The 115343-nt window shown below is 63.9% G+C and carries 96 protein-coding genes, 2 pseudogenes and 1 riboswitch (2 of these 99 running past the window's edge); of the genes and pseudogenes, 35 read left to right on the forward strand and 63 right to left on the reverse strand.

Annotated features, from left to right (window positions below; translation table 11 throughout):
- The 8 genes from LB571_RS15220 to murA all read right to left on the reverse strand — a co-directional run.
- Nucleotides 1-431, reverse strand: the 5' end (the start) of a protein-coding gene (locus LB571_RS15220) for a serine hydrolase domain-containing protein (protein WP_224595582.1). 577 nt of this gene lie to the left of the window's left edge; only the first 431 of its 1008 coding nucleotides appear in the window; the start codon lies at nt 429-431; its stop codon lies beyond the left edge, outside the window.
- Between the two features lie 250 nt (nt 432-681).
- A complete protein-coding gene (locus LB571_RS15225) occupies nt 682-2430 on the reverse strand; it encodes an ABC transporter ATP-binding protein (protein WP_224595585.1) in 1749 nt (582 codons plus the stop codon).
- The gene (locus LB571_RS15230; protein WP_224595587.1) at nt 2427-3266 is read right to left on the reverse strand and encodes an ABC transporter permease; all 840 of its coding nucleotides are present in this window, start codon (nt 3264-3266) and stop codon (nt 2427-2429) included. Before LB571_RS15230 ends, LB571_RS15225 begins: the two co-directional genes overlap by 4 nt.
- Nucleotides 3266-4225: an ABC transporter permease gene (locus LB571_RS15235; RefSeq protein ID WP_224595603.1), complete on the reverse strand. Its 960-nt coding sequence runs from the start codon at nt 4223-4225 to the stop codon at nt 3266-3268. Before LB571_RS15235 ends, LB571_RS15230 begins: the two co-directional genes overlap by 1 nt.
- 31 nt (nt 4226-4256) lie before the next feature.
- Nucleotides 4257-5768 carry an ABC transporter substrate-binding protein gene (locus tag LB571_RS15240; RefSeq protein WP_224595606.1) on the reverse strand — a complete coding sequence of 504 codons (1512 nt, stop codon included), beginning with the start codon at nt 5766-5768 and terminating at the stop codon, nt 4257-4259.
- A 120-nt stretch (nt 5769-5888) separates the two neighbouring features.
- Nucleotides 5889-6812, reverse strand: coding sequence for an N-acetylmuramic acid 6-phosphate etherase (gene murQ, locus LB571_RS15245; RefSeq protein ID WP_224523719.1), 924 nt, complete (start codon nt 6810-6812; stop codon nt 5889-5891).
- A 160-nt stretch (nt 6813-6972) separates the two neighbouring features.
- The gene (locus tag LB571_RS15250; RefSeq protein ID WP_224595609.1) at nt 6973-7854 is read right to left on the reverse strand and encodes an N-acetylglucosamine kinase; all 882 of its coding nucleotides are present in this window, start codon (nt 7852-7854) and stop codon (nt 6973-6975) included.
- The gene (murA, locus tag LB571_RS15255; RefSeq protein WP_224595611.1) at nt 7851-9107 is read right to left on the reverse strand and encodes a UDP-N-acetylglucosamine 1-carboxyvinyltransferase; all 1257 of its coding nucleotides are present in this window, start codon (nt 9105-9107) and stop codon (nt 7851-7853) included. The genes LB571_RS15250 and murA overlap by 4 nt, the downstream gene beginning before the upstream one ends.
- Nucleotides 9108-9257: 150 nt before the next feature.
- On the opposite strand from murA, the gene LB571_RS15260 reads away from it, so the two are divergent.
- Nucleotides 9258-10118 carry a MurR/RpiR family transcriptional regulator gene (locus LB571_RS15260; protein ID WP_224523710.1) on the forward strand — a complete coding sequence of 287 codons (861 nt, stop codon included), beginning with the start codon at nt 9258-9260 and terminating at the stop codon, nt 10116-10118.
- A 4-nt stretch (nt 10119-10122) separates the two neighbouring features.
- On the opposite strand, the gene LB571_RS15265 is transcribed toward LB571_RS15260, so the two are convergent.
- The 3 genes from LB571_RS15265 to LB571_RS15275 all read right to left on the reverse strand — a co-directional run bounded on the left by LB571_RS15265 (nt 10123) and on the right by LB571_RS15275 (nt 14663).
- Nucleotides 10123-11478 (reverse strand): glutamine synthetase family protein, encoded by a 1356-nt coding sequence (locus LB571_RS15265; RefSeq protein ID WP_224595613.1) that lies wholly within the window; start codon nt 11476-11478, stop codon nt 10123-10125.
- 241 nt (nt 11479-11719) lie between these two features.
- Nucleotides 11720-12418, reverse strand: coding sequence for a GntR family transcriptional regulator (locus LB571_RS15270; RefSeq protein WP_224595615.1), 699 nt, complete (start codon nt 12416-12418; stop codon nt 11720-11722).
- A gap of 184 nt (nt 12419-12602) precedes the next feature.
- Nucleotides 12603-14663 (reverse strand): N,N-dimethylformamidase beta subunit family domain-containing protein, encoded by a 2061-nt coding sequence (locus LB571_RS15275; protein ID WP_224595617.1) that lies wholly within the window; start codon nt 14661-14663, stop codon nt 12603-12605.
- 430 nt (nt 14664-15093) lie between these two features.
- On the opposite strand from LB571_RS15275, the gene ftsZ reads away from it, so the two are divergent.
- On the forward strand, nt 15094-16131 hold the full coding sequence (gene ftsZ / locus LB571_RS15280) for a cell division protein FtsZ (RefSeq protein ID WP_015318972.1): 1038 nt from the start codon (nt 15094-15096) through the stop codon (nt 16129-16131).
- Between the two features lie 75 nt (nt 16132-16206).
- Here ftsZ and LB571_RS15285 read toward each other — a convergent pair whose 3' ends face one another.
- A complete protein-coding gene (locus LB571_RS15285) occupies nt 16207-16932 on the reverse strand; it encodes an MgtC/SapB family protein (protein WP_140617414.1) in 726 nt (241 codons plus the stop codon).
- A 264-nt stretch (nt 16933-17196) separates the two neighbouring features.
- On the opposite strand from LB571_RS15285, the gene LB571_RS15290 reads away from it, so the two are divergent.
- The 10 genes from LB571_RS15290 to LB571_RS15335 all read left to right on the forward strand — a co-directional run bounded on the left by LB571_RS15290 (nt 17197) and on the right by LB571_RS15335 (nt 29011).
- Nucleotides 17197-18171, forward strand: coding sequence for a sugar-binding transcriptional regulator (locus LB571_RS15290; protein WP_015318970.1), 975 nt, complete (start codon nt 17197-17199; stop codon nt 18169-18171).
- Nucleotides 18172-18216: 45 nt separating this feature from the next.
- A complete protein-coding gene (locus LB571_RS15295; RefSeq protein ID WP_140715183.1) occupies nt 18217-19662 on the forward strand; it encodes an ABC transporter substrate-binding protein in 1446 nt (481 codons plus the stop codon).
- Between the two features lie 158 nt (nt 19663-19820).
- Nucleotides 19821-20744, forward strand: coding sequence for a carbohydrate ABC transporter permease (locus LB571_RS15300; protein ID WP_015318968.1), 924 nt, complete (start codon nt 19821-19823; stop codon nt 20742-20744).
- A 9-nt stretch (nt 20745-20753) separates the two neighbouring features.
- Complete coding sequence (locus LB571_RS15305; RefSeq protein ID WP_140715182.1) at nt 20754-21611, forward strand: carbohydrate ABC transporter permease; 858 nt, start codon at nt 20754-20756, stop codon at nt 21609-21611.
- Nucleotides 21612-21613: 2 nt separating this feature from the next.
- On the forward strand, nt 21614-22732 hold the full coding sequence (locus LB571_RS15310; RefSeq protein WP_224523694.1) for an ABC transporter ATP-binding protein: 1119 nt from the start codon (nt 21614-21616) through the stop codon (nt 22730-22732).
- On the forward strand, nt 22729-23853 hold the full coding sequence (locus LB571_RS15315; RefSeq protein ID WP_224595618.1) for an ABC transporter ATP-binding protein: 1125 nt from the start codon (nt 22729-22731) through the stop codon (nt 23851-23853). Before LB571_RS15310 ends, LB571_RS15315 begins: the two co-directional genes overlap by 4 nt.
- Nucleotides 23853-25406, forward strand: coding sequence for an FGGY-family carbohydrate kinase (locus tag LB571_RS15320; RefSeq protein WP_041163902.1), 1554 nt, complete (start codon nt 23853-23855; stop codon nt 25404-25406). Before LB571_RS15315 ends, LB571_RS15320 begins: the two co-directional genes overlap by 1 nt.
- Before the next feature lie 10 nt (nt 25407-25416).
- A complete protein-coding gene (locus tag LB571_RS15325; protein ID WP_224595619.1) occupies nt 25417-26457 on the forward strand; it encodes a 2-hydroxyacid dehydrogenase in 1041 nt (346 codons plus the stop codon).
- 46 nt (nt 26458-26503) lie between these two features.
- Complete coding sequence (locus LB571_RS15330; protein ID WP_224595636.1) at nt 26504-28021, forward strand: glycerol-3-phosphate dehydrogenase; 1518 nt, start codon at nt 26504-26506, stop codon at nt 28019-28021.
- 48 nt (nt 28022-28069) lie between these two features.
- Nucleotides 28070-29011: a sugar phosphate isomerase/epimerase family protein gene (locus LB571_RS15335; RefSeq protein ID WP_224595653.1), complete on the forward strand. Its 942-nt coding sequence runs from the start codon at nt 28070-28072 to the stop codon at nt 29009-29011.
- A gap of 53 nt (nt 29012-29064) precedes the next feature.
- Here the strand turns inward: LB571_RS15335 and fba are convergent, their stop codons facing one another.
- The gene (gene fba / locus LB571_RS15340) at nt 29065-30129 is read right to left on the reverse strand and encodes a class II fructose-bisphosphate aldolase (protein ID WP_015318960.1); all 1065 of its coding nucleotides are present in this window, start codon (nt 30127-30129) and stop codon (nt 29065-29067) included.
- 271 nt (nt 30130-30400) lie between these two features.
- On the opposite strand from fba, the gene LB571_RS15345 reads away from it, so the two are divergent.
- From LB571_RS15345 to LB571_RS15355, 3 genes are read left to right on the forward strand one after another with little or no spacing between them, the layout of a single operon-like run.
- Nucleotides 30401-31171, forward strand: a complete 771-nt coding sequence (locus tag LB571_RS15345) for a DeoR/GlpR family DNA-binding transcription regulator (protein WP_224595655.1) — start codon at nt 30401-30403, stop codon at nt 31169-31171.
- Between the two features lie 36 nt (nt 31172-31207).
- Nucleotides 31208-31966 (forward strand): triose-phosphate isomerase, encoded by a 759-nt coding sequence (locus LB571_RS15350; protein WP_224595658.1) that lies wholly within the window; start codon nt 31208-31210, stop codon nt 31964-31966.
- A 25-nt stretch (nt 31967-31991) separates the two neighbouring features.
- Nucleotides 31992-32432, forward strand: a complete 441-nt coding sequence (locus tag LB571_RS15355; protein WP_015318957.1) for an RpiB/LacA/LacB family sugar-phosphate isomerase — start codon at nt 31992-31994, stop codon at nt 32430-32432.
- On the opposite strand, the gene dhaL is transcribed toward LB571_RS15355, so the two are convergent.
- From dhaL to LB571_RS15375, 4 genes are all read right to left on the reverse strand, one after another.
- Nucleotides 32429-33064, reverse strand: a complete 636-nt coding sequence (gene dhaL / locus LB571_RS15360) for a dihydroxyacetone kinase subunit DhaL (protein WP_224595663.1) — start codon at nt 33062-33064, stop codon at nt 32429-32431. The genes LB571_RS15355 and dhaL overlap by 4 nt on opposite strands.
- A 10-nt stretch (nt 33065-33074) precedes the next feature.
- A complete protein-coding gene (locus tag LB571_RS15365) occupies nt 33075-34082 on the reverse strand; it encodes a dihydroxyacetone kinase subunit DhaK (RefSeq protein WP_224595680.1) in 1008 nt (335 codons plus the stop codon).
- Between the two features lie 75 nt (nt 34083-34157).
- A complete protein-coding gene (locus LB571_RS15370; protein WP_015318954.1) occupies nt 34158-34631 on the reverse strand; it encodes a 6,7-dimethyl-8-ribityllumazine synthase in 474 nt (157 codons plus the stop codon).
- Between the two features lie 77 nt (nt 34632-34708).
- Nucleotides 34709-34853: riboswitch (FMN riboswitch) on the reverse strand.
- Between the two features lie 101 nt (nt 34854-34954).
- Nucleotides 34955-36130 carry an MFS transporter gene (locus tag LB571_RS15375; RefSeq protein ID WP_224595684.1) on the reverse strand — a complete coding sequence of 392 codons (1176 nt, stop codon included), beginning with the start codon at nt 36128-36130 and terminating at the stop codon, nt 34955-34957.
- A gap of 48 nt (nt 36131-36178) precedes the next feature.
- Between LB571_RS15375 and LB571_RS15380 the strand changes: the two genes are divergently transcribed.
- A complete protein-coding gene (locus LB571_RS15380) occupies nt 36179-36718 on the forward strand; it encodes an Lrp/AsnC family transcriptional regulator (RefSeq protein WP_015318952.1) in 540 nt (179 codons plus the stop codon).
- Between the two features lie 17 nt (nt 36719-36735).
- Here LB571_RS15380 and LB571_RS15385 read toward each other — a convergent pair whose 3' ends face one another.
- Both LB571_RS15385 and oiaX read right to left on the reverse strand, forming a co-directional pair.
- Nucleotides 36736-38064 (reverse strand): four-carbon acid sugar kinase family protein, encoded by a 1329-nt coding sequence (locus tag LB571_RS15385; RefSeq protein WP_224595688.1) that lies wholly within the window; start codon nt 38062-38064, stop codon nt 36736-36738.
- 2 nt (nt 38065-38066) lie between these two features.
- Nucleotides 38067-39317 carry a 3-oxo-isoapionate-4-phosphate decarboxylase OiaX gene (gene oiaX, locus LB571_RS15390; RefSeq protein ID WP_140724604.1) on the reverse strand — a complete coding sequence of 417 codons (1251 nt, stop codon included), beginning with the start codon at nt 39315-39317 and terminating at the stop codon, nt 38067-38069.
- A 213-nt stretch (nt 39318-39530) separates the two neighbouring features.
- Between oiaX and LB571_RS15395 the strand changes: the two genes are divergently transcribed.
- Entirely contained in the window at nt 39531-40244 is a 714-nt protein-coding gene (locus tag LB571_RS15395; protein ID WP_140617398.1) for a transcriptional regulator NanR, read from the forward strand.
- Here LB571_RS15395 and LB571_RS15400 read toward each other — a convergent pair.
- The 10 genes from LB571_RS15400 to LB571_RS15445 all read right to left on the reverse strand — a co-directional run bounded on the left by LB571_RS15400 (nt 40220) and on the right by LB571_RS15445 (nt 53222).
- Nucleotides 40220-42079 carry a hypothetical protein gene (locus LB571_RS15400; protein ID WP_224595690.1) on the reverse strand — a complete coding sequence of 620 codons (1860 nt, stop codon included), beginning with the start codon at nt 42077-42079 and terminating at the stop codon, nt 40220-40222. The genes LB571_RS15395 and LB571_RS15400 overlap by 25 nt on opposite strands.
- On the reverse strand, nt 42076-43110 hold the full coding sequence (locus LB571_RS15405) for a Gfo/Idh/MocA family protein (RefSeq protein ID WP_224595694.1): 1035 nt from the start codon (nt 43108-43110) through the stop codon (nt 42076-42078). Before LB571_RS15405 ends, LB571_RS15400 begins: the two co-directional genes overlap by 4 nt.
- A 2-nt stretch (nt 43111-43112) precedes the next feature.
- Nucleotides 43113-44177, reverse strand: a complete 1065-nt coding sequence (locus LB571_RS15410) for an ABC transporter permease (RefSeq protein ID WP_140661496.1) — start codon at nt 44175-44177, stop codon at nt 43113-43115.
- On the reverse strand, nt 44177-45718 hold the full coding sequence (locus LB571_RS15415; protein ID WP_224595697.1) for a sugar ABC transporter ATP-binding protein: 1542 nt from the start codon (nt 45716-45718) through the stop codon (nt 44177-44179). The genes LB571_RS15410 and LB571_RS15415 overlap by 1 nt, the downstream gene beginning before the upstream one ends.
- Nucleotides 45715-46377 (reverse strand): DUF2291 family protein, encoded by a 663-nt coding sequence (locus LB571_RS15420; RefSeq protein WP_015318944.1) that lies wholly within the window; start codon nt 46375-46377, stop codon nt 45715-45717. The genes LB571_RS15415 and LB571_RS15420 overlap by 4 nt, the downstream gene beginning before the upstream one ends.
- Before the next feature lie 138 nt (nt 46378-46515).
- Nucleotides 46516-47457, reverse strand: a complete 942-nt coding sequence (locus LB571_RS15425; protein WP_015318943.1) for a D-ribose ABC transporter substrate-binding protein — start codon at nt 47455-47457, stop codon at nt 46516-46518.
- Nucleotides 47458-47725: 268 nt separating this feature from the next.
- Nucleotides 47726-48553, reverse strand: a complete 828-nt coding sequence (locus LB571_RS15430) for a phosphogluconate dehydrogenase C-terminal domain-containing protein (protein WP_015318942.1) — start codon at nt 48551-48553, stop codon at nt 47726-47728.
- Between the two features lie 95 nt (nt 48554-48648).
- Nucleotides 48649-49656 carry an ABC transporter permease gene (locus LB571_RS15435; protein WP_140617393.1) on the reverse strand — a complete coding sequence of 336 codons (1008 nt, stop codon included), beginning with the start codon at nt 49654-49656 and terminating at the stop codon, nt 48649-48651.
- Entirely contained in the window at nt 49653-52127 is a 2475-nt protein-coding gene (locus LB571_RS15440; RefSeq protein WP_224595700.1) for an ATP-binding cassette domain-containing protein, read from the reverse strand. Before LB571_RS15440 ends, LB571_RS15435 begins: the two co-directional genes overlap by 4 nt.
- 72 nt (nt 52128-52199) lie before the next feature.
- Nucleotides 52200-53222, reverse strand: a complete 1023-nt coding sequence (locus tag LB571_RS15445) for an ABC transporter substrate-binding protein (RefSeq protein WP_140617391.1) — start codon at nt 53220-53222, stop codon at nt 52200-52202.
- Between the two features lie 352 nt (nt 53223-53574).
- Here LB571_RS15445 and nanR point away from each other — a divergent pair, with 352 nt between their 5' ends.
- The 4 genes from nanR (at nt 53575) to LB571_RS15465 (ending at nt 57396) form a co-directional block, all read left to right on the forward strand.
- Nucleotides 53575-54291, forward strand: coding sequence for a transcriptional regulator NanR (gene nanR / locus LB571_RS15450; RefSeq protein WP_015318938.1), 717 nt, complete (start codon nt 53575-53577; stop codon nt 54289-54291).
- A gap of 71 nt (nt 54292-54362) precedes the next feature.
- Nucleotides 54363-55658, forward strand: a complete 1296-nt coding sequence (locus LB571_RS15455) for a ribulose-bisphosphate carboxylase large subunit family protein (RefSeq protein WP_140617390.1) — start codon at nt 54363-54365, stop codon at nt 55656-55658.
- A 46-nt stretch (nt 55659-55704) separates the two neighbouring features.
- Nucleotides 55705-56550, forward strand: a complete 846-nt coding sequence (locus LB571_RS15460) for a phosphogluconate dehydrogenase C-terminal domain-containing protein (RefSeq protein ID WP_140617389.1) — start codon at nt 55705-55707, stop codon at nt 56548-56550.
- Nucleotides 56551-56568: 18 nt separating this feature from the next.
- Nucleotides 56569-57396: a sugar phosphate isomerase/epimerase family protein gene (locus LB571_RS15465; protein WP_224595703.1), complete on the forward strand. Its 828-nt coding sequence runs from the start codon at nt 56569-56571 to the stop codon at nt 57394-57396.
- 11 nt (nt 57397-57407) lie between these two features.
- Here LB571_RS15465 and mtnA read toward each other — a convergent pair whose 3' ends face one another.
- Nucleotides 57408-58502 (reverse strand): S-methyl-5-thioribose-1-phosphate isomerase, encoded by a 1095-nt coding sequence (gene mtnA / locus LB571_RS15470; protein WP_224595706.1) that lies wholly within the window; start codon nt 58500-58502, stop codon nt 57408-57410.
- Complete coding sequence (gene mtnK / locus LB571_RS15475) at nt 58499-59773, reverse strand: S-methyl-5-thioribose kinase (protein WP_224595709.1); 1275 nt, start codon at nt 59771-59773, stop codon at nt 58499-58501. Before mtnK ends, mtnA begins: the two co-directional genes overlap by 4 nt.
- Before the next feature lie 136 nt (nt 59774-59909).
- Between mtnK and LB571_RS15480 the strand changes: the two genes are divergently transcribed.
- The 3 genes from LB571_RS15480 to LB571_RS15490 all read left to right on the forward strand — a co-directional run bounded on the left by LB571_RS15480 (nt 59910) and on the right by LB571_RS15490 (nt 63596).
- On the forward strand, nt 59910-61421 hold the full coding sequence (locus LB571_RS15480; RefSeq protein ID WP_140617604.1) for a sugar ABC transporter ATP-binding protein: 1512 nt from the start codon (nt 59910-59912) through the stop codon (nt 61419-61421).
- 81 nt (nt 61422-61502) lie between these two features.
- Nucleotides 61503-62498, forward strand: a complete 996-nt coding sequence (locus LB571_RS15485) for an ABC transporter permease (RefSeq protein ID WP_224595712.1) — start codon at nt 61503-61505, stop codon at nt 62496-62498.
- Between the two features lie 48 nt (nt 62499-62546).
- The gene (locus LB571_RS15490; RefSeq protein ID WP_140661484.1) at nt 62547-63596 is read left to right on the forward strand and encodes a substrate-binding domain-containing protein; all 1050 of its coding nucleotides are present in this window, start codon (nt 62547-62549) and stop codon (nt 63594-63596) included.
- Between the two features lie 67 nt (nt 63597-63663).
- On the opposite strand, the gene LB571_RS15495 is transcribed toward LB571_RS15490, so the two are convergent.
- Together LB571_RS15495 and LB571_RS15500 are read right to left on the reverse strand one after the other, a co-directional pair.
- A complete protein-coding gene (locus LB571_RS15495; RefSeq protein ID WP_224595715.1) occupies nt 63664-65718 on the reverse strand; it encodes a bifunctional aldolase/short-chain dehydrogenase in 2055 nt (684 codons plus the stop codon).
- Nucleotides 65719-65804: 86 nt separating this feature from the next.
- Nucleotides 65805-66770, reverse strand: a complete 966-nt coding sequence (locus LB571_RS15500; RefSeq protein WP_140715138.1) for a sugar-binding transcriptional regulator — start codon at nt 66768-66770, stop codon at nt 65805-65807.
- Between the two features lie 197 nt (nt 66771-66967).
- Between LB571_RS15500 and LB571_RS15505 the strand changes: the two genes are divergently transcribed.
- The 4 genes from LB571_RS15505 to LB571_RS15520 all read left to right on the forward strand — a co-directional run bounded on the left by LB571_RS15505 (nt 66968) and on the right by LB571_RS15520 (nt 73998).
- Nucleotides 66968-68608 carry an acyl-CoA synthetase gene (locus tag LB571_RS15505; RefSeq protein WP_224595717.1) on the forward strand — a complete coding sequence of 547 codons (1641 nt, stop codon included), beginning with the start codon at nt 66968-66970 and terminating at the stop codon, nt 68606-68608.
- 186 nt (nt 68609-68794) lie between these two features.
- The gene (locus tag LB571_RS15510; RefSeq protein ID WP_140715134.1) at nt 68795-69400 is read left to right on the forward strand and encodes a TetR family transcriptional regulator; all 606 of its coding nucleotides are present in this window, start codon (nt 68795-68797) and stop codon (nt 69398-69400) included.
- A 55-nt stretch (nt 69401-69455) separates the two neighbouring features.
- Nucleotides 69456-70598 carry an efflux RND transporter periplasmic adaptor subunit gene (locus LB571_RS15515; protein ID WP_140724636.1) on the forward strand — a complete coding sequence of 381 codons (1143 nt, stop codon included), beginning with the start codon at nt 69456-69458 and terminating at the stop codon, nt 70596-70598.
- Between the two features lie 253 nt (nt 70599-70851).
- Entirely contained in the window at nt 70852-73998 is a 3147-nt protein-coding gene (locus LB571_RS15520; protein ID WP_224595721.1) for an efflux RND transporter permease subunit, read from the forward strand.
- 69 nt (nt 73999-74067) lie between these two features.
- Here the strand turns inward: LB571_RS15520 and LB571_RS15525 are convergent, their stop codons facing one another.
- The 16 genes from LB571_RS15525 to LB571_RS15600 all read right to left on the reverse strand — a co-directional run bounded on the left by LB571_RS15525 (nt 74068) and on the right by LB571_RS15600 (nt 91743).
- Entirely contained in the window at nt 74068-75777 is a 1710-nt protein-coding gene (locus tag LB571_RS15525) for an APC family permease (protein WP_015318922.1), read from the reverse strand.
- 253 nt (nt 75778-76030) lie between these two features.
- Complete coding sequence (locus LB571_RS15530; protein ID WP_224595733.1) at nt 76031-78400, reverse strand: DUF1989 domain-containing protein; 2370 nt, start codon at nt 78398-78400, stop codon at nt 76031-76033.
- 105 nt (nt 78401-78505) lie between these two features.
- Nucleotides 78506-79129, reverse strand: a complete 624-nt coding sequence (locus LB571_RS15535) for a sarcosine oxidase subunit gamma (protein WP_015318920.1) — start codon at nt 79127-79129, stop codon at nt 78506-78508.
- Entirely contained in the window at nt 79122-82100 is a 2979-nt protein-coding gene (locus LB571_RS15540) for a sarcosine oxidase subunit alpha (RefSeq protein WP_015318919.1), read from the reverse strand. Before LB571_RS15540 ends, LB571_RS15535 begins: the two co-directional genes overlap by 8 nt.
- 241 nt (nt 82101-82341) lie before the next feature.
- Nucleotides 82342-82617, reverse strand: coding sequence for a sarcosine oxidase subunit delta (locus LB571_RS15545; RefSeq protein ID WP_015318917.1), 276 nt, complete (start codon nt 82615-82617; stop codon nt 82342-82344).
- Nucleotides 82618-82632: 15 nt separating this feature from the next.
- On the reverse strand, nt 82633-83886 hold the full coding sequence (locus LB571_RS15550) for a sarcosine oxidase subunit beta family protein (RefSeq protein ID WP_224595736.1): 1254 nt from the start codon (nt 83884-83886) through the stop codon (nt 82633-82635).
- A gap of 91 nt (nt 83887-83977) precedes the next feature.
- Entirely contained in the window at nt 83978-85285 is a 1308-nt protein-coding gene (glnT, locus tag LB571_RS15555; protein ID WP_224595739.1) for a type III glutamate--ammonia ligase, read from the reverse strand.
- Between the two features lie 63 nt (nt 85286-85348).
- Nucleotides 85349-86677: an FMN-binding glutamate synthase family protein gene (locus tag LB571_RS15560; RefSeq protein ID WP_015318914.1), complete on the reverse strand. Its 1329-nt coding sequence runs from the start codon at nt 86675-86677 to the stop codon at nt 85349-85351.
- 6 nt (nt 86678-86683) lie between these two features.
- The gene (locus LB571_RS15565; RefSeq protein WP_015318913.1) at nt 86684-87406 is read right to left on the reverse strand and encodes a GXGXG domain-containing protein; all 723 of its coding nucleotides are present in this window, start codon (nt 87404-87406) and stop codon (nt 86684-86686) included.
- Between the two features lie 4 nt (nt 87407-87410).
- Nucleotides 87411-88307: a class II glutamine amidotransferase gene (locus LB571_RS15570; RefSeq protein ID WP_015318912.1), complete on the reverse strand. Its 897-nt coding sequence runs from the start codon at nt 88305-88307 to the stop codon at nt 87411-87413.
- A gap of 83 nt (nt 88308-88390) precedes the next feature.
- Nucleotides 88391-88720, reverse strand: a complete 330-nt coding sequence (locus tag LB571_RS15575) for a hypothetical protein (protein WP_140724656.1) — start codon at nt 88718-88720, stop codon at nt 88391-88393.
- Entirely contained in the window at nt 88717-89406 is a 690-nt protein-coding gene (locus tag LB571_RS15580; RefSeq protein ID WP_224595743.1) for a hypothetical protein, read from the reverse strand. Before LB571_RS15580 ends, LB571_RS15575 begins: the two co-directional genes overlap by 4 nt.
- Nucleotides 89407-89451: 45 nt before the next feature.
- Entirely contained in the window at nt 89452-90858 is a 1407-nt protein-coding gene (locus LB571_RS15585; protein ID WP_140507951.1) for an APC family permease, read from the reverse strand.
- Between the two features lie 14 nt (nt 90859-90872).
- A complete protein-coding gene (locus tag LB571_RS15590) occupies nt 90873-91034 on the reverse strand; it encodes a hypothetical protein (protein WP_015318908.1) in 162 nt (53 codons plus the stop codon).
- A 32-nt stretch (nt 91035-91066) separates the two neighbouring features.
- Complete coding sequence (locus LB571_RS15595) at nt 91067-91444, reverse strand: hypothetical protein (protein WP_127280938.1); 378 nt, start codon at nt 91442-91444, stop codon at nt 91067-91069.
- An 11-nt stretch (nt 91445-91455) separates the two neighbouring features.
- On the reverse strand, nt 91456-91743 hold the full coding sequence (locus tag LB571_RS15600) for a hypothetical protein (protein ID WP_140617370.1): 288 nt from the start codon (nt 91741-91743) through the stop codon (nt 91456-91458).
- Between the two features lie 286 nt (nt 91744-92029).
- Here LB571_RS15600 and LB571_RS15605 point away from each other — a divergent pair, with 286 nt between their 5' ends.
- Genes LB571_RS15605 through LB571_RS15620 form a run of 4 tightly spaced genes read left to right on the forward strand, consistent with a single transcriptional unit; the run spans nt 92030 to nt 95813 of the window.
- Nucleotides 92030-93163, forward strand: coding sequence for an aminomethyltransferase family protein (locus LB571_RS15605; RefSeq protein WP_224595745.1), 1134 nt, complete (start codon nt 92030-92032; stop codon nt 93161-93163).
- 41 nt (nt 93164-93204) lie between these two features.
- On the forward strand, nt 93205-93801 hold the full coding sequence (locus LB571_RS15610; protein ID WP_224595749.1) for a dimethylamine monooxygenase subunit DmmA family protein: 597 nt from the start codon (nt 93205-93207) through the stop codon (nt 93799-93801).
- A complete protein-coding gene (locus LB571_RS15615; RefSeq protein WP_224595752.1) occupies nt 93798-94763 on the forward strand; it encodes a PDR/VanB family oxidoreductase in 966 nt (321 codons plus the stop codon). Before LB571_RS15610 ends, LB571_RS15615 begins: the two co-directional genes overlap by 4 nt.
- Before the next feature lie 9 nt (nt 94764-94772).
- On the forward strand, nt 94773-95813 hold the full coding sequence (locus tag LB571_RS15620) for a heme-dependent oxidative N-demethylase family protein (RefSeq protein WP_140724665.1): 1041 nt from the start codon (nt 94773-94775) through the stop codon (nt 95811-95813).
- A 118-nt stretch (nt 95814-95931) separates the two neighbouring features.
- On the opposite strand, the gene LB571_RS15625 is transcribed toward LB571_RS15620, so the two are convergent.
- Nucleotides 95932-96648 (reverse strand): helix-turn-helix domain-containing protein, encoded by a 717-nt coding sequence (locus LB571_RS15625; RefSeq protein WP_140617365.1) that lies wholly within the window; start codon nt 96646-96648, stop codon nt 95932-95934.
- 257 nt (nt 96649-96905) lie between these two features.
- On the opposite strand from LB571_RS15625, the gene LB571_RS15630 reads away from it, so the two are divergent.
- The gene (locus LB571_RS15630; protein ID WP_224595755.1) at nt 96906-98264 is read left to right on the forward strand and encodes an NAD(P)-binding domain-containing protein; all 1359 of its coding nucleotides are present in this window, start codon (nt 96906-96908) and stop codon (nt 98262-98264) included.
- A 10-nt stretch (nt 98265-98274) separates the two neighbouring features.
- On the opposite strand, the gene LB571_RS15635 is transcribed toward LB571_RS15630, so the two are convergent.
- From LB571_RS15635 to LB571_RS15650, 4 genes and pseudogenes are all read right to left on the reverse strand, one after another.
- The gene (locus tag LB571_RS15635) at nt 98275-100254 is read right to left on the reverse strand and encodes an ABC transporter permease (protein ID WP_224595758.1); all 1980 of its coding nucleotides are present in this window, start codon (nt 100252-100254) and stop codon (nt 98275-98277) included.
- The gene (locus LB571_RS15640; RefSeq protein WP_140788046.1) at nt 100251-101318 is read right to left on the reverse strand and encodes a glycine betaine/L-proline ABC transporter ATP-binding protein; all 1068 of its coding nucleotides are present in this window, start codon (nt 101316-101318) and stop codon (nt 100251-100253) included. The genes LB571_RS15635 and LB571_RS15640 overlap by 4 nt, the downstream gene beginning before the upstream one ends.
- 74 nt (nt 101319-101392) lie before the next feature.
- Nucleotides 101393-102367: an ABC transporter substrate-binding protein gene (locus tag LB571_RS15645; RefSeq protein WP_015318897.1), complete on the reverse strand. Its 975-nt coding sequence runs from the start codon at nt 102365-102367 to the stop codon at nt 101393-101395.
- Nucleotides 102368-102832: 465 nt separating this feature from the next.
- Nucleotides 102833-103249: pseudogene (locus LB571_RS15650) on the reverse strand (SDR family oxidoreductase); the annotation flags it as partial.
- A gap of 19 nt (nt 103250-103268) precedes the next feature.
- Here LB571_RS15650 and LB571_RS15655 point away from each other — a divergent pair.
- Nucleotides 103269-103394: pseudogene (locus tag LB571_RS15655) on the forward strand (LysR family transcriptional regulator); the annotation flags it as partial.
- Between the two features lie 14 nt (nt 103395-103408).
- Here LB571_RS15655 and LB571_RS15660 read toward each other — a convergent pair.
- The 8 genes from LB571_RS15660 to LB571_RS15695 form a co-directional block, all read right to left on the reverse strand.
- A complete protein-coding gene (locus LB571_RS15660; RefSeq protein WP_224595761.1) occupies nt 103409-105472 on the reverse strand; it encodes an ABC transporter ATP-binding protein in 2064 nt (687 codons plus the stop codon).
- Entirely contained in the window at nt 105465-106343 is an 879-nt protein-coding gene (locus tag LB571_RS15665) for an ABC transporter permease (protein WP_224595764.1), read from the reverse strand. The genes LB571_RS15660 and LB571_RS15665 overlap by 8 nt, the downstream gene beginning before the upstream one ends.
- On the reverse strand, nt 106340-107293 hold the full coding sequence (locus LB571_RS15670) for an ABC transporter permease (protein ID WP_224595943.1): 954 nt from the start codon (nt 107291-107293) through the stop codon (nt 106340-106342). The genes LB571_RS15665 and LB571_RS15670 overlap by 4 nt, the downstream gene beginning before the upstream one ends.
- 69 nt (nt 107294-107362) lie before the next feature.
- Complete coding sequence (locus LB571_RS15675) at nt 107363-109027, reverse strand: ABC transporter substrate-binding protein (RefSeq protein ID WP_224595767.1); 1665 nt, start codon at nt 109025-109027, stop codon at nt 107363-107365.
- A gap of 265 nt (nt 109028-109292) precedes the next feature.
- Nucleotides 109293-110477, reverse strand: a complete 1185-nt coding sequence (locus tag LB571_RS15680) for a mandelate racemase/muconate lactonizing enzyme family protein (protein ID WP_224595780.1) — start codon at nt 110475-110477, stop codon at nt 109293-109295.
- Nucleotides 110478-111584 carry a mandelate racemase/muconate lactonizing enzyme family protein gene (locus tag LB571_RS15685; RefSeq protein WP_224595783.1) on the reverse strand — a complete coding sequence of 369 codons (1107 nt, stop codon included), beginning with the start codon at nt 111582-111584 and terminating at the stop codon, nt 110478-110480. It lies immediately after the preceding gene.
- 33 nt (nt 111585-111617) lie between these two features.
- Nucleotides 111618-112310, reverse strand: a complete 693-nt coding sequence (locus LB571_RS15690) for a GntR family transcriptional regulator (protein ID WP_140617351.1) — start codon at nt 112308-112310, stop codon at nt 111618-111620.
- A 118-nt stretch (nt 112311-112428) separates the two neighbouring features.
- Nucleotides 112429-113217 (reverse strand): 2OG-Fe(II) oxygenase, encoded by a 789-nt coding sequence (locus LB571_RS15695; RefSeq protein ID WP_140617350.1) that lies wholly within the window; start codon nt 113215-113217, stop codon nt 112429-112431.
- Nucleotides 113218-113317: 100 nt separating this feature from the next.
- Between LB571_RS15695 and LB571_RS15700 the strand changes: the two genes are divergently transcribed.
- Nucleotides 113318-114226 carry a LysR substrate-binding domain-containing protein gene (locus tag LB571_RS15700; protein ID WP_224595787.1) on the forward strand — a complete coding sequence of 303 codons (909 nt, stop codon included), beginning with the start codon at nt 113318-113320 and terminating at the stop codon, nt 114224-114226.
- A gap of 43 nt (nt 114227-114269) precedes the next feature.
- Here LB571_RS15700 and LB571_RS15705 read toward each other — a convergent pair whose 3' ends face one another.
- Nucleotides 114270-115343, reverse strand: the 3' portion of a protein-coding gene (locus LB571_RS15705; RefSeq protein ID WP_015318882.1) for an efflux RND transporter periplasmic adaptor subunit. It continues 78 nt past the right edge of the window; only the last 1074 of its 1152 coding nucleotides appear in the window; its start codon lies off the right edge, out of view; its stop codon occupies nt 114270-114272.

Genomic DNA, 115343 nt, shown 5'->3' on the forward strand with positions numbered 1-115343 from the left:
TGCAGGACGAAGGCGCGCAGCAGTTCGGGGTCGCGCCCATAGGTGTAGATCGGCTCGACGGCCGGAAAGGGCGTCTGGTGGCCCAGGCACTGGCGAAACGTCACCTCCCGCTCCCATGCGTTCGCGTCATACTGGCGAAGGTCGGGAAGCAGGGAGATCAGCGGCGCGTCGAGATCGATGATGCCGTCCTGCGCCAGCGCCAGGATACGCGGCGTGGTAAAGATCACCTTGGTCAGCGACGCCAGGTCGAACCAGGTCTCAACAGTCATCGGCCTGACTTTAGGCACAAGCTGCGCGGAGCCGATCGCTCTGGTGATGCGCTCGCCATTTCTGCCGACCAGGCCGAGCACGCCGCCGGGAATGCGCTTGGCCGCCACTGCCGCTGCGAGCGGTTGGAACGCGCGGTCGAAGAGCTGGGCGAGGGGGCTCAATGCCGGCCACCGCACGTGGGCATGTCGTCAAACGGAAAAGTCGGCGATCCTTCGCACCCCCCTCTGTCCTGCCGGACATCTCCCCCGCAAGGGGGGAGATTGGCCGTAATAGCGGCTCTCGCCAATCGCCGACGTCGCAGGAAGGGGCGGGATGCCGAAGCTGCTAATCTCCCCCCTTGCGGGGGAGATGGCCGGCAGGCCAGAGGGGGGTGCTGTCCCGCCGACCGTGCATATCCCAGTGCACCGTCCATCACACCTCCACCCTCGCCATGTGATCCCCGCCAAACCGCTCCCACTTCGCTGGCGCCGGCTCAAACCCTCTCGGGCGCACCAGCGAAGGCACCTGGCGTGTGTCGATCTCGAAATGCTCGCGCCGACGGTCGATAGCCGGAACGGCTGATATGAGCTTCTTCGTATAGGAATGTCTCGGCTTCGACAGCACGGACTGTGCGTCGCCGATCTCGACGATCTGGCCGGCATAGATGACTGCGATGCGGTGCGCGATCCGCTCGACCACCGCCATGTCATGCGAGATGAACAGATAGGCCAGCCCAAACTCACGCTGCAGGTCGACCAGCAACTCCAGCACCTTGGCCTGCACCGACACATCGAGCGCCGACACTGCTTCATCGAGGACCACGACGGACGGGTTGAGCATCAGCGCGCGCGCAATGCACAGCCTTTGCCGCTGGCCACCGGAGAATTCATGCGGATAGCGCTCGAGGCTGTTCTTGGGCAGGCCGACGCGTTCCAGCAGGCGCGCCATTCTGGCCCGCGTTTCGGCATCCACCCGGCCGCCGGTGGCGATCACGGGTTCCGCCAGAATGCTCTCGATCGTCAGCCTTGGATTGAGAGAGGCATAAGGGTTCTGGAACACCATCTGCATGGGCTTGGCGCTGCGCCTCGGCGAGGCCACTTGGGCGCCGACCGAGAAGCTGCCGCGCGTCGATCGCACAAGCCCTAGCACCGCCTTGGCGGCAGTGGATTTGCCCGAACCGCTCTCGCCGACAATGGCCAGCGTCTCGCCGTGCATCAGGTCGAAATCGACGCCGTCGACGGCATGCACCGCGCCGGTGGCGCGGCTGAAGAAACTGCTCTTGAGGGGAAACCGAACCACGAGGCCATCGACCTTCAAGGCCGGTTCGGCGCTCGCGCCGTTGTCGCGTTGCCCATCCGAGCGCGTCGCGCGACCGCTGGCGAAATGCGGCACGGCGTGCAGCAGATGCTGGGTGTAGGGATGCTGGGGGCTGTCGAGGATCCGGTTGAGCTCACCCTGTTCGACGGCCTGCCCGTTCTGCATCACCATCACCTTGTCGGCGATGCCGGCAACCAGGCCGATATCGTGGGTGATGAAGATGACGGACATGCCGCTTTCGCGCTTCAGCTCGGCAAGCAGCGCCATGATCTGCGCCTGCACGGTAACATCGAGCGCCGTCGTTGGCTCGTCGGCGATCAGCAGGCGCGGGTTGCAGGCGAGTGCAATGGCGATCATCACCCGCTGCAGCATGCCGCCGGACAGCTGGTTGGGCGTGTATTTCAGCCGCCTTGCGGCATCGGGAATGCGCACGCGGTCGAGCGCGTCCCTGGCTGCCGCCGTAGCCTGCTGGCCGGTCAGGCCGCGATGCAGGCGGAACGATTCCTCGATCTGCGTGCCGATGGTCAGCACCGGGTTGAGCGAGGTCATCGGTTCCTGAAAAATCATGCCGATCTCGGCGCCGCGAATGCCGGTCAGTTGCGGTTCGGTCGCGGTCGTCAACTCGAAGATGGTTCCATTGGCCCGCTTGAGCTTCATCGAGCCACCAGTGATGCGGCCGCCACCGAAATCGACGAGCCGGTTGATCGACAGCGCCGTCACCGACTTGCCCGAGCCGCTTTCGCCGACAATGGCAAGCGTCTCGCCATCGGCGATATCGAAACTGACGCCGCGCACCACCTCGTTGGCCAAGGGATCGCGGCCGAAGCCGACGCGCAGGTCCGAGACTGACAAGAGCGGGGTCATGCGAACGCGCTCCGCATCCTCGGGTCAAGGATATCGCGCAAGGCGTCGCCCAAAAGGTTGAAGCCGAGAATGCTGATCATGATCGCCAGGCCTGGGAAGATCATCAGCCAGGGTGCCGTCTCCATCAGGTTGCGGCTGTCGCTCAGCATCAGTCCGAGCGAGGCGGCGGGCGGCTGCGTGCCGAGGCCGAGAAAACTCAGGCCGGCTTCGGTCAGCAGCGCCCAGGCGAGCGCCAGCGTCACCTGCACGGTCAACGGCGCCACGAGGTTGAGCAGCAGGTGGCGCGTGACGATATAGCTCGAACTGCTGCCGAAGGTTCGCGCGGCATCGACGAATTCGCGTGTCTTGAGCGACAGCGCGGGGCCGCGCACCACGCGGGTGAAGATCGGCGTGTAGACGATGCCGATGGCAACGACGCTGGTCCAGGTGCCGGGGCCGGCAACGGTGACGATGAGCAGCGCCAGGAGGATCGCCGGGAAGGCCAGCAGCACGTCCATGATCCGCATCACGACGCCGTCCCAGCGGCGCCCGAGCCAGGCGGCGGCCAACCCCAGGATCGTTCCGGCAAGCGCCGCGAAGGCCACCGAGAAGAAGGCGACGGTAAAAGACTGGCCGATGCCCGCCATCAGGCGGCTGGCGACGTCGCGGCCGAACAGGTCGGTGCCCATCCAGTAGGCGGCGCTGGGCGCATGCAGCCGGTCGATACGGTACTGCGTGATCGGATTGTGCGGCGTCAGCCCGAGCAGGCCGAGGATGGCAAGCAGCAGATAGACGCACACGATGACGCCGCCGATGCGGCCGCTGCCATGGCCGAAGATGGCACGCAGGATGCGCATCACTGTTCCCCCAGCCGGATGCGCGGATCGAGCGCGACATAGGCGAGGTCGACCAGGAGATTGACGATCATGAAGTTGAAGGCGATGAACAGCACGCTGCCCTGCACCAGCGCGTAATCGCGCTGCAGGATCGCGTCGAGCACCATGCGTCCTAGGCCGGGCAGGGCGTAGATCTGTTCGACGATGACGGCGCCGCCCAGGAGGTAGCCGAATTCTATGCCGCTCAGCGTCACCACCGGGATCAGTGCATTGGGCAAAGCGTGCCGCCAGATGACGCTGCGCGCCGAAGCGCCCTTGCTGCGCGCGGTGCGCACATAATCGTCGCTCAACACGTCGAGCATTGCCGATCGCGCAATGCGGGTGACCGACGCCGCGAAGGCAAAGCCCAGCGTGATGGCGGGCAGGATCAACTGGCTGAGATTGCGCAGGGGATCCTGCCAGAGCGGCACGAATTCGCCCATCGCCGGCAGTACGCCGAAGCCCGCCGACAGCGTGTAGATGATCAGCAGGCCAAGCACGAAGCTCGGCGTCGACTGGCCGATCATGGCGACGACGCGCACCCCGAGATCGGACAGCTTCTCGTTGTGCGTGGCGGCATAGATTCCCGCCGGCATGCCGACGGCGAGTGCAATGATCATTGACAGCATGGCCAGTTCCAGCGTCAGCGGAAAGCGCTCGAGGATGACGTCGAGAACCGGCCTGCCATAGGTGACGGATATGCCGAAATTGCCGTGCAGGATGCCGCCGATCCAGCGCCAGTACTGGACGAACCAGGGCTGGTCGATGCCGAAATAGGCGGCGAGCGAATCCCGTTGTGCCGGCGTCAGCAGGCCGGCCTCGGTGCCCAGCATCGCCGTGATCGAATCGCCGGGCACCATCCGGATCGCGACGAAGACCAGGATGGACACGCCAAGCAGCACGAGAGGAAACGTCGCCAGCCGTCGCAGGAGATAGTTCACGCCAGGAAGACCTCTCGTCCGATTGCCGAAGCTACTGGATCGTCACCTTGCTCAGGCTGAACAGCGTGCCGGTCGGCGTCGGCACGAACCCGGATATGTTCTTCTGTTGCGCCGTATAGCTATAGGAGGTGTAGAGCCAGATCCACGGCGACATTTCGGCGAGGTGCTTCTCGAATTCGGCGAAGATCGCTTTGCGTTTGGCCGGATCGGTCTCTGCGCGGCCCTGCTGCATCAGGCTGTCGAGCGTGTCGTCGATGTAGTTCGCCACCTTTTGCAGATTGCCTGATTTGGTCCAGTAGCGGTTGTATATGGTATAGGGGTCGGCCCGGCCGCCATTGAGCGCGATCGCCATGTCGAAATCGCCCTTCAGCCAGGCGTCGACATAGACGTTGAGCTCCATCATCTTGATATCGAGTTTGACGCCGATTTCGGCGAGCTGCGACTGGATGACCTGGGCTTCGGCCGCTGCCGTCGGCGGCTCGCCCGTGGCGCCGATCACGGTCGCCGAAAAGCCGTCGGCAAAGCCGGCCTCGGCCATCAGCTTCTTGGCCTTTTCGACATCGCGCTTGTAGCAGAACAACTGGCTGGGATCGGTGGCCAGCGCCGGGATGGTCAGCGGTCCGGTGACCTTGCCTTCGCCCAGCGCGGCGGTGTCCAGCACCTCCTGCCGGTCGATGGCGCAGGAGATCGCCTGGCGCACCTTGAGCTCGGTCATCGGCTTCCGCGACGGGTTGAGCTGCAGCACGTTGTAGGCCAGCACCGGCACGCGGTTCAGTTGCAAGTTGGCTTCCTTCGGCACCAGCGTGGCGACGAGCGGATCGTTGAGCAAGGCGAAATCGATCTGCTTGGTGCGCATGGCGGCGAGGATCGCCGCCTCGTCGGGCAGCACACTGATCTCGATGCCGTCGACGCCGGTCGCGCCGCCGGCCCAGTTCTTGTTGGCGCTCAAGACTTCCTTGGCGTTGGGATCCCACTTGTCGAGCTTGAACGGGCCCGAACCGACCGTCCTGGTGCCGATCGAGCCGGCCTTGATCTCGGTCGCCGGAACGATGGCCGCGTTGACGTCGCTCATCGCCGTCAGGATAGGTGCGTCGGCCTGCGACAGGTGGAACACGACGGTCGCCGCATCCGGCGTGTCGATGCTGGCGATCGACAGGAAGTTGGCGCGGGCGGCGGCACCAGTCTTCTCGTCGAGAATGCGCTCGAACGACGCCTTGACGTCGGCCGGGGTCACGGCGGTACCGTCCTGGAATTTCGCCTTGGGATCGAGCTTGAAGGTCAGCTCCTTGCCGTCCTTCGAAAACTCCCAGGAGGAGGCGATGGCGGGGATGATCCGCAGGCTGGCATCGACGCGCACCAGCGGCTCATAGATCAGCTCCAAAAGCCGCAGCGAGGAAAAGGCCGTCTGCTTGTGCGGATCAAGCCCGGTGGCGTCCTGGGACCAGGCCATGTGCAGCGTCGCCGCCTGCGCCGAAACCGTCGCGATGCCGAGCATCGCGGCAAGGGTGATGCCCGAAAGCAGCCTTCTTGTAAGATGAACCATTCTCGTCTCCCATTATTGAACTCGGTGCCTTGCAGTTTCCGAGGACCGCTTCCAAGGCACACATGCTATGGAGTGTCGGCCCAGTCTATGCGGCTTGACGCCGTCTTGTCTAAAGTGGCTTCAGGTTGCTTCGTCGCCGATCGCCTTTCGCAGGAACCCTCCGGCCCTGGACAAAGCGGCCCGCGCCGCGTCCACGTCGAGGCCGGTGATGGTCACCAGGATCGCCAACTTGACGTCCTTGCCGGTCCGGTCGAGCGCCTGCCGCGCCTGCGGCGCGGTACAGCCGGTCGTCTGCATGACCATCCTGATCGCCCGGGCCACCAGCTTCCTGTTCGATGGGTTCAGGTCGACCATCAGATTCTGGTAGCTCTTGCCGATCCGGATCATCGAGGCCGTGGTCAGCATGTTGAGCACCAGCTTCTGCGCGGTTCCCGATTTCAGCCGCGTCGAGCCGGTGAGCACTTCGGGGCCGACGACCGGCGAGATCGCGATGTCAGCGATACCGGCAATGGCCGATGCCGGATTGCAGGAGAGGGCGACCGTCGTTGCGCCGATCTGCCTGGCATGGGTCAGCCCGCCGATGACATAGGGCGTGCGTCCGCTGACCGCGATGCCGACCACCACGTCGTCGGGTGTGAGTCCGATCCCCTGCAAGGCCTTGGCGCCCATCTTCGGGTCATCCTCGGCGCCTTCGAGCGAGCGCACCAGCGCGTCGGACCCGCCGGCAATCAGGCCGACCACCATGCCTTCGGGCACGCCGAATGTCGGCGGGCATTCCGAAGCGTCGAGCACGCCAAGCCGGCCGCTGGTGCCGGCGCCCATGTAGATGAGGCGTGCGCCCCTCTGGAAGGCAAGCACGATCCGGTCCACCGCGGTGGCAATCTCGGGCAGCACCTTTTCGACGGCCGCTGGGACGATCTTGTCCTCGTCATTGATCCTGCGCAGCACGTCGAGGGTCGGCAGCAGATCGATGTCGACGGTCCTTGGGTTCCGACCCTCGGAAACCAAGCGATCCAGCTCAGACATCAACCCTTGCTCGGTCATCCCAGCGCTTTCAAAAATTCTGCCGCACGGCATCACTCGACTGGTAGCCAGTGCGGACGGACCTTGGGTCTGTCATCGCAGTTTTCTTTGTTAACTTTTTAGAATTTGATATTCACACCGTCAACAGAGATTTGGAATATTTTATTCCTGTCCACGTTGGCTATCCCTTGCGAACCGAACGCTTGGCAAGAATGATCGCGCCGGATACGGCGTCGCCGTCGGCGGGCTTCAGGCGGCGGCGCACATCGGGAGAAAGCCAGGGCTCCAGCGGGCTGGCGAGGCCGCCCAGCAACGTCACGCGCAGCGCGCCTTTTTCGAACAATACCCGCACCAGCGTGTCGATCTGTTCGGCGGCACCTTGCACGATGCGGCGCCCAACGGGATCCCCCTGGTCGGCATGGCGCATCACCATGGGTGCAAGCGCGGCATAGTCCGTGGCGCTGGCGCGGTCCATCCAGGCGACAGCCTCCATGGGGTCGCCCGCGAAGCGCTGCATGACCTCCGCCAGCAGCGCCGTGCGCTCGTGGCGGCCGTCATGGGCGCGCAATGCCAGTTGCACGGCTTTCAATCCAAGGTCGGCGCCGCTGCCCTCGTCGGAGATCGGAAACCCGTAGCCGCCGGCGCGCAGGTCGCGGCCCTCGACGAAGCCGAGGCCGATCGAGCCGGTCCCGGCGATGACGATGGCGCCGTCCCGACCGGAATGCGCGCCAAGGCAGGCACCGATGCCGTCGCTGACGAAGTCGATGCTGGCAAAGGGATGCGCGATTGCCCGCAACGCCTCAAGCGCGCCTTTGCGGCCGATGCCGGCAAGGCCGATGCCGGCATGGATCTTGGCGGTTTCGGCTGGCGCGAAACCTGCTTCCTCGATCGCCGCGCCGAAAGCTTTGGCGATGGAGGCCCAGGCTGCCTCGATGCCGAGCCGCGTCGTCGCCGGCCCCGACAGGCCCTGTCCCAGCACCGTGCCTTGCGCGTCCTCGAGACGGGCGCGGCAACCGGTGCCGCCGCCATCGACGCCGAGAAAATAATCCGCTTCGGTATTCATGCGCCCAGCCGCTCGATGCCGGCGCCGCACAGGCGCAGCTTGCGGTCCAGTTGCTCGTAGCCGCGGTCGAGGTGATAGACGCGGTTGATTGTCGTCTCGCCTTCACAGACCAGCGCCGCCAGCACCAGCGACACCGAAGCCCGCAGATCGGTGGCCATCACTTGCGCGCCGTGCAATTTCTCGCCGCCGCGCACCAGCGCCATGGTGCCTTGCAGCTTGATGTTGGCGCCGAGCCGCATCAGTTCGGGCACATGCATGAAGCGGTTCTCGAAAATGGTTTCGCGCAGCAGCGACGCACCCTGGGCGCAGCACATCAGCGCCATGAACTGCGCCTGCAGGTCGGTCGGAAAGCCCGGATAGGGTTCCGTCGTCAGATCCGCGGCCTTGAGCGGCCGGTCGCGCGAGACGATCAGACCGCGATCGCCTGGCCAGACGCTGACGCCGGTCGCCTCCAGCAATTGCACCACCGAGGCCATGTGCTCGAGCCGGGCGTGCGTCAGTTCGAGCTGGCCGCCGGTGATGGCGGCCGCGATGGCATAAGTGCCGGCCTCGATGCGGTCGGGGATGATGTCGTGCCTGGCGGCGTGCCAGCTGGTGTCGCCCGCGATCAGGATACGGTGCGTGCCGGCGCCTTCGATGCGCGCGCCCATGGCAACGAGGCAGGCGGCGAGATCGGCCACTTCCGGCTCGCGCGCCGCGTTCAGGATCTCGGTTTCGCCCTTGGCCGCGGTCGCCGCCATCATGGCGGTTTCCGTCGCCCCGACCGATGGCGAGGGGAGCACGATGCGCGTGCCGGTCAGCCCGTTCGGGGCCGAGGCGACGATCAGGCCGTTCTCGACGGCGATCCTGGCGCCAAGCGCGGCGAGTGCGGCGACATGCATGTCGACCGGCCGCGCGCCGATCGCGCAGCCGCCCGGCAGCGAAACCCGGGCATGGCCGAACCGCGCCAGCAACGGCGCCAGGACGAGCACCGTCGCCCGCATTTTTCGTACCGTGTCGTAGGAGGTCTCCTTCGAAACGGCGGTACTTGTGTCGATTGTGGCGGCATGGGCGGACCGGGTGATTTCGCCGCCGTGAAGTCGCACCACGCCGAGCATGTTTTCGACGTCGGTCACATCGGGCAGGTTGGTCAGTTCCAGCGGGTAGGGGCTGAGAAGAGCGGCCGCGATCTGCGGCAAAGCGGCATTCTTGGCGCCCGATATGGTGACCGCGCCTTCCAGTCTCTGTCCGCCTACGATCCGCAATCTGTCCATGGCTGAAACCTTGACGGCCACGTCCGGTGACCTACCCGGGATCCCGAGCGATGACCTCGGGTCGGTCGAGAATTAATTCTGCGTTCTTGGCTGTCAATCAAAATTGGAATAATTTATTCCTCGTCTTGCAGTGAAGAGCGAGGGGTTTCCGTGTCCGTCTTAAGCAGGATCAGTGCCGAGCTCGACGGCATGGCGCCCGGCGATCGCGAGATCGGCCGTTATATCATCGACAATCCCGACCAGATGCTGAGGCTGTCGACGGCGGCACTTGCGGCCGAGATCGGCCGCAGCCAGTCTGGCGTCGTCAAGTTCAGCCAGAAGCTCGGCTATGCCAGCTATCAGGAGCTCAAGCTCGCCGTCAGCGAGGCCAAGGCGCAGGATTGGCAGGTGCCGGCCGGCGTCATCCATGGCTCGATCGAGGTGGGTGATACTTTTCCGGTCATCCTGAAGAAGCTGATCGGCAGCAAGCTGCTGTCGATGCAGCAGACCGTCGCCGCCAACAGCGAGCGCATCCTTTCCAGGACGCTCGACCTGCTGGATGGCGCGCGGCGCATCCATCTGGTCGGCGTCGGCGCCTCCTCGCTGGTGGCGCGCGATTTTTCATACAAGCTGATGAAGCTCGGCCGCAATGTGCTGCATGACAGCGACAGCCACATCCAGATGGCCAACGCCTCGACGCTCGGGCCTGACGATGTGCTGTTCGCGCTGTCCTATTCCGGCGCCAGCATCGAAACCTTGCGTATCGCGGAGCTTGCCAGCAAGCGTGGCACGACGGTGATCGCCGTCACCGGCCTGCATGACAATCCGCTGAGCCGCGTCGCCGACATCCGCCTCTACACCCTCGCCGACGAGGAACGCGCGCGCTCTTCCTCCATCACCGCGCGCGACGCGCAGCTGACGCTGACCGACCTTCTGTTCATCCTGCTGGTACAGAAGCAGCCCGACGCCAACGACTACGTTCACAACAGCGAGGCGGCGGTCACGGTGCTGAAGGCCGAGCGCTCGTCTTAAGGCCTCAGACGCTTTCGAGATAGGTCTCGATCTCGAAATCGCTGACGTTGAGGGCAAACGTATTCAATTCCTGGCGTTTGCAGGCGACGAAGGAGTCGCGCAGGATCGCCGGGAAGATCTCCGCCACATGCGTCCCGCCTTCAAAGGTTGCGATCGCCGACGCCCAGTCCGGCGGCAATTTGGCCGGGGCAACGCCTTGCCCGTCATTCCCCGCCGGGTCGCCTGGCGACATCTGCTTCTCGATGCCGATCAGCGCGGCGCCCAGTATGGCGGCAAGCACGAGATAGGGGTTGGCGTCGGCTCCCGAGACGCGATGTTCGATGCGGCGCGCGCCGGTCGGGCCGCCGGGGATGCGGATCGCGACCATGCGGTTCTCGTAACCCCAGGCGACCGCGGTCGGCGCGTAGGATCTCGGGCGCAGCCTGCGGTAGGAATTGAAGTGCGGCGCGAACACCAGCGTGCTTTCGGCCATCGCCGCCAGCAGCCCGCCGACCGCGTGCCGCATGGTGTCGGAACCCTGGTCGGTGCCGTCGTCGAACACGTTGCGCCCATCGGCATCGACCAGGCTGAAATGGACATGGAAGCCGTTGCCGGCGCGGTCGCCATAGGGCTTGGCCATGAAGCAGGCGGCAAAGCCGTGCTTGCGGGCAATGCCCTTCACCGTGCGCTTGAACAACACCGCATCGTCGGCGGCCCGCAAGGCGTCGGCGACATGGTTCAGGTTGATCTCGAACTGGCCGACGCCGTTTTCGGCGATTGCCGTATCGACGGGAATGCCTTGCGCGCGGCAGGCTTCATAGATGTCGTGGATGAAGGCTTCGAAATCGTCGATCTCGTCGATCGACAGCGCCGCGTCGGAATCGAGACGCCGCCCAGTGACCGGTGAGACCGGCCCGACCGGCCGCTGCGATTGCGGATCGACCAGGTAGAATTCGAGTTCGGTCGCCGCGACCGGCGTCAGGCCGAGCGCCTTGTAGCGATCGAGGATGCGGGCCAGTGCTCGCCGGGGGTCGCCGAAATAGGGCGCTCCGCTCTCATCGGCGAGCCAGAGCGGGACGAGCGCCGTCGGATGCGCCGTCCATTCCACCGGCAGAATGCCGCGACCCGTCCATTGGCACAGACCATCGGCATCGCCGGTCGAGAAGACCAGGCTGTTGCCTTCGATGTCCTCGCCCCAGACGTCGAGCCCGATCAGCGAGTAGGGCATGCGCAGCTTGCCCTCCAGTGCCTTGCGGGCCTGCTCGACGGGGATGCGTTTTCCCCGCATGATGCCGTTGAGGTCGCACACCGCGGCCCTCAGGCTCTGGATGTCGCTTCGGCTTTCAAGCCAGTTCAAAACGTCCGCAATTGCATCGCTCAATTTCAAACCTCTGGTTCCCTGCGGTGTCGCGTCTGAGGCGAGCACCCTATTTTACGACAAAGCAGCTGATGAGTTCTTGAAGGCATCTCCGACATCGGTCGGAAAAGTTTCCTTCATTTTTTCAAGTTATTAGCCGGTATGTCGGGAGGCATTTCAGGAACCAATTGCGCGATCTGCGATCGCAACATAGCGACAAGGCAAGGGAAAGCCAAGTGGCATCTGGAGTGCAGGAGACACCGGTTTAGCTCCTCGCTTCCGGGAACCTGACCTGCCGCAGGATGTGGGCAGCACCTTCGTCGATGTCGCGAACGATGGCCGCCCGCGCTCGCGCACCGTCATGCGCCTCGATCGCGGCAACGACTTCCTCGTGATAGTCGATATCCAGGATGGAGGAGAGGTCGTCCTCGAACCCCACGGCGAGGTTTCTGAGAAACGGGCCGACCTGCATCCACACTGTCTCGATCAGGAAGATCATCTGCTCGTTGCCGCAATGGCGATAGATCGAGAACTTAAAATCGTGGTTCTTCCTGAGATAGTCGCCGATATCGCCTTTGCGGGCCGTCAGGGTCAGTTCTGTGCAATGGCGTCGGATCGCCCGCAGATTGTTGCCGTTGATCAGTTTCGTCGCAAGCTCGGTCGCCGGGCCTTCGAGCAGTGTGCGCACGGCGGTCAATTGCGAGAACCGCTCGGCCGAGATCACCGGCACCTCGACGCTGCCATTCGGCATCGGGCTCAGTGCCCGCAATGCCTGCAGCCGCATGAAGGCACTGCGCACCGGCATGTCGCTGGTGCCGAGTTCCCTAGCGAGCTTGCGCGAGGTCAGCTTCTGGCCGGGCAGGAATTGGCCCGACATCAGGGCTCGCACAAGCTCCAGATAGACCTTCTCGTGCAAGGGCACGGTGTCGACGGCGGTCAAACCGAAATGTGTTCTGCCGGCCATTGGCGGGGCGCACCTTCATCCGTTCTGAAAATGACCTGACGACGCGCGCCGCGGACAAGCTTAGGCTCGGCACGGTGGGAACACCCTGGCCGCCGATTGATCGGGCATGATAGACGCTTCGATCGTTGCGCGGCAAGCCAACCGCTGGAGCCGGCGCGGTGCGGCGGGCTGCCTTCTTTTCCGGCTATCGATCCGGGGCCGGCCCGCTCTTTTCCAACGCCAGATGCGTCAGCAAATTCCTGGTGATCCGGCCGACGTCGTTCATGGCATCGCCCGCGGGCAAGGCGCCGCACCAGGCGACCGAACTCGCGCAGAAGATCAGGCCGCCCGAGGGCAGATGGCGCAGCGTCATCTCCGCGCAGCGGCGCCCGTCGCGCTCTCTGTCACCTCCTTCGTACCAGCGCGTCGCGTCATGGACGAAGCTGTCCGGGAATCCGGTCGCGCGGGCAATGACCATGGTGTCGGCGGATGTGCCCAGATGCGGGTCGGTGGCATCGACCTCGTAGCCGGCGGCGCCTCCAAGCACGATGCCCTCGTCGCCGAAGATCTCGCTGGTGACGCCGTCGAACAACCACGCGGCCGAGGGCCGACGGCTTTCCGGCGTACGCGTGAAAGGCCTCGCGCCATCGAAACCCATCAGCGAGATGGCGACGCCGGTCAGCGAGAACTCGCCGCCCCCGCTGGCGCGCAGGTAGCCTCCCGGCTGGTTGGTAATCGACAGTGACTGTTCGGCGATGGGGCCGTCCCAGGTCCGGCCCGCCTCGAGCGGCGAGCGGCGCAATTCCATCAGATCGTCCTGGAACGCCACCTTGCCGGCAAAGCCATTGCCGCCGAGATAGGCGATGCTGCCGCCCGCCGCCGCGAATTGGCGCAGCGCATGCTCCATCTCGACCGACATGTATTCGGGATGGCTGCCGGTGATGACCGCCTGATACTCCTGCAGGCCGGCAAGACCCAGTTCGTGCAGGTCGCGGTCGGTGATGAGATCGAAGGCGATATCATTGTTGTGGCAGAAGCGTAGAAAATGCAGGTCGACCGGCAGATTGTGCGGGCAGCCGCAGAGCGGATACTTGTAGTCGTCGCGCAGCGTCGCCTTGGGCTTCCTGGTGGAACAGATCGACACGCCGCTGAGGTCGCTGTGATAGTCGTAGAGCGACTTCAGATTGTTATCGATCGCGAAGCGATGGCCGCGATCCTCGCACATCCATTCGTAGAGATGCGCCGGCAGGAATTCGTCCGCGTAAGCGAGATAGGTGGCCGTCGGCACCAGGAACAACAACGGCGCCCGGCGCTCCGACGAAGTGATGAAGAAGACGATACGCTCCGATCCTTCATCGTGACCGACCTCGAAGGCATAGACCCCGGCCGGCGCCTCGGCGGGAACCTGCAATTGGTATGAGGCCGGCCACTGCAACGCCCCCATGTCGTCGTCATGGCAATGCACGGCGTCGTAATGCGACGGCACCAGCCGGGGGTCGAAACTCGACCCGTCCCAGCGGCGCGAGGTCATGCAGAAGGCGGGCTGGTTGATCGTCTCCAGGAAGAGGACGCGATCGGTGCCTGTCGAGGCGAGCGGGCCGCTCGGCAGTAGGGTTGGAAACGTCCAGGCGATACGGCCGGCCGCGGTTTGCAGGGAGATCGCCGAGAATTTCGCGTTAAGCGACCTGACATCGTTTGCCGTGCTGGTGCCGAAGACCATGTCGCCGGGCAGGAGCCGCCACGGCAGGTCGAATCGACGATCCAGGCGAAACGGCGACAGGAGATCGTCCGCGTCTATCCGCAGCACGGTCGTGCCGTCGTTCGACGAAATCTCGATCTTGAGCCAGGTGTTTGCCGGCAAGACCACGCCGCTATCGGGCGAGTTGCCGTCGTCGCCTGATATCAGCCGCCCGTCCCGCAAGCCGAGGCGCAGGTTTCCGCTCTCGAACAGCACGCGGGCGCCATCGTTGCGGGTCAAGTATACTTCGAAGGCGACGCCTTCGATCTCGGTGGCCTTGGCAAGTTCCGCCGCCGAAACCCTGAGGAAGGATCCGTGATCGAAATCGCGGTGGGACACGGCATTTCCCGTCGGCTCGACGCGCCAGCCCATCGGCTCGGCCGCTTGCGTGTCGAGCCGCACGACGTGCACGTCGCGTACCGGCCGCGATGACGAGACATGAAGGGCGACTGGTGTTCCGGCCGCTGTATGCCAGGGAACGGTATAGCCTGAGACGGCCATGGCGCCGTGGTCGACGGGGCGTTTCATCGCCGCAAAAATCCGCGTCGCGATCCCGGCTGTCGCACTCTCCCCGGCTGTCGCACTCTCATTGGTGGCAAACTGGACAATTCTTTCATACCTTTGGGCCTGGAGGGCGTATATCCCCCTCGGCCTTGCTTGCCGATGAAGTTCGTAGAATCTCGCTCAGCCATCGATGGCCATCGGCAAAGGCATCCGCTTGGTGCCTGATCCACGACGACATTATAGCGATCGCCCGAAACCGGACAGTCGTTCTCGCAGGTCGGCTTCTTCATCACAAAACTTGACCTCCACGCACTTGCACGTCCGGCCGCTCTCTGGCTTTTTGGGGTACCCATCCGAACGGACTGATTCGCGTCATGCCGCTCGATTGCAATGTCTTGCGGGCAGTCTGCTTGTGGGTCGTGAAGCGCGCGCAATTGGCGAAGGAGAAGCAGGCATGGCCGAGTTCAAGAAGCCGGAAATCTCCGAGATGAGACCCAAGATCACCGTGATCGGCGTCGGCGGCGGTGGCGGCAACGCGATCAACAACATGATCGTGGAACAGCTTCAGGGAACCGAGTTCATTGCCGCCAACACCGATGCCCAGGCGCTGACCATGTCGAAGGCGACGCGGCTGATCCAGCTTGGCGCGCATGTCACGGAAGGCCTTGGCGCCGGCTCGTTGCCCGAGATCGGCCGTGCCGCGGCCGAAGAATCGCTCGACGAGATCATGGATCATCTGGCCGGCACCCACATGTGTTTCGTCACTGCCGGCATGGGCGGCGGCACCGGAACCGGTGCGGCCCCGATCATCGCACAGGCGGCGCGCAAGGCCGGCATCCTGACGGTCGGCGTCGTCACCAAGCCGTTCACCTTCGAGGGCAGGCGCCGCATGCAGATGGCCGAAGAAGGCATCGAGCGGCTGCGCGAGGCCGCCGACACCGTCATCGTGATCCCCAACCAGAACCTGTTCCGGATCGCCGATGCCAAGACCACTTTTGCCGATGCCTTCGTCATCGCCGACAGGGTGCTTTATTCCGGCGTCAGCTGCATCACCGACCTCATCGTCAAGGAAGGCCTGATCAATCTCGACTTCGCCGACGTCAAATCGGTGATGCGCGGCATGGGCCGCGCCATGATGGGAACCGGCGAGGCTTCGGGCGACGGCCGGGCGATGAAGGCGGCGGAAGCCGCGATCGCCAATCCGCTGCTCGACGAAATGTCGATGAAGGGCGCCAAGGGCGTGCTGGTGTCGATTTCGGGCGGCCGGGACATGACCCTGTTCGAGGTCGACGAGGCGGCTACGCGCATCCGTGAAGAGGTCTATGAGGACGCCGACATCATCGTCGGCGCCATCTTCGACAAGAGCATGGAAGGCCGCTTCAGGGTCTCGGTGGTGGCGACGGGCCTCGATCGTTCGCTCAGCGAGGGTGATGCCGATGCCGGCATGGCACATGGCCATTCCGTGCCGTCCGCCGCACGGACCTTGCAGTAACCTTTCTCTTCGATTGACCTCCCGGGCAGGCGACCCGCGGTATCTGCCGCGTCCCCGGGGCGGAAAAATTGCTCTTCAGGACGCCTTCTCGCCGATGAACTCGAATCGCTCGATCTCGCATTCGCGCGCGACCAGCGCCAGGATTTCCGTCGAGGGTTCGGCGGCGTCGGACTGTCTCCATTCGAGATTGAACGAGTACACGAAGCGGTCGCGGCTGGGATCATGCTCGATCTTGGCAAGGCGCGCGCCGTAGCCGAGCGGCCGCACCATCTCCGGAAGGTCAGGTGGGGATTCTTTTGCCCAGGAAACCGACAGGATCGCATGGTGATCGCGCGGCAACTTGAGGTCGACCCATTTCAACACCTGAAGTGTCAGTAGCGTCAGCACGGTCGCAATTGCCGCAAGACCAAACTGGCCGCCGCCAACGGCAAGTCCGATCATCGTCATGATCCACATGGTGGCCGCGGTGGTGATTCCAGTCACGAGATCGCCGCGCCGAAGGATGGCGCCGCCGCCGATGAAGCCGACGCCGGTCAGCACGCCAAGCGGCAGACGCAGCACGTCCATGCTGGCGAAGAAGTCCATTCCCTTGCCCGTGGTATCAAGCAGTATGTTGGCCTGGATCATGGCCACAGCGGCCGCCAGGGCGACCAGGATGGTCGTGCGAAGCCCGGCGGTGTGGCCGCGCGCTTCCCTGTTCAGGCCGATGAGGAAACCAGCCAGCAGCGCAAGCAGCAACCGGGCGACAAGATCGGGCCATGTCGGATGAAGTGGCATATCGCAGCAAAGCGGCTCGAACATCGCCCTGTCAGGGCAGCGCTGGTGCTCCGCCCTCCATTTTTCTCAGGATTTCGGCGCCCTCGCTGACGACGTTGCTTGCGGCTGGCCGGTACGTCGCGACCTCGGGCTGTCGATGTAAGAACCTTTTTGCCTTCCTGAGGTTCCCGGCGAACCGTCGCGCGGCAGCCGACCAAACGCCATGCAATTTGAAGGTGGCGCTTGACTTCGTCCGATCCGTGTGAAAAATTTTGCAGCAACTGATAAAAATATCACCGGGATGGAAACGTGGTTGGTTTTGGAAACGGCCTTTTGCGGGACGATGATGCCAGCATGGCGGCGCGGGCCGCGTGGCTTCATTACGCCGGCGGCCTGACCCAGTCCGAGGTCGCCAAGCGGCTGGGGCTGACCAGCCTCAAGGCGCACCGCCTCATCACCAAGGCCAACCAGGAAGGCCTGGTGAAGGTCTATATCGACGGCGAAGTGTCGGAATGCGTCGAGCTCGAGGACGAATTGTCCCGCCGCTACGGCCTCGACTATTGCGAGGTGGTTCCGGATTTCGATTCCGAGGATCTGCCGCTCAAGGCGCTCGGCATCGCCGGCGCGCAGTTCCTCAAGCGCGAGATCGAGCGCGGCGAGCAGGCGCTGATCGGCGTCGGCCATGGCCGCACGCTCGCGGCCTGCGTGGAATATCTGCCACGCACCACCACCGACCGCATCCGTTTCGTCTCGCTGCTTGGTGGCCTGACGCGGAAATTCTCGGCCAACCCGCATGATGTCATCCACCGTCTCGCCGAACGCACCGGTGCCGAAGCCTATGTGATGCCGGTGCCGATGTTCGCCAACACGGCGGAGGACCGCATCGTGCTGCTGGGCCAGAAGGGCATCAGCGAGGTCTTCGATCTCGCCAGATCCGCCGACCTGTTGTTTGCGGGCATCGGCACCGCCGAACGCGAGGCTTCGCTTGTCGCCACCGGCATGATCGAGAAGGGCGAGATGGAGGAGATCCGTCGCAATGGCGGTGTCGGCGAATTGCTCGGCCATTTCTTTGACGAGGCCGGCAAGGCAGTGGCGACGACCGTTTCCAACCGGGCGCTGGCACTGGCGCGCGAGGATATCGCCAGCCGCCGGATTGTCGCCGTCGCCGGCGGCAGGATTAAGGTTCGCGCAATCAAGTCGGTGCTGGAGGGGCGCTATCTCAAGGGCCTGATAACGGACGAGCGCACGGCGCGATCGCTCGTGGAAGAGACGCCGGTCGGGTAGCCGGCAACAGTCCAGTTGAAACTACCCTGTGGAGGAGAAGACGAAATGCATGAGAAAGAGAAAGACCTGATAGATGCCTTCCTGCGCGGACAAGTCGACCGTCGTGGACTGATCAAGGGCCTGGGTGCCATGGGTCTCGCCGCCGGCACCGCCGGCACGCTGCTGAACCTCGGCCAGACCCGCGCGCTTGCCGCGGACTTCGACTGGCAGGCGCATAAGGGCAAGACCATCAAGCTCTTGCTCAACAAGCATCCCTATGCCGACGCCATGATCGCCAATCTTGAGAACTTCAAGAAGCTGACCGGCATGAACGTCGTCTACGACGTATTCCCCGAAGACGTCTATTTCGACAAGGTGACGGCCGCATTGTCGGCGAGCTCGCCCGAATATGATGCCTTCATGACCGGCGCGTACATGACCTGGACCTATGGCCCAGCCGGCTGGATCACCGACCTCAACGAATGGATCAAGGATCCGGCCAAGACCAACCCGAACTATGCTTGGGACGACTTCCTGCCAGGCGTCAAGAATTCCTGCGCCTGGAACGGCAAGCCGGGCGGAGCTTTGGGATCGGAAGACGCCAAGCAGTGGTGCATTCCGTGGGGGTTCGAGCAGAACAACATCACCTACAACAAGGCGATGTTCGACAAGGCGGGCGTCAAGGTTCCCGGCAATATGGACGAGATGGTGGCCGCTGCCGCCAAGCTCACCAAGGATGTCGGCGGCGGCGTCTACGGCATTGGTGTGCGCGGCTCGCGCTCCTGGGCGACCATACACCCGGGGTTCCTGTCGGCCTACGCCAATTTCGATCAGAAGGACCTGAACGTGTCGGCCGACGGTAAATTGTCGGCCGCCATGAACACCGCCCAGTCCAAGGCTTTCCACAAGCAGTGGGTGCAGATGATCCAGGAGAGCGGCCCGAAGGACTGGTCGACCTACACCTGGTACCAGGTCGGCACCGATCTGGGCGCCGGCGCCTCGGCGATGATCTTCGACGCCGATATCCTTGGCTACTTCATGAATGGTGGCGACAACAAGATGGCCGGCAAGCTTGCCTTCGCCGCCTTCAAGGCGAATCCGGAGGCCAAGGCACCAACGCCGAACATCTGGATCTGGTCGCTGTCGATGTCCAACTTCTCCAAGGACAAGGACGCCACATGGTACTTCATGCAATGGGCCTCCGGACCTGAGCATGCGCTGTTCGGCGCCACCAAGATGGATTTTGTCAACCCAGTCCGCCAGTCGGTCTGGAAAGATGAGGTCTTCCGCGAGAAGCTGAACAAGAGCTATCCGGGCTATGTCGAGATGTTCGACGCCTCGGCACCCGGCGCCTCGATCAAGTTCACGGCGCAGCCGTTGTTCTTCGATCTCACCACCGAATGGGCGGCGACGCTGCAGAAGATGGTGTCCAAGGAAGTGCCGATCGACGAGGGCCTCGACAAGCTCGCCGAGAGCATCAACGGCCAGCTCAAGGAAGCCGGCCTCGGTTAAGTCGCAACGAGGGCCGGCCTGCTTGGCGGTTCGGCCCTCGCCACATCTTTCATGTTTGCGATGCGGTGCCGAAAGGTGACCGCCATTTCGCCCCACCGGCCGCCTTGCTCCCTTGGGCGGCCGGCAGGGCGAAGCGACAGCAACAACGGAGCAGCTCGATGACTGCGGTGGTATCGCAAAGGCTCAAGCCATCCGGCTTCAGGATCAGCAAGCGGGTGCTGCCCTATGTGCTCAGCCTGCCGGCCTTGCTGGTCTGCATAGGCATCCTGATCCCGTTCCTGACGTCGGTCGTTTACTCGTTCCAACGCTATCGTCTGAGCCAGCCTTGGGCGCGCCAGTTCAACTGGGGCGACAACTACATCTCCTTCTTCACCGACCCGAAATTCTGGAATACGTTGAAAGTGTCGCTGCTCTATGCCGGCACCACGGTCGTGCTGGAACTGCTTCTCGGTCTCGCCATCGCGCTGCTGCTGCAGAAGCGCTCGACGCTCAACAACTTCATCTCGATCATGCTGTTGATGCCGCTGATGACGGCGCCCGCGCTGGCAGCACTGATGTGGAAGCTGATGACCAATCCGGGCTTCGGCGTGCTGAGCTATCTCGCCAGCCTCATCGGGCTGCAGGATTTTCGCTGGGCGTCGTCACCGTCGACGGCGCTGTTCACCGTCGTGCTGGTCGACATCTGGGTCTACACGCCCTTCATCATGATCCTGCTGCTTGCCGGCCTGCGCAGCCTGCCGACGCAGCCCTTCGAGGCCGCCGCGCTCGACGGCGTGCCGAGGAGCTTCGTCTTCTTCCGCATCACCTTGCCGATGCTGACGCCCTACATCCTGACGGCGACCTTGTTTCGCCTGCTCGATTCCATCCAGCAGTTCGACATCATCTACGCCATGACACAGGGCGGGCCGGGCGACACACTGACCGTGTTCCAGGTCGAGGCCTATCTCAACTTCTTCCAGTCGACCAATGTCGGCCGCTCGGCGGCGCTGATGATCATCCTGTGGGCGATCACCTATTTCCTCTCCAACATCTTCATCAAGAACTGGCTCAGGCTGCGCGAACGCGCCCGCGGCCAGGCATAGGAGGCGGCGATGGAACATACCTCGCTTTTCGAACGCATCCTGCGCGGCGCGGCACTGACGCTGGTCGTGATCTTCTTCATGTTCCCGATCCTGTGGATCTTCATGATGTCGTTCCAGACCAACGAGACCATTCTGCGCATCCCGCCGCAGCTCATCTTCGAACCGACGCTCGCCAACTACACGGCGTTGATCACCGGCAAGCTGATGACGGCCGCCGGCACGCTCGACATCGCCTTCATGCGCAACCTCTGGAACTCGGTATTCCTGTCGGTGACCTCGGTGGCGGTTTCACTGCTGCTCGGCGTGCCGGCGGCCTACGCCTTCGCGCGCCACAAATTTCGCGGTTCGGAAGACATCGCCTTCACGCTGCTGTCGTTCAAGTTCGCGCCGGCACTTCTGGTGCTGCTGCCGCTGACCCTCTATTTCCAGAAGCTCGGCCTGGCCAACACCTATATCGGGCTGATCTGGGTCTACCAGTTGATCTGCCTGCCGCTGATCCTGTGGATCGTGCGCGGCTATTTCGAGGATATTCCGGCCGACATCGAATATGCCTACCGCATCGGCGGCCATTCCTGGTTCGCCACCTTCCGCAAGATCGCGCTGCCGCTCGCCGGCCCTGGCATCGCGGCGGCCGGCCTGCTTGCCTTCATCTTCGCCTGGAACAATTTCGTTTTCGCGCTGGTGTTGGCTTCGGCCGACAAGCAGCCGGTGACGGTCGGCGCGTTGGCCTTCATCACTTCATCGGGCATCCAGTACGGCCAGATTTCGGCGGCCATAGTCTTGTCGATCACGCCGACGCTGGCGCTCGCCCTTTACGCACAGCGCTATCTGGTCGAGGGCCTGTCGCTCGGCGCGGTGAAAGGATAGAAATGGCCAGCCTCGAACTCAGAAACGTCGTCAAGCGCTACAAGAGCCAGACCGTCCTCGACAATCTGTCGCTGACCGTCGCCGATGGCGAAACGCTGGTGCTGTTTGGTCCCTCGGGCGCCGGCAAGACTGTGCTGTTGCGGCTGGTCGCCGGCGTAATCGATCCGGACGAAGGCAAGATCCTCATCGGCGGCGAGGACATGACCGATGTCGACGCGGAATTCCGCGGCGTCGGCATGGCGTTCCAGAATTTCGCGCTGTTTCCGCATATGAGCGCTTTCGACAATATCGCGACGCCGCTGGCGGCCAAGCGCTCGTCGCAGAGCGCGATCAAGGCCGGTGTCGAGAGCGTCGCCAAATTGTTGAAGATCGGCCATGTGCTTTCCCACAAGCCGCGCGCGCTCTCCAACGGCCAGAAGCAGCGCACGGCCCTTGCCCGCGCTTTGGTCGGTTCGCCGCCGCTGCTTCTGCTCGACGATCCCTTGCGCAATGTCGACGCCAAGCTGCGTTTCGAGATGCGGCTCGAACTGCCGCGGCTGCTCGCCGATCGCGGCGCCACCGTCGTTTACGTTACCCAGGACTACAAGGAAGCCATGGCGCTCGGCGACCGCATCGCGGTGATGTCGCAAGGCGTCATCAGGCAGCTTGGCACGCCCGAGCAGATCTATCGTGAGCCGGCCAACGTCGAGATCGCGCGGCTGTTCGGCGATCCGACCATCAACCTGCTCGACGTCAAGCCCGGGCGCGATGCCCGGGGGGTCTATGTCGGCCTGTCCAACGTACAGGTCCATCTCGCCGATGCTCCGGAGGCCGCCATCGGCCGCGACTGCATCATCGGGCTGAGACCCGAGGCCCTGCATTTCGTTGGCGAAAACGAACCCGGCGCCATTCCGGTAACGGTCGAGGCGGAGACGCCGCTCAACGAAAAGATCGTCACCCTGGTGCGCACCGTGCGCGGCCGTGAAATCCTGGTCTCGCGCCCGGCCGGAACGCCGGGGCGCAGCGAAGGCAAGGCGCATATCGCCGTCGACGGCAAGAGCGCCCTGCTGTTCGATCGGGCGAGTGGCGAGCGCATCGGCGCCAGGAATGTCGTCAAACTGCGCAACGGAGAAGCGGCATGAGCCCGAGCGCGCTCACCATATCAGGCGTCGACAAATTCTATGGCCCGATCGACAGGGGCGTTCACGCCGTCAAGAACCTGACGATGGAGATCGGCAAGGGTGAGATCGTGGCGCTGCTCGGCTCGTCGGGCTGCGGCAAGACTTCGACCTTGCGCATGGTTGCCGGGTTCGAGGAGGTGTCGCGTGGCGCGATCGCGGTCGCCGGCCGCAAGGTACACACCTTGCCGCCGGTCAAACGCAATGTGGCAATGGCCTTCGAGGGCTATTCGCTCTATCCGCCGCTCACCGTGCGCGAGAACATGGCCTTTGCGCTCAAGGCCGCAAGGCTGCCCAGGAGCGAGGTCGACGCCAAGGTCGCCAGCATCGCAAAGCTGCTGGAGATCGAGGACATATTGGAGCGCTATCCTAGCTCCATTTCGGGTGGCCAGCAGCAGCGCGCCAGCCTTGGCCGGGCGCTGATCCGGGAAGCCGACCTGCATCTGCTGGACGAGCCGATGGGCCAGCTCGAGCCGCAGCTTCGCGCCGTGTTGCGCGGCCGTATCAAGCACTTCATCAAGGAGCGTGGCCTGACCGCGATCCTGGTCACCCACGACCAGACCGAGGCGAATGCGCTGGCCGACCGCATCGCGGTGATGGAGGGCGGCGTGCTGCAGCAGTTCGACACGCCGGACCGGATCAAGGAGCGCCCGGCCAACCTGTTCACCGGCACCTTCGTCGGCGAGCCGCCGATGAACGTCTTCGAGGCCTTTGTCGGCACGACCGCCGGCCGCATCAGTCTCAGGCTGCCCGACGGTCTGTCGCTCGACTACGACAAGGACGCCTTCAGCGCTCCGGTTCGCGACCAGCTGCTCAGCCGCGAGCGGGTGGTCATCGGCATCAGGCCCTACGCGGTCCGGCGTTCGAAGGAAGGAGTTCCGGCCAGGGTCTCGGCCAACCAATGGCTCGGCGACCAGACCCACATCGCCGCCGACTTCGCCGGCGGCTCGCTGGTCCTGGTGGAGCATGACCGCACCCGGCTCGACCTCGGCGCGCCCATCAATGTCAGCATCGATCCCAAAAACCTGCACGTCTTCGACCAGGCGAGCGGCATTGCGATCTCGCACGGCATGGAGCTCGCGTGATGCGCGATCTATTAATAGGCATCGATGCCGGCACTTCCGTCATCAAGTCCATCGCTTTTGACACGAAGGGCCGCCAGATCGCGGCCGCGGCAACGCCGAACCATTATGAGACGCTGCCGGGCGGCGGCGCCGAACAGGATCTGGCCCGCACATGGGCCGATGCCGCCACCACCTTGCGCCAGCTTGCCGACAAGGTGCCCGATCTCGCCAGCCGGACCGTCGCCATAGCGGTGACCGGGCAGGGCGACGGCACCTGGCTGATCGACGGCAAGGGCGAGCCGGTGGCCAAGGGTTGGCTCTGGCTCGACGCGCGCGCCGCGGGCGTCGTCGAGGAAATCCGCGCGCGGCCCGATGACCGGCTGCGCTTCGAGAAGACCGGCAGCGGTCTTGCCGCCTGCCAGCAAGGCTCGCAGTTCGCCTTCATGAAGCGCACCATGCCCGAAATGCTCGGCAAGGCGGCGACCGCGTTCCACTGCAAGGATTGGCTCTATTTCAAGCTGACCGGCGAACGCGCCACCGATCCGTCCGAAGGGACCTTCACTTTCGGCGACTTCCGCACCCGTGACTACAGTGGGGACGTGCTCGACGTCCTCGGCGTCGCCGATCTCAGGCACCTGCTGCCGCCGATCGTCGACGGCACGAGCCACAGCGCCGGACTGTCGCCGGCCGCCGCCGAAGTCACCGGCATGCTTGCCGGCACACCCGTCGTGCTCGGTTATGTCGACGTCGTCTGCACCGCGCTCGGCGCCGGCCTCCTCGACCGCGAGCGCAAGCCCGGCTGCTCGATCATCGGTTCCACCGGCATGCACATGCGGCTGGCCGAGACCCCTGATGATGTGCAGCTCAACGAAGCGGCGACCGGCTATACGATGGCGATGCCGGCGCCGGGCGTCTTCGCGCAGATGCAGTCCAACATGGCGGCGACGCTCAACATCGACTGGGTGCTTGGCCTCGCTTCCGGCATCCTCGCCTCGCAAGGCATAACCCGCAGCAATGGCGAGATGATCGCGCTGGTCGATGCCTGGATCGCGGCCTCGCAGCCGGCTTCGCTCCTCTACCAGCCCTACGTGTCGGAAGCCGGCGAGCGCGGACCGTTCGTCGATGCCAATGCCAGGGCAGGCTTCGTCGGCATTTCGTCGCGCCACGGCTACGCCGATCTGGTGCGCGCCGTCTTCGAAGGCTTGGCCTTCGCGGCGCGCGATTGCTACGCCGCCATGGGCCCGCTGCCACGCGAAATTCGCCTGACCGGCGGCGCCGCCAGAAGCCCGGCGCTGCGCAAGATCCTGGGTGCGGCCATTGGTGCCGACACGCGCACCAGCGCGCGCGAGGAGGCCGGTGCGGCCGGTGCCGCAATGATCGCGGCGGTCTGCGTCGGCCAATACGCCTCCATGGACGAATGCGTCGGCGAATGGGTGACGCCGCTGCTCGGCGAGGCCGAGCCGAGCGACCCGGATCTCGCCGCGATCTACGACAGGATGACCCCGTCCTACATGCTGGCGCACCAGGCCCTGCGGCCGGTCTGGCGTGCCATGGCGACATCGCAGGAAAATTGAGAAGTCGAGTATGCTGAGGAAAATAGCGATCATTGGCGACAACTTCATGCTGCCGGAGGTGTTTCGCGCCAAAATCGAGAAGGTCGCCAGTGGCGACCTCGATATCAGGACATTGCAGACGGCCTGGCCCGACGAGCCGATGGAATTCGGCAACGCCGCGCTCGGCCTCGACAGGGTCAAGGAATATTTCGGCGATCCCGACGAGGTCGTCGACTTCATCGGCGATGCCGAAATCCTCGTCACCCAGCTTGCGCCCCTGTCGGAGGGCATGATGCGGCGCCTGCCGCGGCTCAAGCTGGTCGCGGTGTCGCGCGGCGGCCCGATCAACATCGACATGGAAGCGGCCAGGGTGCACGGCATCACCGTGGTCAATGTGCCCGGCCGCAACGCCACTGCCGTGGCTGAGTTTACCATCGGCGCCATCCTGGCCGAGACGCGGCTGATCCGGGTCGGCCACGAGGCCTTGCGCAAGGGGGAATGGCGCGGCGATCTCTACCGCGCCGACCGCACCGGCCGCGAACTCGGCGAAATGACCGTCGGCGTGGTCGGCTACGGCAATATCGGCACGAAGGTGGTGCGCCTGCTGCGCGCCTTCGGCTGCCACGTCCTGGTCAGCGATCCCTATGTGCAACTGAGCGCCGAGGATCGCAACGCTGGCGTCGAACTGGTTGGGCTCGACGACCTCCTGTCGCGCTCCGATGTGGTCACGCTGCATTCACGGGTGACGCAGGAGACACGCGGTCTGATCGCCAAGGACACCATCGCGCGGATGAAGCCGGGCGTGATCTTCGTCAATACGGCGCGTGGCCCGCTGGTCGACTACGACGCACTCTACGAGGCGCTGGTTTCAGGGCAGATCGCCAGCGCCATGCTGGAAACCTTCGCGGTCGAACCGGTGCCGTCGGACTGGCCCTTGCTGCAGCTGCCCAATGTGACGCTGACGCCGCATATCGCCGGCGCTTCGGTGCGCACCGTGACCTATGCCGCCGAGCAGGCCGCCGAGGAAGTGCGCCGCTACCTGGCCGGCCTGCCTCCGGTCAATCCGTGCTGAGAGCGATGGCCATGATGCGAAAATCAGGCAGTGGGGCGACGGCAAGATGAGCGTCGGCCCTGACATAGTCGACCTCTTCGTCATTGGCGGCGGCGTCAACGGCGCCGGCATCGCGCGCGACGCCGCCGGCCGCGGGCTTTCCGTCATCCTGTGCGAAAAGGACGATCTCGCCGAAGGCACCAGCTCACGCTCGGGCAAGCTCGTCCATGGCGGTCTGCGCTACCTCGAATACTACGAGTTCCGCCTCGTGCGCGAGGCGCTGATCGAGCGCGAGGTGCTGCTGGAATCGGCGCCGCACATCATCTGGCCGATGCGCTTCGTGCTGCCGCACAGCCCGGACGACCGGCCGGCATGGCTGGTGCGGCTCGGCCTCTTCCTCTACGACCACCTCGGCGGCCGCAAGCGGCTGCCCGCCACGCGGACGCTCGACCTGCGCACCGCGCCCGAGGGCGCGCCGATCAAGGACAGTTTCAAGCGCGGCTTCGAATATTCCGACTGCTGGGTCGACGATGCCCGCCTCGTCGTCATCAATGCGCTCGACGCCGCCGAACGGGGAGCGAAGGTCCTCACCCGTACCGCCTGCACCGCGGCCCGCCGCGAGGGCGGCCTCTGGGTTGTCGAGATGCGCGACGTCAGGACCGGCATCAAGACCAGCGTACGGGCCCGCGCGCTGATCAATGCCGCCGGCCCTTGGGTCAACGACATCGTCAACCGCGTTGCCGGCCAGAATTCCAGGCGCAACGTCCGCCTCGTCAAGGGCAGCCATATCGTCGTGCCCAAATTCTGGGAGGGAAGGCAGGCTTATCTCGTCCAGAACAACGACAAGCGCGTCATCTTCATCAATCCCTACCAGAACGATCTAGCCTTGATCGGAACCACCGACATCCCCTACGAGGGCCGGCCCGAGGATGTGAGGGCGGATGAGAGCGAGATCGATTACCTCATCAAGGTGGTCAACCGCTATTTCAAGCGCGGCCTTGCGCGGGGCGACGTGGTCCATTCGTTCTCCGGTGTCCGGCCGCTCTATGACGACAACGCCGACAATCCGAGCGCGGTGACGCGCGACTATATTTTCGAACTCGACGCGCCGGACGCGCAGGCGCCGCTGCTCTCCGTCTTCGGCGGCAAGATCACCACCTTCCGCAAACTGGCCGAGCATGCGCTGGACAGGATCGCACCGTTCTTTCCCAGCATGGGCAAAGCCTGGACCGCGAGGGCGCATCTGCCCGGCGGCGACATCGCCAATGCCGACTTCGAACAATTTCTTGGCAACCTCGCAGGCGAGTATCCATGGATGCCGGCATCGCTGCTCAAGCATTACGGTCGGCTCTACGGCACCAGGACGCGGTCCGTGGTCGGCGGCGCCCGATCGCTCGCCGCACTGGGGCGGTGCTTCGGCAAGGATTTCTTCGAGCGCGAGGCGAACTACCTCTTTGAACAGGAATGGGCGGAAGACGCGGCCGACATTCTCGAACGGCGCACCAAGCATGGCCTGCATTTGTCCGCCGAGGAGAAGTCGGCCTTTGAGCACTGGTGCGCGAGCCGGCAGGCGAGGGCAGGCTGATGGCGCTCATCGCCCCTGTTCTGCGCCGGCGTTGAAGGGATCGCGACCTTGGCTTTCACGCTCTCCCTCAACACCAATCCGCTGGTCAACCGCTTCGCCGAGCCGGATGATCTGATCGATACCGTCGCCTATGAGATCGGCATTCGCGACGTTCAGCTCACGCATGAATTCGTCAACCCAGGCTGGCCGGCGGCGACGATCGTCAAGTTCGTCCGCCTGTTCCGCAACGCCTTGGCTCGAACCGGCGTGCGCGTCACCTCCGGCATGACCGGCCCCTATGGCCGGCTGAACCATTTCGGCCATCCGGATGCCGATGTGCGCCGCTACTATGTCGACTGGTTCAAGACCTTCGCCGATATCTCGGCCGAGCTTGGCGCTGGCGGCATGGGCACGCAGTTCGCCATCTTCACGCATCGGGACTATGACGACCCCGCCCGTCGCGCCAGGCTGTTCGACATCGCGCTGGACTGCTGGCGCGAGGTCGCCGACCACGCCCGGGCGGCAGGCCTGACCTATCTGTTCTGGGAGCCGATGTCGGTCGGTCGCGAATTCGGTCACACGATCGAGAATTGCCGGATGCTGCAGGACGCGATCGACGCGGCCGGCATGGCCATTCCGCTGGAGATGATGGTCGACATCGACCATGGCGACGTCACTTCCTCCAATCCGGCCGACATCGATCCCTATGCCTGGGCCGAAGCTTTCCCCCTGAAGTCGCCGATCATCCACATCAAGCAATCGTCGATGAACAAGGGCGGCCATTGGCCATTCACCGCGGCCCACAACAAGGACGGCCGCATCACGCCTGAGAAGCTGCTGGAGACGGTGCGGCGCGGCGGCGGCACCGACAACGAAATCTGCCTCGAACTATCCTTCCGCGAGCGCGAGCCGGTCGACCATCAGGTGGTCGCCATGATCCGCGAGTCGGTCGATTATTGGGCACCGTTCATCGACGCCGGCAGGGCGGGGATTTCGCCGAAAGCCGGATAGAAATCGGACAGGAGCCCATGGGCTCCTGTCCATGAAATGCAACCGGATCGAACTCAGGCGAATTTCGGATCGAGGCTGCCCGACTTGTAGCGCTTGGCCATTTCCGAAACCGGCAGCGGCTTGATCTTCGGCGCATTGCCGGCGGTGCCGAACTGCTCGAAGCGCTCCTTGCAGAGCTTCCTCATCGCCGCCATCGCCGGCGTCAGATATTTGCGCGGATCGAACTCGCTGGGATTTTCGGTCAGCACCTTGCGGATCGCGCCGGTCAGCGCCATGCGGTTGTCGGTGTCGATGTTGATCTTGCGCACGCCATGCTTGATGCCGCGCTGGATCTCTTCCACCGGGACGCCCCAGGTCGGCTTCATCTGGCCGCCATATTTGTTGATGATCTCCTGCAGGTCCTCCGGCACCGAGGACGAGCCGTGCATGACCAGATGCATGTTCGGCAAGCGCCGGTGGATCTCCTCGATCACGTTCATCGCCAGCACCGCGCCGTCGGGCTTGCGCGAGAATTTATAGGCGCCGTGGCTGGTGCCCATGGCCACCGCCAGCGCATCGACATGGGTGTCGCGCACGAACTGCTCGGCCTGCACCGGATCGGTCAGGAGCTGGTCGTGGCTGATCGCGCCTTCGACGCCGTGGCCGTCTTCCTGCTCGCCGCCGCCGCTCTCGAGCGAGCCCAGCACGCCGATCTCGCCTTCCACCGACACGCCGCCCCAATGCGCCATGTCAACGACGCGCTTGGTGATGCCGGAATTATAGGCATAGTCGGCCGGCGACTTGCCGTCTTCCTTGAGTGAGCCGTCCATCATCACCGAGGTGAAGCCGTGCTGGATCGCGGTGACGCAGGTGGCTTCGTTGTTGCCATGGTCGAGGTGCATGCAGACAGGGATGTCGGGATGGATTTCGACCAGCGCGTCGATCAGCTTGGCCAGCACCACGTCATTGGCGTAGGCACGGGCGCCGCGGCTCGCCTGCAGGATGACCGGGGACTTGGTCTCCTCGGCAGCCTCCATGATGGCGAGGCCCTGTTCCATGTTGTTCATGTTGAAGGCCGGCACGCCATAGCCGTATTCGGCGGCGTGATCGAGCAATTGTCTCAGTGTGATGCGAGCCAACGATTAGTCTCCCGTATCTGGTTTCGAACCTGTGGTTGCGGGCCGCCCGCGCATCGTTCAGCCCACCGATGCTTCTGGCCGGAATCCCGCGCAACCGCAACCGTGACAGACCGTCCCGGCAGCAATTCTTGTTACAGCGGCGCGATAAGAGCCGGCGAAATATCCCACGGAAATATCTCATTATCACAAAAATTATGATACTTACGCGATCATATCTGTTATATCTTCGCTCGATCAAGGAGCCAGCTTCTGCGTTGGCGGGTCGGCGAGAATGAAGAGCGACAACAGACGCCAAGGCATTATGGACTTCCTGGTGGACGCCGGCGCGGCGAGCGTCGACGATCTTGCCTCCCGCTTTGGCGTCTCCAGGATGACCGTGCATCGCGACCTCGACGAGCTCGAGGAGAGCGGTTTGCTGCGCAAGGTGCGCGGCGGCGCCTCGATCCAGCCGAGCAGCCTTTTTGAAAGCGATTTCCGCTACCGGCAGAAGCAGGCGATCGGGGAAAAACAGCGCCTTGCGGCGGCGGCCGTGACCATGATCGAACCCGGCCAGACGGTCATCATCGACGACGGCTCGACCGCGGGCGGTATCGCGCGGTATCTCGCCGATCTCAGGCCACTGACGGTGATCACCAACAATCTCGCCGTCATCCAGGACCTGGCCGGAGTCGCGGGCATCAACCTGATCGCGCTCGGCGGCCAGTACTCGAAGAAATTCCACGGCTTCTTCGGCCTGCTCGCCGAGGCTTCGCTGCGGTCGCTGCGTGCCGACGTCGCCTTCCTGTCGTCGTCCGCCATCCATGGCGCCTCCGCCTTCCATCAGGACCAGGAAGTGGTGCAGGCCAAGCGACTGATGATGGCCGCGGCGACACGCAAATATCTGCTGGTGGATCACGGCAAGTTTGGCCGCAGCGCGCTGCATTTCCTGACCGATCTCAAAGCATTCGACGCCGTCTTCACCGGGCGGGAGCCGGAGCCCGGGATGCGGGACACGCTGGATGCGGCCGGCGTCTCGCTGACGGTGGTCGCCGACAAGGATTGATGATCAAACGGGGATTGAGGATCAAGGGGTGTACGCGTGGTTTACTGGGTCGGTACAAGCTGGAAGATGAACAAGACGCTCGCCGAGGCGCTTGACTTTGCAGGCGCACTGGCCGGCTTCGTGGCGGGTTTCGACGATCGCATCCAGCCTTTTGTCGTCCCGCCTTTCACGGCGGTGCGCGAGGTCGGGCAGGCGCTGTCGACGACGCGCGTCAAGGTCGGCGCGCAGAACATGCATTGGGCCGACGCCGGCGCCTGGACCGGGGAGATCTCCCCGGTGATGCTGAACGATTGCGGCCTAGACCTGGTCGAACTCGGCCACAGCGAAAGGCGCGAGCACTTCGGCGAGACCGACCGCACGGTCGGGCTGAAGACGGCGGCGGCGGTCAAGCACGGACTGATACCGCTGATCTGCGTCGGCGAGACGCTGGCCGAGCGCGAAAGCGGCAAGGCCGATGCGGTGCTGACCAGCCAGGTCGAGGGTGCACTGCAATTCCTCGAGGGCGAGGCGAGGGGAGCAAAAATCCTGTTCGCCTACGAGCCGGTCTGGGCGATCGGCGACAAGGGCATTCCGGCCAGCTCCGACTATGCCGACAAGCAGCAGGCGCTGATCAAGAAGGTCGCCGGTGGTCTGCTGCCGTCCGCGCCGCCGGTGCTCTATGGCGGCAGCGTCAATCCCGGCAATGCCGCGGAACTGATCGCCCAGCCCAACATCGACGGCTTGTTCATCGGCCGCTCTGCCTGGCAGGCCGAAGGCTACATCGACATCCTGCGCCGCGCGTCGGCCGCCATCTGAATCATCGAACTGGAAAGGACAAAAAATGAAAATAGCCATTGGAGCCGACAGCGCCGGCAAGCCGCTGCTCGACGTCATATCGGCGCATCTGGCGACCAAGCCGGGGCTCACCGTCAGCGACCTCAGCCAGGCCGGCTTCTATGCCGATCTGTCGCGGAAACTTGCCCAGACGATCGTCGACGGCGAGAACGATCGCGGCATCCTGTTCTGCGGCACCGGCATCGGCGTCTCGATCTCGGCCAACAAGGTGCCGGGCATCCGCGCCGCACTCACCCACGACACCTATTCGGCCGAACGCGCGGCGAAATCCAATAACGCCCAGATCATCACCATGGGCGCCCGCGTCATCGGCCCGGAACTCGCCAAGGCCATTGTCGATACCTGGCTGGCCTCGGAGTTCGACGAGAAGGGACCGTCGGCCGGCAACGTCCAGGCGATCGACAAGCTCGACGCGGCGAAGGGCTAAGCGAGACTGTCGCGCATCGCACCGATGACGGTGACGGCCGAAGCCGCACCGGGATCGATATGGCCGAGCGAGCGCTCGCCGAGCCGCGACGAGCGGCCCTTGGCGGCGATCATGTCCTTGGTCGATTCCGCGCCGCGCTCGGCGGCGGCAAAAGCGGCCTGGAGGCTTTCGGCAAGGTTTTTTCCTTCTGCATTGCTGGCGCCGGCCGCTTCCGCCGCCGGTTGCCAGGCGTCGACCATTGTCTTTTCGCCGGTTTCGGCCTTGCCGCGATCCTTGATGCCTTGCGCCATGGCCTGCAGCAGCGCGACGACATCGGCATCCGCCAGCGTCGCCTTGCCCTTGACGGCGGCGGCGGCGCGCATGAAGGCGGTGGCATAGAGCGGGCCGCAGGACGCGCCGACGGCATTGAGAAACGATTTCGCCGCGGCGTTGAGGAGCGCGGTCGGCTCGGCCGCCGTAAGGTCGAGCGATGCCAGAGCATCGCGCGCGGCGTTGAACCCGAGCGCCATGGCAATGCCGTGGTCGGCGTCGCCGATGACGCCGTCGAGCTGGCAAAGCCGGTCCCTGTCGGCTTCCATCGCCACGGCGATCGCATCGAACATTCTTTTCAGGTCGAACGCGGCGATGGTCATGGAGCGCTCCTCAGCCGGCACGGAACATGGCGCAGTCGCAGGGGTGGTCGAGCATCGCCTGCAATTCTTCGTCGAGATGGAAAAGCGTCACCGAAGCGCCGGCCATTTCCAGCGACGTGCAGTAGTTGCCGACCCAGGTCGCGTGGACCGAAGCGCCGATGGCGTCGAGCCTCTGCTTGACCCGGCGGTTCATGATGTAGAGCTCCATCAGCGGCGTCGAACCCAGCGAATTGACCAGCACCGCGACCTTGTCGCCGCGCTTCGGCGCCATCTCGGCGAAAATCTTGTCCAGCATCGCGTCGGTGATTTCGTCGGCGGTCCCGAGCTTGCCGCGGGCGATGCCGGGTTCGCCATGGATGCCCATCCCGATTTCCATCTCGTCCGTGCCGATCTCGAAATTCGGCCGCCGGGTCTGCGGCAGCGAGCAGGGCGACAGTGCCACGCCCATCGTGAAGGTGCGGTCGTTGGCCTTGCGCGCGACGCGCTCGCATTCGTCGAGGGAGAGCATCAGGTCGCAGGCGGCACCGGCCGCCTTGAAGATGAAGAAATTACCCGCGACACCACGGCGCTTCCGCCGCTGGTCACGCGGCGCCGAGGCGACGTCGTCGGTGGTCAGCACCGTGCGCACCTCGATGTCGTCCATGGCGGCCATCTCGGCCGCCATGTCGAAATTCATCACGTCGCCGGCATAGTTGCCGTACATGAACAGCACGCCGGCGCCGCCGCTGATCGCCTTGGTGCATTCGAGGATCGGATCGGGCGGCGGCGAGGCAAAGACGTTGCCGACAGCCGCCGCGTCCGCCAGCCCCTTGCCGACAAAGCCGAGAAAGGTCGGCTCGTGGCCGGAGCCGCCGCCGATCACCAGCCCGACCTTGCCGGGCCTCGGTCCATCGCGGGCGATGACCGAGCGCGGACTGCCGTCCACGCTCCCGAGATGGCGAGGATGCGCGGCCAGGATCCCTTCGAGCATTTCGTCGACGGCACGGTTGCCGTCATTGATGATCTTCTTGGTCTGCACCGGCATCCTCCCGAACTCAGTATTTTCCGGGATACTACAGCCCGTTACCGGGATTTCCACCCCGGCAGCGCCGCTTCAGGCCGCGATCTTTTCCCGCGCGGCGAGTATCTGCACACAGGCGTTTGCCGCTTCCTTCCCCTTGACCGTGAAATGCTCGAAGAAGAAGCGATGATGCTCGGCGCTGTCGTGGAAATTGTGGGGCGTGAGCACCGCCGAAAGCACGGGCACGCCGGTCGACAACTGCACGTTCATCATGCCGTCGATAACAGCGTTGGCGACGAAGTCGTGCCGGTAGATGCCGCCATTGACGACGAATGCCGTGCCGAGGATAGCGGCGTAGCGGCCGGTCCCGGCAAGCGTCTTGGCATGGAGCGGAATCTCGTAGGCGCCGGGCACGTCGAAGATATCGACGGCAAAGCGTCCGCCGCCAATCTCGGCCAGTTCCGCCCCAAAGGCTTGCACGCACTGGTCGACAATGTCGGCATGCCAGCGCGCCCTGATGACGGCGATGCGGATTGTTTCATAGTCTTTGTGGGAATGCTGATTCATGGGTCCATCCTTCCGTTTCGAACCAGAATCAGGACGCACGATACGAAATGCGGCCCGCCGGGGCGGTCCGTCTTCCGTTTCGTTCTCTTTCATCCGGACTGTAACCGTCGGCTCCGGAATCACACCGGATCTGCTGACCTCTCCGATACCGGAGAGCGCTCGCGGGCTGCGGCCGAAACCGTTACCGCCGGTGGGGACTTTCACCCCGCCCTGAGAACATTAACGCGCTTTGTATGGGAGGATGGTGGGGCCGCTGTCAACGCAGCAGGTGTCCTTGGCCAATCACGTTTTGCCGATTGGAGCAATGCAACAGGCGGATCGTTCTAGCGTGTGCGCCATGCCGCCGCGCCAGCGGCAATCAGCATCAGCAAGGCCGCAACTGCCGCGCATGTGGCGAAGCCGAAGCCGGAATAGAGCGGCCCGAAGCCGGTGGTGCCGACGAACACCGCGAGGTAGGTCACCGCGCTGTTCAGCCCCATGATCGTGCCCCGCCGCGACGGATCGAGCGCCGACAGGCGCATCACCAGCACGTTCAGCCCGAAATGATTGGCAAGTCCCCAGGCAGCCACCATGGCGAGCGTCAAGCCATAGCTGCCGCTGGTCGCGGCGATCGCCACGTAGACGATGGCGACGAGAAGGTAGGCAAAGGGCATGACGCGTCGGGCGCCCAGCCGATCGATGATGCCGTCGAAGAGCGCCGCCGTGCCAAATCCCGCGCCATAGGCGAGGGCCGCCAGCCCGTTGGCGCTGACCGGCTGCCCCAGCCCGCTGTGGAGGTGGTCGCCAAGATAGCCATAGACACCGTAGAAGGCGGTCATGAAAGCACTGCAGGCAACCAGGAGGGGCACAATGCCGGGGATGTTCAACGCCGCCAGCGGGGCGGGCGCCGGTCCGGCCTTCCGGACATCCGGGAGCGACGATGCGCTGAGGCCGCCAAGCGCCAGCGTCGCCAGCACGGCCACGGCGACAAAGACGGCGCGCCAGTGCACGAGATCGGCAAGCACCGCCGACAGCGAAACGCCGGCCACCATGCTGAGCGTCCACCCGGTCAGCACCACGCCGATCGTGCCGCTTTCCCGCCCGGGCGGGGCGATGGCCGCGGCACTGGCATAGATTGCCGGCATGGCGACGCCGGCCGCGACCCCAGCGATAAGCTGCGCGGCAACCAGCGCGCTCACCGTCGGCGCGGCCGCGCTGGCGACCAAGGCCAATGCCAGCAGCAGCAAGGCCGCCCGCAACATCCGGCGCGCGCCGAGCCGGTCGATATGGCGTGCCAGGAACAGGGCGCTCGCCGATGTGCCGAGGCCGAACGCGGCCGCCGCCATCATCACCATGGGGACGCTGGTCGAGAACGACACGGCCACTGCCGGAGCGATCGGGCCCAGCACCAGCGAATTCGAGCCGATCACGGCGATGCATCCGGTCAGCAGATAGGCGAGGGCCGGGATGGGCAGCCTGGTGTCCGCGCCCAAGGCTGTAGCTTGATCGTTGTTCGACATATCATCATAATGGCCGTATTAAATTCCGTGACAATCGGGAATACCGCTATGGATGAAGAAACAGATGGCATTCCGCGGAACAGGCCGGCGGCCCGGGATGTCGACGCGACCGACCGAAAAATATTAGGCGTTCTCGTCGAAGACGCGACCGTCAGCTATGCCGAACTCGGCGATCGCGTCGGCTTGTCGCCGCCGGCAGCGCACGAGCGCGTCAAGCGGCTTCGGCGCAGCGGCGCCATTCGCAATACGGCCGCCATCATCGATCCCAACGCGGTGAGAAAACCGCTGCTCACCTTCGTTCACATAGACACCAGCGGCTGGGGCAAGACCCCTGAACTGATGGCGATCTCGGAATATCCCGAGGTCGAGGAGATCCACACCGTCGCCGGCGATACATGCGTACTACTCAAGGTGCGCACCGAGGACACCAAGGCGCTCGAAGGCCTGCTGTTGCGTCTCTACGAGACACCAGGCGTCACCTCGACGCGCAGCTACGTGGTTCTGGCGACCTATCTCGAACGGCCGGTGCAACCCGGCATCACGGCGCAGTGGCCGACGCCGAAGCACATGGGCAAGCCGTTGTATTGAACGACCTGGCTCGTCGCTTAGCTTCCCAGCCGGATCGTCTCGAAATAGGCGTCGGTGCCGACCTGGCCGCCTTTCAGCGCTATTTCGAGGCCATCGATCTCACCGCCGCCATGGGCGACGCAGAGCGGAGATCCCGGCGATTGCGGCAAAGGCATGCGCACGGTCAGCGCGTCGATGGCCAATTGTCCGAGCGCGTGGCTGGACGTATCGCCACCGGCGATCACCGCGCGCTTGAGTTTCTGTTCCACGATCAGCCGGCGCAGGATGGTCCCCAGCGCTCGCCCGAGCGTGTTTCGCGCGCCTTCGATCCTGTCGATCTCGGCGCCCCGGTCGGCCTGCGGGCCAAGCGCGGTGTAGAGGATGACGCTGCGGCCCTTGGCCAGACTTGCCAGCCCGGTGGCGACCGCCTGCTCGATCGCGTCGCCGGCGCCCTCCGAGACCAGTCGCATCGCATCCATTTCGACGCCGTCAAAACCGTGGGCGAGCGCAAAGCGGATTTGTTTCTCGGTGGTAGGCGAAACGCTGCCCGAGACGACCGCGAGGCGGTCCACCGGGCCGGGCGGCGCGAACGACGCGTGCCCGGAGACGATGCCTTTGCCGGCCCATTCGGCAAGCAAGGCATATTCGACGCCCGAGGATCCGACAACGAAGCCATGGCCTTGATCGTGGATGCGCCAGATCTGCTCGCCGACGCGTCTCTGTGTCTGGCGGCTTTCAACATCGAACAGGACGATCGCCCTGTTTTTCATCGCCTGGTCGACCGTTTGCGCAACATCGTCGGCCTGCAATGCCGCCAGGTCGACAAGGCCGGCGCTGAGACTGGTCTGATGCGAGAGATGCGCGAGCAGGTCTGCTTCGTTCATCGGCGTCACCGGATGCCTGCTCATCACAGGATGCCTGTCGATGCGGAAATACTCGCCACGGAACGCCGCGAAAAGATTGCCGAAGGCGGTGTAGCGCTTGAGCTGCGGCGCCCCGACCACCATCGGCACGCTCGCCCCGCCGAAAATACGCCTGCCGATTTCGGTGGCGCGGCCAATGCTGCCGACCGCCGGGCTGGAATCGAAGGTAGAGCAGATCTTGTAGTGGCAGATCGCCGCCCCGAGGCCTTTCAGCCATTCGAAGGCCGGCGTCAGGTTTTCCTCCATCCATTGCGGCGTTTCGCTTCGGCTGGTGCCCGCCAATCCAACCGCGCGGCAATGCGAAAATCGCGCCAGCAAGGAAGGATCGGGCTGGTGCATGAACAGCACCGTTGGCACGCCGCCGAGCTCAAGCGCCTCCATGACGTCCGTCGAGCCGGTGAGGTCGTCGCCATAATAACTGAGGAGCAGGTTTTGCGCGGCCATGCTCATGCTGCCTTGCCGTCGCCGAACTTTTCGATCGATCGGGCCAGTTCGATGTGATCGCGGGCATAGTCCGCCAGCGCAATGCCCTCGACCGCCGCCTGCCAGGCCTGCAGCACGGCCCGCACGCCGGCACCGGGTCCGTCCGGATGGCTGACGATGCCGCCGCCGCAGAGGTAGAGGAGGTCGACCGTGCGGCCGGTGCGCTCATAGGTTTCGGGTGCCTGGCCGCCCCATTGGCCCGAGCAGGCCACGGGCAGCGCGCAATCGTCTGATGAAAACAGCGGCGTCGTCACTGCCTCGAAGGAGCGGATGAAGGAATCGTCCGGCTCCCAATATTTCGAGCCGATGCCGTTGATCTGGAACTGGTCGACGCCGAGCAGCCGCCAGAATTGCTGCCAGACCTTGAAGTCCATGCCGAGGCCGGGGTGGCGTGTGAGAATGTCCCAGCCATTGCGATGGGCATGCAGCACCAAGCCGGAACGCTTCCGCAGAAAAGCCATGCCACCGAAGCCGATCGAGTTGATGTTGACGACCGCGCAATTGCCGCCGGCTTGGAGCACAAGATCGTGGTTGCGCATCATCTCGTCGGGATCGGCATGCGAGATGCCGAAGGCATACATCACCTTCTTGCCGGTCTTCTGCTCATGGTCGAGAATCCCTGGCATGATCGCCTTCACCCGCTCCGCCAGCGGCGAATAGGCAGGGCTCATCAGCTTCTCGTCGTCCTTGATGAAATCGACGCCGGCCTCGATCAGTTCGCCCACCATCGCGGCCGTCTCGTGCGGCCTGAGACCAAGCGCCGGCTTGACGATGGTACCGATGATCGGGCGGCCCTCGACACCGGTCAGCCTGCGGCTGCCCGCAACGCCGAACTGTGGACCCGGATGGGCACCCCGGTATTGTTCCGGCAGCTTCATGTCGATGACGCGGATGCCGGACAGGCCCCTGATCGAATAGGTGCCACCAATGGCAATGGTCATCAGTGCCGACAGGTCGGTGCCGATGGCGTCGAAGGGGAAGGCGATGTCGACATCGGCGCGCCGGAAGGGCCCGCTGCCGGATCCCGGGAGAGAGGGTTGCACGGCATCCGGCAGGTGCCGGATCGCCAGCACGCGCGCCGCCACGCGCGCCTTCAGCTCCTCGGTCTCGCCCGGCAGCGCGACGAAGGTGCCGGTCGACTGGTCGCTGGCGATCTTGGCGGCCAGCGCCTCGATGCTGCCAGGGGTTTCGATGCGATAGGTAAGCGTGATCATGGTCGGTCGGCCGCTCGAAAAGGGTTCGAAAAAAGTTTCGTCGCGCAGGAAATCTGGTATAATGAGTACATAAGTATTGCAAGAAATATCCGCGCCTCGGCAAGAGCGGGTGTGCTGCGGCAAAGCTGGAGCGAACCCGCTCCAGGCGCGGGCATTCCGGTAATCCTGCCGGGAATGCTAAACAGGAACCGGGCCAGGGAGTGATTCGTCACGATGAACCGTTCGGAGCCGATCGTCCGGCGCAAACTTTCCGACGAAGTCTTTGCAAGACTGAAGCGGCTGATCACCAGCGGCGAACTGCAGCCGGGCGACGACATGCCGTCCGAGCGCGAGTTGATGGAGCGCTTCGAGGTCGGCCGGCCGGCGATCCGCGAGGCCATGCAGGCGCTGAGCAATATGGGGTTGGTCGCCATCTCGCATGGCGAGCGCGCCAAGGTGCTGCAACTGACCGCCAAGTCGATCATCAAGCAGGTCGACGGTGCGGCCAAGATCATCCTGTCCTCGTCCCGGGACACGCTGGAGCACCTGAAGACCGCGCGCATCTTCTTCGAGCGCGGCATGGTCAGGGAAGCCGCGGAAAGGGCCAAATCAGAGGATGTGCAATTGCTGAAGGCGACCGTGGCCGAGCAGCGCGCCGCGCGTGGCGATTCCGAAGCCTTTATCTCCGCCGACATGAAATTCCATACCCAGATCGCGTCCATTTCAGGCAATCCGATCTATGTCGCCGTCAGCGAAGCCACGCTGGGCTGGCTGAAGGAATACCACACCGAAATGCTGATCTGGACCGGCAAGGAAAAATACACGCTGACCGAGCACGAAGAGATCATCGACCGCATCGAGCACGGGGATGCCGACGGCGCCGAGAAGGCGATGATCAAGCACCTCGAGCGCTCGCGCGCGCTCTATGTGATGAATTCCGAGAAGTAACCGATCCTGGTAATCGCATAGGGAGACATCACGAGATCGCCCCGGCCAAGCGCGGAAGCGTCGACCCGCATGTCGTTCGGTGTCAGGTTCGCCAGCCAGACGATGGTCTCGCCCGACGCGGAGCGGCCGGCCAGCGCCAGGACCCGCGTCTCGTCGCTCGTCATGGCGGAAACATGCGTCAGCCCGGCCAACTCACAAAGCCCTTTGACGGCCTGGAAAATCGGCCGCGGCGATCCCTCTGCGGCGGGTTCGCCCGATCCCGCGACCACGCCGAACGGTCCGGCGAAACTGGACAGTGTCAGCATCTCCAGTCCCGCCGGTGCGACGCGCGCGGCATAGCCGATCGTCCATGCGGCGGCGAACTGCGCGGCGTGGCGTGGATCGCGGTTCGCCATGGCGATGCGCTGTCCCTGAGGATTGTCCTTGGTCGCACCACCATACGGGTTCTGGCGCATGGCGATCGTCGATGGTCCGATCCGGTACGGCTTTGTCCCGAAGATCGCCCGCGTGGACCGGGTGATGAAGGGCAGCGCCTCCAGCGATTGCATCACGCTGAGATCGTCGGCGGCGTGCACGATCGGATTGGTGCAGTGGGTGATGAAACCGAGCTGGCCGGCTGGAACGCGCTTGCGGTTGAGTTCGGTGAAATAGCTGAACATGCCGCCGCCGAGGCGGAGGCCGGGAAAGCCCCGGCGGGCGGCCGCGTAGACGTCCTCGAGCGGTGGGCATGCCGGCCAGGCACTGCCCGGCGGCGTCGATTGCCGGTCGACCGCAGGCGACACCGCGATGGCGTCGAGCCGCAGGCCTGCCCGGCGCACCATGTCGGCGATCTCGGAAAGTTCGGCGTCCAGATCGCCGGCACAAGCGACCACGCACTCCAGCGTCGTCGAAACAGGATAGGCGGCCGCCAGCCGGGCATGGGCGCGCAGCGCCTCGAGGCCGTGACCACGCGTCGGGTCGAAGTGGAAAAGCAGTTGCCGGGGACCGAGCCCTCGCAGCAACGGCAGGTCGGCAAGTGCCGCCTCGATCTCCTCGGGATAGACCACGATGCCGATATCGGGCAGCTTCGCGCCGGCTTGCCCGAGCTCGACGCGGACCGGTTCGGCCGGCGCCGCCGAGGCAGGCACATTGGCATCGCCGGTGATGCGCAGGCTGATCGTCTGGCGCAGCGCCTGCCCGGCCGGCAGCACATACGGCCATGGCAGCGCCAGCGGCCGCACATAGGTTTTGTACGAGGCGTCGGACCAGTTGCGCTGGTCCTCCATCTCGAATGCGTCGCCTGCCATCCGGCATTGCGCGACAACGCCGGGCCGCACCTGATGCGTGATGGCGCGCAAATCCTTGAACGGCTGCCAGGGGTCGATCAGATCGGGGAGTTCCGTCTCGACCACGCTGCCGTCGGTGTGCTCGACGGTCACCGGGCTGCCGGCGAGGCCGGCGATCGGGTGCAGGATGCAGAAGCCGCAGCGGTTGGTTTCGAAATCGCTCTCGGGGAGCGCGGTCACATCGAAGACCAGCCTGCCGTCGGCGGACCCTTCGATCGTCGCGTGGAAGCCGAGCCGGCTGCCGTCCGGACTGAGGCAGCTTGCCGCGTAGCCGACGGAGAAACGGTCGTCCTTCTGGTCGATGGTCAGGTCCGTGAGGTCAGGCTCATGGGTGCCCCAGTCGCGGTCTCGCACGATGTAAGCTATGGCACGCAGCACTTCGATGCCGCCGTGACGAATGGTGCGCAGATTGCCGTTGTCCAGTTCCGCGCTCAATGCGCCCGCGCGCAGCGTGACCGGCTTGGGCTCGGCCGCGCTCGTGCCGTAGAGCTGGAAAGCGTCCGCCGTCATCTGAGCAGCGCGTCGATCTGCACCGGTTCTCGGCTGGCGGCACCCGCATAGGCAGCCTCGACCAGGGCGAATGTCCTAAGATTGTCCGCGCCTGAAGTCGCCGGTTCCTGGCCTGATGCAAGGCAGTCGACCCAGTGCCGCTGGATGGCGGCAACGCTTTCCTGGATGTTGTGCCACGGTCGCGAGGCCCAGGGCAGCAGCGGCGGCGAGACGTCGCTCACCCTGGTTCCGCTCTTGCCGGTGACGGTCAGCCGGTAGCCTTGCGCCAGCCGGATCGTGCCGTCGCTGCCATCGAGTTCGATGAGCGTCTCCGGGAACGGCTCCGCGGCAAGCTTGGTCGCATAACTGCAATCGACCACCGAGGTGGCGCCGCCAGCGTGGTCCATGAGGATCGTGGCGACATCCTCGCCGGCGATGGCCGGGTTGATGCGTTTGGTTCGCGCGGTCAGGCTCGACACATCGCCGAGCAGGAAGCGGGCGATATCGAGGATGTGGATGCCGAGGTCCTCGATGATGAAGCGCTTGCCCGTCGCGAGATAGGGCTGGCCGGAGAACACGTCATAGCCGGAGCGGAAGGAGATGCGGCCGAAGAAGGGTGTGCCGATCTCGCCGCTGTCGAGCACCGCGCGCACCGCCTGGATCGGCGATTGCCAGCGAAAATTCTCATGCACCATCAGCGGCACGCCGGCATCCGCGCAGGCTTTCACCATCGCCTTGGCGTCGGCCAGCGTTGGCGCGAACGGTTTCTGGCAGATCACGGGAACGCCATGCGCGGCCGCCATCTCGACCAGCGGCCGATGGCTGCCGACCGTGGTGGCAATGTCGACGAAATCGAGCGTCTCGGCGGCGAAAAGTTCCGCCGCGTCGGTGTAGCGCCGCGTCACGCCGAACTGGTCGCCGACTATCTTGAGCCGCTCGGGATCGCGGTCGCAGACGGCGATGATCGCGGCGCCTTCGATGTCGTGCCAGGCATGCATCTGGTTGACGGCGAAGAAGCCGCAGCCGATCAGCGCTCCACTTAAGCTCGCCATGCTCAACCCGCCTTGGCCATCTGCATCAGGGTGACGCGCTGCTGCAGCCGGCGCTGCGCCTGGTCGACGACCACGGCGACGATGATGACCAGCCCCTTGATCACCATCTGCCAGAAAGAACTCACGCCCATCATCACCAGCCCGTCCGACAGGATGCCGATGACGAAGGCGCCGACTATGGTGCCGCCGATCGTGCCGCGCCCGCCCGACATCGAGGTGCCGCCGAGCACCGCCGCGGCGATGGCGTTCAATTCGAAGCTCTCGCCCGTCGCCGGATGCGAGGCCATCAGCTCCGAGGAGATGATCAGGCCGACGATCGCGGCGCAGAAGCCGGAGAACATGTAGACGAACATCTTGACCATGTTGACGCGCACGCCCGAGATCCGCGCCGCCCGCTCATTGCCGCCGACGGCGAAGATGTGCCGGCCGAGCGGGGTGTAGCGCGCGAGATAGGCAGCCCCCAGCGCCACCACGATCAGAATCCAGATCGACACCGGCAGGCCGAGCAGCCGGCCGGCGCCGAGGAAGCCGAAGCCGGTGGTGCCGAGTTCCGGCTTGCCGACCAGGTTGGGGAAGGTGCGGCCGTCGGAGGACAGCAGCGCGAAACCGCGCGCGACATAGAGCACGCCGAGCGTGGCGATGAAGGGTGCGACGTTGAGCCTGGTGATCAGCAGCCCGTTGACGGCGCCGATCGCTATGCCGACCAGAAGCGTGATCAGGGCGATCTCGACGACGTTGAAATAGATGGTGTAGCCGATCTGCAGGTCGATGCCGTTGAGCACGAGATAGCCGGCCACCATGCCGCACAGGCCGACGATCGAGCCGACCGAAAGATCAATGCCGCCGGTGATGATGACGAAGGTCATGCCCATGGCCAGGAAGGCGTTGAGCGCCACGTGCTTGGCCATCAGGATCAGGTTCGCCGCAGACAGGAAGTTCGGCGCGGCGATCGAGAAGAACACCAGGACCGCGATCAGCGCGATAAAGGTCCTGAGCTTCATCAGTGTCAGCAACGCGGAGCCGCCGGAGGCGGAAGGAGCGGTCGCCTTGGCCGGAATGTCAGTCATCAGCGTTGCTCCCCATGTGCGGCCGGTCCGTGGCCCAGCGCCGACGCGGCGACGATCGCCGCCTCCGTCGCTTCGGTGCGGTCGAACATGCCGGTCAATCTGCCATTGCTCATCACCGCGATGCGGTCGGACAGTGCCATCACTTCGTCGAGGTCGGAGGTGGCGAACAGGATGCCCAGCCCGTCGCGCGAAAGCTTGCGCATGGTGCGGAAGACATCGGCCTTGGCGCCGACATCGATGCCACGGCTGGGCTCGTCCATCAGAAGCACTTTCGGTCCGGTGAGCAGCGCCTTGCCGATCACCACCTTCTGCTGGTTGCCGCCCGACAGCGACGAGACTTCCTGCGCCGGGTCGGCGACCTTGATTGCGAGTTCCCGCACCATCTGCATCACGGCCTGCCGCTCGGCGCCGCCTCGGATATGGAACAGGCGCACGAAGCGCGACAGGCTCGCCAGCGTCAGGTTGCTGGCCACCGAGAGGATCGACACCAAACCTTCGCGCTGGCGGTCCTCGGGGATCAGGGCAAGCCCGCGCTGGATGCGGCGCGTCGTGTCGCGCTCCTTCACTTGCCTGCCGGCGATGAAGATCTTGCCGCTGGCATGGCCGTGGCGGCCCATGATGCAGTCGAACAATTCGCTGCGCCCGGCGCCCATCAGCCCGTATATGCCGAGGATTTCGCCGGCGCGCAGCGACAGCGAGACATGGTCGACCGCCAGTCCGCCGGTGACGCGCGGCAGGCAGATCTCCTCGGCGCGGAAGATTTCCTCGCCTGGCTGGTGGCCGTCGGCCTTGGCGAAATCCTTGGCGTCCGAGCCGATCATCTGCCGCACGATCCACTGCGTGTCGACGTTCTTCATTTCCTCCTGGCCGGTGATGCGCCCGTCGCGCAGCACGGTGACCGTATCGCCGATGCGGATCAGTTCTTCCAGCCGGTGCGAGATGTAGACGATAGCGACGCCGCGCGCCTTGAGGTCGGCGATCACCTTGAACAGGATTTCGACTTCCGTGGCACTCAGCGCCGAGGTCGGCTCGTCCATGATCAGGATCTTGGCGTCGAGCGATACCGCTTTGGCGATCTCGACCAGCTGCTGCTGGCCGATGCGCAAGTCCTCGACCAGCATGTCTGGCCGGATGCCGGCCTCGAGCCGGTCGAGGAATTCGCCCGCCCGCTTTTCCTGTGTCTTGCGATCGATCTTGCCCAGCCGGTTGGTGATCTCGCGTGTGGCGAAGATGTTCTCGGCCACGGTCATACTGCCGAACAGGTTCAGCTCCTGGAACACCATGCCGATGCCGCGCGCGACCGCGTCTCCCGACGAGGAGAAGGAAACCTCTTCGCCTTCGAGCAGGATACGGCCGAGGGTCGGCTGCTCGACGCCGGCGATGATCTTCATCAGCGTCGACTTGCCGGCGCCGTTTTCGCCGACCAGCACGTTGACGGCCCCCTTGTGCACCTCGAAGTTCGCCTGCTTGACCGCGACCGTGCCGGCATAAACCTTCGAGACGTCCTCCAGCTTGAGGATAACCTCGTGAGCGGGGCTCATGGCTTCGGCCCGATCTCGGCCTCCGCCGGGGTCACCAGCGGCAGGTCCTGGCCGCCTTCGATCGTATAGGCGCCGATCACCTTGGCGGTGCGGCCCTCAAGCGCCTCGCGAGGCAGTTTGGACAGCACGGTCTTACCGGCATAGGCGTTGAAGGCCTTGCCGAACTGGGCGAAGTCGATCTGATTGGTGAAGTCGTTGAACTGGACGAAATCGAGGCTGTCTCTAAGTGCAGTGCCGCGTATCGCCGGCCCGATCTGGACGCGCGCATCGGCCTTGTCGTCGCCGTCCACGTCGACATCCATCGTTGCCGCGCGCGACTGCGTGTTGGCGGCGACGATCTTGCCCTCGACGCGGACCGCGAAGGTCCATGGCGAATTCGCCTGCTTCCTTGGATTGCCGTATTTGGCGCCGGCCGCCGCCGGATCGGTTTTCGCCAAGGCATGGACCTCGGCGAACGGCCCAGCCTTCTGCCTGAGGTAGGGGATGACCTTCGGGGCCCAGATGTCCTCGACCATCTTGTCCGGGTTAAAGGCAGACGCGCTGTTTTCACTCTGCGCCACCGGCGTCGGCAGGATTTTGCAACCGCCGAGGCCAAGGCCCGCGAGCGCGACAAGCGTCAGCCAACTAAAAGGGGTTAGCCAGGTCAATGTCTTCGGCATGGCGGTCAAAAGCACCCGGAACGTGAAATTAGAGCAATTCCAGGAAAACTGTGAAACGGTTTCCCGTCCGGAATTGCATCAAAATAAAGCACTGAGGGGCGAACGCGTGTCCGCCCCTCGCAATTATATCGTGCCGGCTCAGTTCTTCAGCGCGAAGGTTTCCAGCTTGGCGGCATTGTCGCCATTGATGAGCACGCAGTCCATCAGCTGCTTTTCCTTCTCGGGCGACTTCTTGTTCTTGATGAAGTCGTTGGCCTGTTCGACCGCCATCTGCGCCTGGGCGTAGGCCGGCTGCAGCACCGTCGCCTTGATGCCGCCCGAGGTGATGGAATCACGCACGTCGTTCGAACCGTCGAAGCCGACGACGATGACATCCTTGCGGTTCGCCGCCGCGAGCGCCGCATAGGCGCCCATCGCCATCGTGTCGTTGCCGGAGATGACGCCCTTGATGTCGGGGTTGGCCTGCAGGATCGATTCCATCTTGGAATAGGCCTCGGTCTGGCTCCAGTTGGCCGATTGCTGCGCGACCATTTTCAGGTCCGGATAATCGTCGATGACGTCATGGTAGCCCTTGGAGCGGATGCCGGCATTGGTGTCGGATTCCTTGCCGACCAGCTCGACGAAATTACCCTTTTCGCCCATCAGCTTGACGAACTCCTGCGCGCCGAGCTGGGCGCCCTGGTAGTTGTTGGAGACGATCTGCGCCACGGCAACGCCTGTGGCGTTGATCTCGCGATCGATCAGGAAGGAGGGAATACCGGCGTCCTTGGCCTTCTGCACGGCGGCGACGGTCGCGTCGGCGCCGGCATTGTCGAGGATGATCGCCTTGGCGCCGCGGCCGATCGCGGTATCGATCAGCTCGGACTGCTTGTTGGCGTCGTCGTCATGCACCAGCACCAGCGCCTCGTAGCCGAGTTCCTTGGCCTTGGCCTCGGCGCCGACGGCTTCCGCCTTGAAGAACGGATTGTCGTGCGATGGGGTGATGATGGCGATGAGGTCCGCCGCGTAGGCGGGCATCGCCGTGCCGAGCGCCAGCACGCCGGCGAAGGCGGCAAGCGTCATTCTGCGTGTCAGTTTCATGAAGTCCTCCCGTTTGAAAAGCCTGTGTCTCGATCGTTCGAGCCACTTGTCTGTGTTTGAATTCGTCAGCGTGTGAAGGTTGCGGAACGCCCGGGCTCAAGCCACCAGCTCCGCCAAGGCAAGTTCCTATTCCCCATCCTCCACCCGTCTCAGCATCGAACTCCCGGCGAAGCGTGATCCGAGCGAGCATTAGCTTAGCTAACTGGTATGATGAGTCAACCACAAATTCAGGTGATCTGTACCTAAGGCAGATCTGTACCTAAGACGCTCAAGTGATCCGCTGGATGCTGGCCGCGATCTCTTCGGGCTCGAAGACGCGCTTCCAGTCGTCGCGCATCAGCACCGGCTTGCCAAACTCGATCGCCTTGTTGCAGGCATCCGAGAACACCCCCTTGGTTTCGCCGAAGATGACGGCGCCGAGCACGTTCATGTGGCCAAGCAGGAAGTCGAGTGCCGCCTGCTGGTCGACGCCGCGCGCCACCACCTCGTCGACCGCTTCCTTCATGACGACCAGCAGCGAGGCGCACACGGTTTCCGAAAGGCCCGGCTCGAGCAGCGCCATCTGTTCGACGGAAACGCGGTGCGAGCGCATTACCGGCGCCCAGATGATCTTGGCGATGGCCTCCCCCTTGGCGTAGTCGGCCTCCGGTCCCTGCATCAGTGCGCTGACCATGTGCTGCTTGGCCTTGACGCCGCCGAAATAATCCTTCTTGGCCGCCATGTCGGTCTCGTCGTTGAAGATCGGCGGATGACAGGGATGGGTGACGAAGTAGGTCAGGTCGGGACGATTAGGCAGATGGCCGGCAAACGGTGCGGCGGCATCGAGCACGATGACCATCGTGCCCGGCGCAAGCTTGCTCTCGATGCCGGCCGCGACCTTGCCGATATGGGTGTCCGGCACGGCCAGGATCACCACGTCGGCGCCTTCCAGCGCCTCGTCGGCGCTGACCGTGTCGAAGCCCAGTCCGGTCTTCAGCCGCTCGCGCCCGGCCTCGCTGACCTCGACATGGCGGATCGTATAGGGCGAACCGCGGAAATTGGTCGAAAGGCGGTAGCCCATTTTGCCACCGGCACCGAACAGCGCAATCGTCGTCATCTAGCCCTTGCTCCTTGGTCGCGGACGCCGGCATTGCCGATCGTCACCTTATCTACTGGTATGATCACTCTACCAAAGCTTGGCAAGAGAAATCATCACTCGGATTTCAGCGTGCCGTCGTCGCCTGCGCGGTCGACGGCGGCTCGCCTCGACAGCACCTGGCGGCCGGCCAGCGCCAGAACGAAGATGACGACGATGCCTTGCACGATGTCCTGCGCACCTGGCGGCAGGCCGACGATCTGCATGGTGGTGACGATGAGGATCAAAAGGATGCTGGCGAACAGCGTGCCGACGGCGCTGGCCGAGCCGCCGAAGATCAGCGTCCCGCCCAGAACCACCGCAGCGATCGACTGCAGGAGATAGGGCTGGCCCATTTCGAGGAAGGCGCCGCCTATATAAGCGCCGAGCAGCAGCCCGTTGAGCGAAGCCAGCACCGCCGAGATGATGAACGCCGACGCGATGATCCGGTTGTTGCGGATCGCCGCCAGTCGCGCGGCGGTGCGATTCTGGCCGACCGCCGACAGCAACTGTCCGAACACCGTGTAGCGCAGCACGAACGCGGTCGCGGCCACGCCGACAATGGCGATGACGGCCATGATCGGCACGCCGGAGACGCGGCCCGTCGCCAGCGTCTTCAAGAGCGGGCTGACGGCGAAACCCGATATGGCGCGGTTCGACAGCAGCGTTGCCGTCGCCAGCACATAACCCGTCGCCAGCGTGGCGATGATGGCTGGTATGTTCAGCCCGACGACGAGCAGCGAGTTCAAGCCGCCGACCGCAAGGCCGAGCAGGATCGCCGCACCCACGCCGATGGCGAGGTTGGCATCCTGGCCCTTGATGGTGAGCAGCGCCACGAAGGCGCTGAGCGTGATCACCGACGCCACCGAAAGGTCGATATTGCCGCGCCCGGTGGTGACGACGAACATCTGGCCGATGCCGACAACGGTCAGGAACGACGCCGATAGAATGATGCCCGACAGGCTGGAGAGGCTGAACCGGTTGGTGACGATGGACAGCACCAGCCAAAGAACGAGCACGCCGATCGCCGACCAGACCCAGCGGTTCTTCTGCGCCCAGAGGCTGAAGGCGGCGAGGCCGTTCATTGTTCGCTCCTGCGGTCGGCGGTCAGGCTGCGCAGCGTCAGCAGGGCGATGAGGATCAGCCCTTGCGTTGCCGCGTTGAAGTCGCTGCTCACGTTCAGCGTGCCGAGTAAGGCGCCGATCAAGGCCAGCGTGACCGCCCCGGCGACGGCGCCGACCGGCGAGATGACGCCGCCCAGCAGCGAGCAGCCGCCCATCACCACGGCGGCGACGCTGAGCAGCGTGAACGAATTGCCGGAATTGATATCGCTTGCCGTGTTGATCGCGGTCAGCGACAGGCCGGCGGCAGCCGCGAACAGTCCTGCGACGAGGTAGCGCACCAGCGCATAGCGCGTCGGCGACCAGCCGGAGCGGATCATGGCGGTCGGATTGTTGCCGAAGCCGCGCAGCACCACGCCGAGCGGCAGCCGGTCGATCACCAGCACCACCAGCGCGACCGCGGCGATTAAGATGATGGAGGTGGGCAGGAAACCCAGTGACCAGCTGAACATCGCCGACAGCCATTCGGGGCTGGCGCCGCCCGGCGTCGGCTGCAGCGCGTAGCCCAGTCCCATCCAGATGAAAGAGGCGCCAAGCGTGACGACGATGGCTGGGATCTTGCGTGCCTGGATCAGGCCGCCAAGCCCGGCATAGGCGGCGACCGCCGCCGCCAGCGCCAGCGCGCCGAGCCATGGCTGATCGTAGAGCAGCGTGGCGGAGAGCACGCTGACCAGGCCGGCAAAGGCGCCGACGCCGAGATCGATCTCGCTGCCGCCGACGATGAACATCTGCGCCGCCGTCACCAGCACCAGCGACAGCGCCGGCATCAGGAGCAAGTCGAGCCCGAAGATCGAAGCGACCGCCGGATTGGCCGAGATCATCACCGCCAGCACGGCGGCGAGGCCGATGAAGGGAGCCGCGTTCACCAGCCGGCGGGCAAGCCCGGCGCCGGCGGTGCTGTGTCGCGGGCCGGCGCGCGTGCCCGCCTGCTGGGCGAAGGATGCGCCGACGACGGCCGATTCCGTGATCGCCGCTCCGCTCAATTCCTTGACGATGCGCCCGCCCGAAAACACCAGCACGCGGTCGCAGGCCAAAAGCTCGGCATCTTCGGTCGTATGCCAGACCAGCGTGCGCCCGCTGCGCGCGATCTCGTTGCAGAGCCTGTAGAAGTCCTGCTTGGTGGCGATATCGACGCCGCGCGTCGGATCGTCGAGCAGCAGGATCGGCGTGTCGGCGACGAGCGCCCGGGCAACCAGCGCCTTCTGCTGGTTGCCGCCGCTGAGTTCGAGGATGTTGGAGCCGAAGCGCTTGTCGTCGAGCCGCAGCCGGCCGGCCGCTTCGGCCGCCGCCTCGCGGTTGGCACGCTGCGAAACCAGCCCCAGTGCCGGACGGCGGGCAAGGCTGCCAATGCTGATGTTTCCAAGCACGCTCCACAGCGGGAACACGCCTTCCTTCTGGCGGTCGCCGGCAATGAAACCGGCATCGCCGCTCCGGGTCACCGCGGCCCCTCTGGCGGAATCCGGCTCGAAAATGGCGTGCAGCAACTCCTTCTGTCCGCTGCCCTCGAGCCCTGCCAGTCCGATGATCTCGCCGCGGCCGATCTCGATGTCGCGGCCGAGCCCGGCAGTCAGGAAGCCGGACAGTTTGACCAGCGCCTCGCCGCTGCTGGCGGCAGTCGCGCTGTGCTGGTGGATCGAATTGGCGTCGCCGCCCATGAGCTGCACAAGTTGGCCAATCGAAGTGCCGGCGACATCGCCGCGCCAGGCGGTGCGCCCGTTGCGCAGCACCATCACCTGCGTGGCGATGTCGATGATTTCCTGCAGCTTGTGGCTGATGAAGATGAAGGCAAGGCCGGATTTGGCTCGTTCGCGGATGAAGGCCCGCAACTGCCTCGAGCGGTCGAGGTCGAGCGAGGAGGTCGGCTCGTCGAGCACGATCAGCTTGACACCCGGCGTGGCGGCGGCGCGCGCGATCTCGACCATCTGCCGCTCGGCGATGGAGAGATGGCCGACTTCGGCGTTCACATCGATGCCGTTGGCGGGAAAGACGGCGTCCAGCGCCGCCCGGGCGCGGGCTCGATAGAGCGCGCGCCAGCCCGGCCGGTTGCCTGCGTCGCCTGGCGTCTCCAGGAAGAAGTTCTCGGCCACGGAAAGGTTGGCGCACAGCGACAGTTCCTGATGCACCATGCGGATGCCGCGCCTTTGCGCCTCCGCCGTGTCGTAGTCGGCGAAGCCCACATCCTGGCCGGTGAACGAAATCGAGCCGAGGGTCGGTGACGTCGCCCCGCACAGGATGCGCATCAGTGTCGATTTGCCGGCGCCGTTGCCACCGACCAGGCCGATGATTTCGCCGGCCGAGACGGCGAGGTCGATCTGCGCATTCGCCAGCGTCGGCCCGAAGCTCTTGGTGATCCGCGACAGCGAGACGACGTTTGGCCTGGTGTCGGGCACCGTAGCGGCTGCACCCTCCGGATCGGTTACGGCGAGATGGGACATTCGTCCTCCGTTTCTTACGGGCAGGGACCGGGCGCGGCCGTTTGGCGCGCCCGGTCCCTGGCAATGGCAGCCTTACTTGCTGAGCAGGTTCTGCTTGACCCAGTCGAGCGAATAGGTAGGGCTGATGATCTGGCCGCCCGGCAGCTTCGCATACTCCTTGAGATTGCTGGCATCGACCGTCGCCACCGGCATGATCATCAGCTTCGGTGCCTTGCCGCCCTTGAGCAACGAAAGGCCGAGCCAGAACGCGGCGCCGCCAATGCCCGGCGTGGTGTTCATCGAGACGGTCTGGTAGCCGTTCTTGGCATTCTCTTCGGCCCACCATTTGACGAAGTCGGTGCCGCCGCCGCCTTCGATGATCGGCATCTTGCCGGCATAATCGCCGCCATACTGGACGAAGGCCTGGGCGATGCCGACATCGTCGCTGCCGCCCTGGCCGAGCACGGCGTCGACATGTGGCAGCGAGGGCAGGACGTTGGCGATCGCCGCCTGCGCGACCGAGGCGGTCGCCTGGCCGTAGACGGTGGCGACAACCTTGATGTCGGGATATTTCGCCAGCACCGACTGCTGCGCGTTGAACATGTCGTTGTCGGGCGCAGAGCCCTTCACGCCGCGCACCTGGATGACGTTGCCCTTGCCGCCGATCATCTTGAAGACGGCTTCGGCCTGGGCCGCCTTGTAGCCCTTGAAGTCGAAGTTGAGCTGGTAGTTGCAGGGCGCCGAAGCAACCGAATCGAAGGAAACGACGATGATGCCGGCCTTGCAGGCCTTTTCGATGATGCCGTTGACCGCGGTCTCCGAGGCGGCGTCGACGGCGAGCACATCGACCTTCTTGAGGATCAGCTCGGCGATCTGGCTGTTCTGCTGCGCCACCGAGCCGTCACCGTTCATGATGATGTAATCGGCGATCTGGCCACCTGCCTTGGCTTCCTTGGCCGAGGCCTCGAACGCCTCCACCATCTGGTGGCGCCAGGTGTTGCCGTAATAGGCGTTGGCGAGCGCGATCACCGGTTTGTCCGACGATGCGATCGCCGGCAAAACAGAAGCACTGGCCAGCGCGGCGCCGGCAAGCGCCGCCACAATTGAAAACTTCATGATCTCTCCTCCCAAAAACCGGCCGACCTGATCGGCTCGTCTGTCACTCCGTAAAGGTGTCTCTTCCGAAGGACACCATACCAGCTACATGTTATACCAGCATACCAAATAGGCAAGCCACTCGGAACCTCATTTGACTGAGTCGACGGGAGCAACGCGCCCGCCGGGTTCTCCGTCTCATCCCTGGCCAGTCGGGCCGTGCCGACACTATGTTTGCCGTCACGGCCGCGTCGAGACTGGCCACACTGGACGCTAGGTCATCATATATGTAATGTCAATTATTAGCGGGGACCTTGCCTGTCGGTGCGACTCGGGATCGATTGCCCCCGGGAAACGATCAGGAGAGATGCGGATGGAACCGGTCCAGAAGAAGAAGTTGTATGTCGAGGTGCTCGATCGGCTGATGGCGGCGATCTCGACATCCGAATTTCCGCCCGGTTCCCAATTGCCGTCGGAAAAGGAACTGATGACGATGATCGGCGTCGGGCGGCCGTCGATCCGGGAAGCGATGCTGACGCTGCAGCAGATGGGGCTCATCCGGATATCGCACGGCGAACGGGCGCGCGTCATCAACCCGACGCCGGAGGTGATCGTCGATCAGGTCTCCGCGGCAATGGTCATGATGCTGGCGACGAATTCGCGCGGCCTCGAAGAACTCAAAGAAGTCAGGCTCTTGCTGGAAACGGGCCTGGTTCGGATCGCCACGCGACGCGCCACGGCCAAGAGCCTGGAACGGCTTGCCGGGACCTTGCGCCACCTACGCGAGGCGAAGGGCGACCAGGCTCGGTTCGTAACCGCCGACATGGAATTCCACGCCGTCATAGCGGAAATGAGCGGCAATTCGATGATCGCGGCCGTGGCCAAGGGCATGCTCGAATGGCTGTCGCGCTTCAAGCGCGATCTCGTGGCCGTGAAAGGCGCCGAGCGTCTGACGGTCGAGGAACACGAACGCATCTACAAGGCGATCGCCAGCGGCGACGCCGAAGGCGCCAGCGCCGCCATGGCGGACCATATAGGCCGCGCCAACGAACTCTATTCGAAACTGGCGGGCAACGACGGCGGGGACTGACAGTCGCAAATTTTTTGACCGGGAAAACTCATGTGATGACATGATGTCTTTTTGATGCTATCGCTCCCGTTATGAAGTTCATTCCAGCCGGGAAGCCTGCATTGACCGGTCGTCTTAACGCCACCTACCTGATCGAAACCCGCTATCCCATGGAGGTCGCCGCGGCCGCGATGGCGGGTGAGCAATCGAGCGGGACATTCCGTCCGATCCCTGGGGAGACGCCGGAACTGCTGCTCAGATTTGGCGCGCGCGTCGAATTCATGGAGGATCTTGGCGAGGTCGATGGCGAGGCGTTGCCGTTTTCGCGCGCGCCCGGAGATGCGGCGGCCGTCAGGCCGCGCCGGGCCAAAGTGGGTCTTTCCTGGAACATCGAGAACATGGGCACCGTGCTGGCTTCGGTCTGGTCGACGGTGCTCGGCAATCTGTTCGAGCTGCATCATTTCTCGGCCATGCGTCTGCTCGACGTCAGCTTTCCCGATGTCTTCGCTGATGCCTATCCGGGGCCGGCTTTCGCTGTCGAAGGCACGCGTCGTCTGACCGGCGTCACGGGACGGCCGCTGATCGGCACCATCGTCAAACCGAGCGTCGGCCTTACGCCGCGGGAGACCGCGACCCTGGCCGATACGCTGATCTCAGCCGGCCTCGACTTCATCAAGGACGACGAACTGATGGGAGATCCCCCGCATTCGCCGTTCGAACAGCGGTTCGAGGCGGTCATGGCTGTCATCGACCGGCACGCCGACAGGACCGGGCGCAAGGTCATGTACGCGGCCAACATTTCCGGCGACATCGACGCCATGCACCGCCAGCTTGACCTGATCGAGCGCCGTGGCGGCACCTGCGCCATGCTTGTCCTCAATTCCGTCGGCCTGTCGGGTGTCGTCAAGATGCGCCGGCATTCCGCCGTCGCGCTGCACGGCCATCGGGCGGGCTGGGGTCTCTTCAGCCGTTCTCCTGACGTCGGCATGAGCTATCTCGCCTACCAGAAATTCTGGCGCCTGGCCGGCATCGACCACATGCACGTCAACGGGCTGTCCAACAAGTTCTGCGAGCCCGACGATTCGGTGATGGCATCCGCCCACGCCTGCCTCACTCCGATGTTCGGCCGCGCCGACCGGCCCGATACGGTGATGCCGGTGTTTTCGTCCGGACAGACCGCGGTGCAGGCGGGCGAGACCTATGGAAGGCTCGGCACGAACGATTTCATCTATTGCTGCGGCGGCGGGATCATGGCGCATCCCGGCGGTCCGGCCGCCGGCGTTCAAAGTCTGCACGATGCTTTCGAAGCCGCCGCGGCAGGCATTCCCGCGCGCGACTACGCCGCCACGCATCCGGAGCTCGAGGCCGCGCTGCAAGCGTTCGGCTGAATCTGCGCCATCGGCGCGCCATCAAGAGGAAATGGGAGAGAAGCAAATGACGACATCCGTGGCGGTGCTTGGAGCCGGAGGGAAGATGGGCTTCCGCGTGACACGCAAGCTGATCGAAGCAGGTTACGATGTCCGCGCCGTGGAGATCGGCGAGGCCGGCCGCAAGCGGTTGGGAGAAGCCGATATCGCCGCCGTCGCCATGGAGGAAGGCATTCCCGGCGCCAAGGTCGTGGTGATGGCTCTGCCGGACAACATCATCGGCCAGGTGACGCGGCAGGTCTCGCCGATGCTTGCCAAGGGCACCATGATCCTCGTTCTGGATGCGGCCGCACCCTATGCCGGCGACCTGCCGAAGGACAGGCCAGATCTCACCTATTTCGTCGGCCATCCGTGCCATCCGCCGCTGTTCGGCGACGAGACGGAGTGGGCCGCGCGTCGCGACTATCATGGCGGCATCGCCAGGCAGTCGATCGTCTGCGCCCTGATGCAGGGACCTGAAGAGGACTACGCGCTTGGCGAGGAGGTGTGCAAGGCGATGTGGTCGCCGATCATCGACAGCCACCGGGTGACGGTCGAACAGCTGGCGATCCTGGAGCCCGGCCTGTCCGAAATGGTCGCCATGCCCTTCGTCGACACGATGGTCGAGGCCGTCGAGGAGTGCGAGCGCAAATATGGCATTCCAAGGCAAGCCGCGCTCGACTTCCTGATCGGTCATCTGAATGTCGAGATCGCCATGTGGTTCGGTTTCTCGCCGAAAGTGCCGTCCGACGCCGCACTGCGCCTGATGCGCTTCGCCAAGGGCGTCGTGGTCCGTGACGACTGGCGCGAGGCACTGTCGCCGGCCAAGGTGAAGGAAGCCTCGGAATTGATCGTCTACGGCAAGGGAGCCTGAGCCCTGCCTTCGCGGATCATGTCGGTATCGACCGCTCTCTTCGACGGCTATTCCATGGAATTGGCCGTCGAGGAGATTGCCGCTGTGGGTGCCGCCCATGTCGAGCCGGCCTTCATCAGCGGCTATGTCGATTTCGACGAGGGTCTGTTTGCCGAGGCGCAGGCACTGAAGCTGTGCCGGACGGCGCAAAATGCCGGGCTTGGCATCAACGCCGTATCGGCTCATCTCGACCTGTCGGGGGCCGATGCCGCCGACGCCTTGTCCCGGCGCATCGGCTTTGCCGCCGGTCTCGGCGCGTCGTTCCTGATCACCAATGCCGGCCCGGCGAGAAACAGCGCGGCGATCCGCGCGACGATCGACGCTCTCCTGCCGAGGCTGGAGGAGGCCGGCATGGTTCTGGCGCTCGAAAACCCCGGACATGGCAGTGGCGATCTGCTCGGCAGCGCGCGATCGGGGGCAAGCTTCGTCCGCGACATCGGATCGCCGTACGTCTGCCTGAACCACGATGCCGGCAACATCTTCACTTACAGCGGCGAGACGATGCAGCCGGCGCAAGATATCGCCGATGCCATCGATACGGTTGGACATGCTCATCTGAAGGATGTCGTCAGCACCGGCGAGGGATGGGCCTTCTGCGCCATCGGCGACGGCTCTGTCGACTATGCATCCTACTGGGCCGTGCTGCCCGCCACGCTGCCAGTCAGCATCGAACTGCCGTTGCGGCTGCAGCGCCGGCGGCGCCGTGATCCCCAGCGGCGCAACACGCCTGTCGACATTGCCACCATTCGCGGCGCCTTGCGGCGCTCGCTGGAATTCGTGAACGCGCTGGACAACGCCGAGTTCTGAGCGCGGCCCGCCTACCCCCGCTCGGGGAACATCGCCTTCAGCCCTTCGCGCGAAGCCTTCGCGACGCCGCGTTCGGTGATCAGTCCGGTGACCAGCCGCGCCGGCGTCACGTCGAAGGCGGGGTTTGCCGCGGGCGTCGCTTCCGGCGAGACGCGTACCTGGGCGATCTCGCCGCTCGCGGTCTTGCCCCACACCAGCGAAACCTCGTCGCCGGAGCGTTCCTCGATCGGGATTTCGGCAAGTCCGTCGCCCACCGTCCAGTCGATGGTCGGCGAAGGCAGCGCGACGTAGAACGGCACGTCGTTGTCCGCGGCGGCGAGTGCCTTCAGATAGGTGCCGATCTTGTTGCAGACGTCGCCGTCGGCGGTGGTGCGGTCGGTGCCGACGATGACCATGTCGATTGCGCCGCGCTGCATCAGATGGCCGCCGGCATTGTCGACGATCAGCGTATGCGGCACGCCGTGGCCAGCCATCTCCCAGGCGGTGAGCTGGGCGCCCTGGTTGCGTGGGCGTGTTTCATCGACATAGACATGGACCGGAATGCCGGCTTCGACAGCGAGGTAGATCGGTGAAGTGGCTGTCCCGTAGTCGACCGTCGCCAGCCAGCCGGCATTGCAGTGGGTGAGGATATTGACCGCCTCGCCCGGCTGCTTGCGCGCCGCAATATCCTTGATGATGGCGAGACCGTTCTCGCCGATGGCGCGGTTGAGCCCGACATCCTCGTCGGCGATCTCATTGGCACGCCGGTAGGCGGCCGCGGCGCGTTGTTCTGTCGGCAACGGCCGCAGAAAGCGCCGCATCTCGTCGAGCGCCCAGCGCAGGTTGATTGCCGTCGGCCTGGTATCGTGCAGTATCTCCCACACAGTGTCGAGCGCTTCGTCGGATGCATCATCCGTCATCTGCATGGCGACGCCATAGGCCGCGGTGACCCCGATCAACGGTGCGCCACGCACCCACATGTCGCGGATCGCGGTGGCGATGCCGGCGACCGTGACGAGCTTCTCGATACGGAACTCATGCGGCAGCCAGCGCTGGTCGATGATCTCCACCGAGCGGCCGTCGTCGCTCAGCCAGATGGTCCGAAAGTGGCGGTCACCGACGTTCAAATGCTGTTCTCCTGTTCGATCAGCGCGGCCAGATTGTTGACCTCGTCGATGCTGTGGATCTGGCGCCGGTTGACGGCGATGTGGCGGGCGAATTTCAGTGCCTTCGCCTCACAACTGGCGCGCAGATCTTCATCGGCAATGGTCTCGAAGTCGGCATTGTGGGCGAGGCCAAGGATGCGCCTGTGAACCTCGATGCCGGCAAAGCCGAGCAGATCGTCCCAGATCTGATGCAGGACATTATCGAGTGCCTGCTCGGCGCCCAGCCGGTCGCCCTGATCCTCGAACAGGCTTTTTTGATAGAGCATGCCGGTGCGCTCGGTGCGCCATAACAGCGAGAACTCGGCGCGGAACACGGCCCAGGTCTCGGCCGTGACGCCGAGCAGATAGGCACGCATGGCGTCGCGCCTGCCGTTCTGCTCATGCCCGCGCTGCGAGAAGAAGGACATCCAGAAATTGGCGAGCAGCATGCCGACGTCGAAGGCCATCGGGCCGTAGAAGGCGAACTCCGGATCGATCATCCGCGTTTCCTGATCGGTGACCATGATCGAGCCGGAATGCAGGTCGCCATGCAAAAGCGTCTCGGCATTGGCGGCGAACATATGCTTCAGCCGCTGCGCCTCCACCTTGAGGTCGCGGTCGGCCCGCAGTTCCGCCACCAGCCTATCGAGCTGCGGACTGGTGTGGCGGTTCATCTTGGCGTCGAAATAGGGGTCGGAAAACACCAGGTTCTCGGTGATGTCGCAAAGCTCGACATTGTCGGCGAACAGCGCCAAATCCGCCTTGCGCTCCTTGGTCACCATCGACAGGTCGGAACCGCGAAACAGCGTGCGGGCCATGAACAGGCCGATATCCCTGGCAATGTTCGGCAGTCGGCGCCCGTCGATCAGGGCGCGCCTGAGAATGATGTGTGGCGGCGCCAGATACTCCATGATGATCAGCGCCTGGACCTCGTCGAAGTAGTAGATCTCCGGCACCGAGCCCGGCGCGCGTGCCTCTTGCCGGGTCAGTGCGTGGTATTCGAAGAAGGAACGTTTTAGCGGCAGCGGCCAGCTGTCGCCGACCAGGCGGACATAGGGCAGGGCCTGCTTGACGATGGCGCCGCCACTGGCGCCTTCGACGATGAACACCAGGTTCAGATTGCCGTCGCCAACCTCGCGAACTTTCCAGGCGCTCGCATCCTTGCCGATCTTCGCGCACAGCGCTTCGTTCGTGCCGAGACGGGTTGCGAGCGTCTCCACCGACAATGCTTCGAACGGCAAGTTCCCAGTCATCCTTGTTCCTCCCGCCTATGTGCTCCGATCATAAGGAGCCCAAGCGGCGTGGCCAAGCTAGGAAGCTGTCTGGCAATTGTCAATCGTGTTGACAATTGCCTACATTGACCATAGCGTCATGACCAGGGAGGAACGCATGGTCGGCAATGCCGTGTTCCGCGTAGAGGGACTGAGGAAATCCTTTGGCCGCAACGAGGTGCTTGGCGGCATCGCGCTGGACCTCCATGCCGGCGAAGTGACCGTGCTGATGGGCGCCAACGGCGCCGGCAAATCCACCCTCGTCAAGATCATCAGCGGCGTCTACGAGCGTGGCGGCGGCTCTATGACCCTCGCCGGTGCGGAGTTCGCGCCGAACACGCCGGCGGAAGCGATCCGCGCGGGTGTCGTCACCGTGCACCAGAACATCAATGACGGCGTGGTCGCCGATCTCGATGTCGCCACCAATCTTACGCTCGACCGGCTGAGCGGCCGGGGCGTGCCGACCCTGTTCAATCCCGCTCGCGTGCGCCGTGAGGCCAAAGCGGTCGCCGACCGCATGGGGCTGGCCATCGATTTGAAGGCGCGCGTCAGCGATCTTTCGCTGGCCGACCGCCAGATGGTGGCGATTGCCCGGGCGCTGGCGCACCAGCCGAAAGTGCTGATCCTCGATGAGCCGACCTCGTCGCTCTCCAGTGCCGAGGCCGACAGGCTGTTCGCGCTGGTCGACCGTCTGCGCGAGCAGGGCGTGGCGATCCTCTATATCTCGCATCGCATGTCGGACATCAGGCGGCTCGCCGACCGCATCGTCTCGATGCGCGACGGTGTCGTATCGGGCGCCTTCGATGCCAAGCCGCTCGATTATGAAGGTGCGGTCAACGCCATGCTCGGCCGCAAGATCCATCTCGACCGGATCGTGGCCAGGAGTTCCGCCAGGGCGGTCCTGAGCGTCGAAGGCCTGCGCATCGCGCAGGGCGCCAAGCCGATGTCGCTGACACTCGGCGATGGCGAGGTCGTCGCCATCACCGGCCTCGTCGGCGTCGGCAAGACCGCGCTTGCCGAGACGCTGTTCGGTGTGCGCCGGCCGCTCGACGGCACCATGACGATGAACGGCAAGCCTTATGCGCCGCGCTCGGCGGGCGACGCGATCGCCGCCGGCGTGTTCCTCGTCGCCAAGGATCGTGCGACCAGCGGCATCGTCGACGGCTTCAACATCGAGCGCAATGTCAGTCTGCCGTTTCTGAAGCGCATGTCCAGTCTGAGCGTGCTCAGGCGCCGCCTCGAACGCGCCACCGCGCGCAGGCAGATCGAGCAACTGGGCATCGTCTGCCGCTCCGAGAAGGACGAGATGTCGGCGCTGTCGGGCGGCAACCAGCAGAAGGTGATGGTCGCCCGCTGGATGGCGCAGAATGCCGCGCTGTTCATCCTCGACGAGCCGTTCCAGGGCGTCGACATTTCCGCCCGGCGCGATATTGCCGCCAAGCTGAGGGCCAGCGCCAATGGCCGCGCCACGCTTCTGTTCGTCACCGAACTCGATGAAGCGCTGGAGACGGCCGACCGCATCCTGGTGATGTCGGAGCACACGATCGTCGGCGAACACCGCAATGCCGATGTCGACCTCGACCGCCTGCTGGCCGAGGTTGCCGGTGGACCGCTGCACAGCGCTGCCTGAGCGTGGCGGCCGATGGAATTAGAATGGAGAGACCATGGCTGCGAGTTGGGTAAATGGGGCAGCGGCGCCGGGGTGCGCCGAATGACGCTGCGCGACTACGCCATCCGCTATGGGTTCATCGTGCTGCTGTTCGGATTGGTCGCCTATTTCGCGATCGCCGCCGACGGGTTCGTTTCGCCGCAAAGTGCCGTCTTCATCTTCCAGTCTGTCGCCATCACCGGTGTGCTGGCGCTCGGCGTTACCGCCACGCTTGTCGTCGGCGGCTTCGACCTGTCGATCGGTTCGGTCGCAACCTCTGCCATGATGGCTGCGGCCTATGTGATGGTGGTGCTGGAGCAAAACGCGTTCGTGGCGGTCATCGTCTGCCTGTTGATTGGCGCCATTGTCGGCCTGATCAATGGCTGGCTGATCGTCTACATGCGTGTACCCGATCTGCTGGCGACGCTCGGGATGATGTTCCTGCTGGTCGGCCTGCAACGCATCCCCACGGAAGGCCGCTCGATCGCCACCGGCATGACCATGCCCGATGGCTCGGTCGCCAGCGGCAAGTTCTCCGATGCCTTCCTGGCGCTCGGCCGCCACCGCTTCGACTTCTTCGTCCCAAACCTCATCCCGGTCTCGGTCGTCGTGCTTCTGGCGCTGGCCGTGCTGATCTGGTTCTTCCTCGAATACACCCGCTTCGGCCGCATGATGTATGCGGTCGGCAGCAATGAGCGCGCCGCCGAACTCGCTGGCGCGCCTGTCAAGGCATACAAGATCTGGGCCTACGTTATTTCAGGCGTTTTTGCCTCGATCGGCGGCATTTTGCTCGCCGCCCGGCTTGGACGCGGGGACATCGCCTCGGGTAATAATCTGCTGCTCGATGCGGTTGCCGCGGCGCTGATCGGCTACGCGGTGCTCGGCGCCGCCAAGCCGAACGCCTTTGGCACCGCCATCGGCGCGCTGTTCGTCGGCATCTTGCTGCAAGGCCTGACAATGATGAACGCGCCTTACTACACGCAGGATTTCGTCAAGGGCGTGGTTCTGGTCGTCGCCCTTGTCTTCACCTTTGCCCTTTCGGGCAGGGGCAGGAACTAGCATTCGGCCAGATAGGATTTGGGTTCAACAAAAGTGGAGGAAAACAAGGTGAACATCACTAGAAGACTTCTGGGGAAAGTGGCGCTCGGGCTCGCCGGCGCAACCATGCTGATGCAGGGGGCATTTGCCGCCGACAAGCCGGCGCCGTTCGACAAACCCGGCGTCAAGATCGCACTGGTTCGCTATCTCTCGACCGGCGACTTCTTCCAGGCCTATCTGTCGGGCGTCGAGGCGCAGTCGAAGGCGCTCGGTATCGACCTGCGCGTGCTCGACAGCCGCCAGGACGCCGCCCTTCAATCCGACATGGTCGACCAGGCCATCGCGCTTGGCGTGCAGGGCATCATCATCCAGCACGGCCTGACGGAATCGATGAAGGACGCCGCTCAGCGCGCCGTCGACGCCGGCATCAAGGTGGTGGCATTCGACGTCAATGTCGAAAACCCCAAGATCCCGCAAATCGAACAGTCGGACAAAGATCTGGCACGGCTGGCGCTCGAACAGGCAGTCAAGGACAATGGCGAAAGCTGGAACGCCGGCTATGTCTATGTCGCCGGCATTGCTCCGCTCGACCGCCGCAACGAGACCTGGGTCGACGTCAAGAAAAAATATGCCGGCATAAAGGAAGCCGCCATGTTCGGCACGCTCGACAATCCGATCGCCAACTCCGTCGCCAACCAGGCGCGCTCGGTGCTGTCGGCGCACCCCGACATCAACGTGATGTTCGCGCCCTATGACGAGTTCGCCAAGGGCGTGAAGATCGCCGTCGACGAAGCGGGCCTCAACAAGAAGATCAAGATCTATTCGGCTGACATCTCGACGTCCGACATCGCGGCGATGCGCGAGCCCGACAGCGCCTGGGCGGCGACCGCGGCGACCAATCCGGCCGTCGTCGGCCAGGTCTCGGTACGCGCCCTGGCGCAACTGCTCGCCGGCGAAGACCCCGGCCACAACGTCATCGTGCCGCCGACCCTGATCACCCAGAAAGAGCTGATCGACAAGGATATCAAGAACATGGAAGACCTGTCGGCCAAGCTGCCGCAGTTCGCCCATGCCGATGTCGCCATGCCGGCCTGGATGCCGAACCCCAACGCGAAGTAAGGCTCGTCAACACACAAAGGAAAAGGGCGGCCCGTGAGCCGCCCTTTTTATTGTCAATTGGAGTTGCTTACCTCAGCGCCGCCGCGATGTTGCCACCGTCGACCGTCGTCACATCGGCGGTCGTCCGGTCGGCCAGGGCATGGTGCAGGAAGGCCTGCGCCACGTCCTGCGCGGTCACTTCCTGGCCGAGCAGATTGCCGGACATGTATTCCTTCTCCGACACGCCGCGTGCGCCCGAGCGGCTGGCGATCATGGCGTCGGTCAAAAGCCCGGAGCGGATGCGGTCGGCGTTGACGGCGTTGGAACGGATGCCATGGGCGCCGTAGTCGAGCGCGTATTGCCTTGACAGGAACAGCGTCGCCGCTTTCGGCACGCCATAGGCGCCGAATTTCGGACCCGGATTGACCGCCTGCTTGGAGGTGTTGAACAACAGCGCCCCACCTGTACCTTGTTCCAGCATGATGCGCACGGCGTTCTGCGCCGCCGACTGGTGAGCGAAGAAATTGAGCTCGAAGCTCTTGCGCAGCAGCGTATCGTCAAGCTCGCCGATGCGGCCTTCCCAGGCAGCACCCGCATTGGACACCAATATGTCGACGCCGCCGAAGACGGCGACCGCCTTGTCGAAGGCGGCACGCATCTGGTCCGGGTCGGTGATGTCGGCGCCGACGCCAATCGAATTGTTGCCGGCTTTCCTGGCGGCATCGGCGGCCTTTTCGGCGTCGAGATCGACGACGACGGCATGAGCGCCATTGTCGGCGAACAGTTTTGCGGTCGCCGCACCAATCGCACCGGCGCCGCCGGTGATCAGCACCACCTGGCCGGTCAGCGGCTTCGGCTTGTTGGAGGCGAGCTTGGCCTGTTCCAGCGACCAGTATTCGAGCGGGAACAGGTCGGCCTTGGATAGCGGGTGGAAACGCCCGACGGCCTCGGCGCCGCGCACGGCCTCGATCCACATCTCGCCAACGTCCGAGGCGATCCTGGCATCCTTCAGCGTGCGGCCATGGCCGAACATGCCGAGCCCCGGCACCAGCGTCAGCCGGGGCATCGGATCGAGCATGGTGCGCTTGACGTCGTCGAGCGCGTCATTGGTCTCGAAATAGGCGCGGTAATCCTTGGCGAAAGCGTCGACATGGTTCTGGATTACGGCCTTGTAGTCGCCGATCTTGTCGGCATCGGGCGCCGGCACGGCCAGCGGCCCGGTCTTGATGCGGATCGACAGATCCGGCGTCGACACGCCGCGTCCTGCATAGTCGGCGATCTCTGCAGAATTGATGAAATCGACAATCGCGTCCGAGGTGCGGAAGTCAGAGATCATGCGGTCGAAGCGGCCTTCGCCGCGTGGCGCCGCTACAGCGCCGCGCAGCATGGGCGCGATCGCCGCCGGTGACGCTAGCCTTGCCGGCAGCGCTATCTTCGCAGTCTTCGGTTTGGCATGCTCGGCCACATAATCCTCGGCGACGTTCACATAGTGGATCATCCGGTCATAGGCCTGCCTGGCATCGTCGCCGAAAGTGAAGATGCCGTGCTTGTCGAGGATCAGGCCTTCCACCGTCGGGTCGGCGTCGAAGACGTCGGCCGCTGCCTTGGCGAGATCGAAGCCCGGCATGATGTAGGGCACATAGCCCATTTTGGCTCCGAACACCTTTGCCACCAGCGGCTTGCTGTCTTCCTGGTCGACGATGGCCAGGATGGCGGTCGAGTGGGTGTGGTCGACGAACTTGTGCGGCAGGAAGGCATGCAGCAGGGTCTCGACCGAAGGGTTGGGCGAGGCGGGGTCGATCAGGTTGGCCCGCTGCAACGCGACCATGTCCTCGTCGGAAAGCCTGTCCAGCTTGCGCGCCTTGAGCAGGGCGCCCATCTTGACCGCCGGCAGGCCCTGCGGCTCGATGACGGCCATGTCCCAGCCGCTGCCCTTGACGCACAGCACGTCCCATTCGTCGCCGACGAGATCGGTTGCCTTGATCTTGCAGGAGGTGTTGCCGCCGCCATGCAGGACCAGTTGCGGCACTCCGCCCAGAAGCCGCGTCGTGTAGACACGCAACGCCAGATCGCGGCCGACGCCCTTCTTCGCATAGTCGGCAACGAGTTGTTCGGCCACGTCGTCGTTCCACAGATTCTTCATGTTCGCTTCGTCCAGTTGCTGTCTTTGATGGTGAACAGGAATGCCGCGACGCCTTGATGACAAATGCGTCGGCAAAGGATTGGTTTTCAGGACGCCTTTTCTGCTGACGTTCCGGCATGATCGAGCAGCCGCTGCGCCATATGCGCGCCGACCACCAGATGCGTGCAGAGGCCGCCGGCGATCGCGGCGAGCAGCGGCTCGAACTTGCTGTCTTCCTGCACGACCATCAGCCGCTTACCGATGACGCGCAGTGAAGCAAGCCCCGCCGAGATGACCCGCCGGTTGTAGCTGCAGTCGAGCAACTCGCCACGGGCATCGATGATCTGCCCGGCAATGACACCTGCGGCACCTTCCCTGCGCAGCGCCGCCATCTCGGCTGCCGTCAGCGCGCCGCACTTCACCAGATGGCTGTCGGCATCGACCGCGCCGATGGAGTAGAGCGCAAGATCGCAGTCGCTGATCCCGGCAAGCTGGTCGCGGATCACAGGTTCGGCGCGCAGGCCTTGCGCCAGTTCCTCGGTCGACAGCACCAGGGGCGCGTAGAAGTTGAGGCCCTTGGCATTGAGCCGGCGCGCGATTTCCATAGTGCATTGATCGGGCCGGTAGGAATAGGGTGCGCCGAGATTGCCGCAGAGCTGCACCACGGTGACGTCCTGCAGGTCGGCATAGGACATGATGTCGGCGATGGTGTAGACGGTGCGGCCCCAGGCGACGCCGATGCGGTCGCCTTTCCCGACGAGTTCCAGGAAAACGCTTGCCGCCAGCACCGCGATATCGGTCGAGGGGTCGGCGAGATAGGCGTTCTCAGGCGCGATCCAGACGGCGTCGAGCTTCAGGGCGTCTTCCAGCCTACGCGCCATGACGTCGTCCGTGAAGAGCTGCGTCGAGGTCGAGATGTTGACGATGCCTGTCTCGCGCGCCTTGCGCAGATACATGGCGACGGAGGCGCGCGAAATGTTGAGTTGATTGGCCACTTCGTCCTGGCGAAGCCCATGGGCATAGTAAAGCCAGGCCGCCTTGTGGATGAGCTGTTCTGCCGGTCGGATCGCCATGCCGCCTCCTTGACTGACATTAGTCACGGCTCTCGACAAAAGTCAAATTTGGATAAACAGGAAGAGATCTCCTGCCGGCGCGGCACAGACCCCCATTCTAGCAAGTCGGTGCAGGATAGCATTCTCAGCCCTTCAGGGGGATAGCGTGACGACGAGCGTAAGGTTAGAAAGCTCGAAAAGACTTTGGGGAGAATGGGATGGCCAATCCCTACGAACAGGATCTCGACAGGAACGCGGCCAATCACCAGCCGCTGACGCCGCTCACCTATCTGGAGCGCGCTGCAAGAACCTATCCCGACCATGTCGCCATCATCCATGGCAGCCAGCGCATAAGCTACCGCGATTTCTGGCGCCGTTCGTTGAAGCTCGCCTCGGCCCTGCACAAGCATGGCATCGGCAAGGGCGACACGGTGACGGTCATGCTGTCGAACACGCCGCCGATGCTGGAAGCGCATTTCAGCGTGCCGATGACCAAGGCGGTGCTGCACTCGCTCAACACGCGTCTCGACGCCGCCGTCATTGCCTTCCAACTCGACCATGCCGAGACCAAGGTGCTGATCGTCGATCGCGAGTTTTCCGGCGTGGTGCGGGAAGCGCTCGGTCTGGCCGTGGTCAAACCGCTGGTCATCGACTACGACGATCCCGAATACGCCACCGACGCGCCCTATCCGAAAGGCGAGAGGGTCGGCACGGTGGACTATGAGGCCTTTGTCGCCAATGGCGACGAGGCGTTCGCCTGGTCGATGCCGGACGACGAATGGGACGCCATCTCGCTCAATTATACTTCGGGCACGACAGGCAATCCCAAGGGCGTCGTCTACCATCACCGAGGTGCTGCGCTGATGGCCTACACCAACACCATCCATGCCGGCATGGCCAAGCACGCGGTCTATCTCTGGACCTTGCCGATGTTCCACTGCAATGGCTGGTGTTTTCCCTGGACGCTCGCCGTCCAGGCCGGCACGCATGTCTGCCTGCGCTGGGTGCGGCCGAAGCCCATTTATGACGCTATCGCCGATCATGGCGTCACCCATCTGTGCGGGGCGCCGGTGGTCATGTCGGTGCTGATCAACGCCAAGGACGAGGACAAGCGCGCGTTTGCGCAAACTGTCACCTTCAACACGGCGGCCGCCCCGCCGCCCGAAGCCGTGCTGTCGGGCATGGCCGATGCCGGCTTTGCCGTCACCCATCTCTACGGCCTGACAGAGACCTATGGTCCCGCTGTCGTCAACGAATGGCATAATGGCTGGGACGCACTCGACAAAGGGGCGAGGGCGGGCAAGAAGGCACGGCAGGGCGTGCGCTATGCCGCACTCGAAGGCCTGACGGTAATGGATCCCGAGACCATGGCCGAGACGCCCGCCGACGGCGAGACCATCGGCGAGGTGATGTTTCGTGGCAACATCGTCATGAAGGGTTACCTGAAGAACCGCAGGGCGACTGACGAGGCTTTCGCCGGCGGCTGGTTCCACTCGGGCGATCTCGGCGTCATGCACCCGGATGGCTATATCCAGCTCAAGGACCGCTCCAAGGACATCATCATCTCCGGTGGCGAGAACATTTCCTCGATCGAGGTCGAGGAAGCGCTCTACAAGCATCCTGCCGTCGCCTCCTGCGGCGTCGTGGCGCGCCATGACGACAAATGGGGCGAGGTGCCTGTCGCCTATGTGGAACTGAAGCCGGGCAAGGAGGCGAGCGAGGCCGAGATCATCGAGCACTGCCGGACGCTGCTCGCCCGCTTCAAAGTGCCGAAAGCGGTGATCTTCGCCGAGATACCGAAGACCTCGACCGGCAAGATCCAAAAGTTCCGGCTGCGGGAAATGGCCAAGGTCGCCTGAAGCCCCCGGGATTTTCGAGAGAATATTTTCAATGGTCCGCATCCTGAGGGCGCCTTTTGACGTCTACTGGATGTCACCAATTGTCACCTATCGTACGCGTACACCGAATCCGCGTTGACACCTCGCTCATTTAGATTTACGAGTGATGAAAATCGAAATTCGTCACTCGTTATTTGACAGAGAGCTATGTCCGAAGCCGCCAACATCGTCGCCGACATCGCCCGACAGGAAAATGTAACGCGCATACTCGATTGCGCCGAGCGCCTGTTCCGGCACTATGGCTACGGCAAGACCAATGTCGCCGACATCGCCCGCGAACTCGGCATGTCACCGGCCAACATCTATCGTTTCTTTGCGTCCAAGGTCGAAATCCACCAAGCCGTATGTGGCCGGATGCTCGGCGCCAGCTACAAGATGGCTTACGAGATCATGCACCTGCCGATCAGCGCCGAGGAGCGGCTGCGTCGTTATGTGCATGCACAATACAAGCTGACGATGGAGGTCATGCTCGACGACCAGAAGGTCCACGAGATGGTCATCGTCGCGCTCGAGCGGGACTGGGGCGTCATCGACAAGCATGTCGACAGCATTCACGATCTTTTCGCCGAGGTGATCGGCGAGGGCATCGAGGCCGGCGAGTTCAGGAAGCAGGACCCGGTGACCGCATCGCGCTGCTTCGGTGCCGCCACCGTCATCCTGTGCCATCCGCAGATGGTGGCGCAGTGCCTCGCCAAGACCAATCGGGCAATGCCCGACGACCTCATCGATTACGCCATCAGAGCCTTGAAATAGCCGTCGCCAGCCGGTGCCGGTGTCGACAGTCCGTCTTCCAGTCGGGAGTACCGAAATGTTTTTGCCCAGTTCCATCCTTCGCAAGCTGCCAGCTGCCGGCCTGATCGTCGCATCGCTTGGGCTTGCCGGCTGCTCACAGGAAAAAGCCGAGGTGAAGGACATCATCCGTCCGGTGAAGGTCGTCGAGATCGCCCAGGCGCATGACACCCGTACGCTGTCCTATTCCGGATCGGTGCGCGCCCGCACCGAGAGCACGCTGGGTTTCCGGGTCAATGGCAAGATCACCGAGCGTCTCGTCGACATCGGCCAGCACGTGGCGCCTGGCGACGTGCTCGCCCGCATCGATCCCTCCGACTATGACCTGTCGGTCAAGAGCGCGCAGGCGGCACTCGATGCCTCTGAACGGCAGGTCGAGACGGTCGAACTCGCCCGTAAGCGCGCCGAACAGCTTTTCGCCAAGAACTTCGCGCCGAAATCGCAGCTCGAACAGGCGACACTGACCTATGACCAGGCAATCGCCACGCGCGACTCCGCCCGCTCTACGCTTGCCCAGGCCAGGAACCAGGTCGGCTATACCGACCTCAAGGCCGACAGGGATGGCATCGTCACGGCGGTAAACGCCGATGTCGGCCAGGTGGTCGGCTCGGGCACGCCCGTGGTCACCGTCGCGGTCGACGGTGAAAAGGAAGTGCTGATCGCGGTTCCGGAAATGGAGATCGCCGAGTTCAAGCCGGGCAAGGACGTCAAGGCGGGCTTCTGGTCGGACGATGGGCTGAAGCTTGACGGCAAGGTCCGTGAGGTCGCCGGCAGCGCCGATCCGCAGTCGCGCACCTTTGCCGTCCGCGTCAGCCTGCCCAACGACCCGCGCGTGCTGCTCGGCATGACCGCCAATATCGAGGCGTCGGCGGCCAACGAAAAGCAGCTCGTGTCCATCCCGCTCAGTGCACTCGCCGAGAAAGACAGCCAGTCGATCGTCTGGACGGTCGATCGTGGCGCCGACACCGTGCATGCCCGTCCCGTCAAGGTCGCCGAGTTCGCCCCAAACGGCGTGCGTGTCGCGGAGGGATTGAAACCGGGCGACGTCGTGGTCGCCGCCGGTACGCAGTTCATGACCGAGAACCTGAAGGTGAAACTCCCCGGCGGCACCGCACAGCAGTCCGCCTCGGCCGAGGGCGACGAAGCCAGCCAGTTGCGCTGACGACAGACAGGTCGGCCGCGCGTTCCCGCGGCCGCAGGTTTCCGGGCGGCGTGCCCGAAGGTCGAGACGTCAAGGCCGATGTACCCCCGCATCGATCCTCGCGTCCCACCGCGATGAGTGTCTCTCCGCTTGAAGAGCAACGCCGCCCGGAAGCCAGTATCGAACGCAGATGATTTCGTTCCGCGCGCGCTTCCTCGAAGCCCCTTTTTCGAAGCACCAAGCGCCGGCAACCAAGCAAAGTGGACCACTTCCGATGACGACCCCCACTGAAGAAAAGCGTCCCTTCAACCTGTCGCGTTGGGCCATCGGCCATCCCTCCATTGCGCGCTTCCTGTTCGGGCTGATCATCATAGCCGGCGCGCTCGGCTTGATGCGCATGGGCCAGAAGGAGGATCCCGACTTCACCTTCCGCGTCATGGTCGTGCAGGCGATCTGGCCGGGCTCCTCGATCCAGGAGATGGAGGACCAGGTCGTCAACAAGATCGAGCGCAAATTGCAGGAGACGCCGCATCTCGATTTCGTGCGTTCCTTCACCCGCGCCGGCAGCGCCATCATCACCGTCCAGATCAAGGGCGACACCAACGCCGCCGAAGTGACGGATGCTTTCTATCAGGTGCGCAAGAAAGTCGGCGATATCCAGGGCGACCTGCCGCAAGGCCTGCTCGGCCCGTATTTCAACGACGAGTTCGGCGACACGTTTATCACCCTGCATTCGATCAGCGGCGACGGCTTCTCCTTTCCCGAATTGAAGAAGTTCGCCATCCAGGCGCGCGATATGCTTTTGACGACGCCCGGCGTCGAAAAGGCCGTCATCATCGGCGACCAGCCGGAAAAGCTCTATATCGACGTCTCGTCCAAGGCGCTGGCCGAACGCGGCCTGACGCTGACCGACCTGCAGAACGCGATCAAGGGCCAGAACAACGTCGACCCCGCGGGTTCCGTCGACACCGGCGTCAATTCGGTGCGCATCTCGGTCGAAGGCGACGTCGCCAAGGCGGCCGACATCCGCGAACTGCGCCTGCGCGCCGGCGGCCAGGTTACCCGGCTGGGCGACATCGCCACCGTCACTTCGGGCCTGGAGGACCCCTTCCAGCGCAAATACCGCTTCAATGGCCACGACAGCGTGCAGCTTGGCGTGGTCATGGCCAAGGGTTTTAAAGTCACCGATGTCGGCAAGGATGTCGAGGCGACCTACAAGCGCTTCGAGGAGGCGCTGCCCTATGGCGTTTCGGTCGACCAGATTTCCGACCAGCCGGGCGTCGTCACGGATGCCGTCAGCGAATTCATGCATGCGCTCGGCGAAGCGTTGCTGATCGTGCTCGTCGTCTCGTTCCTGTCGATCGGCTGGCGCTCGGGGCTGGTGATCGCCATCGCCATACCGCTGGTGCTCGCCGCCACCTTCGCCATCATGTACGAGATCGGCATCGACCTGCAGCGCATTTCGCTGGGCGCGCTGATCATCGCGCTCGGCCTGCTTGTCGATGATGCCATGATCGTCGTCGAGATGATGGAGCGCAAGCTCGAGGAGGGGCTGGTCAAGATCGAGGCGGCGAGCTTCGCCTATTCCTCGACCGCCTTCCCGATGTTGACCGGCACACTGATCACCACCGCCGGCTTCATACCGGTTGGGTTCGCAGCTTCGACGGCTGGCGAATATGTGCGCACCCTGTTCTATGTCGTCGGCATCGCGCTGATCGTGTCGTGGTTCGTGGCGGTCTATTTCACGCCGTGGCTCGGCTATATGATCCTTAAGCAGCGCAAGCATGCCGGCAGCCATCACGACGCCTTCGACACAGGCTTCTATCGTCGGCTGCGTGCCACGGTCAGCTGGGCCGTGCGCCATCGCATCATCGTTTTGGTGATGACGCTGGCGACTTTCGGCACCAGCCTTTGGGCGTTCCAGTTCATCCCGCAGAATTTCTTCCCGCAATCGTCGCGGCCCGAAATTCTCGTCGACCTCTGGCTGCCGGAAGGCACCAGCATCAAGGAGGTCGAGGCGCAGGCCAAGGCCCTGGAAGCCAAGATGATGGACGACAAGGACAAGCGTTTCATCGCCACTTATATCGGCGAGGGCGCCCCGCGCTTCTTCCTGCCGCTCGACCAGCAACTGCGCAACCCGAACTTCGCCCAGATGCTGGTCATGGCCAATGACGAGCCGGCGCGCGAGCGGCTGATCGTCAAGCTGCGCACGGTTCTGGCAGAAGACTTCCCGTCGATCCGTGCCAAGGTCGACCGCCTGTTCCTCGGACCGCCGACCGGGTGGCCCGTGCAGATGCGCGTCATGGGTCCGGACCGCCAGGAGGTGCGCCGCATCGCCGACCAGGTGAAGGCGAAGTTCCGGCAGGATCCCCTGCTCGGCGCCGTCCATGACGACTGGCTGGAGCCCGTTCCGGCGATGAAGCTGGTTATCGATCAGGATCGTGCCCGTGCGCTCGGCGTCACCTCGCAGCGCATCCGCCAGATGCTGCAGGCGACGATGTCCGGCGCGCCGCTTGACGATTTCCGCGACGGCGAGGAGACGGTGTCGATCGTCGCCCGCGAGCCGGATGCCAGCCGCAGCCTGCTGTCGTCGGTCGACTCGGTCTATATCCCGACCGATTTCGGCGGCTTCGTGCCGCTGTCGCAGGTGGCCAAGGTGGTGCCTGTGCTGGAGCAAGGCATCGAATGGCGGCGCGACCGCCTGCCGACGATCAGCGTGCGCGCCACATTGCCAGACGGCGTGCAGTCCAACGACGTCGTCACCAAGATGTACAAGGACATGCAGGGCCTGCGTGACGGCCTGGCGCCCGGTTACAAGATCGAGATCCAGGGCGGTGCGGAGGATTCAGCCGAAAGCCAGGCTTCGATCGCCGCCAAGGCGCCGATCATGCTGGCCATCATCGTCGTGCTCCTGATGATCCAGCTGCAGAACTTCGGCAAGGCGATGCTGGTGCTGGCCACCGGCCCGCTCGGCATCATCGGCGCGGCCGCGGCTCTGCTGATCAGCGGTGCACCGTTCGGCTTCGTCGCCATCCTCGGTGTCATCGCCCTGCTCGGCATCATCATGCGCAACTCGATCATCCTGGTCGACCAGATCGACCAGGACATTGCCAAGGGAATGGACCGTTCCGAAGCGATCGTCGGCTCGGCCGTGCGCCGCTTCAGGCCGATCGTGCTGACGGCGATGACGGCGGTGCTGGCACTGATCCCGATCTCGCGCGGCGTGTTCTGGGGACCGCTCGCCTATGCCATGATGGGCGGCATTCTGGTCGCCACCGTGCTCACCATCCTGGTGCTGCCGGCGGGCTATGCGCTCTTCTTCGGCCGCGAGCCGAAGAAGGCGAAGACCGACCAGCAGGCGCCGGAGCCAGGGGAGATCGAAGGCATCGAACGGCCGCAACTGCCGTTGGCGGCGGAATAAAAAACCGGCCGGTCGATTTGCGACCGGCCGGTTTTCCTTGATGCAATGATTTAGGCCGCAGTCAGACCATCAGATGACGAACACCCAATTGGCGATGAGCATGACCGCCACGCCGGCGACCAGCGTCAGATAGGGCAGCATGCCCGCCTTCTTGACCGAAAGGTCGGCTCCCGCCATGCCGAGATCGGCCAGCATGTGGTCGGGGAATTTGCCCTTGTCCTGGATGTAGTGGCGGAAGCAGAACACCGGGATGATCAGCGCCGCCGTGATCAGTCCGGCCCACAGCGCCATCGGGTTCCACACCTTGGCGCCTGCGCCCATGAAGATCGCGTTGACGTAGGCGAAGATCGCCCCGATCCCCAAGAGCCAGCTCGGTGCTTTCCACGGCCGTGCGATATGGCCGTTGTCGATGCGGTGGATCCAGCCGGCATTGAGGTTGAGGAAATTGAAGATGATGTAGCCGCAGTTCGACACGGCGAGGATGAAGAAGAAGCTCGTCGCGTCGGCCGAGGCGATCGCCAGCACGACCAGATTGAAGCAGAGATCGGTCCACATGGCCCGCGTCGGCGCGCCGTGCTCGTTGACGTGGCTGAGATAACGGGGCAGCCAGCCGTCGACCGAGCCCTGGTAGAGCGTGCGCGACGAGCCGGCCATCGCCGTCATGATGCACAGCACCAGCGCCAGGATCATCAGCATCACCAGCAGACTGTGGATAAGCCTGCCTCCGCCGACCATGCCGGCCAGCGCATCGGCCACGCCGGAGCCGTCGACGATCGGTGTTGCCAGCATGCCGTTCAAGCCCAGCACGCCCTGGAAGGTGAAGGGCACCAGGATGAACAAAAGCATGCAGAGCAGGCCGGAATAGAAGATGGCCTTGAACGTATCGGTACCCGGGTTCTTGAACTCCGACGTGTAGCAGACGGCGGTTTCGAACCCGTAGGTCGACCATGCGGCGATGAACATGCCGCCGAGCGCCAATGTCCAGCCGGCGATGTTCCAGGAGCCGGGCTCAGGTGCATAGGCGGCGGCGAGCGGCACCAGCGGCGAAAAGTTCGACCAGTCGATCTGGCCGGTGAAGATCGGCACCACGCCGACGATCAGCATCGGGATAATGACCAGCAGTCCGATATATTTCTGCACGCTGGCAGTGCCCAGAATGCCGCGATGCTGGATCGAGAAGATGATCAGCATCAGCACCGCGCCGATGAAGAAGGTGGCATTGAGCGTGAAGGACACCGGGCCTAGCGTGTGGCTCCACAGCGTCCAGTTGCGGATCGCCGGCGTCGCGGCGGCGGTCACTGCGGTGATGGCGTCGGCAGGCGCCGTTCCGGCGTGCGCGGCGATGTAGGCGACGACATCGGGCGAGGCCTCGGTGAACAGCGGCACCGGCGCCAGTGCATTGAGGATATAGGCGGCGGCGATCGAGCAGCCGAGCGACAGCACCGGCGACCAGGCGAACCAGTTGCACCACACCGACAGCGGCGCGATGAACTTGGAGTAGCGCAGCCAGGCCGTGGCGCCGTAGATCGAGGCACCGCCGGACTTGTTCGGGAACAGGCCGGCGATCTCGGCATAGGTGAAGGATTGCAGGAAGCCCATGATCATGGAGACCGTCCAGATCAGGAACGCCAGCTTTCCCGTCGTGCCGGCAATGCCGCCGATCGAGAACAGGACCAGCGCCGGAACGCCACTCGCCACCCAGAAGGCGCCGCGCCAGTCGATATGCCTGAGCAGCTTGCTTTCGGCAGGCTGGTCCAGGACCGTACTTATTGTGCTCATGTGGATGAGTTCCCCTTTTTCGATGTTCCCCGCCAGTGATGCCTCGGCTACGCGAAACTTACTCCCCGGCAAATGATCGTTCCGGCCGCAGTGTTTCCACTCAGTCGTATTTTTTTCTTAGGAGTGAAGATTGATCCGGCGCGCCGTCACGTCAAGCGATTTGTGAAACCATGCACATCACGCTTGCGCGCGCGAACATCAAAGCGTCCGGCGGTGCGGCCGGCGGGCGCTTTGCGAGTCCCAAAAGGGCAGGTCAGGAACGTGGTTTGGTCTTTTGCGGATCGTAATGGGCAAAGGCCACGACCCGAGCCGGCAGCCGCTTGGCGTGGCCGTCGAGCTTGCCGATCTCGACCTCCGTGCCGACAGCGGCATGAGCGACGTCGAGCCGCGCCAGCGCGATGTTCTTGCTCAGCACCGGCGAGCGCATGCCCGACGTGACGATGCCGATCTGGGCGCGGCCGACATGGACGCAGTCGCCATGGCCGACGGCGACATTGCTGTCGATGTCGAGGCCGACCAGCTTTGTCTGCGGATGATCCTTGCGCCGGATCAACGCCTCGCGGCCGATGAAATCGTCGGTCTTGCTCTTCAGCGGCACGGTGAAGCCGATACCGGCCTCGAACGGATCGGTCTGGTCGGAAAATTCGTAACCGGCGAAGATCAGTCCGGCCTCGATGCGCACCATGTCGAGCGCCTGCAGGCCCATAGGCTTCAGCCCATGCGGCTGGCCGGCCTCCCAGATCGCGTCGAAGACCTGTTGCGCGTCGCGCGGATGGCACCAAATCTCGTAGCCGAGTTCGCCGGTATAGCCGGTGCGCGAGACGACGACGGGGATGCCGTTGCCGCCGCCGATCCTGGCGACGGCGAAGCGGAACCATTCGAGTTCCTCGATCGATGGCTGCACGGGCGAGGTCCAGATCACCTCCTTCAGGATGGCGCGGCTCTTTGGTCCCTGCACGGCGATGTTGTGCATCTGGTCGGTGGACGAGCGCACCAGCACGTTGAGGCCGAGTTTTGTCGCCGTCTCGCGCAGCCATTCGCCGGACAGATCGTCGCCGCCAACCCAGCGGAAATTGTCCTTGCCGAGCCGCAGAAGCGTGCCGTCGTCGATCATGCCGCCATGTTCGTAGCACATGGCGGAGTAGACGACCTGGCCGACGCCGAGCTTCTTGACGTCACGCGTCAGCGTATATTGCAGCAGCGCTTCGGCATCCGGGCCGGTCACTTCGAACTTGCGCAGCGGCGACAGGTCCATGATCACGGCATCCTGCCGGCAGGCCCAATATTCGGCGATGGCGCCTTCCCTGGCGAACGAATTGGCCAGCCAATAGCCCCTGTACTCGACGAAGTCGCGTGTGTGTTTGGCAAAGCTCGAATGGAAAGCTGTCTCGCGGGTCATTTTCGGTTCCGAATCAGGCGTCATGCGTCTGGCGATCGCTCGCGAGAATTTGTGCTGGCCGGAATAGGTCCGCACGTGGATGTCGGTCAGGTCCCAGCCATTGGCCGGCGTCGTGTCGTCGGGGCAGGCCGAGGAGACGCAGACGATGTCGGTCAGCGCTCTGAGCAGAACATAGTCGCCGGCCCGCGACCATGGCTCGTCCGACACCATGACGCCATGGGCGTCGACCGCCGTGTTGAAGAAGAAGTTGATCGCCATCCAGCCGGCGCGGGGATTGACGCCCTTGCCGTCCAGCGCGCGATTAAAGTTCTCCGAGCAGTTGGTGTGGCCGGGATAGCCGATGTCGTCATAATATTTCGCCGCGCAGGCGAGCGCGAAGGCATCATGCCGGCCGCATGTGTCCTGCACCACCTCAACCAGCGGTTCCATGTCCTGGTCGTAATATTTCGAATGCAGGCCGGGCATCGGATAGCTTGCGCCCATCAGCGTGCGCGTGGTCGTGACGTCGAGCGGATGGTCGAGCCCCTTGTCCAGCTTGCGGGCCGAGAAACACTGGAAGTCGGTGCACTGGCGCCCGTCGACATCGATGATCTGCAGATAGTCGCCCGCCTTGACGAAATACGATTCCGCCGTCGCCGAATGAACGCGCAAATCGAGCACCGGATCGGCCAATGGATCGGCAAGCCGGGATTTCGTTTTCAGGCGGATCGTGTTGCGCCGCACGACGACGCTGAGCGGCGTCGCTGTGTCGTGCCCGTCGACCAGCATCGGACCGCCGGGTGCGGCGATCAGCATCGCGCCGTCGCGCGCGACTGTGAATGCCTGCTCGGTACCGGCTGGTGTGGTGCCGCCAAACACGCGCACCGCCTCGGCCTGCCCAAGCTGAACCTGGCGGCGTTCGAGGCCGCGGCGCACCGCCGAAAGACTGTCGTCGCCCTCGGTGAGCAGCGCCTTGATGCCGGCGGCATTGCTGTTGGATTTTTCACCGAGAATGCCGGGATCGCTGGCGCCTGACCTGTCCCAGGCCAGCAACTCGCAGGCCTGGCCTCCCTCGACGTTGCGAACCGTGATCGTATCGCCGGCCTCGACCTCGATCAGCACCGCGCCATTCCCCTGTACGGTATAGCGCTCCATGCCGGCCGGCAGCGCGATCTGGCCAGGCCGCAGGATCAGGCTTGGCCTGGGCGGTCCGGCTGTCACGGTGGGGTAGGGCGACTGGCTCATCTCAGCCTTGCGGTTCGAGAAACAAGTTTGCCTGTGCGTGAAATTATTTTAGCGGCAAGAATAGCAGCGGAGCGGAGTTTGGCAAGGCGGGGAAGAAGCGCAGTGCTACGCCAAGTCCTCCGAATGCCCGATCTCGACACCATACTCGGCAGCCGAGTCCAGCATCGTGTGCCACAGGCTTTCGGCGAAGGTCGAAAACACCAGAACGGTGAAAACAGCCTGTCCGTCCGGCGCATCATTGCCACGCCACAGCGTGACGCTGGTGTGATCCATCGAGGTGGTTGCCGCGGCTCCGACCGGGAACGCCGCCGGATACAGATCGATCGACGACAGTTTGGCGAGCAGGGCGCGCGCCTTGTTGCCGGAAATGCTGATCAACACCCGCGCATGTGACTGGTCCGAGAGCGAAGCCGAGGTCGCGAAAACCGGGGCCAGCGACTCCACCGTGTGTCTGCCTTTCGACAGCACGAAGAACTGATCCGGTCCCGACCAGATGAGCGTGGCTTCGGCTGCTGCGGCCGTCTTCGGTGTTTCCGGCGCCGTCACGCCGAAATGCGCGTTCGCGGCGCTCGCCATCTCGGCCGTCTTGCCGCGCCGCGCCATCACCTGGACAAGGTCGAAATTGCGGATCTCGCTCAGGGTCACGCCGGCGTCGCCTCGCGCGCCGTGTGGACCGGCGACGAGTGCGCGGTGGAGAGGGCTGCGGGTTTCCCAGGAAAACTCAGCCACGCTGGCGCCCTCCATCCGGGTCATAGAAGACAGGGTTGCACAGTTCCAAATCGTAATCCTCGCCGCGTAGCGGATCGTGCGCATGCACGATCTCGCCGAACCGCTCGCGGCCGCGCTCGACAAGTGCAAGCCCGATCCATTGGTCTGATGTCGGCGAAAAGCAGACCGAGGTGACGTAGCCCTGGTCGTTGTCGGGCCCGGGTGTCTGCCCCTTCGGAATGATGTGCGCGCCGGAACGCAGGCGCCGGGCCTTGTCGGTCGGCTTGATGCCGACGACGACCTGCCGATCAGCTGCGATCAGCGCCTCGCGTCCGGCCATGACGCGGCCGATGAAATCCTTCTTGGTCGACATCATCTTGCCGAGGCCGAGATCGGCCGCGGTGGTCGTGCCGCTGAGTTCCGGACCCGCGACGTGACCCTTTTCGATGCGCATGACGCCGAGTGCCTCGGTGCCGTAAGGCGTCACGCCGAACGGCTTGCCCGCAATCATCAAATTGCGCGCCATCGCCTCGCCGTAGCGCGCCGGCACCGAAATCTCGAACGCCATTTCGCCCGAGAAGGAAATGCGGAACAACCGCGCCCTGACGCCGCCGCGCAACGCAACTTCGCGCGCGCCCATGAAGGGGAACCCTTCGTTGGAAAGGTCTTCCGAGGGATCGACGATCTCTTTCAACAGGTCGCGGGTTTTGGGTCCGGCAATGGAAAATTGCGCCCACTGGTCGGAGACCGAGGTTAACTGCACATCGAGTTCCGGAAACAGCACCTGCCGGCAGAATTCGAGATGCTGCATCACCAGCCCGGCCTTGGCCGTGGTGGTGGTGAGGAAATAGTGGTCCTCGGCCAGCCGCGACGTGGTGCCGTCATCATAGACGATGCCGTCCTCGCGCAGCATCAGCCCGTAGCGCGCTTTTCCCACCGCAAGAGTGGAGAAGGTGTTGATGTAGACGCGGTCGAGGAAGGTGCCGGCGTCCGCGCCATGCACGTCGATCTTGCCCAGCGTCGAGACATCGCAGAAGCCGACGCCTGAGCGCACCGCCTTGACCTCGCGGGTCACCGATTCCAGCCAATCCTTCTCGCCGGCGCGCGGATACCATTGCGCGCGCTTCCATAGGCCGGTGTCGACGAAGATCGCGCCCTGTTCGGCGGCCCAGTGATGCGACGGCGTCAGCCGCGTGGCGTGAAAATTCTCGTCGCGATGATGGCCGGCGAAGGCGCCGATGGCGACCGGCACATAGGGAGGCCGGTAGATTGTCGTGCCGGTCTCGGGAATGGATTTACCTGTGACCGCCGCCATGATGGCGAGGCCGGCGACGTTCGAGGTCTTGCCCTGGTCGGTCGCCATGCCGAGCGTGGTGTAGCGCTTCAGGTGCTCGACCGATTCGAACCCTTCGCGCTGCGCCAGCTCGATATCCGATGCGGTGACATCATGCTGCTGGTCGACGAAAGCCTTGCCTTTGCCGGCAACGTGCCAAAGCGGCGCCAGTGAAAAGGCTTCGTCGTCGGCCACCGGCGTGGAGCCTGAGCCATTGCCGTGTCCGGCATCACGTGCCGCGGCCGCGCCCGCCGCAAATCCTTCGCGCAAGCAGGCGCCAAGCCCGAAGGCGCCGTTGGCGGCACCAGCCGCGACCATTCCCGGAGGCGCGCCGTCGGGCACGAAGGCGGCGATATCGTCGCGCCATTTCGGCCGGCCGCGATGATAGGAGGTGAGCCCGACCGCCGGGTTCCAGCCGCCGGAAACGGCAAGCCCGTCGGCTTCCACTTCGGCACGCGCGCCGCCGGTGAGTGAGACGGAAATCTTGCGCACGCCATTCTTGCCGCCATCGATGCCGCTGACGGAGCCATGCAGAACCGCAAAGCCGCCCTTGCTGGCAAGCGAGCGGTGCTCGGAAGAGATTTCGGCGCGCGCGTCGATCACGGCGGCGACCTGCAGTCCCGCCCCGAGCGCTGCCTCGACGGTGCGCCAGCCGTCCTCGTTGTTGGTGAACAGCGCGATGCGTCTGGCCGGTGCCGCGGCATAACGTGCGATATAACTGCGCATGGCGGACGCCATCATCACGCCCGGCATGTCGTTGCCGGCAAAGACGATTGGCCGTTCGAGCGCGCCTGCCGCGACGACGCAGCGCTTGGCCACGATCCGCCATAGCCGCTGGCGCACCTGGTGCTCCGGCGGCGAGGGCAGATGGTCGCTGACACGCTCGATCGCGCCATAGGTGCCGCCATCATAGACGCCGAACAGCGTCGTGCGCGTCATGATGCGGACATCAGGCATGGCGGCAAGCTCACTGAGCGTGCGCGCGATCCATTCGTCGGCAGGCATGCCGTCGATCATGCCGCCATCGGCAAGCAGGCGCCCGCCGGGAACAAAGTCCTCTTCGCACAGGATGACGCGGGCGCCGCTGCGGCCTGCTGCGAGGGCGGCTGCGAGGCCCGTCGGGCCGGACCCGGCGATCAGCACGTCGCAATGCGCCCAGGCCTTGTCGTAATGATCCGGGTCGGCAATGCCGGCTGCACGGCCGAGACCCGCGGCGCGGCGGATCGCCGGCTCATAGATCGCTTCCCAGAACTTCGCCGGCCACATGAAGGTCTTGTAGTAGAAGCCGGCGACGAAGATCGGCGCGAACAGCTGGTTGACCGACATCACGTCGAAGGCGAGCGACGGCCAGCGGTTCTGGCTGGCGGCGTCGAGCCCTTCATAGAGCTCCGCTGTCGTCGCCTTGGTGTTCGGCTCGCGCCGTGCACCGCTGCGCAGCTCCACCAGCGCGTTAGGTTCTTCCGATCCCGCGGTCAGGATGCCGCGCGGGCGATGGTACTTGAACGAGCGGCCAACCAGCTTGACGCCGTTGGCAACCAGTGCCGAGGCAAGCGTGTCGCCTTTGAAACCGGAGAAGCTCTTGCCGTCGAACCTGAAATTCAGCGGCGCCGAACGGTCGACGAGACCGCCGGATGTGAGACGATGGGGTTGAGAGGTCACGATGTCCAGCCTCTCGTCGATTCGATGTCATGGCGGAGGGCAGCACTGCCCCTCATCGCCCTGCCGGGCACTTCTCCCCGTATAGTGACGGGGAGAAGGGGGCTGGCCGCTAAGTTGGCTTCCTTCTTGCAGCGCTGGCGATCGGCGAAAGCGGGGACGGCAGCACCCCTCTCCCCGTCCCTATACGGGGAGAGGATGCCGGCAGGCAGGTGAGGGGCGGCGCCGAGTTGGCAGGAAATATTCATTTCGCAACCTGCCTCGCCCCGGCACCCGCTGCCGGTTCAACCGCCGAAATCTCGTGCGTCACCGTGTTGCGGGTGACCTTCAGCCAGGCCCGGCAGCCGCCGCCATGATACCAGTTCTCATCCATCACGCCGGCGATGTTGTCGCGCAGATAGACGTAATCGTAGACCTCATCTTCCGACGCTCCAGGCGCCGGCCGCACCGGCTTGGCGTCGCCGAGATAGGTGAACTCGCCGAGCTCGCGTTCACCGCAGAAGGGACAGACAATACGCATGTTTTTCGACTGTCCTCAGTGCAGGTTCGGTTGGGCGCCCTGGCCCTTTTCGTCGATGACAGCACCAGACCGGAACCGGTCGAGCCGGAAGCGGGCGGCCTCGGCGTGCGATTCGTCGCGAGCAAGCAGATGGGCGAAGACGAAGCCTGAGCCGGGTGTCGCCTTGAAGCCGCCATAACACCAGCCGGCATTGAGGTAGAGCCCGTCGACCGGTGTCTTGTCGATGATCGGCGAGCCGTCCATCGACATATCCATGATGCCGCCCCATTGGCGCAGCAGGCGGACGCGGCCTATCATCGGCATCAGCGCCATGCCGCCCTCGCAGACATCTTCCATGACAGGCATGTTGCCGCGCTGGGCATAGGAATTGTAACCGTCGATGTCGCCGCCGAAGACCAGCCCGCCCTTGTCGGACTGGCTGACATAGAAATGGCCGGCGCCAAACGTCATGACGCCGGGAATGAGCGGCTTGATCGCCTCCGAGACGAAGGCCTGCAGCACATGGCTTTCGATCGGCAGCCGCAGGCCAGCCATCGCCGCGACGCGCGATGAGGACCCGGCTACCGCCATGCCGACCTTGCCGGCGCCGATCCTGCCGCGCGAGGTCTCGACGCCAGTCACCTTGCCGTTGGCGTCCCTGACAAAGCCCGTGACTTCGCAATTCTGGATGATGTCGACGCCGAGTTCGCTGGCAGCGTGGGCGTAGCCCCAGACCACCGCGTCGTGCCGCGCCGTGCCGCCGCGTCGCTGTAGCAGCCCGCCCTGCACGGGAAAGCGCGCATTGTCGAAGTTCAGGAACGGGATCATCTTCTTGACCGCCGCCAGGTCGAGCAGTTCGGCGTCGATGCCGTTGATGCGCATGGTGTTGCCGCGCCGTGCATAGGCGTCGCGCTGCGCATCGGAATGGTAGAGGTTGATGACGCCGCGCTGGCTGACCATCGCGTTGTAGTTGAGGTCCTGCTCCATCCGTTCCCAAAGCTTCATCGACAATTCGTAGAAGCCGGTATTGCCGGGCAGGCCGTAGTTGGACCGGATAATGGTGGTGTTGCGGCCGGCATTGCCGGAGCCGATCCAGCCCTTTTCCAGCACCGCGACGTTTTTGATGCCGAATTCGCTGGCCAGGAACCAGGCGGTGGCCAGCCCATGGCCGCCGCCGCCGATGATCACCACGTCGTAGCGGTCCTTCGGCGCGGCGTCGCGCCAGGTGCGTTGCCAGTTTTTGTGGCCGGAAAGAGCGGCGCGGGCGAGCGAGAAGATCGAGTATTTCATACGTTCATTCCAGGGTCGCCCGCCCCACACAGGAACTTTCTTGACGCATCGCCTTTGCCGAAAACCGTGTCACACTTTTCGGTCCGATGCTCTAGATGTCCAGCGTGTGGTCGCGCTCCCATTGCGTGAAATGCGAAGCATAGGAATTCCATTCCTGGTGCTTCAGCTTTAGATATGCCGACGAGAATTCCTCACCCAGCGCCGCCTTGAGCGATTTGTCCTTGTCGAACTCGCGCAACGCATCGAGCAGGTTAAGCGGCAGCTTGGGCGCGCCCTTCACCGTATGGCCGTGCTGGTACATGTCGATGTCGTAGCGCTTGCCCGGATCCGCCTTCGAGCGGATGCCGTCGAGGCCGGCGGCGATGATGACCGCCTGCAGGAGATAGGGGTTGGCGGCGCCATCGGGCAGGCGCAATTCGAAGCGGCCGGGGCCGGGCACGCGCACCATGTGGGTGCGGTTGTTGCCGGTCCAGGTCACCGTGTTCGGCGCCCAGGTCGCGCCCGAAACGGTGCGCGGCGCGTTGATGCGCTTATAGGAATTGACCGTCGGGTTGGTGATCGCGGCGAGCGCCGAAGCGTGCTTCATGATGCCGCCAAGGAAGTTTTTGCCCTTGGCGGAGAGACCGAGCTCCATCGAATTGTCGGCGAAGACATTGGTCTTGCCCGATTTGTCCCAGACAGAGATGTGGGCATGGCAGCCATTGCCGGTCAGGCCCTGGAACGGTTTGGGCATGAAGGTGGCGCGCAGCCCATGCTTTTCCGCGATCGACTTGACCATGAACTTGAAGAAGGAATGCTTGTCCGCGGTCGGCAGCGCATCGTCGAACGCCCAGTTCATCTCGAATTGGCCGTTAGCGTCCTCGTGGTCGTTCTGGTAAGCGCCCCAGCCGAGCGCCAGCATGTGGTCGCAGATCTCGGCGATGACATCGTAACGGCGCATCACCGCTTGCTGGTCGTAGCAAGGCTTCGATGCCGTGTCGTATTCATCGGAGATCGTCTTGCCGTCCGGCGAGATCAGGAAGAACTCGGCCTCGACGCCGGTCTTGACGTGCATGCCGTCGGCGGCTGCCTCGGCGATCAGCCGCTTCAGTGTATTGCGCGGCGCCTGGTCGACGTCCTTGTCGTCCATGATGCAGTTGGCGGCGACCCAGGCGACTTCCGGTTTCCATGGCAACTGGATGACCGAGTCCGGATCCGGCACCGCCAGCATGTCGGGATGCGCCGGCGTGAGGTCGAGCCAGGTGGCGAACCCGGCAAAGCCGGCACCGTCCTTCTGCATGTCGGCGATGGCTTGCGCCGGTACCAGCTTGGCACGCTGGCCACTGAACAGGTCAGTGTAGGAAATCATGAAATATTTGACGTTTTTCGCCCTTGCGAACTCTGCAAGATCAACTGTCACTGAAGTTCCCCATTTCTTATCGATTGTTGGCCCTTAAGCATATGGCCTTCGGCCCTTTGTTGATCAGAAGCCGTTCTTCCCCGGTATCCAGTTGGTGCCGGCCAGCGGCACGCCGGCCATGGCGGCAGCCTCGATCGTCAATGCGACGAGGTCCTCGGGTTCGAGATTGTGCAGGCTGTTCTTGCCGCAGGCGCGGGCGATGGTCTGCGCCTCCAGCGTCATCACCTTCAAATAGTTCGCCAACCGGCGCCCGGCGGCCACGGGGTCGACCCGCTTCATCAGTTCAGGGTCCTGCGTGGTGATGCCGGCAGGGTCCTTGCCCTCATGCCAGTCGTCATAGGCGCCCGATGTGGTGCCGAGTTCGTTGTACTCCGCCTCCCAGCGGGGATCGTTGTCACCGAGCGCCACGAGCGCTGCGGTGCCGATCGACACGGCGTCGACGCCGAGCGCCAGCGCCTTGGCCACATCGGCGCCGTTGCGGATGCCGCCTGAGACGATGAGCTGCACCTTGCGGTGCATGCCGAGATCCTGCAGCGCCTGCACCGCCGGCCTGATGCAGGCGAGCGTCGGCTGGCCGACATTCTCGATAAACACTTCCTGCGTTGCCGCCGTTCCGCCCTGCATGCCGTCGACCACGACGACATCGGCGCCGGCCTTCACCGCAAGTGCTGTATCGTAGTAGGGCCGGGCGCCGCCGACCTTGACGTAGATCGGTTTTTCCCAGTCGGTGATTTCGCGCAGTTCGAGTATCTTGATCTCGAGATCGTCCGGGCCCGTCCAATCGGGGTGGCGCGAGGCCGAGCGCTGGTCGATGCCTTTGGGCAGCGTGCGCATTTCGGCGACACGGTCTGAAATCTTCTGGCCGAGCAGCATGCCGCCACCGCCCGGCTTGGCACCCTGGCCGACGACCACTTCGATCGCATCGGCGCGACGCAGGTCGCGCAGGTTCATGCCGTAGCGCGAGGGCAGGTACTGATAGACCAGTTGCTTGGAATGGCCGCGCTCTTCCTCTGTCATGCCGCCATCGCCGGTCGTGGTCGAGGTGCCCGACAGCGTCGCGCCGCGCCCGAGCGCTTCCTTGGCGGGACCGGACAGCGAGCCGAAGCTCATGCCGGCAATGGTGATCGGTATCTTCAGTTCGATAGGCTTCTTGGCGTGGCGCGAACCGAGCACCACGGATGTGTCGCAGCGCTCGCGGTAGCCTTCCAGCGGGTAGCGCGAGATCGAGGCGCCGAGGAACAGAAGGTCATCGAAATGCGGCAGCTTGCGCTTGGCGCCGGCACCTCTGATATCATAGATGCCGGTCGCCGCGGCGCGGCGGATTTCGGAGAGCGTGTAGTCGTCGAAAGTCGCGGATTTGCGCGGCGTCGTCGGCGGGTTGCGATAGGTCATGCTGCCTCAATACGCGTCGGCGTTGTCGATATTGAAATTGTAGAGCGTGCGCGCCGAGCCGTAGCGCTTGAACTCCGACGGCTTGACGCCGGTCACGCCGGCGCGGTCGAGCAGACCCTGCAGCAGTTCCAGATGCTCGGGCCGCATCTCCTTGGCGATACAGTCCGCACCAAGACTGTCGACCTTGCCGCGCACGAAGAGCCGCGCCTCGTAGATGGAATCGCCCAGTGCATCGCCGGCATCGCCCAGAACAACGAGGTTGCCGGATTGCGCCATGAAGGCCGACATATGGCCAATATTGCCATGCACGACGATGTCGATGCCCTTCATTGAGATGCCGCAGCGCGACGAGGCATTGCCTTCGATGACCAGCAACCCGCCCTTGCCGGTGGCGCCGGCATACTGGCTGGCATCGCCTTTGACGGTGATCGAGCCCGACATCATGTTCTCGCCAACGCCGGGGCCGGCCGAGCCGTGCACGGTGATGGCGCTGCCGGAGTTCATGCCGCCGCAGTAATAGCCGACGCTGCCGCGCACATCGATGCTGACAGGATGATCGACACCCACGGCGACCGAATGGCTCCCTTTCGGGTTGAGCACTTCCCACGCCGTCTCGTTCGAACCCGGAGCCAGATTATGGAGCGCTTGATTGAGTTCGCGCAGCGACAGGACGTCGAGGTCGAAGACGCGCGCATGGCTGTCGCGCGTTGCCTTGGAGGTTGCCGGCATGAACTCAATGCTCCCAGAAATAAACGGTTGCGGGCTCGGGTTCCCAGACCCTCGCATTGTCTATGCCCGGCAGTTTGGTCAGCGCGCGATATTCCGAGCCGAAGGCGACATACTGGTCGGTCTCGGCCATCACGGCGGGCTTGCAGGCGATCGGATCGCGCACCACGCCAAAACCATTCTTGGTGCCGACGACGAAGGTGAAGAAGCCGTCGAGGTCGGACAGGGTGCCTTCCAGCGCCTCGCCGAGATTCTTGCCATGCGCCATTTGCGAGGAAAGGTAAGCGGCCGCCACTTCGGTATCGTTCTCGGTCTCGAATTTCATGCCTTCGCGGATCAATTCGCGGCGGACATTGTTGTGGTTCGACAATGAACCATTGTGCACGAGACACTGGTCGGCACCGGTCGAGAAAGGATGCGCACCCATCGTCGTCACTGCCGATTCCGTCGCCATGCGGGTATGACCGATGCCATGCGTGCCGGTCATCTTGCGCACGTCGAAGCGATCGACGACGGCTTCGGGCAGGCCGACTTCCTTGTAGATTTCCACCGCTTCGCCGGCGCCCATGATGCGGATGTCGGGCCTGAGCGACTGGAGGGCCTCACGCGCCGCGTCGACCTTGTCCGGCGTGGTCCTGACCACCGCGTGGGTCGATTTCACCGCAATGCTCACCGGCGCTCCGACGGCCTTCGCGAGTTCGGCGTCCAGGCCGCGGAAATCGCGTTCCGGCTTCGGCGACTGGATGGTGATCTTGGCCTCGTTGCCGGATGTCGCGCCATAGATGGCGATGCCGGCACTGTCAGGGCCGCGATCGCTGAGCGATACCAGCATCTCCGACAGCATCGCGCCGAGCTTCGGCTCCAGCGCCTTGTCCTTCAGGAAAAGTCCAACGATTCCGCACATGTCAGCCTCCCGACGTTTGTGACTAAGATGATGTACCGAATGAAATCCTCTAATTCAATGGCATGAAAGAAATTTTCCTCTGGTTACGTATGCGGCTCAATGCCGCTCTGCGTATCGTTTCCTTCCGTCCGGGCATTATGAGCCCATTTGGCGGTACGGATGCGGGCGATCTTGTAGGCGTCGAGGATCGACAGCGCATAGATCAGGAAGCCGCCGGCGTGACGGCCGACGAAGCTGGCGTCCGGCGGCGAAATCCTGGCGGTCACCCAGGCCAGGACGACCATGAAGAAAAGAAACTGCAGTCCGCGCACCGGGATGCCCAGAATGACATGACCGCTTGCCGGCAGCACGATTGCGGCGCCCAGGACGAGATAAGGGCTCACTGGCGCCGGCGAAGTGTCTGAAGTGCTCATGCGGCCTGCCGTTCGCTTCGGTTGATGGCGTCGCGCAGATCCGAGAGCGACACCAGCAACCGCTCGATCAGCGCAGAATCGATCCGTGTGTCACCGAACGCGGCTTGCCGGAAGACACCGTAGCGTGCCCGCTCGGCCTCGGCCAGCAGCCACACGATGCGCACTCCGTTCGGCGTGATCAGCAACTCCTTGGCGCGGCCCTCTGAAAAGGGTTCCATATGGTCGGCGATGATGCTCTGCGGGAAACGCGTGCCCCTGCGGTCTGTCCGCAGCACCGCCTCGGCCGGAAAACCGGGCGCCTTCGGCAATGTATGCTGGAGATGGTCGAAATTGGAGAACGTCGTCGGCGAGCCCGGCCGCATCATCATGTCGAAGATGGCAGGTACCGAGACCTTCTCGGTGATCGAAACGCTGAGCCAGCGCGCCGGCAGTTTCCGCGTCGCCAGCGTGTCGACGATGGTGCGCACCTGCACGCGTTGGCCGTTCCATGATCCTTCCCAGGTGATGACGCCGGCGGTGCCGTCCGAGACATTGTCTGCATCCGCGACGACGGTGCGAATGCCCGCCTCATCGGCGGCCAGCGCTGCCGAGGCCCTGTCGCGGCTGCGGCGCGCCTGCCACGCAAAGTGAAGGACGAGAGCCAGGACAATTGCCCCGGCAAGCAGTGCTGATGTCACGTCTGACATTTTATCGTGCAAGGCCCATCCAAATCCTGGACGGGCCTACTCCCATCAATAGCCCTGCGGTTTCGGCCACGGCATGGTGAACTGGTCCCCACGCCGCACGAATTTGTAGCGATAGAAATGGAACCACAGCGAAATCAGGAAATAGAAGGCGACCATGGCGATCAACTGCGAGCCGAAGCCGAGGAAGATGGCGAAGAAGGTCACCACGCACAGGCAGAACAGGACGATTGCCGGCAGCGGATGGAACGGGTGCGTGTAGCCGCGGCGGATCGAGCCCAGCGGCCACTTCTTCCTGAACATCATGATGTTGATGCTCATGAAGGTGTATTGCAGCACGCCCGACAGGATCGAGAAGGTGATCGCCTGGTTGAGGTCGGCGATGAAGGCGAAGGCCAACGCGATCGGCAGCAGGAACAGGATCGAGCGATAGGGCGTGCGGTATTTCGGATGCACCGCCGAAAACCAGCTCGGCAGATAGCGGTCGCGGCCGAGCGAGAACCAGGCGCGCGCCGCGTCATTGATGCAACCATTGGCGGAGGCAAGCGCGGCGAGCAGCGTCGCTATGAACAGGAGGTTCTCAAGCAGCGGGCTGCCAGTCAGTTTGCCGGCGTCCCACAGCGGATAATAGGTGATGCCGAGATACTCCCAAGGCATCAGCGAGGCGCAGACATACCAGGTCATGGCGGCGGCGATGAGCAGCGTGATCATGCCGGCCATGGTGCCGTAGGGCAGGGAGCGTGCCGGCGAGCGCACTTCCTCGGCGGCCTGGGTGGTCCCTTCGATGCCGAGATAATACCAGATGCCGAACTGGAAGGCGGCGATGACGCCGATCCAGCCATAGGGCAGCGCGTTGCCTGGAGTGACCAGTTCGTTGAGCTTCAGCACCGCGCCTTGCGTCCAGGGGCTGACCGAGAAGAACAGGACGACGATCGAGACATAGGCGATGGCCGTGATGACGAAGTTGACGTTGAGCGTCATCAGTACGCCGCGATAGTTGAGCCAGGCCAGCACCACGATGGTGGCGGCGATGAAGGAATTGTGGGTCAGCCCTTCCACACCCGCCTTGGCGACGATGGTGTCGCCGAGCAGGATGGCGTCGGACACTTCCAGCATCGTATAGGCAAAGACCAGGAACAGCGCGACGTTGAACGCCATCAACGGCCCGACAATGTGCTTGGCCTGCGCATACTGGCCGCCGGCGGCGGCCACTGTCGACGTCACCTCGGAATCGATCATGGCCACCGAGGTGTAGAGCAGCCCGACGACCCAGCACACGATCAGGGCAGCCAGCGCGCCGCCCTTGTCGGCCGAGAAATTCCAGCCGGTGAACTCGCCGACCAGAACGATGCCGACGCCGAGCGCCCAGACATGGGCCGGGCCAAGCACCCGAAGCAGCGATACCCGGTCGCCGTGAATTGTGGTGGTGGTGGTGTTTTCAAGCGCGACCGTCATCGATCAATCCCCACTCAGATCCGGTGTTTTTCGGAAGCGGCTTCAAGCTCGCCTTCACGCGACGAGGTCAAAACGTCCTCGGAGTAGTTCGTATCGACCTTGAACCAGTCGTAGAGCATCCACAGCGCGAGCACGATCGAGATGCCCCAGCATGCGTAAGAGAGTGCCACCCACATGATCGTGTCCCCAAATTCTTCGTCGCCAAACTTTACTTGTCGTCGAACTTCTCGTTGATCACATCGCGATATTCGCGGTCGGATGCCCGGAACAGGAACACGAAATAACCGATCAGGACGGCCGCCATGATGATCAGCGTCGGCCAGTCGATGATGTAGTGGAACCGGTTCTGGATGATGTCGTGCGCGGTCTCGGGCGTATAGCCGAGCTTTTCCCAGATCGACGCCATGGTCGGATTCTGCCCGAGCGCTTCCCAGGTCTTGGCATCGAGCGCGTCGATTGATTTTGCGGCACCGGCAAGACCAAGCTTCAGCGGCAGCCACAGCGCCACGAAGATGGCGACCACGACAACGGCGATGTCGAAGACTTGCCCGGCCTTGCTCTGCTCCGGCGGCGTATAGCGGGACATTGTTTCTCCCCTCAGGACTTGCGGTTGCGGGATGCGTCGGCGTTCTTGATGTCGAGCCCGTAGATGAACTCCTTGTCTTCCTTGTAGTGTTTGACCATCGCCAGGATGGCTGCCGTGTTGAAGATGAGCACGGCGGCGGCGGCAATGGCGACGACAGCCTTGATGCCGCCCTGCGGAATGTATGGCCATGTCATGAAGAGAACGAAGAGGATCGTCGCCCACAGGCAGATGATCAGGAGCGCGGATCCGCGCAAGTCGGAGCGGTACAGCGCCTCGATGCGCTGCTGCAGGTCTGCCATCGGTTTTCCCCTTCTTTGCCGACGTCCGGTTCCGAATCCACCGCCCGCCGCTCTCTTTCAAGAGAGTGAAATTTTTTTCATAAATTCAGGCCGAATTTCGCAATTGTCAAGACGAATTTACGCTGAGTTAACCGCTTGCTTCGACCTGCCGATTTTGCCTGACAATGAAATTATTTGCTTTTAGGGGATTGCGGGCCTCCCGCGTTTGCGATCAATATTCGACCAAGCTCCCGGCCTAGCGCACGGGAGCAGGGAACAGCAGCATTTTCGAATGGAGGACGAGCGGATGACGGCATCCTGGAGATTTTCGACCCTGGCGGATCGCCATCGTGCGCTGGGTTCGAAACTCGAAGACTGGAGCGGCATGGGCACCGCCTGGACCTACGACAAGGATGCCGACGAGGAATATGTCGCCATCCGCACAAAGGCCGGGCTTATGGATGTTTCCGGCCTGAAGAAGGTGCACATCACAGGGCCGCACGCCTCGCATCTGATCGACCTCGCCACCACGCGTGACGTCGAAAAGATCTATCCCGGCAAGTCGGCCTATGCCTGCATGCTGAACGAGGCGGGAAAATTCACCGACGACTGCATCCTCTACCGCACGGGACCGAATTCCTGGATGGTGGTGCACGGCTCGGGCACCGGCCATGAGGAACTGCAGCGGGCGGCGATGGGACGGGACGTGTCGCTGCGCTTCGACGACAATCTGCACGATTTGTCGCTGCAGGGGCCAGCAGCGGTCGACTATCTGGCCAAGCACGTGCCCGGCATCCGCGACCTCAACTACTTCCATCACATGCAGACGCAGCTGTTCGGCTTTCCCGTCATGATCTCGCGCACCGGCTATACCGGCGAACGCGGCTACGAGATCTTCTGCCGTGGCCAGGACGCCGGCACGATCTGGGACAGGATTCTCGACGAGGGCAAGAACGCCGGCATCATTCCCTGCCGCTTCACCACGCTCGACATGCTGCGCGTCGAAAGCTACCTGCTGTTCTACCCCTACGACAATTCCCAAAAGTATCCGTTCGAGAATGAAGGCCCCGGCGATACGCTTTGGGAGCTCGGCCTCGACTTCACCGTCAGCCCCGGCAAGACCGGCTTTCGCGGTGCCGAGGAGCACTATCGCCTGAAGGGCAAGGAGCGCTTCAAGATCTATGGCGTCCTGCTCGACGGCAAGGAGCCGGCGGACGAGGGCGCTCCGGTCTATCGCGACGGCAAAAAGGTCGGCGTTGTCACTTGCGCCATGTATTCGCCGCTGGTCGAGAAATCGATGGGCATCGCCCGGCTCGACGTCGACTGCGCGGTCAAGGACACCAAGCTCGAGATCCGCAACAAGAGCGGATCGATCAAGGCGACGGCGCAGCCCTTGCCGTTCGACGATCCCAAGAAGACCAAGCGCACGGCGAAAGGCTGAGGCATAATCGACAGCGAAGGTTTTCGAGGCACAAAGAGAGAATGGCAGCCAAGACCATCATCAGCCGGCCCATTTACGGGACCCTGTCTCCGCAACCCGGCAAGCATCATCTGTTCGTCGCGGATGCGGAAGGCGCGCTCGCGATAACAGACATGGCCGCCAGGGCTCCGGCCGGGTTCTTCGATGGTGCCGAGATCGTCTTCATTCCCGGTCCTGACGGCAAATATATTGCTGCCCTCGAAGGGTTGAAGCCGGCGCAATTTCACACCGCGCCGTCCTTCGCCAGTCTGCTGCCGCGTCTGAAGCAGACGCTTGATAACGCGCATATGGGTCTGCGCCTCTATCTCGCCGGCACCGAAGGGCTGATCGGGCAGGCCATGCAGGTGGCGCTCGAAGCCGGCATCGACCACACCTCCATGCAGACCGAGCATCGCGGCTCGCTGGCACGGCGCATGCAGTGCGTGCACTGCAAGGGCATCACCGAGAATGTGACGACGCAGCCGGCGACCTGCTCGCATTGTGGCCTACTGCTTCTCGTGCGCGATCACTATTCAAGACGCCTTGCCGCGTTCCAGGGCGTCTGCATCAATGCCGAAGATCGCAGTGAAATTCCTCCGATGGAGGAGATATTTCGATGAGCACCGGCACCACCAAGCTCGACGTCGTCGTCAGCGATGTCGTCCCGGTCAACGAGCTGGTCACGCGGTTCCATTTTCGCCGGCGTGATGGCGAGCTGTTGCCGACCTTTTCCGGCGGCGCCCATGTCGTGGTCGAGATGCGCGATGGCCAGCGCACAAGGCTCAATCCCTATTCGCTGATGGGCTCGCCGCTAGACACGCGCGAATACACCATCTCGGTGCGCCGCGACGACGTCGGTCGCGGCGGCTCGCTGTTCATGCACAGGTCGGTCAAGCCGGGTCTGGAGATGGTGATCAGCTATCCGGTCAATCTTTTTTCGCTCGATCTGCGCGCCAAGAAACACCTGATGCTGGCCGGCGGCATCGGCATCACGCCGTTCATGGCCCAGACCGCGCAACTGGCGGGGGAGGGCGGCAAATTCGAACTGCACTACACCTGCCGCACCGCTTCGCTTGGCACTTATGCCGACGTGCTGCGGGAACGCTACGGCCGTCGCGTCCGGCTCTATCACGATGACCTCGAGGAGCGGATCGAACTCGACCGGTTGCTATCCTCGCAGCCGCTCGGGACGCACCTCTATGTCTGCGGCCCGGCCGGCATGATCAACTGGGTGCGCGACCGCGCAGCTAGCCTGGGCTGGCCGCCGGAGACCGTCCACTACGAGCATTTCGCGGCGCCGCAGCCCGGCCTGCCATTCGACGTGACGCTTGCCGTCAGCGGCAAGGCCATCCGCGTCGGCGAGCAGCAGAGCCTGCTGGAAGCCATCGAAGCCGCCGGCGTCGATCCGCCCTATCTTTGTCGTGGCGGCGTCTGCGGCCAGTGCGAGACCAACGTCATCTCGTGTGACGGCAAATTCATCCACAACGACCATTGGCTGAGCGAGGAAGAGCACCGTTCGGGCAGGAAGATCATGCCGTGCGTGTCGCGCTTCGAGGGCAGGTCGCTGGTCTTGGAAAGATAGGAGGCGAGAATGGGCATCACCTTTCGCAAGGAAACGTTCCGCGACGACTTCACTTTCAAGAACAGCCCCGAGCACATCAGGCGGTTTCCGTTCCCCTTCCATGAAGACAGCTACATGTACGCGGTCAACATCGAGCCGCATGTCGTCGGCCCCAAAGGCTCGGTGCTTGAAAACCTGATCGACGTCGACGAACACTATGTCGCCGAGATGCAGGACCGCGCCTTGGTGCTGGCCGAGGATCCCCTGCGCTGCCAGTCGCTGCCGCACATGACGCTCGCCGGCTGGGACCTGCTGGAGCTTTTGATGGAGCAGCAGGCGCTGGGCTATCCCGAGCATTTCACGCTGACGCGCGACGGCGACCGCTGGCGCTGGATCAACCGGCCGCTCGGCATCGATGATACTTTCACCTTCGGCGACACCTCGACTTTGCCTTATGGGCCGATGGAATACATCACCCGCCAAAGCCAGGGCGATTTCTGCATCCTCGACCAGCGCGACGGCAATCTATGGATGGACGCCGGCATGGTCACCACCCAGGCCGACTGGTCGCTCGATTTCGACATCGGCATGAATTTCTTCGAATGGCACGCGCCTGTGCCGCTGGCGCATGAGAAGGGTATTTTCACGCGCGCGCTGAAGTTCCTCACCAACATCCAGCAGGGCAAGCCGGCACGGCGCCTGAACTGGACGATGACCATCAATCCGCGGCTGGACACCAGCCCGGAGAATTATCACAAATGGGGTCCGGACCGCGCGACAGTGACGTCGGAGAATGTCGGCGACAAGGTGCATCTGCGGGTCGAACTGCAGAGCTTCTGGCGGCTGCCGCGCTCCAATGGCATCGTCTTTCCGATCCGCTGCTACCTGATCAAGATGGACGAGCTGGTGACGCAGCCGAAATGGGCACGGCGCCTGCACCGCGTCATCCGCGACCTACCCGAGGAACTCGCCAGCTACAAAGGCCTCACGCGCTTTCGCCCGACACTGGTCGAATGGCTGTCGAAGCTGGACGATGGCAGCCCGACGAGCCCGGGGTTCGGACCGGATTAAAAGCCCCCTCATCCGGCCGCTTCGCGGCCACCTCCCCGAGGGGAGAAGAGATCGCCAACGCTGGCGTCGGGCTCCTCTGCCCTAGGGGCAATCCGGGTGAGGGGCTGCGGCGGCCCGCCTACCCAGCACTGCCCTGCGGGTAGCAGATAATCGACAAATACCGCATCGGCAGTTTCGTCAGTTGCTCCGGTCCGTGCGGCGCGTCGGCGTCGAAGAACAGGCTGTCGCCGGGCTTCATCGGGTAGAGGTTGCTGCCGTGCCGGTAAACGACCTCGCCCTCGAGCATATAGAGGAACTCCATGCCCTCGTGCTGGAAGGTCGGGAATACGTCGGAATCCTCGGTCAGCGTGATCAGATAGGGCTCGACGACGACGCCGCTGGTGTTCGAACCGATATGGCCAAGCAGATTATACTGGTGGCCGGCGCGCGTGCCGCGGCGCTCGACGTCGAGGCCTTGGCCGGCCTTGACGAAGACGGCGCTGCGTTCTTCCTCGAAGCGGCGGAAGAAGGCGGTGACGGGAACGCCGAGCGCCCGCGACAGTGCCTGCAAGGTGGTCAGCGACGGCGAGGTGATGCCGTTCTCGATCTTCGACAACATGCCCAGTGAAATATCGGTGGCGACCGCGAGATCCGCCACGGTGATGCCGAGCTTCTTGCGGAAGGCCCGCACCTCGCGGCCGATCGCGACCTCCAGCACTTTTTCGCGGGTATCGCGAATAGCGTGCGGGTTTTGTGTCAGCGGCGCGCGTATGGTCCTGCCGTCCGCCGACACTTTCGGCGACGGCTTTGCCTTTGCGCTCGCGGGAGCCTTGGAATTCGAATTAGCCTTTGCCATGCCGCCCCCAATCGTCAGGATTTATTTCACTCAAGGTGAACATGTCAGGTGCCGATACAGGAGCGCAACCGCAACGGCAAGCCATCTTATGTTGCGCGCGGCAGTGCGACCATCGCGACGCCCGCGGGTTTTCCGCCAGGAATCTACTGCGCGCAAACGCCGTTCCAGCAGATGTCTGTTGACAGCACCAAGAGGCCAATTACTGTCACTGGCAGTGAAATTTGTTTCGCTGGGGAAATCAAAAAAGGAGGCCCGGAATGAACACTCGCGTTGCCGTCATCGGAGCCGGACCGTCCGGTCTGGCCCAACTCAGGGCTTTCAAGTCGGCGGCCGACAAGGGCGCCGAGATTCCCGAGATCGTCTGCTTCGAAAAGCAGTCCGACTGGGGTGGCCTGTGGAACTACACCTGGCGTACCGGCCTCGACGAACATGGCGATCCCGTGCACGGCTCGATGTACCGCTATCTCTGGTCGAATGGGCCGAAGGAATGCCTGGAATTCGCCGACTACACATTCGAGGAGCATTTCGGCCGGCCGATCGGCTCCTACCCGCCCCGTGCCGTGCTGTGGGACTACATCAAGGGCCGCGTCGAGAAGTCGGGCCTGCGCAAATGGGTGCGCTTCAACAGCCCGGTGCGCATGGTCACCTTCTCGGACGAGACGAAGAAATTCACCGTCACCGCGCATGACCGCAGCAACGACGTGACCTATTCGGAAGAGTTCGACAATGTCGTCGTCGCTTCCGGGCATTTTTCTGTGCCCAACGTGCCCTATTTCGAGGGCTTCTCGACCTTCAACGGCCGCATCCTGCACAGCCACGATTTCCGCGACGCCATGGAGTTCAGGGGCAAGGACATCCTGATCATCGGCCGCTCCTATTCGGCCGAGGACATCGGTTCGCAGTGCTACAAATATGGCGCCAAGTCGATCACCTCCAGCTATCGTTCCAAACCGATGGGTTTCAAATGGCCCGAGAATTGGAAGGAAGTGCCGCTGCTGCAAAAGGTCGTCGGCAAGACGGCGCATTTCAAGGACGGCACGACCAAGGATGTCGACGCCATTATCCTGTGCACCGGATATCTCCATTCCTTCCCGTTCCTGACTGACGATCTCAAGCTCAAGACCGCCAACCGCATGTGGCCGTTGGACCTCTACGAGGGCGTTGTCTGGGAGAAGAACCCGAAGCTGTCCTATATCGGCATGCAGGACCAGTTCTACACCTTCAACATGTTCGACGCGCAGGCCTGGTTCGCGCGCGATGTCATCATGGGCCGCATCAAGCTGCCGTCGGCCGAGGCGATGGCGGCGCATGGCGCCAAATGGCGCGCCCGCGAGGAGACGCTGGAGGACGCCGAGCAGATGATCTGGTTCCAGGGCGACTATACCAAGGAACTCATGGACCAGACCGACTATCCCGGCTTCGACGTCGAGGCGGTCAACCAGACCTTCATGGAGTGGGAGCACCACAAGGCCGAAGACATTATGAGCTTCCGCGATCATTCCTATCGCTCGCTGATGACCGGCACCATGGCGCCGCTGCATCACACGCCCTGGCTGCAGGCGCTGGACGATTCAATGGAAAGCTATCTCGAGGTGAAAGGGGTGGCGGCCGAGTAGGCCGCCGCCGCTATCCAAGCCTTGCCCGCGCCTTTGCCGTCCAGGCATTGAACAGCCGGTCGGCGACGATGCCGATGAAGGCGATGGCGAGGCCGGCGACGATGCCGCGGCCGGAATCGGCTTTCGATAGCGCGATGAACACTTCCTGGCCGAGATCGCGCGTGCCGACCATGGCGCAGATGATGATCATCGCCAACGCCATCAGGATGGTCTGGTTGATGCCGAGCATGATCTCCGGCAGCGCCAACGGCAGTTGCACGCGGAAAAATGTCTGGCGCGGGGTGCAGCCCGACACTTTCGCTGCCTCGATCAGTGCCGGCGGCACCTGCCTTATGCCGTGATTGGTGTAACGGATCGCCGGCACCACGGCGAAGGCTATCGTTGCAATCATCGCCGTCACGTCGCCGACCCTGAACAGCATCACGACCGGGATGATGAAACAGAAGGACGGCAGCACCTGCAGGGTGTCGATGACGGGTGTGACGATCTTTTCGAAACGGTCGCTACGGGCAGCCATCAGGCCGATGGGAATGCCGATCAGGCAGGCGATGAAGGCGGAGATGCCGCAGAGATAGACCGTCGCCATGGTCTTTTCCCATAGGCCGGTGACCGCGCAGAAAGCGGTCAGCATTGCCACCAGGACGGCCAGCCGCGGGCCGGAAAGCTGGTAGCCGGCAAGGCCGAGCAGGAACACCGCGCCCAGCCAGGGGAAGCCTTCGCAGAAGGCGCGCAGCGGATTGAGCACATTGAGGATCAGCGCCACGCGGAAGGCTTCGATGAGATCGAAGAAGTTGATCGTCACCCAGTTCACCGCCGCTTTCCACAGTGGCGCGGTGGTGAAGGTGATCGCCTTGGGCACAGCCGCGAAGGCGGGTATGAACAGGCCGAGCAGAGTGGTGACGGCAAGAATCGCAATGGCGAGCGTCAGATTGGGGTAGCGGCGCCAGAACCCCGGGTTCGCGGACTGGTGGACATTGCCCTTCGCCTGCTTGTGGGCGATGGCCTGGCTCAGCCGGTCGAGCGCGATGGCCAGCGCGACGATGGCAAGGCCGGCTTCCATCGCCTCGCCGACCTTGAGCGCGCGCAGCGCCAAAAGCACATCGTAGCCTAGGCCGCCGGCGCCGATCATCGAGGCGATGATCACCATGTTGAGTGCGAGCATGATCACCTGGTTGACGCCGACCATCAGTGTCGGCCGCGCCGACGGCAGCAGCACGCGCCACAATTTCTGCCGCGCCGTGCAGCCTGCCATCTCGCTGAAATCGTCGATCTCGGACGGCACCCGGGACAGCCCCAGCATCGTTGCTCGCACCATCGGCGGCGTGGCGAAGATGGCGGTGGCGATCATCGCCGAGACCGGGCTGTTGCCGAACAGCAGCAGCATCGGGATGAGATAGGCGAAGGTCGGGATCGTCTGCATCAGGTCAAGTGCTGGGGAGACCACAAGCCGCTCGGCCCACGGGGTGCGCCAGGCCCAGATGCCGGCGAATAGCCCGGTGAGAATACAGAACGGCACCGCGATCGAGATCAGCGCCAGGGTCAGCATGGCACTGGTCCATTGGCCGAACAGCGCGATGTAGAGGAAACATCCGCCAACCAGCAGGCTGAGCTTCCTGCCTCCCGCCGCATGGCCGGCGAGGAAGGCGACGGCGCAGACGCCAACCCAGGACAAACGCGGCAGCACGAAAGCGTCGGCGCCATGGCCGAACTTGAAATTCTTGGCCAAGAGATTGAGCGCGAAGTCGAGCGGCACGCCGAGCACCGCGGTGACCGAGCGCGTCAGCCAGGACAGGTTCGACTTGATCCGGCCCATCAGCGCGCTGACCCAGTCGGCGACGGGGACGACCCGCTCGACCGGGTAGTTGACGGCCCATGGCAGCCTGTCCTGCAGCAGGAACATCACCAGCACGGCGGCAAGCGCCAGCACCCAGATCACCAGCCACCGTTGGATCGGCGGCCTTGTCCGGCTGGCGTTTGCCGTTACCGTCATGCGCCGGCTCGCTCGATGCCGGCCAGAAGATCGATCACCGCTTGCGGCGTCACTTCGCCGATCGGGATGCCGGTGCCGTTGATCACGGCGAAGGGTTTGCCGGCGGCAACGATGCTGGCCGAAAAACTCGATATCTTGGCCTCGGGCGCCACCGTGCCGCCGTGCTCGGCGCCATCGCAGCTACGCATCAGGCTGCGCGCCGAGATCACCTTGGCGCGGTCGACGTCGCGGGTGAACTCGGCGACATAGTCGGTCGCCGGATTGACCACCAGTTCCTCCGGCGTGCCGATCTGGATGACTTGGCCGTCCTTCATGATAGCGATGCGGTCGGCCAGCCTGATGGCCTCGTCGAAATCGTGGGTGATGAAGACAATGGTCTTGTGCAGCATGGTCTGCAGCCGCATCAGCTCGTCCTGCATCTCGCGGCGGATCAGCGGATCGAGCGCCGAGAACGGCTCGTCGAGAAACCAGATCTCCGGCTTGGTGGCGAGGCTGCGGGCGATGCCGACGCGCTGCTGCTGGCCGCCCGACAGTTCGCGCGGATAGAAATGCTCGCGGCCGCGCAGACCGACGAGTTCGATGACTTCCCGGGCGCGCGCCTCGCGTGTCGGCCGATCCTGTCCTTGGATACTCAGAGGAAAGGCGATGTTATCGAGCACGTTGAGATGCGGCAACAGCGCGAAATTCTGGAACACCATGCCCATGCGATGGCGCCTGAGTTCGATCAGGGCCGCATCGGAAATCTTGAGCAGGTCCTTGCCTTCGAATTCGACCTTGCCATGTGTCGGCTCGACCAGCCGCGACATGCAGCGCACCAGCGTCGACTTGCCGGAGCCGGACAGGCCCATGATGATGAAGATCTCGCCCTGGCGGATTTCGAGGTCGACGGCGCGCACCGCACCCACAAGGCCTGCCGCCGAGACCTCCGCCATGCTGGCCTTGCCGTCACGCTCACGGATGAAATTGGCGGCGTTCGAGCCGAACAGTTTCCAGACGTTGCGGCAAGCAAGTTTTATCGGGCGGGCATCCGTCGCGTCGGATGCCTGTTCAATCGCTTCCGTCATTCAGTCGCCCTTCTGGAACATCAGGAATTGAGGCCCGGCCGGTCAACAGCCGGGCCTCCCTTTCCAGTCGGAGGTCACTGCGCCCAGGCTTTCCAGTCTGCCTCGTGAGCGGCGATCCAGGCGGCGGCGACGTCTTCCGGCGTCTTGCCGTCAAGATCGATCTCGCCGCTCATCTTGTTCAACTCGTCGGTGTCGATCGTGTAGGCCTTGGCCACTTTGTAGGCGACCGGCCATTTGTCTTTCATGCCGTTCCAGGAGTACTTCCAGATTTCGCCATGCGGCTTGCCGCAGTCGTATTTGGCGTCCGGGTTCACGCCCCATTTCGGGTCGGTATAGCATTCGGGCGTGTATTCGGGGAATTGCACCCATTCGCCCTTGTATTTTGCAGGCGCCCAATGCGGCGAATAGATCCACAGCATAATCGGCGCCTTGCGCTGATAGGCGGAGTCCAGTTCGGCGAACATCGCGGCATCAGTGCCGGCATGGATCACGGTGAAGGGCAGCTTCAGCGCCGCGACACGCTCGTCGTCAAAGCCTTCCCAGGTCACCGGGCCGCCGAGATAGCGCCCCTTTGGCGCCGTCTCGGCGGTCGAGAACGATGCCGCGCAAGTGGCGTCGAGCAGAGCGTGCCAGTCCGGCAAGGTCGGACATTTCTCCTTCATGTATTCGGGAAACCACCACTCTTCCTTGGCCTTCGGGCCGAGCTTGCCGAGCCTTTCGGTCTGGCCCGTGGCGTCGGAGGCCTTCATCGCTTCGCCGGCCGTCGTATCCCAGAATTCCAGGCCGACATCGATATCGCCATTGGTGAGGCCGGTTGTCAGGCTGGAGAGATAGTCGGCGGTCGGGTATTCGACGGTATAGCCGAGCTTTTCCAGGATGCCGCCGAGGATCTTGGCGTTGAGATTGACGCTGGTCCAGTCGAACAGCGCGATCTTGATCGGGTCGTTGGATTCCGGCGCCGCTGCCTGCGCTGTCGGCGTCAGGACACTTGCCGCGGCAAGCGCAAAAGCTCCCACTGAGAATTTCGATATCACACTGCGAAATGGCATTGCTTGGTTCTCCTTCAAGCTGTGACGGTTATTGGTCGTTCCCTTGTTGCGTCTTTTCTTGATTGTGTTGGAAAGGCAGGCTGTTGTGCAAGACCGTTCTGGCCATGTCAGGACCAAAGCCGGCACAGGCGCGATGATGCTCGATTTCGGTGATGACGGACGCTGCCGAGACAGCCAGTCTCATGGCCGATCGATCGCCGCGATGGCGATCGTCCGCGGATCAATTGTCAGTCCTGCGGCGCCCTGCAACATGCGAGCCATCAAGGTCCCATGATCCCGAGCATTTCCGGCGGAATTGCTCTCGGCCATCGCCTGGCAAGCCCGATCTCGCCAGCGCGGTTTCATAGGATGAAAATATATATACCAACGTTCATGCCGCGCAACGACTAACGCCGCGAAGAAGCAGAATTCCAGACCGCAGGCGAAGCCGGCCGACGACGGCGGGACATGGTTCGCATGGCCTGTTTACCAGCACACGTAGCCGCCATCGACGATCAGGTCGAGGCCGGTGACGAAGCTCGACGCGCGGCTGGCCAGGAAAACCGTCGGCCCGACCATTTCCTCCGGCGCCGCCATGCGTCCCATCGGCGTGTCGCGTTTGAAGATCTTCACCTCTTCGGCCACCTCCGGCCGTTTATTCATCGGCGTCAGCGTGTAGCCCGGGCTGACGACGTTGACGCGCAGCCCACGATCGGCCCACTCCATGGCGAGGCTCTTCGACATGTGGATGACGGCGGCCTTCGAGGAATTGTAATGCGCCTGCGTCAGTCCGCGATTGACGATGGTGCCCGACATCGAGGCGATGTTGATGATCGAGCCCTTGCCCCGCGCCAGCATCTTGCGCGCTTCTGCCTGGCAGGACAGGAACACGCCGGCGACATTGACCTCGTGCACCTTCCGCAATCCCGCATCGTCGGATGTGCTCGACGTCGCGTTGACCGGATTGCGGACGCTGACAAGGGACTGGACCGGTGATCGGGGCTTTGCCGAGGGGGACCGCTCCTTCAGCATGACCGGCCAGGCGTGATGGATGCGGGCCGCTTACGCCGGCAGGGCTGCGACCGCTGCCGGTTTCTGCAGCCGCCTCAACTCGGCATAGGGAATGTGGCAGCGGATCGAATGCCCCGGCTGGGCCTCGGCGAGCGGCGGCTCCTGCTGTTCGCAGATCGGCCCGATCTTGCGTGGGCAGCGCGTGTGGAAGACGCAGCCCGATGGCGGGTTGCTGGCGCTGGGGATTTCGCCATCGAGCCGGATGCGTGCCGTCTCGGTCTGATCGAGCTTGGGCACGGCCGATAGGAGCGCCTCGGTATAGGGGTGATGCGGTCCGGAAAAAACGTCCTCCGATGGCCCGATCTCCATGATGCGGCCGAGATAGAGCACGGCGATCTTGTCGGAGAGATAACGCACCACGCCAAGGTCATGCGAAATAAAGATGTAGCTGACGTCTTCCTTGGCCTGCAGGTCGGCGAGCAGGTTGAGGATCGCCGCCTGGACGGAAACGTCGAGCGCCGAGGTCGGCTCGTCGCAGACGACGATGCGCGGGTCGCCGGCGAAGGCACGCGCAATGGCGACGCGCTGCTTCAGTCCGCCCGAAAGCTGGCGCGGCTTGACCGCCAGATGCCGGTCGGTGAGCCGCACCGAGCGGACGAGATCGTTGAGACGTGCCTCCAGTGCGGCACCCCTCAAGCCCGCCAGCCGCTTCAGCGCACGGCCGATCAGATGGCGGATCGAATGCGAGCGGTTGAGGGCGGAGTCCGGGTTCTGGAAGACGATCTGCATCGCCTTGACCTGGTCGTCGCCGCGGTTCTCCAGCTTCGGCGCCAGCGCCTTGCCCTCGAGCTCGATGGTGCCGCCCTCATCGGGAGGCACCAGCCCGAGCAGCAGCCTGGCGAAGGTGGTCTTGCCCGAGCCGGATTCGCCGACCAGCCCGAGCGTCTCGCCGGGCCTGAGATCGAGCGAAACGTCCTTGACGGCGCGCAATGCATGGCCGTGGCTGGCGTAGGTCTTGTTCAGCCGGGCGACGCGCAGCACCGGCGCCGTCGTGGGTTTCGGTGCGGGCACCACGTTGGCGGGCGTGGCACGTGGCAGGGCCTGCGCCTGGTCGTGGTAGTGGCAGCGCGACAGCCGCCTCCCGCGCTCGTCGGTCAGATCATAGAGCGGCGGCAATTCGGTGCGGCAGCGGTCGGTGGCCAGCGCGCAGCGGTCGGCGAAGGCGCAGCCCTTGATGTCAGCGCCGATGCCGGGCAGGAAGCCCGGGATGGTGTCGAGCCGGCCCTGGTCCTTGCGCTGGCCGCCGCGCGGCAGGCAGCGCAGCAGCGCCACCGTGTAAGGGTGGCGCGGATCGTTGAAGACGACATCGGTCGGTCCTTCCTCGACCAGCATGCCGGCATAGAGCACGCCGACCCGGTCGCACATGTTGGAGACGACGGCGAGGTTGTGGCTGATGAACAGGATCGAGGCCGACAGTTCCTGCCTGAGCTGCGCGATGAGGTCGAGCACCTCGGCCTCGACCGTCGCGTCGAGGCCGGTAGTCGGCTCGTCGAGGATCAGCATCGAGGGATCGTTGGCCAGCGCCATGGCGATCGCCACGCGCTGCTGCATGCCGCCCGACAGATGGTGCGGATAGCGCTGCATGACGCTTGGCGGATCGGAGATGCGCACGCGGTTCAGCATGGCGATGGCGCGATCAGTGGCAGCTTGGCCCGTGATGCCGCCAAGCTCGAAAATTTCGGTCAATTGCCGGCCGATGCGGATCGACGGGTTCAGCGCCTTTCCCGGGTCCTGATAGACCATGGAGACGCTTTCGGCGCGCGCGCGCCGAAGCGCCTCCGCGTCGAGCTTCATCACGTCCTGGCCGTCGAGTGAGATGGCGCCACCCGATATCGAGCCGTTGCGCGGGAGGTAGCGCACCACCGTGAGGGCTACCGTCGACTTGCCGCAGCCGGATTCGCCGACCAGCCCATAAGCCTCGCCCTGGCCGATGGTGAGGCTGAGATCGCGCAGCACCGCGCGATTGCGGCCGGCGACCCGGTAGGCGACCGACAGGTCCGTGATATCGAGCGCGTCCTTTGCCTTCCCTGTCGTTGTATTGGCGGGTTCAGTCATTGAAGGCCCCATGCACGCCGTCGGCGGCCAGGTTGACGCCGATCACCAGCGAGGCGATGGCGAGCGCGTCGAACAGCACCGTCCACCAGAAGCCGCCGCCGATCATGCCGTAATTGCTGGAAATGGAGAGCCCCCAGTCGGGTGACGGCGGCTGGATGCCAAAGCCCATGAAGGAGAGGGTAGCGACCGCAAAGATGGCGTAGCCCAACCGCACCGTGGTCTCGACCAGGATCGGCGGGATGACGTTGGGCAGGATCTCGACGAACATCGTATGCAGCGCGCTCTCATGCCTGAGCTGTGCGGCGGCGACATAGTCGAGCTCGCGCTCGGCCAGCACCGCCGAACGCACGGTACGTGCGATGATCGGCGCGAAGCTCAGGCCGATGACGATGATGACGGTGGTCTTGGATGTGCCCAGCGCGACGATGGCAAGCAGCGCCACGATCACCACGGGGATCGCCATGAAGGCTTCAAGGATGCGGCTGACGACATCGTCGACGAGGCCGCGGAAATAGCCGGTGAGCAGGCCGAGCGCGGTGCCGGCGACCGTCGCCAGCAAGGTCGCCAGGGGCGCGACGGTGAGGATATCGCGCGAACCGACGATGACGCGCGAGAACACGTCGCGGCCGATCTGGTCGGTGCCGAACCAGTGTTCGCGCGAAGGCGGCGCCAGCGCGTTGATGATGTCGTCGGCGAGCGGATCGTAGGGGACAAAATGTTCGCCAAACAGCGCGCAGGCAACCCAGAACAGCACGATGGCGATGCCGACGAGGAACGTTCGCGAGCGCAGCAGTGAAAAAAACACTTCTGCCAGCGGGCCGCGGCGCCGCATGTCGTCCTGCGCGGGGGAGGGGGTCTGGACGGCGCTCATTGGTCTGACCCCAGGCGGATGCGCGGATTGAGCACGGAGTAGAGGAAGTCGGCGATCAATGTGGCCACCGCATAGACGATGCCGATGGTGAGGATGCCGGATTCCAGCATCGGAAAATCCTTGCCGCGCGCGGCGGTGAAGATCAGCGAGCCGATGCCCTGGTAGCGGAACAGCGTCTCGATCACGACAAGGCCGCCGATGAGATAGCCGGTCTGGGTCGCGATGACGGTGATGGTCGGCAACAGCGCATTGCGCAGCACATGGCGCCAGATCACAGTGCGCCAGGGCAGGCCTTTGAGCACGGCGGTTCGCGTATAGTCGGAATCGAGCGCCTCGATCATGCCGGAACGCGCCATGCGCGCGATATAGCCGAACAGCACCAGGAACAGCGGCAGCGACGGGAGGATCAGGTAATAGAGCTGGGTGAAGAAGCCGGCATCCCTGGGCCACGCGGCCGAGATCGGCAGCCAGCGCAGCCACACGCCGAAGATCAGGATCAGGATGATGCCAGTGACGAATTCCGGCAGCACCGTCACCGACAGGCCGCCGAGGCTGATGATACGGTCGAGCGGGCGGTTGAGGTTGAGTGCGGCAATGACGCCGCCGAGGATGCCGATCGGCACCACCAGCACGAAGGCGACCCCCGCCAGCTTCATCGAATTGCCAAGCGCACCGATGACGAAGGGCGCCACCGGCGAACGGAAAATGTAGGACGTGCCCATGTCGCCCTGGACGAAGTTCGATATCCAGCTCCAGTACTGGGTGAGCAGCGGGCGATCGACGCCGAGCGTGTGATTGAGCGCGTCGACCGCGCGTTGGTCGGCGAACGGGCCGAGGATCGCGCGCCCGACATTGCCAGGCAGGACCTGGCCGCCCAGGAACACCATGATGCTGAGCAGGAACAGCGTCACCAGCGACAGGGACACACGCCGCGCAAAGAAGGAGAGAATGGCTAAGACTCCTTGCAAAGCCAGCCCCCTGGGGAGCTGGCTGTTAGAGGACTGGCTTTCCCTTTTCGCTTACGCCTTCGATGCCTTTTCGAGGAACAGCTGCGACATGGCTGTCGGTTGCACGCCGGCCACGCTCTTCGACGTCGCCGTCAGGTAGTCGTAGAAATAGCCGAAGATGACAGGCGTTTCCTCGAGCAGAAGCTTCTGGATCTTGCCGGCGTCAGCCTTCTGCGCCTCGAGGTCGAGCGCCGCGATATAGCTGGTCGCCAGCGCGTCGTAGTCCTTGTTCTTGAAGTGCGCGGCATTCCAGGTGCCGTCGCTCTTCAGGGGAGCGGCAAGATAAACATTCGGCACGCCGCGATGGCCATAGTCGGTGATGCCCATCACCGAATCCAGCCAGTTCGATTTGCCGAACACCGCGTCACCATAATAGGCGCTCTGGTCGAGGATGTTGAGTTCGAGCTCGATGCCGATCTCCTTGACCCAGTTCTGGATGAGCTGGGCATATTCGGGGATTTCGAGATAGCGCTCGGTGGTCAGCGTGATCTTGAAGCCCTTGCCGGCACCGGCCGCTTCCATGAGCTGCTTGGCTTGTGCGATGTCCTGCTTGCGCTGCGGTATGCTTGTATCGGTCGAGGGGTAGACCGCGGCGAATGGACTGTCATTGCCAAGCGCCGAGCGTCCCTTCATCAGGCCGGCGGTGAGCTTGTCGCGATCGAGGCAGAGCGCGATGGCGCGGCGCACGCGTGCATCCTTCAACGGGCCATCGTCGCAGCGCAGATGCAGTTGCTGGTGAGCCGACGACTTCAGGCTGAGGATTTCGAAGCCCGGATCGTTGAGCAGGGCCACGCCGGCCAGCACCGGCATCTGGTTGATGACGTCGACCTGCCCACCCTGCAGCGCCAGGATCATCGGCTGCACGTCGGTAAAGAAGGTGAACTCGGTACGGTCAGGCAGCGCCTTCGCTCCCCAGTAGTTCTCGTTGCGGACGAAGGAAGCGCCGACCTTCGGCGTGTATTTCTCCACCTTGAACGGGCCGGTGCCATCGAAGCTCTTCTCGTAGTCGCCCTTGTAGTCCGCCGGGATGATGACGGCGTTGTAATTGTCCGACGAGACCATGTAGGGAAAATTGCCGTTCGGCGCGTCGAGGTGGAATTCCACGGTGTAGTCGTCGACCTTCTTGCTGGCCCCCTTCGACAGGATACCGGTGAACACCGACAGCGCGTTGGACGAGTTTGCCGGATCGGCCAGGCGGTCGATGCTCGCCACCACGTCCTCGGCCTTCATTTCGCCGCCGCTGTGGAATTTCACGCCCTTGCGCAATTTGAAGGTCCAAACCGAGCCATTGTCGTTCGGCTTCCAGCTCTCGGCCAATGCGGGCTGCAGCACCAGGTCGGGGCCGTCGACACAGAGGAATTCCGCAACCTGCTGCATGATCAGCAGGCCGCCGGCGTCGGCGATCGTGACGGGATCGATGGCTGCCGCCGGCACGCTGCTGGCGACACGGATGGTGGCGCCGGGTGCGCCCTGGGCGCGGGCCAGCGATGGCATGCCGCCAAGGCCGGCAGCCGTGGTGATGCCTCCAAGCAGCGGCAGCGACAGGCCAAGCAGGCTGCCATGGCGGATGAAGTCGCGGCGGCTGACACGGCCGTCGACGAGGCCGTCGATCAGGTGATTTTCAAGCGGCGAGCGATTGCGCCGGATCAGGTCGAGAATGCGGTAGTTCTTGATCATGGGTTTTAACCCTTCCCCTGTTTCTTATGGTTTGATGAATGCGTTTTTCAGTTGACGAAGTCCGTGGAGTTCTCCTGTCCCGGCCATCAACGTTGTCAGTCGACCGGACTGTAGCATGCGGTTTTCCCTGGTCCATCCGATCCTTGCGGCGCGGGGGTCAGATTTTCTTGAGGCAACGCTTCCACCCGTCCGGTCCTGCCGTCGCCATCGATCGCGGCGGCGGACTCTTGTTCTTGAAATACGTCTCCTTTCCCGTGTCGTTCTCCTAGTTCAGCGGCAAACGGCGATATGTCCCTGGCTTGGCCGGGTCATGATATTTGTTGCAAGGGCCGTTCTCGGCAAAGTCGCGATGGCAGGCCGCGAGATTTTTCCGCGACAAGGTGACACCAAGACCGGGACCTTCCGGGACACGCACCGTATTGTTCCTGGGGCAAAACGGCCCCTCCTCGGTGATATCCATAGGTTGCATACGAAACAGCGACTGGTTCGGCTCCCGGATCCAGCCCAGGGCCGCGCACAGATGCAGGTAGGCCGCGCTGCCGATGCCGCTGTCGCCGCTGTAGCACCAGAAATCGATGCCCGCGTGCTCGCAGGCGCCGACAAAGCGCAGCATCCGGCCGATGCCGCCATGCGCGGTCGGGTTGCCGACGAATGCATCCGGCACCTTGAGGTCCATGGCGCGCGCGATGTCGATATTGTGGGTCGAGAACGGGATCGAGCAATGGCGGCGCAGTTGGCGCATCTCCTCCGATGTCGCCACCGGATCCTCCCAGTTGCGCACGCCGAGCTCTTCCAGCGGCCGCGCAAGCCGCCGCGCCGTGCTGAGCGAGTAAGCCTGGTTCGAATCGATGCGGATCATCGCATCGTCGCCGAGTTTTTCGCGGATCAGCTCGACCATTCTCAGCGAGACTTTCGGATCTTCGGTCGAGAATTTGCCTTCGAAGAAGGTCGTTCCATGCGTCTCGTGCAGTTCCACGCAATAGTCGGCGACTTCTTCCGGCGTCGTCTCGCCCTTGACACCATCCCCATCGCCGCGCAGCGAGAAATAGTCGGTGAACGGGATGTCCTTGCGCACGGCCCCGCCGAGCAACTGATAGAGCGGCTGGTTCCAGGCCTTGCCGCGCAGGTCCCAGAGCGCCATCTCGATGGCGCCGAAGGCCATGATGCGGGTGCGGTCGTTGATCGACTGCACGCCGGTCCAGAATGGCAGGCAGACATGTTCGGCGCCGGCAATGTCGAAGGCGTCGCGGCCGACCAGCCGCTGGGCAAGAACATCATTGATGATGGCGGCCGCTGCCGGCGTCGGCGCTTCGCCCAGCCCGACAAGGCCGTCCTCGGTCTCGACTTCGACGATAGCAGGCGAAAAACCGTCGAGTTCGCCGAACACCCAGGCATAGGGCGCTTCGAGGCGAAGATTGATCGGCGTGGCCTTTATGCCGCGGATCTTCATCTAGCGTCCAACTTCGAAGAAGGGCTTGCCGAGCAGGTCGGGAACGACGTCGATGCCAAGGCCCGGGCCGGCGGGAATACCCATGCGGCTGCCGGTGACCGGCGGCGCGTTCGACGCGGTGCGCACCGTCACCCATTCGTGGAAGGCGATCGCGTGCAGCCGACGCTCCTCCGGCGTCGACAGCGACAGATGCGCCATGGCGGATGTGTCGATCTCGGCGCCGCCGGTATCCTCGACCGTGATCATGAAGCCGAGATCGACGGCGACGTCACGGATCAGCCGGGACTTGGTGACGCCGCCGAGCCGCGATATCTTCAGCGTCAGCCCATCCGCCGCGCCGAGGCGATGGATTTCCAGCATCGTCTCCAGCGAGGTGACGGATTCGTCGAGCACCATCGGCTTGTCGAGCATGCGGCGCACCGACATGTTTTCGTCGATCGTCGTGCAGGGCTGCTCGAACGTATAGTCGATCGCCCGCGTCGCATCTGCGAACTGCCGCGCCTGGTATGGTGTCCACCCGGCATTGGCGTCGCAGAAGATGACGGTGCCTTTCGGCACCGAGGCGGCGACCGCCATGACGCGCTCGACGTCGTCATGGACATTGCCGCCGACCTTGACCTGGAGCCGGCGGAAACCGTCCTCGACGATGCGCTTGGCAAGTGCGGCCATTTGATCGACCGTGCCATGGGTGACGACCTTGTAGAGTTCGGCAGTGTCGCTTTCCCTGCCGCCGAGCAGCGTCACCAGCGGTACGCCGGCGGCCCGCGCCGCCAGATCCCAGCAGGCCATGTCGAGCGCCGATTTTATGTAGGGATGGCCCTTGAACACCGCGTCCATCAGTCGGCCAATGCTGGTCAGCCCGCACGGGTCCTGGCCGATAAGGTGCGGTGCGATCTCCGGCACGCCGGCCCGGGTGCCGGCCGGGAAGGCGGCCGAGTAGAAATTGCCGAGCGGCGCCATCTCACCCCAGCCGGTGACGCCGCTGTCGGAGGTGATGGAGACGATCACAGCGTCGAAGCAGTCGGCCACACGCCCCTTGGACATGCGATAGGGGCCGTCCACGAAAGGCTGCACGACGTGATAGGCTTTGATGGTTTCGATTTGCACGTGGAGTATCCATTATCCGCGGTGAGGGGAGGGTCAGGCGCCTTTCGACGGACGCTTTTCGAGGTCGCGCGCATAGGCAAGAAGCTCTTCGAAATCGTGGTCGATATGCTCGCGTGCGTGGCGCTGGGCGGCACGCATGTCGTCGCTCTTGAGCAGCCGCACGTAAGTCTCGTGAACGTCTTCGGCGGGCACGGCTTCGTTGCGTGCCTGCTGGTGCAAGGCGAAATACATCTGCAAACGGCTGGTCAGTCTTTGCCAGGTTTCCAAGAGCACTGAATTGTCGGCCCATTCATGGATCAGGCCATGCAGTTGCAGCGCGGTCTCGATCTGGCGCGTGGTGTCGCGGTCGCGCGTCGCCTGCTTCACCGCCTCGTGGCGCCGGTCGAGCTCATCGAAAAAGCGCTGGTCGCGCAGTTCCCAGGTCCGCTCGATGGCGAATTCGTCGAGCACCTTGTTGAGCGAATAGACGTCGTCGATGTCCTTGGCGGTGACATTGATGACGAAGGTGCCGGCATAGGGAATGCTGGTCAGTATGCCTTCCTGGACCAGCTCGCGCATCGCCTCGCGCAGCGGGGCGCGGCTGACCCGCATCTGTTCGGAAATCCTGAGCTCGTTGACCTTCTGGCCTGGCTCGAGCTGACCGGTCAGGATCGCGCGTCTGAGCAGCGCCACGATTTCGGCACGGCGTGTCGTGTCGGCAATCGGACTGAATTCCGTCTTCACCATCCGGCCCACTCCCGCGAGAACAGAGCAGAGACAATCAGATTGTCGACAATCTAACAAGAGGCTCTGCTCGAATTCTTATCTTCGCTTCGCGGCCCGGGCCGGGGTGCGAAGGGCTGGGTCAAGCCGCACGGCCATAGAAGCCGACGCGCTCCTCCTCGCTGAACATCACGCCTGGCTTCTCATAGTAGGAGAACACCGCGATCATCCGTTCGCGTTCACCTTTGACCGTGGTGACACGATGCGCGGTGTTCTTGCCGCGAAACACGTTCAGCGTGCCTGGTTTCATGCGCAGGATCCTGGCGTCGGGGTCACGTCCTTCGAGCAGCCGGGCGACGCCCTCGTAGTTCGGGTTGTCATCCGACCTGAGATCGGTGCGGTATTCGAGGTCGCCGCCGCGTTGCGCCTGCTGCAGCAGCAAGGTGGTGGTGAATTCCGAGCGGTCGAAGTGCCAGTTCAGCGCTTCGCCGGCGCGATAGGCCATGACATTGGTGCGGGCCAGCGGATCCTCCATGACGTGCAGCTTTGCCTTGCCCATCGTCGCCGCGAGGAAACGCACCAGCGGCTCATACTCATAGATCGCCATCACCGTGCTGCCGGGAATTTGGTCGGCGCAGACCGTGTGGCTGACGGTCTCGACCTTGCGCAATGCGGGATGATCGGGCGCCAGTTCGGGAATGCTCGGCTTGAAGTAGATGTTGTGCATGCGCTTGTGGACATGGGATTGCGTGTCCATGACCGGCTTGATCTCCCGCACCGCCTGTTCGGCGACGCCGGGCTTCAAGAAACCTTCGAGATTGAACATGCCGTCGGCTTCCAGCGCCGCGATCGACTGTCCGACGAGGCGGTTCCATTCGACGCTGCCTTCACGGTCGAGCGGATAGCGGTCGAGATCGAGAATGTCTTTCATGTCATGTGCTCCAACGTTAGGCACAGAAGACGGCAAAATATTCTTTCTCTCAACACCGGAAATTATTAGGATTGGCCGAGAAAAACTTCAGGAGCCTGATTTGGACCGGCTGCCGCCGCTGAATGCGATCAAGGCCTTCGAGGTCGCGGCCCGGTCAGGCAGCTTCACCTTGGCCGCAGCCGAGCTCGGCGTGTCCTCGGCGGCGGTCAGCCAGCAGATCCGCAATCTCGAAGCCTGGTTCGGCAAGCAGCTTTTCGTGCGCACGGGCAACCGCATCGCGCTAACCGATGCCGGGCACGCCATCTATCCGCAGACGGCGCGCGCGCTCGGCGACATTGCCGCGATCGGCCAGCGCATGCTGGAAGGGGGCCTGAGGACGCGACTAGTCGTCAGCGTGCCGTTCTCGCTTGCCGAGCTGTGGCTGGCGCCGAGGCTGGCCGTACTCCTGGATGCCTTCCCGCATATGGCGATCGATGTGCGAGCCGAGGATGATCCGATCGATCTGGTGCGCCAGAATGTCGACGTGCGCATCAGCTATGGCGACTATCACTATCCCGGCCTGCGGATGGTCCGCCTGGTCCATGACCAGGTGCTGCCGGTCTGCGCGCTGGAATTCTGGCAGCGGCACGGCAGTGGCGATGCGAGGCTCACCGATTTGCATGAGAGCCAGTTCATCCATACCAATTGGGGACCGAACTATGCCTCGCACCCGAGTTGGACCGACTGGTTCGCGGCATGCGGATCCAGCCGGTCGCCCGACCCGTCGCATGGCCGCCGCGTCGGCCTGTCCAGCCTGGCGATCGCCTCGGCGAGGCTCGGCCTGGGCATTGCCCTCGGCCAGCGGGTAATGGCGCAGGCCGATCTGGAGGCAGGGCGCCTGATCGCGCTGTCATCGGTCTCGGTGCGCCTTGGTCACCCCTATTGCGCCTTCATGCCGCCAGCCAAGGCCGACCGCGCCGACGTCGCCGCTTTGGTCGGTCTGCTCGTGAAAACGGCGCCCGCGACCTGAGAAAAGGTCGGGGCGCCGCGCGGAAACCGGGCCTGCGGGGGAGTCAGGTAGCCGGTTTCTGTGGCAGGGGCGAAATCGGCATTCCGGGGCCGATCTTCTGCAGATTGCCTGTGATCACCTGGTCGCCTTCAGCGACGCCGCTGAGAATGGCGACCATGTCGCCGCTGGTCGGTCCCAGCGAAACGAGCCGCTGGTCGACCGTATTGCCCTTGCCGACGACATAGAGGTACTTGCCGAGTTGGCTCGATCCCAGTGCGACCTGCGGCACCATCAGCGCATCGGGCTGTTGTTTGACGTGCAGCCGCACGCGAACATACTGGCCAGGCAAGAGCGTGAACTTGGCGTTGCCGATTGTGGCGCGTGCGGTGATCGTGCCGGTCGAGTGATCGATCGTGTTGTCGATAAAGGTGAGCTCGCCCTTCTGGTGGGCCTCGGTCTCACCGGGAAGCAGGACCTCGACCTCGATCGGGCCGGCGGCACGCGCTTCCTCGATCTGCGCCAGGTCCGTCTCGCTCGGATTGAAGGTAACGTAGATCGGATCGAGCTGCACCAGCGTGTTGAGCACGGTGCCGGCAACGCTGACCAGCGTTCCCACGGAAGCCTGGTTGCGGCCCAGACGTCCAGCAAACGGCGCGTGGATTTCAGCGTAGCTCAAATTGAGCTCGGCCGTGCGCACAGCCGCCTGGTTCAGCGCCAGCGACGCCTGCGCCTCGCGCAAGGTGCTGGTGCGCTGGTCGAAGCTGTCCTTGTCCAGGTAGCCGCTCTTGGCGAGTTCGGTACCGCGACCGAGATTGGAACGTGCATAATCGAGGGTCGCCGTGTCGCGCTGAACCTGTGCCTTCGCCTGGTCGAGCGAGGCCTGGAAGTCATCGGGCGAGATCCTGTAGAGCAGGTCGCCTTGCCGCACGTCGGCGCCGTCTTGCGCCGTCTGTTCCTGCAAATAGCCGGGGACGCGTGCCTGCAGCGTGATGCTGCGGATCGGCTCGGTCCGCGCGGCATAGTCGAGATAGATCGGGATCGTCTTCTTGACCACGTTCGCCACCGGCACCGGCATGACGAACGCTGCTGGAGCCGGCGCGGCCCCGGCCGTGCCGGCATTCAGGCTGAGATTGCCCAT

This window comes from Mesorhizobium sp. BR1-1-4, from assembly GCF_020165375.1.
In the GTDB taxonomy this organism is placed as follows: Bacteria; Pseudomonadota; Alphaproteobacteria; order Rhizobiales; family Rhizobiaceae; genus Mesorhizobium; species Mesorhizobium australicum.

Bases quoted from the DNA above. Each gene is read 5' to 3' on its own strand.
- LB571_RS15680 (WP_224595780.1), bottom strand. From the start codon at position 110,477: ATGAAGATCCGCGGCATAAAGGCCACGCCGATCAATCTTCGCCTCGAA.
- LB571_RS15395 (WP_140617398.1), top strand. From the start codon at position 39,531: ATGAACCGTTCGGAGCCGATCGTCCGGCGCAAACTTTCCGACGAAGTC.
- LB571_RS15400 (WP_224595690.1), bottom strand. From the start codon at position 42,079: ATGACGGCGGACGCTTTCCAGCTCTACGGCACGAGCGCGGCCGAGCCC.
- LB571_RS15525 (WP_015318922.1), bottom strand. From the start codon at position 75,777: ATGAGCACAATAAGTACGGTCCTGGACCAGCCTGCCGAAAGCAAGCTG.
- LB571_RS15560 (WP_015318914.1), bottom strand. From the start codon at position 86,677: ATGACCTATCGCAACCCGCCGACGACGCCGCGCAAATCCGCGACTTTC.
- LB571_RS15405 (WP_224595694.1), bottom strand. From the start codon at position 43,110: ATGGCGAGCTTAAGTGGAGCGCTGATCGGCTGCGGCTTCTTCGCCGTC.
- LB571_RS15510 (WP_140715134.1), top strand. From the start codon at position 68,795: ATGTCCGAAGCCGCCAACATCGTCGCCGACATCGCCCGACAGGAAAAT.
- LB571_RS15695 (WP_140617350.1), bottom strand. From the start codon at position 113,217: ATGAAAGACATTCTCGATCTCGACCGCTATCCGCTCGACCGTGAAGGC.
- LB571_RS15530 (WP_224595733.1), bottom strand. From the start codon at position 78,400: ATGAGCCAGTCGCCCTACCCCACCGTGACAGCCGGACCGCCCAGGCCA.
- mtnK (WP_224595709.1), bottom strand. From the start codon at position 59,773: ATGACTGGGAACTTGCCGTTCGAAGCATTGTCGGTGGAGACGCTCGCA.
- LB571_RS15575 (WP_140724656.1), bottom strand. From the start codon at position 88,720: ATGAGCACTTCAGACACTTCGCCGGCGCCAGTGAGCCCTTATCTCGTC.
- dhaL (WP_224595663.1), bottom strand. From the start codon at position 33,064: ATGACCATCGCCGCGTTCGACCTGAAAAGAATGTTCGATGCGATCGCC.
- LB571_RS15410 (WP_140661496.1), bottom strand. From the start codon at position 44,177: ATGACTGACATTCCGGCCAAGGCGACCGCTCCTTCCGCCTCCGGCGGC.
- LB571_RS15660 (WP_224595761.1), bottom strand. From the start codon at position 105,472: ATGACTGAACCCGCCAATACAACGACAGGGAAGGCAAAGGACGCGCTC.
- LB571_RS15250 (WP_224595609.1), bottom strand. From the start codon at position 7,854: ATGAATACCGAAGCGGATTATTTTCTCGGCGTCGATGGCGGCGGCACC.
- LB571_RS15430 (WP_015318942.1), bottom strand. From the start codon at position 48,553: ATGACGACGATTGCGCTGTTCGGTGCCGGTGGCAAAATGGGCTACCGC.
- LB571_RS15630 (WP_224595755.1), top strand. From the start codon at position 96,906: ATGAACACTCGCGTTGCCGTCATCGGAGCCGGACCGTCCGGTCTGGCC.
- ftsZ (WP_015318972.1), top strand. From the start codon at position 15,094: ATGGCCGAGTTCAAGAAGCCGGAAATCTCCGAGATGAGACCCAAGATC.
- LB571_RS15545 (WP_015318917.1), bottom strand. From the start codon at position 82,617: ATGCGTATTGTCTGTCCCTTCTGCGGTGAACGCGAGCTCGGCGAGTTC.
- LB571_RS15370 (WP_015318954.1), bottom strand. From the start codon at position 34,631: ATGAATCAGCATTCCCACAAAGACTATGAAACAATCCGCATCGCCGTC.
- LB571_RS15385 (WP_224595688.1), bottom strand. From the start codon at position 38,064: ATGGCCGCGCAAAACCTGCTCCTCAGTTATTATGGCGACGACCTCACC.
- LB571_RS15455 (WP_140617390.1), top strand. From the start codon at position 54,363: ATGAAGTTCATTCCAGCCGGGAAGCCTGCATTGACCGGTCGTCTTAAC.
- LB571_RS15480 (WP_140617604.1), top strand. From the start codon at position 59,910: ATGGTCGGCAATGCCGTGTTCCGCGTAGAGGGACTGAGGAAATCCTTT.
- LB571_RS15515 (WP_140724636.1), top strand. From the start codon at position 69,456: ATGTTTTTGCCCAGTTCCATCCTTCGCAAGCTGCCAGCTGCCGGCCTG.
- LB571_RS15520 (WP_224595721.1), top strand. From the start codon at position 70,852: ATGACGACCCCCACTGAAGAAAAGCGTCCCTTCAACCTGTCGCGTTGG.
- LB571_RS15345 (WP_224595655.1), top strand. From the start codon at position 30,401: ATGAAGAGCGACAACAGACGCCAAGGCATTATGGACTTCCTGGTGGAC.
- LB571_RS15295 (WP_140715183.1), top strand. From the start codon at position 18,217: ATGCATGAGAAAGAGAAAGACCTGATAGATGCCTTCCTGCGCGGACAA.
- LB571_RS15425 (WP_015318943.1), bottom strand. From the start codon at position 47,457: ATGAAACTGACACGCAGAATGACGCTTGCCGCCTTCGCCGGCGTGCTG.
- LB571_RS15465 (WP_224595703.1), top strand. From the start codon at position 56,569: ATGTCGGTATCGACCGCTCTCTTCGACGGCTATTCCATGGAATTGGCC.
- LB571_RS15585 (WP_140507951.1), bottom strand. From the start codon at position 90,858: ATGACGGTCGCGCTTGAAAACACCACCACCACCACAATTCACGGCGAC.
- LB571_RS15610 (WP_224595749.1), top strand. From the start codon at position 93,205: ATGGCAGCCAAGACCATCATCAGCCGGCCCATTTACGGGACCCTGTCT.
- LB571_RS15415 (WP_224595697.1), bottom strand. From the start codon at position 45,718: ATGAGCCCCGCTCACGAGGTTATCCTCAAGCTGGAGGACGTCTCGAAG.
- LB571_RS15495 (WP_224595715.1), bottom strand. From the start codon at position 65,718: ATGAAGAATCTGTGGAACGACGACGTGGCCGAACAACTCGTTGCCGAC.
- LB571_RS15500 (WP_140715138.1), bottom strand. From the start codon at position 66,770: ATGGCGATCCGACCGGCAGAACAGCTCATCCACAAGGCGGCCTGGCTT.
- LB571_RS15620 (WP_140724665.1), top strand. From the start codon at position 94,773: ATGGGCATCACCTTTCGCAAGGAAACGTTCCGCGACGACTTCACTTTC.
- LB571_RS15320 (WP_041163902.1), top strand. From the start codon at position 23,853: ATGCGCGATCTATTAATAGGCATCGATGCCGGCACTTCCGTCATCAAG.
- LB571_RS15590 (WP_015318908.1), bottom strand. From the start codon at position 91,034: ATGTGGGTGGCACTCTCTTACGCATGCTGGGGCATCTCGATCGTGCTC.
- LB571_RS15460 (WP_140617389.1), top strand. From the start codon at position 55,705: ATGACGACATCCGTGGCGGTGCTTGGAGCCGGAGGGAAGATGGGCTTC.
- LB571_RS15440 (WP_224595700.1), bottom strand. From the start codon at position 52,127: ATGTCCCATCTCGCCGTAACCGATCCGGAGGGTGCAGCCGCTACGGTG.
- LB571_RS15240 (WP_224595606.1), bottom strand. From the start codon at position 5,768: ATGGTTCATCTTACAAGAAGGCTGCTTTCGGGCATCACCCTTGCCGCG.
- LB571_RS15665 (WP_224595764.1), bottom strand. From the start codon at position 106,343: ATGAGCGCCGTCCAGACCCCCTCCCCCGCGCAGGACGACATGCGGCGC.
- LB571_RS15690 (WP_140617351.1), bottom strand. From the start codon at position 112,310: ATGGTGAAGACGGAATTCAGTCCGATTGCCGACACGACACGCCGTGCC.
- LB571_RS15315 (WP_224595618.1), top strand. From the start codon at position 22,729: ATGAGCCCGAGCGCGCTCACCATATCAGGCGTCGACAAATTCTATGGC.
- nanR (WP_015318938.1), top strand. From the start codon at position 53,575: ATGGAACCGGTCCAGAAGAAGAAGTTGTATGTCGAGGTGCTCGATCGG.
- LB571_RS15600 (WP_140617370.1), bottom strand. From the start codon at position 91,743: ATGGCAGACCTGCAGCAGCGCATCGAGGCGCTGTACCGCTCCGACTTG.
- murA (WP_224595611.1), bottom strand. From the start codon at position 9,107: ATGGACAGATTGCGGATCGTAGGCGGACAGAGACTGGAAGGCGCGGTC.
- LB571_RS15435 (WP_140617393.1), bottom strand. From the start codon at position 49,656: ATGAACGGCCTCGCCGCCTTCAGCCTCTGGGCGCAGAAGAACCGCTGG.
- LB571_RS15275 (WP_224595617.1), bottom strand. From the start codon at position 14,663: ATGAAACGCCCCGTCGACCACGGCGCCATGGCCGTCTCAGGCTATACC.
- LB571_RS15570 (WP_015318912.1), bottom strand. From the start codon at position 88,307: ATGTGCGGAATCGTTGGACTTTTCCTGAAGGACAAGGCGCTGGAGCCG.
- LB571_RS15675 (WP_224595767.1), bottom strand. From the start codon at position 109,027: ATGATCAAGAACTACCGCATTCTCGACCTGATCCGGCGCAATCGCTCG.
- LB571_RS15625 (WP_140617365.1), bottom strand. From the start codon at position 96,648: ATGGCAAAGGCTAATTCGAATTCCAAGGCTCCCGCGAGCGCAAAGGCA.
- LB571_RS15615 (WP_224595752.1), top strand. From the start codon at position 93,798: ATGAGCACCGGCACCACCAAGCTCGACGTCGTCGTCAGCGATGTCGTC.
- LB571_RS15310 (WP_224523694.1), top strand. From the start codon at position 21,614: ATGGCCAGCCTCGAACTCAGAAACGTCGTCAAGCGCTACAAGAGCCAG.
- LB571_RS15550 (WP_224595736.1), bottom strand. From the start codon at position 83,886: ATGAAATACTCGATCTTCTCGCTCGCCCGCGCCGCTCTTTCCGGCCAC.
- LB571_RS15445 (WP_140617391.1), bottom strand. From the start codon at position 53,222: ATGAAGTTTTCAATTGTGGCGGCGCTTGCCGGCGCCGCGCTGGCCAGT.
- LB571_RS15270 (WP_224595615.1), bottom strand. From the start codon at position 12,418: ATGGCCGGCAGAACACATTTCGGTTTGACCGCCGTCGACACCGTGCCC.
- LB571_RS15635 (WP_224595758.1), bottom strand. From the start codon at position 100,254: ATGACGGTAACGGCAAACGCCAGCCGGACAAGGCCGCCGATCCAACGG.
- LB571_RS15505 (WP_224595717.1), top strand. From the start codon at position 66,968: ATGGCCAATCCCTACGAACAGGATCTCGACAGGAACGCGGCCAATCAC.
- LB571_RS15640 (WP_140788046.1), bottom strand. From the start codon at position 101,318: ATGACGGAAGCGATTGAACAGGCATCCGACGCGACGGATGCCCGCCCG.
- LB571_RS15380 (WP_015318952.1), top strand. From the start codon at position 36,179: ATGGATGAAGAAACAGATGGCATTCCGCGGAACAGGCCGGCGGCCCGG.
- LB571_RS15305 (WP_140715182.1), top strand. From the start codon at position 20,754: ATGGAACATACCTCGCTTTTCGAACGCATCCTGCGCGGCGCGGCACTG.
- oiaX (WP_140724604.1), bottom strand. From the start codon at position 39,317: ATGATCACGCTTACCTATCGCATCGAAACCCCTGGCAGCATCGAGGCG.
- LB571_RS15420 (WP_015318944.1), bottom strand. From the start codon at position 46,377: ATGCCGAAGACATTGACCTGGCTAACCCCTTTTAGTTGGCTGACGCTT.
- LB571_RS15225 (WP_224595585.1), bottom strand. From the start codon at position 2,430: ATGACCCCGCTCTTGTCAGTCTCGGACCTGCGCGTCGGCTTCGGCCGC.
- LB571_RS15645 (WP_015318897.1), bottom strand. From the start codon at position 102,367: ATGCCATTTCGCAGTGTGATATCGAAATTCTCAGTGGGAGCTTTTGCG.
- LB571_RS15485 (WP_224595712.1), top strand. From the start codon at position 61,503: ATGACGCTGCGCGACTACGCCATCCGCTATGGGTTCATCGTGCTGCTG.
- LB571_RS15355 (WP_015318957.1), top strand. From the start codon at position 31,992: ATGAAAATAGCCATTGGAGCCGACAGCGCCGGCAAGCCGCTGCTCGAC.
- LB571_RS15230 (WP_224595587.1), bottom strand. From the start codon at position 3,266: ATGCGCATCCTGCGTGCCATCTTCGGCCATGGCAGCGGCCGCATCGGC.
- LB571_RS15285 (WP_140617414.1), bottom strand. From the start codon at position 16,932: ATGTTCGAGCCGCTTTGCTGCGATATGCCACTTCATCCGACATGGCCC.
- murQ (WP_224523719.1), bottom strand. From the start codon at position 6,812: ATGACCGAGCAAGGGTTGATGTCTGAGCTGGATCGCTTGGTTTCCGAG.
- LB571_RS15300 (WP_015318968.1), top strand. From the start codon at position 19,821: ATGACTGCGGTGGTATCGCAAAGGCTCAAGCCATCCGGCTTCAGGATC.
- LB571_RS15595 (WP_127280938.1), bottom strand. From the start codon at position 91,444: ATGTCCCGCTATACGCCGCCGGAGCAGAGCAAGGCCGGGCAAGTCTTC.
- LB571_RS15580 (WP_224595743.1), bottom strand. From the start codon at position 89,406: ATGTCAGACGTGACATCAGCACTGCTTGCCGGGGCAATTGTCCTGGCT.
- LB571_RS15325 (WP_224595619.1), top strand. From the start codon at position 25,417: ATGCTGAGGAAAATAGCGATCATTGGCGACAACTTCATGCTGCCGGAG.
- LB571_RS15565 (WP_015318913.1), bottom strand. From the start codon at position 87,406: ATGCCGGCAACCTCCAAGGCAACGCGCGACAGCCATGCGCGCGTCTTC.
- LB571_RS15605 (WP_224595745.1), top strand. From the start codon at position 92,030: ATGACGGCATCCTGGAGATTTTCGACCCTGGCGGATCGCCATCGTGCG.
- LB571_RS15375 (WP_224595684.1), bottom strand. From the start codon at position 36,130: ATGTCGAACAACGATCAAGCTACAGCCTTGGGCGCGGACACCAGGCTG.
- LB571_RS15330 (WP_224595636.1), top strand. From the start codon at position 26,504: ATGAGCGTCGGCCCTGACATAGTCGACCTCTTCGTCATTGGCGGCGGC.